We start from the raw sequence: 115,343 nt of genomic DNA on the forward strand, positions 1-115,343 counted from the left end.
GTACCGCGTAGTTTTCCTGCAAGGTGCCCTGCACCACGCCGAGACGATGTTTCGCCAGGGTCTGCACATTTTTCACGCCGCTGTCGCTGCGCGTCAGCACCGTGAGATAGCCCGCCAGGTAACCCGTAGAGAAATCCACGGTTTTTGCCCGTGCCGGGGTGATGCCGATCGCCGCTACGCCCGCGTCATACTGGCCGTTAGCGACTGCGGGCAGAATGGCGGAGAAGTCCTGGCCGATAAAATCGACCTGATCAATACCGAGCCGGTGAGCGACATTTTTAAAGAACTCCACGTCGAAGCCGGTGAAATTACCGTTCTGGTCGGTGAAGGTATAGGGTTTGGCATCGCCGAGGCTGGCAACACGCAGATGACCTGGCTCAATCAGGCCATACGGGTTGCTGTCGCTGGCGGCGTGCGCGCTTAACGAAAAGGTGCAGAGGGTAACCGAAGCAAACAGCGCCGCGGCCAGGTTGTACAGGTGATTGTGCGATTTCATAGCTCATCCGTTTTGTCAGGTTTCAACATCAGAGACTGTTGATCCGGCGGGTTTAGAATAGTGTGAGACCGGTCTCAACGCAGGTGACTGTTTGTCGACGTGATCGTTGTGAGACCGGTCTCAAGCAGTTACAATGATAATAAGCACACCCTTTTGGAAGCGTCAATCTTCCTGTCATCAACCTGTGATTCGAATTAATTATGACGAACCTGATTCCACGTTCCAAAGCGCCAACCGTTGCTGATGTGGCACGTGCGGCCAGCGTATCGAAAGCGCAGGCCGCCCGCGCGCTGGGCGGTTACGGTGCCGTGAGTGAAGAGGTGCAAAACCGGGTGAACGCTGCCGCTGCGCAGCTTGGCTACCGGCCTAACGAGCTGGCGCGCAGTATGAACACCGGCCGCTCCAATACCATCGGCGTGATTGTCGGCGATATTGAAAACCCCCATTTTGGCCTGGCGCTGCGCGGTATGGCGGACGTGGCGCGCCTGGCGGGCTATCACCTGCTACTGAGCAACAGCGATGAAAAACTGGCGGCAGAGCAGGATGCGGTGCGGGTCATGCTGGAGAAACGCGTCGACGGGATCATCGTCGCGCCCAGCAGTTCGGCGGCGGCGGATAATGATCATCTGGCGCAGATTATTGCCGACGGGCGCGCGCTGAAGCTGTTCGATCGTGCGGTTGCCGGGCTGGATGTTGAGGCGATCTGCGTCGATTTCACCGCTATAGCGCGTGAGGCGACCCGAACGCTGTTGCAGGCGGGTCATCGCCATATCGCCTATGTCACCAGCATGCGCTGCGAAGAACCTTATCGCCATCCCGACGATTTAGGGCTGACGCCGGTGGCGCAGCGCGTACGCGGCATGGAACAGGCCTTTGCCGAGGCGGCGATCCCTTTTGATCCTTCGCTGATCAAGGTCAATGCCGTGGATGAGCAGCAGATACAGCGCATTGTCGCTGAGCTGTGGCAACGGCCGCAGCCGCCCGGTGCGCTGATCGCCTCCGACAGCCTGATTGCCATGTCGCTGCTGCGTGAGCTGACGCAGCGCGGGCTGCGCGTTCCGCAGGATGTTTCTTTTGTGATGTACGATAATTTTCCCTGGAGCGAGCTGGTGACGCCGCCCCTGACGGTAGTGGCGCAGCCGGTATATGAGATGGGACAGGAAGCGGCGCGACGGCTGATCGCTGAGATTCGCCAGGAAAAGGCAGGGCCGCTGAAAAACTTTAACGCCTGGCTGATTGCGCGCAGTTCCATAGCGCCGCCGCCGGTACGTTAATACCCCGCCTGTAGGGTTTCGCGCTTCAGAAGCGTTGACGGTAGAGATCGATGATCGCTTCCAGCGTGGCTTCACGCGGGTTGCCGCCGGTGCAGACATCCTCCAGCGCGGCGTGCGCCAGCGCCGGGATATCGCTTTCCTGCATTCCCACGTCACGCAGCCGCTGCGGGATACCGACATCGCGGCAGAGCTGGTTAACGGCATCTATTGCCCGCTGGCGCGCTTCCGCCAGCGGAAGCTGCCGCGCCGCATCGATGCCCATCGCCAGCGCAATATCACGATATTTTTCAGCGGTGTAATCGGCATTCCACACCATGATGTCGGGCAGCAGAATGGCATTTGCCACGCCGTGAGGGACGCCATAAAACGCGCCGAGAGGATGCGCCATGCCGTGCACCAGTCCCAGCCCAACGTTGGAAAATCCCATTCCGGCGATATATTGCCCTAACGCCATCTGCTCCATCGCTGCCATGTCGCCCGCCACCGCGTCGCGCAGCGCCTGGCCGATCAGTGAAATCGCCTTGAGATGCAGCGCATCGGTTAACGCCCAGGCCGCACGTGTGATATAGCCTTCAATTGCGTGGGTAAGGGCGTCAATGCCGGTTGCCGCCTTCAGGGCGGGCGGCATGCTCGCCATCATCTCCGCATCAACAATCGCCACTTTGGGAATGTCGTGGGGATCAACGCAGACAAATTTACGCCTTCGCTCCTCGTCGGTAATAACATAGTTGATAGTCACTTCAGCGGCGGTGCCGGCGGTGGTCGGAATGGCGATAATCGGCAGGCAGGGATAAGGGGTATCGACAGCCCCTTCAAGGCTGCGAACGTCAGAATATTCGGGGTTATTGATGATGATGCCGATCGCTTTGCAGGTATCCTGGGGCGAGCCGCCGCCGACCGCAATCAGATAGTCCGCCTCCGCCTGTATGCAGGCCGCAACTCCCTGCTGGACCATCTTGATGGTGGGATTGGGTAAGACTTTATCGAAAATTTCATAAGAGAGATGATATTTATCCAGCAACGTTGTCACGCGTTCCACCACGCCAGCAGCGACCAGCGTCTCGTCGGTAACCAGCAGCGCTTTATACAGCTGACGTTTATGCACCTCCTCAATCAGATGCTGGATCGCGCCGGCGCCAAACCAGGCTGTTTCATTCAAAATCATACGATGCGTCATATATATCTCCATAACGGAAAGGGGAAACGTTACGTTTACTTTCCGGGTGTTGGCGCAGAAGTTCTGCTGCGGCGATCACGCTCTCGCTTTGCTGAAGTTGACTAAAATCAATGAATTATTAATAAAATGGGTTCTGAGCTATTACGTTGTGCTGTTTATTGCAGCAGCGTCAGGGCACTATGCAGGTTTGGCTAATAAAAGGGATTGTTATGACGAACAGCGTTAACTGTTTCGGCCAGCCGGTGGGTTTTCCGCTGGATAACTGGCAACCACGACCCTCTCCTCAACCTCTCAGCTTTCAGGGCCGCACCTGTGGTCTGGTGCCTTTTGATGCCGCACAGCACGCGGCGGCGCTGTATGAAGCCTATGCGCAGGCCGCTGACGGGCGCGACTGGACCTGGATGTTTGCCGGGCCGTTCGCGAGCGAAGCGGACTATCTTAAGCTGGCTCAACAGATGATGCAGAGCCGCGATCCGCTCCATTTCACGGTTATTGATTGTAAAGAAGGAAAGCCGGTCGGCACCCTGGCGCTGATGCGCATTGTTCCCGAGCATGGCGTAATGGAAGTGGGGCATGTCGCCTTTTCTCCGCTGTTGCAGCGCACCGTGATGGCGACCGAAGCGCACTATTTACTGATGCGTTACGCCTTTGATGTCCTTGGCTATCGCCGCTATGAATGGAAATGCGACAGCTGTAATCAGCCTTCGCGGCGCGCGGCACTGCGTCTCGGCTTTCAATTTGAAGGGACATTCCGGCAGGCGATTGTTTATAAAGGCCGCAGTCGGGACACCTGCTGGTTTTCTGTTATTGACAGCGACTGGCCGCGGGTAAAGCAGGGTTTTGAGCGCTGGCTGGCGCAGGATAATTTTACCGCTGAAGGCGAACAGCGGGAAAAGCTGGAAATATTGCGCGGTAAATAAAAATTCATATTATTTATAATAATATTATATGCCCTGCTTACGCGGGGCGATTTTTTAATTAACCCAATCGTTAATAAAATTATTTATCATGAAGGAATAATGACCGCAGCTTGACTTTTTTGCTGTTTTTATTATTCTGCCGTTACTAAGTCGAAGCCCGGCAATTTTTAATTTAAATCATTTTTTTTCTTATCATTTCAAGTGAAATCATTTTAATGATGCCATTTTATTGTTGATTGTGAATAAAGGGAATTATTATGGTGTGGAAATATGTTGTCAGAGAGGCCACTTTTTATAATAACGGTATAAAGCTGAAAGCCAGATATGCGGGCGCACCAGGATATTATAACAACCCCTCTCAGGAATGTATAAAAAATAAAGGCCCTGTGCCGCGAGGTAGATACATCATCGGTGCTCCCTACAAATCGTTAAGAACAGGAATATACACGTTGCCTCTCAGTCCTGATGCTGAAAATAATATGTGTGGGCGTGGTGATTTTTTAATTCACGGCGACAGTATACGCTACCCCGGCACGGCTTCTCAGGGTTGTATCATAGCGGTTTACAAGGTTCGAAAAAAATTTGGGATAGCGGCGACAGGGAGTTGATTGTTGAATGAAAAAATTACTTTTTTGCATGCTGGCATCGTTTTCGCTCTCATCATTTGCGGTGCAAAAAAACAGTTGCGTTGTTATTAATTCCTCAGTGGAAATCGCGCTGCGTCAGGTGTTGGTTGATGACGTTGGGCTGGATCCAGACGAACTGGATTTAAAACAGTCCCGACTGGAGCTTATTGATAATGTGCTTATAACAGATAAATTAGCAAAGCAGTATGCCCGAGAAGATATCGTGGAGACGAAAAACATCGATTATATGGATATATATAATATTTATAAAAGCAATAACGCGCGGAATTTGATTGTAAAATACACTTACTTTAATAAGCAAGGTAAGAAAAATGTGTATATCGGTTCGGCGCTGGTTGATGCCCTGGAGTGTTCATTAGGATTCAAGGGATATTTGACCGTCTCCAGGGAGTTTTGAATGCTGTATGGCTGAGAGTCTCAGCCATACTGACGATAACATATTGAAAACAGGATGTTTGAAAATCATGAAATTACTCCTGCCAGCTTTGCTTTTAGTGTTTTTCTCGTCGGCAATGGCCGCCGTTGAGCCTCATAACTGCGTCTTTATTGGATCGTCGATTGACTATACCTTACGAAAAAGACTGTCTGACCAGGAAGGATTTGATAACCAAAACCTGGATTTGAAAGATTCACATATAGAACTATTGGATAATATTTCTGTGTCTGACGTAATGGCTAAATCCCTGGCAAGAGCAGACGTGATTAAATTTAAATACCTCGATTATTCTGTCAGGCTTAGCGATTATACGGATAAGCATGCGAGAAATTTAATTTTGAAATATATTTATATTAATAAGCAAGGCAGAAGAAATAGTTATATCGTCTCTGCTATCGTGAATGATGAAAGTTGCTGGCTGAATTTTAACGGCTACCTGACGCTTTCCCGCGAGTTTTAATAACAAAAAGGCCGGATTATCCGGCCTTTTTAAATGAGAGCATAAAATGGCTCAGCCGTGGGTCTTATTCAGAAACGTATTTATCTGAAACCTTACCCCCCGCCAGCGCATTTTCATCCTCTTCTTCGGTGATCTCCGGTACGTTCAGGCTCGCCTTCACGCCCCAGAAATAACAGACCAGCGACGCTACCACCACAAGGATCATATCCAGTGGCGCACTGATGGCGCCGTTGCCGCCGAAGGTGCCAAGCGCGGAGAGAATCAGTACCACTACATAGTAAATCAGCAGCCACCAGGCGCAGCCGAGATCGCGCGCGAACTGCGCATTCTTCTTGCCGAAAATCGCGTAGCCAACCCAGGCAATAATCAGAATTGGAATCAGGATCTCATTCACTGACCAGCCGCTCCAGTAGATCAGCAGCGTACTGGCCACGAACGCCAGCGGGCTGAGAATAGCGGAAAGCGGCAGGCGGAACGGGCGTTTCATATCGGGCAGATGACGGCGAAATGCGCCCAGTGTCACCGGGCCTGGCATATAGGTAAATACCGTGGCGGAGGTTACCGCGCCGATTAAACCGCCCCAAACCTGAAACTCGGAAGGCAGCGTCCAGGCGATAGCGAGCAGCAGTGACAGCCAGAGCGCGCCACGCGGAACGCCAGATTTGGCGTCAACTTCACCAAATACCTTAAACAGATGACCGTTACGCGCCCAGGCAAAAAGCACGCGGCTGGCACCAGCAAGATAGATATTGCCGGTCCCGGCCGGGGAGATCACCGCATCGATCAGGATCAGGTTAATCAACCAGGTGATACCAAGGCTGCGCGCCAAATCCGCATAGGGCGACTGGAAGACCTGCTTGAGACCATCCCAGCCGTGCTGCGATAGCAGGTTAGCGGGCACGGCCCCCATAAAGGCATATTGCAGCGCGATATAGATAACAAAGCTGACCGCAATGGCGATACCGATAGCCAGCGGCACGTTGCGCTGCGGATTTTTCGCTTCGCTGGCAAAGTCCACCGCCTGACGAAAGCCGAGATAGGCGAACACGATGCCCGCGCCGGTGAGCGAAGTAAAGACGCCATGCGCGCCGCCCGGCGGCGGCGGCGGCACATCCAGATTTGGCGCATGGAAATACATCAGCAGCGTCACGATCGCCAGCAGCGGCACGATAAATTTAAAAGTAGTAATGATGGTATTCACGCGGCCAAAGAAGCTGACGCTCCAATAGTTAAGCAGGAAAAACACCACCAGCAGGCCGATCTGCACCGCAAAGCCAAGGCCGGTTGGGCCGCCGTCCGCATTACCCAGCGCGGGCCACCAGTACATGGCGTACTGCCGCACCGCTTCTACCTCGACGCCCGCTGTACTGGTATAGGCGAGCAGTGAACTGACGCCAATCACAAAGCCGACGATATTACCATGTGAATAGTTGGGGTAGCGGACAAAGCCGCCAGCGCGTGGGATCGCGGAAGCGAGTTCGGCATAAACCAGACCAATCAGCAGTACAATAATGGCACCTAAAATCCATGCCCAACCCGTATTTGCCCCGGCATAGCCTGAGCTGTTTAGCGCGGCGTAAAGCCAGCCGGAGCCAATCATTGATCCAATGCCGAGCAGCGTCAGATCGACCAACCCCAGTCTCTTTTTAAGACCTGTTGTCGCCATAGTAATAACCCCTGTATTTAACCTTATCGAAACGGCAAATATGTCGCGTCGATTTGCTTATTATAAACAACAGGTCTCTATAGCATTTCGCGTGCCATAAATAATTACCTTAAGTGATAATTATTTAGCGATATCGTCTGAGCAAGATATTTTAAATAATTCCTTATTATTCAGTACATTAATTAGAAATATTATTCCCCGTCGCGTTATGGAAAATAACGTTAGCTGAAAATTTTCATTAATTAAAATGTGCAGGGATGCACTGAAATGAAGCGCTGTTTATATCTTGACAATGCATTTTACATTATGTCATCCCTGGTGCAGGGATGACATAACAGGTTATTTAGCTCTGTGGAATAATTTTAATATCCACCATGCCGATACCCAGCTTGCGCGGAGCCTGACCGGTAATATTATCAATGTTGGTTAACTGCGGCTCCGGCGGGGCAATAATCACGTTATGGCTGCCGCCAGGGTTAGAGAAGTGCAGCGTAGTAGTACTGAACGCCTTGCCCAGCATCAGCTGCTGTTGCTGATCGCCGACGCGTACCGGAATAGGCCGGTTCGCATTAGGGCCAAAGGCGCGGGCGGTAATCACCAGATCGAAGCGGGCAGGGAGCGGATCGACATACTCAATATTCACTTCCGGCGCAAGGTTGGCATTAGACCAGCGTCCCCAGCTCTCCGGTCGGGAAATTCCCTTAAAGCTTTTTACGCTGGCCGGCGCGCCAGGCACGGCGAACAGGAAACTGTCGCCCTGATAGCGAATATCATTATCCTCGATACGCATCAGCGCCACGTTACGCTGATAGCGCGCCGTGTCGATTTTGCCTGCCGGGAAGCGAATATTACCCTGCCAGGTGGAGGCGGGCACCGGCATCACGCTGGGTTCGCCGCCCATTTGACCTGTGGCGATACAGAGATCGGTCGAGAGCGACAGCTCCGGCTTCCACAGGCGCGCCATTTTAAAACAGCGATCCGCCCAGACGAATTTGGTATCCGGGGCAAAGTCGGCCAGCTGATAACGTAACGGCGCGGCGTATTCGCCTTCCGGCAACGGCTCAACACGACCCGGCGAGACGCGAAACAGAATCGGCAACTTAAAGGTCGCGCCCGAAAAGCTGAAGCTGTTTTTTTGCTGGTTGATGGTGTAGGCATCGATCGATTTGGGAAAATTCCACAGCTGAATAACGTCGGGCTTCCAGCTCATGATTTTGCTCTTCAGATCTTTGAACACCACCGATAAAGAGGTGCCTGACAGGCTGCTGCGTCCCAGACCGATAAAGTTATCGCCGCCCAGAATATCCAGAATGGTAGCGCCGTTATCCATGGTGCTGCGCTTGTTATCCATTACCTGCGCCTGCGGCTGGTCGCCGCGAATCACAAAAAAGAGATCGCGGCGTGGCTGTTTAATCAGGTAAGGATGCGCCGTGTTGTTCATCGCCAAATGATCGGAGGTCACCACAATCACGGTATTCTTAAACCACGGCGATGCCTTGATGCGTTCAATCAGCCGCGCAACATGCTCCTGCGAACAGGCCACCGCGCTGAATGACTGATTCGGTTTACCCTCGTAGCTATAGCTTTTACGCTGGCAGCTGCGGGAGATAAAACCGTCCGGGTGATGGGTATCAACCGTCAGGGTAAAGAGCGCGAAGCGTTTCTGCTGCTTCGAAAGCTCCTCATATTTCTGAAACACCTCGTCCATCACGGTGTCGTCATAAAAACCCCAGTTGTTGCGGTAATCGACATCAGCCACCTTGCTCATCAGCTCCTGCGCGCCATACATATGGGCCGGATCAAAGCCGTGCGATCGCAGGAACACATCTTTCCCGGCGAAACGCAGGTCCGCGCCCTGAATAAACCAGTTTTCATAGCCGGAATTTTTCAGGATGTCGCCAAGGCAGAGGTTTTGCGGATAGAAGCTGGAAAGGGCAGCCGAAGCGTTGCCGTCAAAAGGGGCGAACAGCGGAATGCCGCACTGCGACGCGACCATACCGGCAATGGTGTAATCAGTGCCGGGCAGCTGTTCGGTGTTGCTGAAGTCGATGCTCTGCGCTTTTTCCTGACTCAGTTCCGGCGCCAAATCCGGGAAGCTCTGCTGATTAAAGTAGGTGCGCTCCAGGCTCTCGCCATAGATATAGACCAGATTCAGCTTCGGCTGCGGAATAGTGGTTTTCGGCTCTTTGAAATAACTTTCAAAATCGGAGTCCGCCAGCCTGGAGTGAGAGACGATCAGATCAACCATCTGCTGAAACGCCGGCGTGGTTTGTACGGAACCCACGGCACAGACGATAGCAAACAGGCTCCAGCCGATATGGTGCGGTCTATCCTGACGGCGCAGGATCCATGTCAGCAAACAAAACAGCAGAAATAGTCCGATGATCAGGCCGATAGCGGGCAGGACATATTTACTGATGCCAGCGCCCGTGAGGCTGTTGGTCAGCGTATAGAGTACGGCATCATTGATTCCATCACCGGTAAAGTAGTTACTGGCGTAAAGCGTCGCGTTGAGCAGAATAAACAGGATGAGAAACAGTAAAATCAAACTAAACCAGAATCTGTTGCGCCCGGCTTTATAAGAATAGACAGCAATAGATGCCAGAAATAAAACAACTGACACAAATTCGGACAACGTCAATTCCTCTTATTATGTTAACACGCGGCTCCGTAAACAAAACGGCAGCGATTATGTGTCAATCTATCCCGCCTGTCATAGGGCTGCAACACATCCAACCAGATTTGTGCGGGCGGTTCGAAAATGGTTTAAGAGGCGTTGAAAAAAGCGCTGATTCACCTGAAAAGGTGTTGTCTGCGGGAAGAGAGCCGTGGGGGAAAAGCACGGCTGTTATGCACTTAAGCAGCAGAGAAAAGCGAGGAAATTAAAGTTTCCCGGTAAGATATTGCGCTTCGCCGTCAGCAAAGCTCCAGTCGCCTTTTTCATTAGTGATAAAGCTGATCATCAGATCTTTGCCTTCAATGCCGCAGTTCTCCTGTAGCTCGCGCGCCAGCTCCGCCATAAACAGCGTTTTCTGCGCCTCGCTGCGCGGGCTGGTAAAGACGCGCACCATCACGAGGTTATCGCTACGGGTAAAGCCCAGCCCGGTATCCTGAAACACCATCTGATAGGCTTTGTTTTCATGAACAATCTGATAGCGATCGCGATCCGGTACCTTAAACGCGGTTAATACGGCACGATGGGCGGCATCCAGTAAAGTACGTAGCTCTGCTTGTGAACGCCCCTGAATCAGATCAAATTGCAGTAATGGCATGATTTCTTCCTCTTTTTCTGTACAAAAAACGTTATGATATGACCCTTATGCTGCCGCTTATCAGCTCAAAGAAAAAGCGCGTCCCATAAATTCATTATTCACTATTCTGAACAATAACCATGAAAGAAATAAAAACGGATGCGCTTTGGGTTCATTTGCACTGGTTAACCATTCTGGCGGAGCAGGGCAGTTTTACGCGCGCGGCGGAACGGCTGGAGGTCAGTAAAGCGGCTATGAGCCAGAAGATAAAAGAGCTGGAGGGAATGGTCGGCGTTTCGCTGGTACAGCGCACTACACGCAGCGTGCGGTTGACCGAGGCGGGTGAAAAGCTGGTGGAGGATTTACGCGAGCCTTTCGCCCGTATCGCAGAAAGTTTTTATAGCGTGCGTGACGGTTCCGGCCCGGTGCGGGGTCTGGTGCGCATCACCGCGCCGGTGGCTTTTGCCCGCCAGCAACTGGTGCCGCATATTGGCGATTTTCTGCGGGAGTATCCTCAGGTGCGGTTACAGCTGGACGTGACCGATCGTCTGGTTTCGCTGGGCAGCGAGGGTTTTGATCTGGCTATCCGCCACAGCAATATGTTGCCCGATACCCATGTAGCGCTGCCGCTGTACGAAACGCGCACTTTGCTGGTGGCGTCGCCGGGTTATCTCGCCGCGCAGGGCCAGCCAAAGAATCCGCAGGATCTTATTACCCATAATTGTCTTTACTATCCGCGCGGCGTTGAGCCGCCGCGCTGGACATTCACCGCTGCCAGTCTGGCAGGGGAGAAGGTCACGGTGAAAATCAGCGGCAGTTTTGCCGCCAATAACAGCGAATCGATACGTGATGCTGCGTTGCAGGGATTGGGCATCGCCATGCTACCAGATTTCAGCGCGCAGGCGGCGCTGGCATCGGGCGCGCTACAACAGGTACTGCCTGAATGGCAGGCGCTGGATGCCTTTGCGGATCGCCTCTGGGTGGTACGTCCTTACTCTGCACAGGTGCCGCGTGCGGTGACCACCTTTATTCACTGGTTACGCGCGCGCTTTGTCGACGGTTGAAGTCAGAGATGCAGGCAGCTGTCGCGTACGCGCCTGCATCATCTCGCCGATAATGCTGGTGCGATTGTAAAAGCCGAGTCTGAGATTGAAATCGAGATGCCGACGCTCATTGCCAGTGAGCCTGATAATCGGCGGCGGGGTTTGCGGCCGTTGGTTAAACATCACCATGCGGGCAAGCGCGCCGTTGTCCCGATCCTGCATCCCCTGATAATAGAAGGCGTTGGCCTCGCACTTACGTAAAAAAACGTTGATCCTGCGATACTCTTTTATCGCCACCTGCTGTGCCAGGTAACTCAGGAGGTAAAGCGGCTCGCTAATTTTCTGTACAATATAGTGATAATCGTCACGCTTTTTCATTTCATGGAAATAATTTTGCGCGCCGAGATTTTTTATTGGCGCGAGTTGTTTCAGCCATTCGCGAATAAAGGGGTTCTGCGGCGCGGCGGCGAGAAACCCGCTTTCAATAATCGGCGAAAGGTAATTGACCGTAGAGACTTCGTGATAATAGCCAATCAGGTCCATGGGTTTTTCCTGGTGAACGCGATGCACCCAGGAAAGATCTTCAAACAGAATGGTATTGCAATCGATCCAGATCCCGCCATAGCGGCAAAGCAGCTCCAGACGAATCACGTCGCTTTTGTGCTCAAGGGTAAGATCGGACGAGGTAAAGGTCAGTTCCGGCAGCCAGTGCGCCAGCGTACGCTGGTTCAGCACCTTAACATCATGGTCCGGGTTGTTGACGCGGATAGCGTTCACCATCAGGGCCACCGATTCCGGCAGTGTGGCGTCATGCCACCAGATCCAGACAATTTTAGGGATCGCAGGTAGATCTTTTTGCCCGGAAACTAACACCACGTCATCTTCCAGCGTGGGATCGTATTCCGGTGCCGTGACGGCTTTTTGTTGTTTTTTATGGATAAGCATCTGGCTGGTAAAAGCGATACGTTTCCAGTTGTGCCAGAGTTTACGCGCAGGTTGTATGAGTTTTCTCTTCATATTGCACCTGTTTCTTGTCGTTATAAGTGGTTAGGTTTCCCTGATGGCGACGCGTTGGATTACGCGCGGGATCTTTCCTCACAGCTGTACGTAAATAAGTCTTACCAGTGCTTAATAAAACATTCTTACCACAGAAGCCATCTATTTTCCGAAAATTAAGATAATACGGAAAATAACCGGGCAGGCCAGTTTAAGAAAATCACTTCTTATTCATTAGTCGGCTTGTTTTAAATAAAGAAGGTAAATCCTGGGGAGGATAAGGATTATCTTAACCGCGCCTGATTTATCGCATTATAATCAGCCTGTTCCCTGCGGCAGAAATTTTTAATCTCACTGCAAGAAAACCATTCATTTTAGCGTGACTAAACAATCATGCGGATCCTGCTGGATCTTTGCAGGATCTGAACGCAGCCGCGACCATTGTCTACGCTTAGAAGAGGCCTATCAGAATGGGGGGTTTATGGCATTTGCGAAAAACGGATTGCTGGCGGTGGATAAGCAGGGCAACCGCGTCCTGTTTCTTAATCCTGACACCTTTGCCGTCGAACAGGAGCTGAACGCATTTCCGCCGCGTCCGCATGAATTGCTGATGCTGCCGCAGCTGGAAAAAGCGTATGTGCCGATTTATGGCGACGGCGTGCATGGTAACAATCCGCATCCTGGCCATAAGGTGGCGGTTATCGATCTGCGCCATCGGCGCATCAACGGTTTTATCGATCTGCATCCGCTGGTTTCGCCGCATTCCGGCCAGCTCGGGCGCGACGGCAAGGTTTATCTCTGCTGTGAAAAGAGCGCTGCCGTGGCGGTGATCGATCCGCAAAGCGACAGCCTGGAGCGCGTGATCGCTATCCCGTCGCATAATGTGCATCGCCTGGCGTTGTCACCAAGCGGACGCAAGCTTTTCACCGATAACGAAGAGGATGCCACTATCACGGTGGTCGATCTTTGCGAGGCGGAAGGGCGAGTGATCGATAATATTCTGTTGCACGGCCCGATTGCCGGTATCGCCGCGTCACCGCGCCATCCTTATCTGGTCGCTACTGCGGCGGACGAGCCGTTGCTCTATGTGATCGATCGTCAGAGCCACCGCATACGGCAGCGGCTGAAACTCAACGGACATACCCGGCCTTGCCAGGTGGTGCGCTTCAGCGCCAACGGCGAGCGTCTGGTGGTGATTGGCGATCAGGAGCCGGTGATCAGCCTGTTTGACGATCTGCTGAACCCGCTGGGGGAGATTAACGTCGGGAATAAACCGATGGATGGGTGTTTCAGCGCAGATAACCGCACCTTACTGATTGCCAATGAAGCGGATGGCACGCTGAGCGTCATCGACCTGCTGCAACAGAAGGTGATCGCCACGCCGCGCGTGGGCACGGGTTGTGAAATCCTGAGCTATTTCCATCTCAACTATTAGATAAAGGGACGATGATAAATAGCGGTACTCCAGTGGCGGCTGCTGGCATGCTTTTCCGCCTGCCAGCCGCGCTTGCGCAGGGCGCGTGCAATCATCTTGTTCATGATGCCGTGTCCGACCAGCAGTACGGTGCCATCGTGTGAGAGATTCACCAGCTTATCCGCCGCCTGCTCGGCGCGCTGGCGCGCCCGCTGCAACGATTCCGCCCGTCCGGCATAGCCGCACAGCCAAAGCAGACGCAGCAGCGCAAGCCAGAGCGTGGTGGGCAGGGAAAGGCGTCTGGAGGGTAAAATCGGCATTTCTACTTCACTGAACAGGGCATCCACTTCGCTGGCCTGCATACCCAGCTTTGCCAGCGAAGAGCGCGCGCGAGGCAGCGGGCTGGTAACAATCACCTGCGCCTGACGAGCAATCGCCACGCTACGCGGCGGTGGAGAGTCGCAGACCAAAGCCAAATCGTAAGCTTCACACCAGGCGGCAAGCGCCTGTGCATTTAAGCGGCCATTTGTCTGATGATCGGGCTTGCCGTGGCGCATCAAAATAATCGTCATAACACTCCTGCATTTTTTCTGTTTTCAGCGTAATACAAACCACCGAAATACCAAAATTTCCCCGCGTTTTCAGAATAATGCCAGGGTTTGCATTTCGCTGGCGCAGATAACGGACAGCTGCCAGACACAGTTGTTTACACGCTGAAGCGTACCCTGACAATTCCCGCCGTCGGCTGCGCTTTATGACATGCTATATACAAAAGGTTAACAAAACAGTAACCGGCGTAATAGGGCTGCCGGTGACGTTCACAATAACTTCTGGCCGATGAGTCGGAAGATGCCTGACAGGATACCCCTCTATGTTTAACTGGACCTCAACCCAGCGCAATGTGGCCTTTGCCAGCTTCGCCAGCTGGACGCTGGACGCTTTCGACTTTTTTATTTTGGTGTTTGTGCTGAGTGACCTGGCGCAGTACTTTCACAGCTCCATATCCGAAGTGTCGCTGGCGATAATGCTGACGCTGGCGGTGCGACCGATCGGCGCGCTGCTGTTTGGTCGCCTGGCGGAAAATTATGGTCGTCGCCCCATCCTGATGCTGAATATCGTGCTCTTTTCGCTGTTCGAACTGCTCTCCGCCTGGTCGCCCACCTTTACCGCTTTCCTGATTTTCCGCGTGATTTACGGCGTGGCGATGGGCGGAATCTGGGGCGTGGCCTCGTCGCTGGCGCTGGAAACCATTCCCGACCGCTCGCGTGGCCTGATGTCCGGCATTTTCCAGGCGGGCTATCCCTGCGGCTACCTGCTGGCGTCGATCATTTTCGGCCTGTTTTACGCTGCGGTGGGCTGGCGCGGTATGTTCCTGATCGGCGCGCTGCCGATTCTGCTGCTGCCTTACATCTACTTTAAAGTGCCGGAGTCGCCGGTGTGGCTGGCGGCGCGCGAACGTAAAGAGAGCCATGCGCTGCTGCCGATTATTCGCCAGCACTGGAAAATTTGTATCTACATGGTGCTGCTGATGGCCTGCTTTAACTTCTTCAGCCACGGTACACAGGATCTTTACCCCACTTTCCTCAAGGTTCAGCACCAGTTCGATCCCCATACCGTGAGTATCATTGCCATCAGCTATAACATCGCGGCGATGCTGGGTGGGATTTGCTTCGGCGCGCTTTCAGAGCGCATCGGCCGTAAAAAGGCGATTATGATGGCCGCTTTTCTGGCGCTGCCGGTGCTGCCACTCTGGGCCCTCTCCAGCGGCTCCTGGGCAATCGGCGTGGGTGCGTTTTTGATGCAGTTCATGGTGCAGGGCGCGTGGGGCGTGGTGCCAACCTATCTCACCGAGCTGGTGCCTGCTAACGCGCGCGCCGTGCTGCCGGGCTTTGTCTACCAGTTAGGTAACCTGATTGCGTCGGTGAACGCCACGCTGCAGTCCCGCATTGCTGAAGCGCACGGCGGCAACTATGGGCTGGGCATGGCGATAGTGGCGGGAACGGTGGCGGTATTAATCTGCCTGTTTGTCGCCTTTGGTCGCGAAACGCGGGGTATTGAAATCTCCGGCGCGGTGGCGCAGGAGCGACACTAAACCTGCTCGCATACGTCAACCCATTTCGCCGCGGTGAGCTCAGCCATACGCTGCGGTGAAATGCGTACGGCGCTATGGACAGCGCCCGCCGCCGGCAATACCTCTTCGAAGCCGCGCAGCGAAACATCGCAGTAAACCCTTAACGGATTCTCCAGACCGAACGGGCAGACGCCGCCCACCGGATGGCCGGTCCAGTTGATCACCTCATCCACGCTCAGCATACGCGCCTTGGCGCCCAGCACCGCTTTTAGCTTGCGGTTATCCAGACGGGCATCGCCACGCGTTACGATCAGCACGATTTCGTTTTTAACTTTCAGCGACAGCGTTTTGGCGATCTGGCCTGCCGTGACGCCGTGAGCGCGCGCCGCCAGCTCTACCGTGGCGGTGCTTTCCGGCATCTCAATAATAGTGATTTCAGGTGCGTGTTCGGCAAAGAACTGCCGTACCGATTCCAGACTCATCTTTTTCTCCCTGGATGAAACAGCCTAAAAACTGCCACAAGCGCTCAGGCGTGTAAACGGGATATAAGGAGAATTCGTAACGGAATATGCAGAAACTATACGGCTTTCAGCGTGCAGTTGCCGCAGCGTTCCACATCAGGGATACGGTAGCGCTGGCAGCAGCTGCGACGCTCCATCACGCCGTTGCGCGGGATCATGGTGCGGTAAAGCGGATTGTCGCTGCCGTCCAGCAGGCGGCTGGTGAAGAACAGGGCCTGTTCCAGTTCCAGGAGGGTTCCCTCGTCCAGCACGCTTTTCAGCTCGCCAAGGAACCACCAGAAGGCGAAGCCCATGTTATTCCAGATCAGTTTGGCGTTGATGTCGCCGTGACGGGCAATCGCCTCTACCACCGGGATCAGATGTTGCTGAATCAGGCGATCGATACGCTGCTGTGCAGTGAGGTAGCGGGCATACTCATCTTCCTGTACGTCGATCCAGAAGGTAGCCGGACGGCCGGTCTCATGAAACTCCACATGAATATATTGTGGCGAGCAGTCGAGCGCGCGTGGCTCCATCAGCAGCGCCAGCATCATCGGCGGCAGGATCAGACCGAAATACCACTGCGCCCAAAGGGATTGCAGCGGTTTGGCTTCGCGTGGCGTATCAGGATGGTTGCGATAGAGATCATCGCCGTAGCGCTGTTCAAGCAGACGAAAGGCGGCGGGCTGTGACCATTCGGCCAGCGTCATGGTTCCGGCAGGCGCCTGCTGACCCAGCTTCACCGTTTCCAGCAGGTAGCTGCGCTGCTCACTCAGCAGGTCGTGCAAGGCGGCGGCCAGCGAGCGGTCGCTTTGCATAAAGATCAGCGGATAGTCGCTGAAGCGGTGATCCTGACGAGTGATAATGGCCATGCTTGTCCTGTCGCACACACGAACCGGGATAGAAAAACAAATGATAATCGTTCTTGATTCTATCTACAAGTGAGAAGGCGTCTCGTTTCACCTTTGGCAGCACAAAAAGAAACAGGCAGTCGCGCCCGCTAAAAAGAGGCGCGTTGATGGAAAGGCAGGCAATAAACGTGGCAAAAAGTCAGGATTTATCCGGCAGGCTATCTATTTTCCTGCCGGACAGAGAGAGAAATAAGGAAATTAAGCGCCTCTGGCAAGACAGAATAAAGCCATGACACCACAGCAAAATATTAAATCAGGTCGCCGGAATGACTCAGCGAGGCTTTCGGTAAATCTTCCCAGGCCAGAATAGTATTTCGCCCCTGATTTTTTGCTACATAAAGGGCACGATCGGCATTTGCCACCGCCTGCTCAAAATCATCATCAAATATTGGCGCGATGCCGGCGCTGATGGTGACGTGCGTGGAAACCTTTTCATTAAATCGGTGCGGTATCTCCAGATCAACCACGTACTGGCGAATGCGCTCGGCCAGCTTCATGGCAATCGAGGCGTTAACATTGGTCATCAGCACCAGAAACTCTTCGCCGCCATAACGCGTCACCACGTCGCGCGAGCGCACCGCATCACGGATGGCGACCGATACGCGCGCCAGCGCCTGGTCGCCCATCGCGTGACCGTAGTTGTCGTTGTAGGCCTTGAAATGATCGATATCGAGCAGCAGGACGAAATGGCTGCCAGCGTGATTTTCCAGAATATTTTCCAGACGATTTTTCAGCCCGCGCCGGTTATAAAGTCCGGTGAGCGGATCGAGCATGCTCAAATCGCTGAATGTTTCTCTCTCTTCATAGAGCTGCCTGAGCAGGCGACGGGTAAAGTTATCGACCCGGCGGCGCATAAGATGCTGCAATGAAAAACCGATCAGCGGCAGGGCGATGGCAAACAGAATCATCGCGAGATGATGACCATCGTCCAGCAGCAGCACGGTGACAACCGGCGGCGCAATGTGCAGACAAAAGGCGAGCAGGTAGTCGCTCAGCGCGATGGCGCTGACGAAAAACACGCTAATCAGGCTGATCAGTAAAAAACCGCCGTCAAAATAAAAAACCAGATGGTAGCGGTAATCGATATGCCAGGCCCAAAGCACGCCGTTTATCAATACCACAGGATATAATAGCGGTAGTTTACGTTTTGGCTTGATAAAACAGCCGACTAAAACAAACAGGCTGAATATCATAATTATCATGGCCGGTAAAACATAGCCCGGCTCACTTTTATTAAAAAAAGGAATCAGGGAAAAAAGAGAAACAGCGACATTTAATAACAGGAAAAGCATCAGCGAAAGACGATATTTGCTGTGTTTCAATTCTTCATAAGATTGTAATTTCATTATTAGTACTCGTGACTGCCCTGAAATATCAAAGCACTACCCGACGGAATAAATGAATCGTCAGGGCGTAGAGCAATTTTATGCTGTGTAATTAAAAGGTGTTATCAATCGCAATTTAGCATTTTCCAACTGGTCTGTCATCTTCATACCGGGGAAAAGCAAAAAGCTGCTGCAAGATGAGAAAAACTATCATATGATAATGGGAATGCTTATCATTTGAGGGTGGATCATGGTGATGGCGATATTAGCCGCCTGTGGCTTGTGGTGTGTCAGCTGGATGTTGGGAAACAAGCTGGATAGCGGGTGGGGCGTGCTGTTGCCCTGTGCGGCAATGCCGGTTTTCGCGTTATGGGAACCAAGCTTCAGCCAGTGGCGTCTGGTGATAGTTGTGACGCTGATCCTGACGCTGGTCATGCTATTTCATCAAAAATTACGACACTATCTGCTGCTGCCTTCATGTCTGGCATTAGCGGGCGGTCTGGGGGCAATGGCAGTGAATTTTCACGGGATATAAAACAAAGAGAACAAACAGAGAGGGACAACCTGGTGCGAAGAGAGGGACTTGAACCCTCACGTCCGTTAAGACACTAACACCTGAAGCTAGCGCGTCTACCAATTCCGCCACCTTCGCATTGAGTTGTCTGTTCATATCACCGCATTGGTGCGAAGAGAGGGACTTGAACCCTCACGTCCGTTAAGACACTAACACCTGAAGCTAGCGCGTCTACCAATTCCGCCACCTTCGCGCGATGCTGTGCGATATGAAACATGTGGTTTTTGGTGCGAAGAGAGGGACTTGAACCCTCACGTCCGTTAGGACACTAACACCTGAAGCTAGCGCGTCTACCAATTCCGCCACCTTCGCATACCGGCAATACCTGACAGTATTGCAACCACGGAGGCGCATTTTAGAGATTTTACTCATTGCGTCAACAGATATTTCGCAGCGATGAAACGATTGCTGCAAAAAGCACCGTTTCTCTCGCCGCGTCACTGTTTTTCGCCGCGGAATTGTCGCTTAGCGTGCTTTTGCGCCGCGTCCGTAGACGGCACGGTACACTTTGAAACGTCCGGTTTGCGCCAGCACTTCGTGGCTGCCGAAGGTTTCATCCAGCACCTGCGGGTAGGGCAGGAAGGCGTTCGCCACGATGCGTAACTCGCCGCCGGTGTTGAGATGTTTGACCGCGCCGCGAATCAGCGCATGGGCCGCATCAAGGCTGGTCTGCAACCCTTCATGAAACGGCGGGTTGGAGATGATCATATCAAAACGACCGGTAACGTCAGAGAAAACGTTGCTGGCAAAGACTTCACCTTCCAGTCCGTTCTCAGCCAGCGTCGCCTTGCTCGCTTCCACGGCTGCGGCGTGAACGTCGCACAGCCAGAGGCGCACTTTCGGCGACCGGCGCGCCACCACGCTGGCAATGACGCCCGCGCCACAGCCGATATCCAGCACTTTGCCTTTGGCGTGCGGCTTCAGGGTAGAGAGCAGCAGGGCGCTGCCCGTATCCAGTCCGTCGCGGCTGAAGACGCCGGGCAGGGTGCTTATGTTGAGATCGCCCAGCTCATAGCCGCCCCAGAAATCGTCCGGGTCGAAGGTGGCTTGCTGCTCCAGCTGACCATGATAGAGACCGCAGCGGCGCGCGCTGTCGATCTTCTCCAGACGAGCCCAGGCTTCCAGCATGCCTTCGGCGCTGCGTACGCCGCTACGGTTTTCGCCGACGACAAAAATGTCGCAGCCAATGGGCAGCAGCGAAAGCAGGTTTTGTAATTGAAACTGCGCTTCAGGCTTATTTTTCGGCCAGTAGTAGATCAGCGTATCGCAGTCGCCCACGCTGTCGGCCGTGGCCACCAGGCCATACTGCGCTGCTTCACCCAGAGAGCGGCTCAGATTTTGCCAGTGATGATATTGCTGGCTATGCACCCGGGTCGAGGCCGTTTCCAGCTGAGCAGGCAGGTCATCCTGCAGATCGCCAGCAAATAATACGCGGCGGGTAGAAAATTCATCACTGTGGCGCAGTATCACTTCGCTGGCCGGGGTAAAAGCAGACATGGAGGGCTCCTGTTGTGTCAGAGCGGCGATTATAGTGGTTTGTTGGCGCATGTTCGATGGGTTTGCTAGCATAGCGTCGCAATCATGCAGCACATCAGGTAGAAAGAATGAGTACCAGGCGCGACTGGCTGTTACAGCAAATGGGCATAACGCAGTATCAACTGCGGCGTCCGCGCGTGCTGCAAGGCGAGATTGCCGTGAGCCTCGCGCCCGACACCCGCCTGCTGATTGTGGCGGAAACCCCGCCCACGCTGCAGGAACCGCTTATCGGCGATGTGCTGCGCACGCTGGGCCTGCAAACCTCACAGGTGATGAGCTTGACGCCTGAGCAATTGTTGATGCTGCCGGACACGCTGAGCTGCGCAGGTTGGCTGCTGGGCGTGGAGAGCGAACAGGCGTTTAACGGCATCCAATTGCGCACCGCCTCCTTAAATGAACTAATCAGCAGCAGCGCGGCAAAACGCGCGCTCTGGCAACAGATGTGTAAACATGACAGCCATCTCTTTCCTCACCCCTGACGATCTCGCTCAGGCGCACGCGATTGAGCGTCGCAGCCACGCTTTTCCCTGGAGCGAAAAAACCTTCGCCAGCAATCAGGGGGAGCGTTTTCTGAATTTCCGTCTCGATGTCGCCGGACAGATGGCGGCCTTCGCCATCACCCAGGTGGTGCTGGATGAAGCTTCGCTGTTCAACGTGGCGGTCGATCCCGCTTACCAGCGACGCGGCCTGGGGCGACAGCTGCTGCAGCATTTGATCGGCGAGCTGCAACAGCGTGATGTGATGACGCTGTGGCTGGAGGTCCGCGCCTCCAATCTGCCCGCGATTGCGCTCTATGAGCAGCTGGAGTTTCATCAGGTTTCACGACGTCCGAACTACTATCCCGCTGCCAGCGGACGCGAAGACGCCATTATCATGGCGCTGACGCTATAGCCTCTTCATAAGGAGCACTATGTTACAGAACTGGGACTGCATCCTGTTTGATGCGGACGACACGCTGTTTCACTTTGATGCCTTTTCCGGCCTGCAGCGTCTGTTTGCCGGCTATGAGGTGCATTTTACCGACCAGGACTATGCCGACTATCAGGCGATCAACAAGCCGCTCTGGGTTGATTACCAAAATGGCGCCATTACCGCGCTACAGCTGCAGACGCGCCGCTTTACCGGCTGGGCCGAGAAGCTGAACGTCTCTGCCGATATTCTCAACAGCGGCTTTCTTTCGGCGATGGCGGAAATCTGCACGCCGCTGGAAGGCGCGGTCAGCCTGCTGGATACCCTGAAAGGAAAAGTGAAGCTGGCGATCATTACCAACGGCTTCACCGCCCTACAGCAGGCGCGCCTTGAGCGTACCGGTTTTATGGGCTATTTCGACGCGCTGGTGATTTCGGAGCAGGTAGGCCTGCCCAAGCCGGACGCGGCGATTTTTGACTATGCGCTGCAGCAGTTGGGCAATCCGCCGCGGGAAAGAGTATTGATGGTAGGCGACACGCCCGAGTCGGATATTCTTGGCGGCATGAACGCGGGACTGAAAACCTGCTGGCTTGATAACGGCACGCGCCCGCTGCCGGAAACCATTCGGCCTACCTGGCGCGTAACGTCGTTAGCCCAGCTGGAAGCGCTGCTGACCGCTTCCTGATACAGCCAAAGTATCTATTCACCGTAAAGTGAAAAAATAACCGAAAAGGCCTGATTACGGGCTTTTTCTTTTTTTAATATCTATTCATGGATCTATTCATCTACTCTTTTCAGAGCGGTTAATGCTATGGTCGACGTCGCTGCATTACTGTTGGAAGGTCCGCTTGCCGCCTCAGCGTTACAGGCCCGGCTGAACATCAGTCAGGCCACCTTGTCCCGCGCCGTTCAGCAAAACCGGCAAATTTTAAAGTGGGCAAAAGCACGAGCGACACGTTACGCGCTGTTGCGTCCACTACGTGGTGAATCTGCGATTCCCCTTTGGCGAGTTAGCGAACAGAGGAAAACCGTTTCCGCAGATGCGAAAATCAGCAGCGGATTCCGTGAGATTGCCCGTCAGGCAAGCGACCAGCTGCAAGCCTGCGACAACACCTTAAGTCAGATGGCTTAACGCGGGGACTCTTCCGCCACGTCCTCGCTATCCTCTTTTACCGGCTTGCTGGCGGTGAGCAGGAAGGGCGACTGCTGCCAGCGGGTACGGCGATCGCGCAGCAGGGTACGGGTGAGAATAATGCCAATCGCTAAGGCCAGCAGCATCATCAGGCGCAGAATATTGGTGGTGTTATCCACCTGACGGGATTCGGTCACCAGCACATGGGTATCGAGCGTGACGCGCAAAAAGCCGAGCGGGCCCTCTTTACTGGTGAGCGGCTGCACAATCTGATGGTTGAAGTAGCTGCCGGCGCGCTTACCGTCCAGCGCCAGGCGATCGCGCACGTTGATGTTTTCGCCGCTGTGCGCGATCAGGCTGCCGTCATCAGCGTACACCGAGGCGTCGAGAATGCGGCTGTTGGCGGTCATCTGGTTCAGAATAGTTTCAATCTGGCTGCGGTTATCGTCGCTGTTGTCCATCAAGGGTTGCAGGCTGAACGCCACCTGTTTGGTCAGGGTGCGCGCCAGCTCCTCGACCTGCCCGGAGCGCGCCATCTGATGACCAAGACTAAACCACGACGCGCCCTGCATCAGCACCACCAGCAGCGCCAGCGAGATCAGGACAATCGCCGTGCGGTGCAGGCGAAATTTTAGTTTGGTCTTAACCATTCACAACCCATCCACATAACAACAGAAAGCCTGAGATTATGTTGCCAGAAGCGGCGCAGACAAGGTAGCCTCTTGCGTGGTTTTGTTGTCCCTACAGGAGCTGTGATGCCAAATCGTCTTACCTGGTGCGATCTGCCCGCCGATGTTTCACTCTGGCCGGGCTTGCCCCTTTCCCTCAGCGGCGACGAAGTCATGCCGCTGGATTACCGTGCCGGTCGTACGGGCTGGCTGCTGTATGGGCGCGGGCTTGATAAACAACGTCTGACTGACTATCAGCACCAGCTGGGTGCGGCGATGGTGATTGTCAGCGCATGGAATGTGGATGAATATCAGGTGTTGCGCCTGGCCGGTTCGCTGACGCCGCGCGCCAGCAAGCTGGCGCACGAGGCCGGGTTGGATGTGGCGCCGCTCGGCAAAATCCCGCATCTGAAAACGCCGGGCCTGCTGGTAATGGACATGGACTCCACCGCCATCCAGATCGAATGCATTGATGAGATTGCCAAACTGGCGGGCAGCGGCGATCTGGTGGCCGACGTGACCGAACGCGCGATGCGCGGCGAGCTCGATTTCAAAGCCAGCCTGCGTCAGCGCGTGGCGACCCTGAAAGGGGCCGATGCCAATATTCTGCAGCAGGTGCGCGACGCGCTGCCGCTGATGCCGGGTCTGACCACGCTGGTGCACAAATTACAGGCGCTCGGCTGGCAGGTGGCTATCGCCTCGGGCGGCTTCACCTACTTCGCGGAGTACCTGCGCGATCGGCTTCATCTCTCCGCCATCGTGGCGAACGAGCTGGAGATGCGCGACGGGCTGTTGACCGGCGAAGTGATCGGGCCGATCGTCGATGCAGAATATAAAGCGGAGACGCTGCGCAAGCTGGCGCAGCGTTTTGAGATTGCGCCGGAACAAACGGTGGCGATTGGCGACGGCGCGAACGATCTGTTGATGATCAAGGCGTCCGCGCTGGGCATCGCCTACCATGCTAAACCTAAAGTGAATGAGCAGACGGAAGTGATTATTCGTCACGCCGACCTGATGGGTGTGTTTTGCATCCTCAGCGGCAGTCTGATCCATGAAGAGCGTTAACTGAGGTATTGATTTGGCCAAAGCGGCAAAACGCGCCTTCGTTTGTAACGAATGCGGCGCTGACTATCCGCGCTGGCAGGGGCAATGTAGCGCCTGTCACGCCTGGAACACCATCACTGAGGTGCGCCTTGCCGCCTCGCCGGCCGCTGCGCGCAACGAGCGCCTGAGCGGCTATGCGGGCAGCGCCGGCCCCAGCCGGGTGCAGAAGCTGTCGGAAATCAGCCTGGAGGAGCTGCCTCGTTTCTCCACTGGCTTTAAAGAATTTGACCGCGTGCTGGGCGGCGGCGTAGTGCCGGGCAGCGCCATCCTGATTGGCGGCAGCCCCGGCGCCGGTAAATCGACGCTGCTGCTGCAAACCCTGTGCAAGCTTTCTGAAAAGATGAAAACGCTGTACGTCACCGGCGAAGAGTCGTTGCAGCAGGTGGCGATGCGCGCGCACCGTCTTCACCTGCCGACAGAAAATCTCAACATGCTGTCGGAAACCAGCATCGAGCAAATCTGCCTGATCGCCGAGCAGGAGCAGCCGAAGCTGATGGTGATCGACTCCATCCAGGTGATGCACATGGCGGATATCCAGTCCTCGCCCGGCAGCGTGGCGCAGGTGCGGGAAACCGCCGCTTATCTGACGCGCTTCGCCAAAACGCGCGGCGTGGCGATCGTGATGGTGGGTCACGTCACCAAAGATGGCTCGCTGGCGGGTCCGAAAGTGCTGGAACACTGTATCGACTGCTCGGTGATGCTGGATGGCGATGCCGACTCCCGTTTCCGTACCCTGCGCAGCCATAAAAACCGCTTCGGCGCGGTGAATGAGCTGGGCGTGTTCGCCATGACCGAGCAGGGCATGCGCGAGGTCAGCAACCCCTCCGCCATCTTCTTGTCGCGCGGCGATGAGGCCACCCCCGGCAGCTCGGTGATGGTAGTATGGGAAGGCACGCGGCCGCTGCTGGTCGAGATTCAGGCGCTGGTGGATCACTCCATGCTCGGCAACCCGCGTCGCGTCGCGGTCGGGCTGGAGCAGAACCGGCTGGCGATCCTGCTGGCGGTGCTGCATCGTCACGGCGGCCTGCAGATGGCGGATCAGGATGTGTTCGTTAATGTGGTAGGCGGCGTGAAGGTCACGGAAACCTCTGCCGACCTGGCGCTGCTGCTGGCGATGGTTTCCAGCCTGCGCGACCGTCCGCTGCCGAACGATCTGGTGATCTTCGGCGAAGTGGGGCTGGCGGGTGAGATTCGTCCGGTGCCGAGCGGCCAGGAGCGCATCTCCGAGGCGGCGAAGCACGGCTTTAAACGCGCCATCGTGCCGGCGGCTAACGCGCCGAAAAAGCCGATCGACAATATGCAGGTCTTTAGCGTGAAGAAGCTGGCGGATGCGCTGGCGATTCTGGATGAGTTGTAACCGCGTTCATCCGGCACAGGCGGCTGCGGGCCGCCTTTTTACATTTCCGCAATCTCATGCAGGAGGCAATTAATGTCGTCTTTTGACTACCTGAAAACCACAATCCGGCAGCAGGGGCATACGCTGCAACAGGTGGCTGACGCCAGCGGAATGACCAAGGGTTACCTCAGCCAGCTGCTGAACGCCAAAATCAAAAGTCCGAGCGCGCAGAAGCTGGAAGCGCTGCACCGTTTTCTTGGCCTGGAATTCCCGCGCCGCGAAAAAACCGTGGGCGTGGTGTTCGGCAAATTTTATCCGCTGCACACCGGACATATCTATCTGATTCAGCGCGCCTGTAGCCAGGTGGATGAACTGCATATCATCATGGGCTTTGATGAACCGCGCGATCGTGAGCTGTTCGAGAACAGCGCCATGTCGCAGCAGCCCACTATCAGCGATCGGCTGCGCTGGCTGCTGCAAACCTTTAAATATCAGAAAAATATTCGTATCCACGCGTTCAACGAAGAGGGAATCGAACCCTATCCGCACGGCTGGGATCTCTGGAGCGAAGGGGTAAAAAACTTTCTGGCGCAGCAGGGCATCGATCCGGACCGCGTCTATACCAGCGAAGCGCCCGATGCACCGATGTATCAGCAGCATCTCGGCGTGCCGGCTTTGGTCATCGATCCACAACGATCCTTTATGAATATCAGCGGCGGCCAGATCCGGCAGGATCCTTTTCGCTACTGGGAATATATCCCGACCGAGGTAAAACCCTTTTTCGTGCGCACCGTGGCCATTCTGGGCGGCGAGTCGAGCGGCAAATCGACGCTGGTGAATAAGCTGGCAAATATTTTTAACACCACCAGCGCCTGGGAATATGGCCGCGATTACGTCTTTTCCCATCTGGGTGGCGACGAGATGGCGCTGCAATATTCTGACTACGATAAGATTGCGCTGGGTCAGGCGCAGTACATCGATTTCGCCATCAAGCACGCCAATAAAGTCGCCTTTATCGACACCGATTTCATCACTACTCAGGCGTTTTGCCTGAAATATGAGGGGCGTGAGCATCCGTTTGTGCAGGCGCTGATCGACGAATACCGTTTCGACCTGGTGATCCTGCTGGAAAACAACGTACCCTGGGTGGCGGACGGCCTGCGCAGCCTCGGCAGTTCAGTGGATCGGCGTGAATTTCAGTCGCTGCTGATCACTATGCTGCGGGAAAATAACGTGGAATTTGTTCATGTGGAAGAGAACGATTACGACAGCCGCTTTCTGCGCTGTATTGAGCTGGTTAAAGCGCGGTTAAGTATTTAGCAAGCTCTCCCCCTGCGTCGGGAGGGGGAGAGCAGGCAGGTAATCAGTAGGCAATCACCACTTTGCCGCGCATATGGCCTTCCAGCACGCGCTGATGCGCCGCCATCAACGTCTCGACGCTCAGGCCCTGTAAGGTTTCGTTCAGCGTGGTTTGCAGCTTGCCTTTATCCAGCAGTTTCGCCACCGTCTCAAGGATTTCGCCCTGACGCGCGATGTCCGGCGTATTGTACATGCTGCGCGTATACATAAATTCCCAGTGCAGCGCGGCGCTTTTCAGCTTCAGCTGATCCATCGATAGCGGACGTTCATTCTCCACGATGGTACAGATATCGCCCTGTGGTGCGACCAGCTTGTTCATGGCTTCCCAGTGGCCGTCGGTGTCGTTCAGGCAGAAGATGTAATCCACCTGTTTGATGCCCTGTTTTTCCAGCTCACCCGGCATATCTTTGTAGTTAATGACCCGATCGGCGCCGCGATCGCGGCACCACTGCGCAGACTCTTCCTGCGACGCGGTGGCGATAACTTCCACTTTGCTGTGCAGTTTGGCGAAGGGGATAGCCAGCGAACCGACGCCGCCTGCGCCGCCGACAATCAGCAGCGTCTGGCCTGGTTTAGCATCCTGAATGTTCAGGCGCTCAAACAGTCCTTCCCAGGCCGTCAGCGCCGTCAGCGGAAGCGCCGCGGCCGCCGCCCAGTCGAGGCTCTTGGGTTTGTGCGCCACGATGCGCGAGTCGATCAGCTGCTGCGTGCTGTTGCTGCCGGGACGGGTAAGATCGCCAGCGTAGTACACCTCGTCACCTGGCTTAAAGCCGGTCACGTTGCTGCCTGCCTCAAGCACCACGCCGCTGGCATCCCAGCCAAGAATGCGCGGCTGCTGCAAACCGTTTTTAACGGCCCCTTTGTGGACTTTAGTGTCGACCGGATTGACCGACGCCGCTTTGACTTCCACCAGCAGGTCGAACCCCGTGGGCGTTGGCTTTTCCTGTTGGATTTCAATAAAGGCTTTGGGATTTTCCGGGTTGATAGCAATAGCGCGAATAGTCATAGGTTTCTCCTTGGTTAATACGCACAGTGTAGTCCTGTATGTTCATCATAAATCCTGGTGGCAGGCGAAACTTGTCAGCGCTGGCGCTTTATTGAATGGGTTTTGTAATTAAGGAGGGAGCGGTTTTTATCGTTAAACAGGATGGGTATGTTTCAACATCAGCCCGCGCAGTGGCTTCGGGCCAGGTTCATCGTCGGGAGTTAAACGGAGGAGAGCCTCCTCCGTTTATTTTCCATTACTTCGTCATACGCTTGTACTTCATACGCTTTGGCTCGAGCGCGTCGGCGCCGAGGGTGCGTTTTTTATACTCTTCGTATTCGCTAAAGTTGCCTTCGAAGAAGTCGATTTTGCCCTCATCCTGATAGTCGAGGATGTGGGTGGCGATACGGTCAAGGAACCAGCGGTCATGCGAGATCACCATCGCACAGCCAGGGAACTCCAGCAGGGCGTTTTCCAGCGCACGCAGGGTTTCCACGTCCAGGTCGTTGGTGGGTTCATCGAGCAACAGCACGTTGCCGCCGACCTGCAATAGTTTGGCCAGATGCAGACGGCCACGCTCGCCGCCGGAAAGCTCGCCCACGCGTTTGCCCTGGTCGGTGCCTTTGAAGTTAAAGCGGCCGACGTAAGCGCGGCTCGGCATTTCAAAGTTGCCGATGCGCATAATATCCAGACCGCCTGACACTTCTTCCCACACGGTTTTCGAGCCGTCCATCGCGTCGCGGAACTGATCCACCGAGGCGAGCTTCACGGTATCGCCCAGCTCAATGGTGCCGGCGTCAGGTTGCTCCTGACCGGTCATCATGCGGAACAGCGTGGACTTACCGGCGCCGTTCGGGCCGATGATGCCGACGATGGCGCCTTTTGGTACTGAGAACGACAGGTTGTCGATCAGCACGCGATCGCCATAGGATTTGGTCAGGTTATTCACCTCAACCACTTTGTCACCCAGGCGCGGACCCGGCGGAATAAAGAGTTCGCTGGTCTCGTTACGCTTCTGGTATTCGGTGCTGTTCAGCTCTTCAAAGCGTGCCAGGCGCGCTTTGCCCTTCGACTGACGGCCTTTAGCGCCCTGACGCACCCACTCCAGCTCTTTCTCAATCGACTTACGACGCGCCGCTTCTGCGGACGCTTCCTGCGCCAGACGCTGATCTTTTTGCTCCAGCCAGGAGGAGTAGTTGCCTTCCCACGGAATGCCTTCGCCACGGTCAAGCTCCAGAATCCAGCCGGCAACGTTATCGAGGAAGTAACGGTCGTGGGTAATCGCCACCACGGTACCTTCGAAGTCGTGCAGGAAGCGCTCCAGCCAGGCCACGGATTCAGCATCCAGGTGGTTGGTAGGTTCGTCGAGCAGCAGCATGTCTGGCTTTTCCAGCAGCAGACGGCACAGCGCTACGCGGCGGCGTTCACCGCCGGAGAGGTTGCCGATTGTCGCGTCCCAGTCCGGCAGGCGCAGCGCGTCAGCGGCGCGCTCCAGCTGGCTGTTGAGGTTATGACCGTCGTGCGCCTGGATAATCTCTTCCAGACGACCCTGTTCAGCGGCGAGCTTGTCGAAGTCGGCATCCGGCTCGGCATAGAGCGCGTAAACCTCATCCAGACGCTTCAGCGCGCCGACCACTTCAGAGAGCGCTTCTTCAACAGATTCGCGCACCGTGTGTTCGGTGTTGAGCTGCGGCTCCTGTGGCAGGTAGCCCACTTTGATGCCCGGCTGCGGGCGCGCTTCCCCTTCGATATCTTTATCAATGCCCGCCATAATGCGCAGCAGGGTCGATTTACCGGCCCCGTTCAGGCCGAGAACGCCGATTTTTGCACCGGGAAAAAAGCTGAGAGAGATATTCTTCAGAATATGACGCTTCGGCGGAACCACTTTGCCGACGCGATGCATGCTATAGACGAATTGAGCCACGTTGTAATGAGCCTCTTGGAGTCTGTATGGTGATTTATCAGATGACGAAGTTTAGCCTTTTTCACCGTCCAATCACAGCCACAGGCAGGGGTTAATTCCGAAGAGGCGTTGCCTGTGGGATAACTGTTTGATTTACACACAATGCCGGGACTATGCTGCGATTTTGTAAAAAAAGGGGAAGATCGATGAGAGTACTGATCGCAGCGGATGAAAACGCCTGGGGCGGCATGATCCAGTCATTTCGGCAGACATTACCGGACGTGGAGTTTGTCGCGTCGGCGGGCCACGCGGCGGAGAGCCTGGCCGGTTTTGACGCGTTGATCCCCGGTATGTGCAAAGTCGATGCATCCTTGCTGGCGACGGCGGATCGCCTGAAGCTGATTCAGCAAGCGGGTGCCGGGCTGGAAGGCGTGGATATCGCCGCCGCGAAGGCGCAAAACGTGATGGTCGCCAACGTGCCTTCCGACACCTCCGGCAACGCCGATTCCGTGGCGGAGCTGGGCATCTGGATGATGATTGGTCTGGCGCGCCAACAGCAGGAGATCGCCAACTGCCTGGCCCGCCAGCGTCTTGGTCAGCCGGTTGGCATGGGTCTGATGGGAAAAACCGTTGGACTGGTGGGGCTGGGCGGTATCGGCAAAGCGCTGGCGAAGCGGCTTTTGGCCTTCGGCATGCGCATGATTGGAGTAAAGCGCGAAGCGGATGAGAATTTTGCTCGTGCCCATGGTCTGGCCTGGGTTGGCGAGATGGCGCAGTTGCCGGCGTTGCTGGCAGAATCCGATTTCGTGGTGCTCAGCCTGCCGGACAACCCGCAGACGCATCACATCATTGATGGTCAGGCGCTCAGCCAGATGAAGCCCGGCAGCTTTTTGATCAACCTCGGACGCGGCGGGCTGATTGAAAAGTCCGCCTTTCTGACGGCGCTGGAGAGGCAAACCCTGGCGGGCGCCGGGCTGGACGTTTTCTGGCAGGAGCCGCCGGACCCACAGGATGTGGTCTTCCGTCATAATGTGATCGCCACGCCGCATATTGGCGGCGTGACGGACATTTCGCTGGCGGGCAACGTGGCGGGCGTATGCGACAACCTGCGCCGTCTGCGTGACGGCGAGACGATTGAAAACCGCTGGGCGTAATGTCAGGGCAGGCGCAGCGGCACCTTATGCTGCGTCAGCCATGCTTGCAGCGTCTTTTCCGGCGCGCTGTCGCTCACCAGCAGATCGAAACGTTGCAGTTCGCCGATTCTGGCGGGCAGCACCTTGCCATATTTACTGCTATCCGCCACCAGCACGCGCTGACGCGCGCGCCGCATGGCATGGTGTTTCATCGCCAGTTCGTTGAGGTTATAACAGGTTGCGCCCTGTTCGCTGTCGATACCGGCGGCAGAGATAAACGCCAGCGTCGGGCAGAGATCGTCCAGGATGGAGTGGGTGCCGATCGGCGTAAACAGTGCGTTATCAGCATGAAATTCTCCGCCGCTCAGGATGACGTTGCACGCGGGTTTCTCTTTCAGCGCCAGAAAGGTATTCATCGCACAGCAGATGGCGGTAAAGGGCAGGGTGTCAGGCAAGGCGTCCACGATATAAGGCACGGTAGTGCCGCAATCGAAAAACACCGTATCGTTTTCATCGATCAGGCTGGCGGCAGCTTGCGCCAGCCGCTGCTTTTTCGCCGCATTCTGGCCATGTTGATCGGAAACAAAATAGTGCCCGGCATGACTTTTCGGATCGCTGACGATATAGCCGCCCAGCAGTACCACCACCGAACCCGCTTCATTCAGGTCGCGGCGAATGGTCATTTCTGAAACGCCCAACAGCTGAGCGGCATCTTTCAGGTGAAGCTTGTCAGTGCGCTTCAACGCCTGAGCCAGCTTATATATACGTTCGTCGCGCCGGGTTTCCATCACCATCTCTGTTTATTTAATACCCTGTGGTAGCAGACATCGCATCAGTGACAATCGCCACGCCAGCGCTGGTTCCGATCCGTGTTGCGCCTGCTTCAACCATCGCCTGCGCGGTCTGACGATCGCGTACCGCGCCCGAGGCTTTTACTGCGACCTGCTCGCCCACGGTGGCTTTCATCAGCCTGACATCTTCTGTCCGTGCGCCACCGGTGCTGAAACCGGTTGATGTTTTTACAAATGCGACCTGCAAATCACGGCAAATTTCACAAATTTTAATGATTTGCGTCTCGCTGAGCAGGCAAGTTTCCAATATTACCTTTAAAGGGATCGACCCGCAAACTTCACGTACGGCAGCGATATCCGCCTCAACCGCCGCGAGGTTACCGCTTTTCAACCAGCCCGTATTGATCACCATATCGATCTCCTGTGCGCCTGCGGCGATAGCGCTTTGCGCTTCAAATGCTTTCACGGCGCTCAAGGTTGCGCCCAGCGGAAAACCGATCACGGCACAGATTTTCACCGGGCTGTTATCAAGACTGGATTTGGCCAGCGGGACATAACCCGCGTTGACGCAAACAGCATAAAAATGATGCTGCCTGGCTTCCGCACAAAGCTGACGAATCTGTGCTTCGGTGGCGTCTGCCGCCAGCAAAGTATGATCGATATAGCGGGCAAAATCGGAAATGGTCTGGCTCATGGTGCTCTCCTTGATGAGGGTTTTTGTTAAAATAATAACATTGCAGGTTTGCTGTCAATCACCGCAAAAAGCGATTAACTAAAATAATCGCGGTGGGATTATTGTCACAAAATTAACGATAAAGACCTGTTAGTGTTATTTTTATAACATTTTTGCTAAACACAGCCGGGAGAAAAAATGGAGATTGCGGTTATTGGATCCAACATGGTGGATCTCATCACCTACACCAACACGTTACCTAAAGCAGGCGAAACCCTGGAGGCACCCGACTTTGCGATTGGTTGTGGAGGAAAAGGGGCAAATCAGGCGGTGGCCGCGGCAAAACTGGGCGCGCAGGTGATGATGGTAAGCAAAGTCGGTGATGACCTGTTTGCGGCGAATACGCTCGCGAACCTGCAACAGCAGGGTATAGACACGCGCTATGTGACAACAATGCCTGGCACTTCCAGCGGCGTCGCGCCGATCTTTGTCGATGACCAGTCGCAAAATCGCATTTTGATCGTGAAAGGTGCCAATGACTATCTGAAACCCACTGATATTGATACGGCGGCAGAAGCGTTGAAAAGCTGTCAGCTGCTGATTCTGCAGCTGGAGATCCCGCTGGAGACAGTCTATTACGCCATCGATTTTGCCCGTCGGCAGGGTATCAAAGTCATCCTTAATCCGGCCCCTGCAGTGGCGAACCTGGATATCCACTACGCCTGCCAGTGCGACTATTTCATGCCAAATGAGACCGAACTGGAAATCCTTACCGGCCTGCCCGTAAAGACTGATGAGCAGGTAGAAGCTGCGGGTCAGTCGTTGCTGAAACGGGGCCTGAAAAATTTGATCATCACGCTTGGCAGCCGGGGCGCGCTATGGATGCACGGTACAGAGACGTATCGGGTCGCGCCAACGCCCGTCAACGCCGTGGATACCAGCGGCGCAGGAGATGCATTTATCGGCTGTTTTGCCCATTCGCTGATAAAAACAGGCGACGTCGCCCAGGCGATGCAGCTGGCGTCCGCCTATGCCGCCTGTAGCGTCACCCGACGTGGCACACAGCGCTCTTATCCGGACGCGGAGACCTTCCAGCGTTTTCATAACGTTAACTGAGGCCTTGTTATGCAACCAAACATTGTCCAGCAGCCTGATGGCTACCTTAATAAAACGCCGCTTTTTCAGTTTATTTTGCTCTCCTGCCTGTTTCCGCTTTGGGGATGTGCCGCCAGCTTAAATGACATTCTGATCACGCAGTTCAAGAGCGTGTTTGCCCTGAGCGATTTTGCCAGCGCGCTGGTACAGAGCGCCTTCTATGGCGGTTACTTTCTTATTGCGATTCCGGCCTCGCTGGTGATCCGTAAGGCGAGTTACAAGCTGGCGATTCTGATGGGGCTGGCGCTTTACATCCTGGGCTGCATATTGTTTTATCCGGCGTCCCATATGGCAACCTACACCATGTTTCTGGCGGCTATTTTTGCCATTGCTGTCGGGCTCAGCTTTCTTGAAACCGCAGCCAATACCTATAGCTCGATGATTGGTCATCGCAAGCATGCCATCCTGCGTCTGAACATCAGCCAGACGTTTTATCCGGTTGGCGCTCTGATGGGCATTATATTAGGCAAATATCTGGTGTTTCAGGATGGCGACAGCCTGGGAAGCCAGATGGCGGGCATGAGCGCAGCGCAGGCGCATGCGTTTCGTCTCACTATGCTGGAGCATACGCTGGAACCCTATAAATACCTGGTAATGGTGTTGGTTGTGGTGATGCTGCTGTTTATGTTTACGCGCTATCCGCGTTGCAAACCGGAAAGCAACGAAAAAGCGCTGCCTTCGCTGGGCGAAACCTTCCGCTACCTGGCGAACAATCGCCACTTCAGACGCGGCATCGTTGCGCAGTTCCTGTATGTCGGGATGCAGGTTGCGGTATGGTCTTTCACCATCCGACTTGCCCTGACGCTGGGCGCGCTTAACGAGCGGCACGCCTCAAACTTTATGATCTACAGCTTTATCTGCTTCTTTATCGGTAAGTTTGTGGCCAATTTCCTGATGACGCGCTTCCGGGCGGAAAAAGTATTGATTGTATACTCGCTGCTGGGCGTGCTAACGCTGGCATGGGTGATGTTCGTGCCCAATTTCTCCGCTGTTTATGCGGCCGTCTTTGTCAGCGTGCTGTTTGGTCCCTGCTGGGCCACTATCTATGCCGGGACGCTGGCGACGGTAGAAAATAAATATACGGAAGTCGCCGGGGCTTTTATCGTGATGTCGATTGTCGGTGCGGCGTTTGTGCCTGCGTTACAGGGCTATGTCTCCGACCACCTGGGCTCGATGCAGCTGGCTTTTGGCGTTTCCCTGCTGTGCTTTGCCTGGGTTGGCTTCTATTTCTGGGGCGAGCTGCGTCATAGAGATCGGGCGACAGCGGCAGGCCATCTGGTGGAGGAGTTGCCATGAAAACCCACTTACCGTTACGTCGCGATCAGTTTCACGACATGCCTGTGACGCTGCTGAAAAGCAACGACTTTGAGGTCACGCTGTTTCGTTATCCGGCAGGCATTGAGGCGGTGCGGCTGCAAAATCGTCGCGGCAGCGTAATTGTGCTGCCCTTTTACGGGCAGATGATTTGGGATGCAGCCTTCGACGGCCATACGCTCAGCATGGGACACAGCTTTAAGCAGCCGCTGCCGGGCAACAATATTATTGATACTTATGGCTGTTTTGCTTTTCACTCGGGTCTGCTGGCCAACGGCTGCCCGGCCGCAGAGGATACGCATCCACTGCATGGCGAAATGCCCTGCGCGCGCATGGACAACGCAGCAATCGTGCTGGAGGCAGATACCCTTTCGCTGGAGGGGGAGGTCGAGTATGTGAAAGGATTCGGTCACCATTATCGTGCAGAACCGGCGGTGCGCCTGCAGGCGGATGCGTCGCGGCTGCATATTGACATGATGGTTACCAACCTGGCGGGTGCGCCGATGCCTCTGCAGTACATGTGCCACCTTAATTATGCCTGGGTAACGCAGGGACGCTTCCGGCAAAGCGTGCCCGATAAAGCCTTTGCTCTGCGCAGCACCGTCCCGGCCCATGTGCGGCCAACCCCTGGCTGGCTCGCTTACACCGAACAGCTGGCGCAGAAACCTGAGGCGTTTCGCGTGCTGGATCAGCCGGAAATGTACGATCCCGAAATTGTCTTTTTCGCTGACGACCTGCCGCAGTATGGCGATGAGGCGCAGTTTGAACTGCATTCGCCGGAGGGATATGCCTTTATGACGCGTTTTTCCACGGCAGCGTTCCCCCATGCCACGCGCTGGATCCTCTATAATCCGGACCAGCAGGTGGCGGCGTTTGTCTTGCCCGCCACCTGTCGACCTGAAGGTTTTCTGGCGGCGCAGCGCGCGGGCACGCTGATTGCGCTGGCACCCGGAGAACAGCGCGCCTTTAGCGTAGAAACAGGCTTGCTGTAAAAACAAGGCAGCCTGCCGGCTGCCTTAAATCGCCACCAGCCCTCGCACGCTATCCGCTTCCATGCTTTCGCCACGCCCGCGCTGCACGATTTCGCCGCGCGCCATGACCAGATAGCTGTCGGCCAGCTCGGCGGCAAAGTCGTAAAACTGCTCCACCAGCAGGATCGCCATATCTCCGCGCTGCGCCAGCTGGCGGATTACCGCGCCGATCTCCTTGATCACCGAGGGCTGGATCCCTTCGGTCGGCTCATCCAGGATCAACAGCTGCGGCCCACAGGCGAGGGCGCGTCCGATGGCGAGCTGCTGCTGCTGGCCGCCAGAGAGATCGCCGCCGCGCCGCGCTTTCATCTCGCGCAAGACCGGAAACAGCTGATAAATCTCTTCCGGCACCTGTTTCGCCCGCGCGCCGGAAAAACGCGCCAGTCCCATCAGCAAATTCTCCTCCACCGTCAGGCGCGGGAAAACTTCCCGTCCCTGCGGTACATAAGCAATACCTGCCTGTACGCGCTGGTGCGGCTTACGACCGTTGATCACCTTATCCTGCCAGCGGATCTCGCCTGATTTGGCCGGAATCAGCCCCATCAGGCACTTCAGCAACGTGGTTTTGCCCACGCCGTTGCGTCCCAGCAAACAAGTGATCTCGCCGGTGTTGGCCTCAAACGACAGGCCGCGCAGGATATGGCTGCCGCCATAATATTGATTCAGTTCCGATACCTGTAACATTCAGCGCCCCAGATAAACATCAATCACCTGTTCGTTGGCCTGCACCTCGCGCAACGAACCCTCAGCCAGAACCTGCCCCTGATGCAGCACCGTAACATGGTCCGCGATGGTTTCCACAAAGCCCATATCGTGCTCCACCACCATCAGCGAATGCTTACCGGCCAGGTTGCGGAACAGTTCGGCGGTGTAGTCGGTTTCCGCGTCAGTCATGCCCGCAGCCGGTTCGTCGAGCAGCAGCAGGTTCGGCTCCTGTACCAGCAGCATGCCGATTTCCAGAAACTGCTTCTGGCCGTGAGAGAGCAGGCCCGCCTTGCGCTGACGCTCGCCGCCGAGACGCAGCAGCTTCAGCACCTCGTCGATACGATCCTGCTGCTCGCCGTTCAGCCGGGCGCGCAGGCTGGCCCATACCGACTTGTCGGCTTTCAGGGCGATCTCCAGATTTTCAAAAACCGTCAGCGCTTCAAACACGGTGGGCTTCTGGAACTTGCGGCCAATGCCCGCACGCGCAATCGCCACCGGCGACAGCGTGGTGAGATCTGTATCCTGGTCGTAAATCACCCGTCCGTTGTCCGGGCGCGTTTTGCCGGTGATCACATCCATCAGCGTGGTTTTTCCTGCGCCGTTAGGGCCGATCACGCAGCGCAGCTCGCCGACGCCGATTTGCAGCGACAGATCGGTCAGGGCGCGAAAGCCGTCGAACGAAACGTTGATCTTCTCCAGCATCAGCACCGGATCGCTCTGCTCGCGATAGCGATCCGCCGGCTGCGGTTGGGTATACAGCGGTTCAGTCATGTCGCCTCCGACGCAGTAAGCCGATAACGCCACGCGGCAGGAACAGCGTGACGAGGATAAACATCAGCCCGAGGAAAAAGAGCCAGTACTCGGGAAAGGCCACGGTAAACCAGCTTTTCGCGCCGTTGACGATCGCCGCGCCGAGCAGCGGGCCAATCAGCGTGCCGCGTCCGCCCAGCGCGACCCAGATGGCCGCTTCGATGGAGTTGGTCGGCGACATTTCGCTCGGGTTGATAATGCCTACCTGCGGCACATAGAGCGCCCCCGCCAGCCCGCACAACACGGCGGAGAGCGTCCAGACAAACAGCTTGAAACCTTTGGGATCGTAACCGCAGAACATCAGGCGGTTTTCCGCGTCGCGCACCGCAGTGAGCACGCGGCCAAACTTGCTGCGCGCCAGGGCAAAACCGATGCCGAGGCTGACGATCAGCAGCAGCACGGTGGCGACAAACAGCCCGATGCGCGTGCCGATGGCGGTGACGTTGAAACCGAGCAGGGTGGTGAATCCGGTAAAGCCGTTGTTGCCGCCAAAGCCGGTTTCGTTACGGAAAAACAGCAGCATTCCGGCATAGGTTAGCGCCTGGGTCATGATCGAAAAGTAGACCCCTTTGATCTTCGAACGGAAGGCGAAGAAGCCAAAGGCCAGCGCCAGCAGGCCGGGCACCAGAATAATCAGGCAGAGCGCCCAGGCGAAATGTTGCGTCCCGGCCCAGAACCACGGCAGCTCGCTCCAGGAGAGAAACGACATAAAGGCGGGCAGCCCGTCGCCCGACGCCTGGCGCATCAGATACATCCCCATCGCGTAGCCGCCGAGGGCAAAGAACAGGCCGTGCCCGAGCGAGAGCAACCCGGCATAGCCCCAGACCAGATCGAGCGCCACCGCCGCCACGGCGTAGCAGAGAATTTTCCCTACCAGCGTCAGTGTGTAAGTGGAGATCGCCAGCGGATGCGTTGCCGGCAGCAGCGCCAGAAAGGGCAGCAGCAGCAGAGCCAGCAGGATCAGCGCGCCGAGGCCGATCGTCAGGCGTGGCGTTTTGCGCGCCACGGTCAGGATTATGGGTTGTGCCATCAGTCGATCACCCTGCCTTTAAAGGCGAACAGCCCCTGCGGACGTTTCTGAATAAACAGCACGATCAGCACGAGGATCAGGATTTTGCCCAGCACCGCGCCGATCTGCGGCTCCAGCACCTTGTTGAGAATGCCGAGACCAAAGGCCGCCACCACCGTGCCCGCCAGCTGGCCGACGCCGCCCAGCACCACCACGAGGAAGGAGTCGATAATGTAGCCCTGGCCCAGCTCCGGCCCGACGTTGCCCAGCTGCGACAGCGCCACGCCGCCCAGCCCGGCGATGCCGGATCCGAGGCCGAACGCCAGCATATCGACGCGACCGGTCGGCACGCCGCAGCAGTCCGCCATGGCGCGGTTTTGCGTCACGGCGCGCACGTTCATGCCGAGGCGCGTTTTGTTCAGCAGCAGCCAGGTGAGCGCCAGCACGCCCACCACAAACAGGATCACCGCAATGCGGTTATAGGGCAGTACCAGATTCGGCATCAGCTGCAATCCGCCGGAGAGCCAGTCGGGGTTCGCCACCTCCAGGTTCTGCGCGCCGAACAGCATGCGCACCAGCTGGATCAGCATCAGGCTGATGCCCCAGGTCGCCAGCAATGTTTCCAGCGGACGGCCATAAAGATGGCGAATAATTGTGCGCTCCAGCAGCATTCCCATCACGGCGGTGATGGTAAACGCCACCGGCAGCGCCAGCAGCGGATACCAGGCGAGCCACTGCGGCGCGAAATGCTGAAACAGGCTCTGCACCAGCCAGGTGGCGTAAGCGCCCAGCATCAGCATCTCGCCGTGCGCCATGTTGATCACCCCGAGCAGGCCGTAGGTAATGGCCAGCCCAAGCGCGGCGAGCAGCAGAATCGATCCCAGCGACAGGCCGGTAAAGGCCTGGCCGAGCAGATCGCCCCACATCAGGCGCTGTTTAATCTGTTTCAGGCTCTCCGCCGCGGCGGCGCGCACCTGCGCATCCGGCTCGCTGCTGGCCTGGCTGAGACGTTGCAGGCTGCCCTGCACGTTGGGATCGCTGGTTTCTCCCAGCAGCTTTACCGCCTTCAGGCGAGTCTGCGGATTGGCATCCGTGAGTTGCAGGTTGGCGGCAGCCAGCGCCAGCGCGTCGTGTACGCTGGCATCGCGCTCGCTGGCGAGCCGTTTCTCAATCAGCGGCAACTGATCGGCAACGCCCTCGTTCTGTAACTGTCTGGCGGCGCGCAGCCGGATCGCGCCATCCTCGCTCACCAGCTGATGGGCAGCGAGCGCGCCGGAGACCAGCACGCGCAGCCGGTTATTCATAAAGAGTTTTTTTGTGTTGCCGGTGGGCTGCGGACTGGCGTCGAGCGGCGTTAGCCTGTTCTCTGCCTTACTGAACGGCTGTTTATTCTGGTCGATGACCACGCTTTCGTTGTGCAGCGCCTCCAGCAGCGGCAGGCGGCTGGCATCGGGCGCGGCGGCCCACTGCTGAAGCAGCACGGCCTGCTGGCTGCGGCTGGCGGCGGCGAAATCGGCGCCTGCGCCCGCCTGCGCCAGTAGCGGCATCAGCAGGCAGAGCGACAGCAGTGAAAAGAGAAGAGGACGTAGATTCATGGCGGTGCCCTTGTTCTTTGACGTTCCTGCCTCAGCTTCCCTCCCACAGAGAGGGAAGCTGATACGGCCATTACTGAGACGATTTCACCGGGTGATCCGGCTTTTTATCGTTGCCAGGGATATAAGGGCTCCAGGGCTGGGCGCGCACCGGTTGTTCGGTTTGCCACACCACGTTGAACTGTCCGTTCTCTTCCACTTCACCGATCATCACCGGCTTATGCAGGTGGTGATTGGTTTTGTCCATTGTCAGGGTAAAGCCGTCCGGCGCCTTGAAGGTTTGACCGGCCATCGCCGCGCGTACCTTGTCAACGTCAGTGGTGCCTGCTTTTTCTACCGCCTGCGCCCACATATGGATGCCGACATAAGTCGCTTCCATCGGGTCGTTGGTCACTACGGTCCCGGCGTTCGGCAGGTTATGCGCTTTGGCATAAGCGCGGTAGTCGGCGACAAATTTGGTGTTAGTGGCGTTATCCACCGATTCGAAGTAGTTCCAGGCGGCCAGCTGGCCTACCAGCGGCTTGGTGTCGATGCCGCGCAGCTCCTCTTCGCCCACCGAGAAGGCGATCACCGGAATATCGGTGGCTTTAATGCCCTGGTTCGCCAGCTCTTTATAGAAAGGCACGTTCGAATCGCCGTTGATGGTGGAGATCACCGCCGTTTTGCCGCCGCTGGAAAATTTTTTGATATTCGACACGATGGTCTGGTAATCGCTGTAGCCAAACGGCGTATAAACCTCTTCGATATCTTTATCCTGTACCCCTTTGGAATGCAGGAAAGCGCGCAGGATTTTGTTGGTGGTGCGCGGGTAGACATAGTCGGTGCCCAGCAGGAAGAAGCGTTTGGCGCTGCCGCCATCCTCGCTCATCAGATACTCCACCGCCGGAATCGCCTGCTGGTTAGGCGCTGCGCCGGTGTAAAACACGTTCGGCGACATCTCTTCGCCTTCATACTGCACCGGATAGAACAGCAGTCCGTTCAGCTCTTCAAACACCGGCAATACCGATTTACGCGACACCGAGGTCCAGCAGCCAAACACCACCGCCACTTTATCTTGCGTCAGCAGCTGGCGCGCTTTTTCCGCAAACAGCGGCCAGTTCGAGGCGGGATCCACCACCACCGGCTCCAGCTTTTTGCCCAGCACGCCTCCTTTGGCGTTGATCTCGTCGATGGTCATCAGCGCCACATCTTTCAGCGGCGTTTCAGAGATCGCCATGGTGCCGGAGAGGGAGTGCATGATCCCTACTTTAATGGTGTCGGCAGCCTGCGCGCCCCAGGAAAGTCCCATGCTGACGACAGTGGCGGAGAGAGCGAAAGCCTTAAGCAACGAACGTCTTTTCATTGTTAAAAACCCCTGAAGTGATTATTTATATTATTCAATAGGTTGGAGTCTGGCCTGCTGTAACATGTGTAACGTGATTTTCCTGACCTCTGCCCGACTGATGGCGATATGATCGGTCAGAATGCGCTGTGCCTCCTCTGTCCGTTGCTGGAAAACCGCCCGTAAAATCTGAGCATGTTCGTGATAAGTGGCATCCACGCGATCCTCGCGGGTAAAGTCGAGACGGCGGATGATGCGGATTTTTTCCGTGAGCTCGGCGTGAATGCGCGCCATTTCGCGGTTGCCCGCTGCGGCTACCAGCGCCATATGGAAAGCTTCATCGTGCAGCGAGACGGTTTTTCCGTCATCGGGGCGCGCGTCGTCGATCCAGAATTGTTTCACTTCAGCCAGCAGCGCGGCGCACTCCTCGCCCGGCAGGGCGCACAGGCGACGAATCGCCTCGCGCTCCAGTACGATGCGCAGGTCGTACAGCTCTTCGAAATATTCGAAGTCGAACGGCTTGACCTGCCAGCCGCTGCGAAAGTACACCTCGACATAGCCCTCCCGTTCGAGCCAGAAGAGCGCCTGGCGTACCGGCGTGCGGCTGACCTCCATCCGCTCGGCGATTTCGCTTTCGCTGAAGCGATCGCCGGGCATCAGGCGAAAATCGAAGATGTCGTTTTTCAGCGCCTGGTAAACGCGTTCTGCCAGCGCTTCCGGGCGTGCTTTGCTGCGCTGCGGGCCTGTTTGCATAATCAGGCTTCCAGCCAGAGCAGGGCGTCGCCGGGACTGACCGGACGGCCAGCCTGGCAGGCGATACGTTTAACCCGGCCCGCCTGCGGCGCATTGATTGCCAGTTCCATCTTCATCGCCTCGACGATAATCAGCGGCTGGCCCGCCTCCACGCTGTCGCCCGGCTGCACCAGCACCTTCCAGATATTGCCGTTCATGTCAGCCTGTACCGCCAGCGCGCCTTCTTCTTCGGCGGGTTGCGGCGGCGCTTCTTCCGGAAGTGACGGCGCGTTCTGCTCCTCCTGCGCCCAGAGCGCCACTTCCTGTTCAAACGCCGTGGCCTGGCGCTGACGGAAGTCAGCGATATCGTCGGCATGTTCAGACAGGAAGCGCTGATGCGCGGCGAAATCGAACAGCGTCTCTTCGATACGGATCGTGGCGCGGCCTTCGCGGAAATCGTCGCGCAGCTGCGTCAGCTCCGCTTCGCTCACCGGATAGAAACGCACCTGGTCGAAAAAGCGCAGCAGCCAGGGTTCGTCAGGGGCGAACTGATCGTTTTTCAGGAATTTGTTCCAGATCGGCAGGGTGCGTCCCACCAGCTGATAGCCGCCGGGGGAATCCATGCCGTAGATGCACATATACATGCCGCCGATGCCCACGGTGCCTTCGGCGGTAAAGGTGCGCGCCGGGCTGTATTTGGAGCTGAGCAGGCGATGGCGCGGATCCACCGGCACCGCGCAGGGCGCGCCAAGATAAACATCGCCCAGGCCGAGGATCAAATAGCTGGCGTCGAAAATCGTGTCGCGTACCGCCTCACGGCTCGGCAGGCCGTTGATGCGCTGTAAAAAGTCCACGTTGTTCGGCAGCCAGGGCGCGGTGGGGCGCACCGTCTCTTTGTAGCGCTCCACGGCGCCGAGCGTGGCGCTATCCTCAAAGGCCATTGGCATCCAGACAATACGCGACGGCACTTTGATCGCGCTGACGTCGCCCAGGGTTTTCTCCAGCTCCAGCAGCAGCCGCATCAGCTGCGACTGACTGAGCAGACGGCTGTCGTAACGCACCTGCAGAGAGCGCACGCCGGGCGATAGCTCTTCAATGCCGGGCACCGCCTGCTCACGCAGCGCGTTCATCAGCAGATGCACGCGCAGACGCAGCGCCAGATCCATCACGTTGTCGCCATACTCGATCAGGATATATTTGTCCCCCGCCTGGCGATAAACCGCCGTCGGGGTGCGGTCGGTGGCGCTGAGCGCAGCCAGCACGGTAGCGGAACCCTGTTCTGTGGCGGCCAGCGACGGCACCGCAAAGGCGGGCGCATGCGCCGGACGCAGCGTCTCCACGCAGTGCGCCTGGGCTTTTTCCAGCGCCAGCGCTTCGTCGAAGCTGATGGGATGGAACCAGATGCGGTCGCCCGGTTTCACCTGGCCCACTTTCCACAGCTCCGCTTTGGCGATGGTTACCGGACAGACAAAGCCGCCGAGGCTCGGGCCGTCATGGGTCAGGATCACCGGAAAGTCGCCGGTAAAGTTCACCGCGCCGATGGCATATTCACAGTCATGCACGTTTGACGGATGTAAACCCGCCTCGCCGCCGTTGGCGCGCGTCCAGCTCGGTTTCGGCCCGACGAGGCGCACGCCAAGACGGTTAGAGTTGTAGTGAACCTGCCAGGGGCTGGAGAAGAATTCGTCGATGGCGGCCTGGGTGAAGAAATCAGGCGCGCCGTGCGGGCCGTAAAGCACGCCGATGCGCCACTCTTCGCCGTAGAGAGGTATCAGTGACGGATCCAGCGCCTGCGGCGCGCTGACCGGGGCGGGGGTGGTGCAGGCGGCAAGTTCGGGCTGCGAGATCGGCAGCATATCCGCCACGCGCAGGGTGCGACCGGCATGACCACCGAACTGGCCCAGCGAGAAGGTGGAGCGGCTGCCGAGATATTCCGGCACGTCAAAGCCGTTGCGCACTGCCAGACAGGTGCGGCAGCCGGACCGGGCGCGGCCCAGCGTCAGCGTCTGGCCCGCTTTTACCGTGATCGGCTGCCAGTACGCCACCGGCTCGCCATCGAGATCCGCCGGGCAGTCTGCGCCGGTCAGGGCGATGAGCGCGTCGCTGTGAAAACGCAGCGTTGGCCCCTGCAAGGTAAATTCCAGCCCGGCGGCTTCATCGGCGTTGCCCACGATGCGGTTGGCGAGGCGGAAAGCAAAATCGTCCATCGGGCCGGAGGGCGGCACGCCGATATCCCAGTAGCCGAGGCGGCCCGGATAGTCCTGAACAGTGCTGAAGGTGCCCGGTTGCAGCACCTCGATCACGCTGGCGCGCGGCGTAAAGCTGTCGAGATAGCGCGTCCAGACGGTGCCGCTGCGGAACGCCTCGGTGGCGACAACCTGGCGCAGATAGTCGAGGTTGGTGGCGATACCGTGCAGCTGCGTGGCATCCAGCGCCGTTTGCAGCTTCGCCAGCGCCGCTTCGCGGTTGTCGGCATGCACAATCAGCTTGGCGACCATGGGATCGTAGAAAGCAGAAACCTCGGTGCCGGTATCGATCCCGCTGTCGATGCGCACACCGTCAGGAAAGCTGACAGCTGTGAGCACGCCGGGGCTGGGCTGGAAATTCTTCAGCGGATCTTCGGCGTAGATACGCACCTCAATCGAGGCGCCCTGCGGCGGCTGTTGCAGGCGATCCCAGTCAATGGCGTCACCGGCGGCGACCTTGAGCATACATTCCACCAGATCGAGACCGGTTACGCATTCGGTAACCGGATGCTCCACCTGCAGGCGGGTATTCACTTCGAGGAAATAGAAGGCATCCTGCTCCGCGTCGTAAATGTACTCCACGGTACCCGCGCTGCGGTAGCTGACCAGCTCGCCGAGGCGCACGGCGGAAGCCAGCAGCGCCTCGCGCGTCGCCTGCGGCAGATTCGGCGCGGGAGTCTCTTCTACCACTTTCTGATTGCGACGTTGCAGCGAGCAGTCGCGCTCGCCCAGGGCGATCACCTTGCCTTTGCCGTCGCCAAAAATCTGCACTTCAACGTGGCGCGCCCGGTCGATGCAGCGCTCAAGGAACACGCCGGCGTCGCTGAAGAACTGCTCGCCCAGACGGCGCACGCTCTCCCAGGCGTTGCGCAGCGCGTCGGCATCGGCGCAGCGCGTCAGGCCGATGCCGCCGCCGCCCGCGGTGCTTTTCAGCATCACCGGATAGCCGATGGTTTCTGCGGCGGCCAGCGCCTCATCCAGCGAACTGAGCAGCGGCGTACCCGGCGTCATTGGCACGCCTGCGCTGGCAGCCAGTTCGCGCGCGCGGTGCTTGAGGCCAAATTCGCCAATCTGCTGCGCGGCAGGGCCGACAAAAGCGATTCCCGCTTTTTCACAGGCGTCGGCGAACGGCAGGCTTTCGCTGAGAAAACCGTAGCCGGGCCAGATCGCCTCTGCCGCACTCTGCCGGGCAGCAGCGAGAATTTTATCGATGCGCAGATAGCTGTCGCTGGCTTTCTCGCCGCCCAGCGCAATGGCGATATCCGCCTCTTTCACGTGGCGGGCGTTTTTATCCGCGTCGGAGTAGACCGCGACGCTTTTAATGCCGAGCTGCTTCAGGGTGCGAATGGCGCGGCAGGCGATCTCACCGCGGTTGGCAATCAGAACAGTGCTGAACATGGTTATTTACTCCCCAGTGAGGCGAGCCAGTTACGCCAGCCGCCAAATTCAGTGATTTCCAGCGCGTCGCTCAGCGCCGAAGCTTCACAGATAAAGCCTTTTACCGTGCGGCCATCGGCCAGTGTCAGGCTGCCGATGCCGAGCGGCGGTGGGATCTCCGCCACAAACTCGCCGAAGCGCGCCAGCGGGATATCCCACAGCTCCACGGTGATGGCGGCGCCGCTCCCGACCCGCATCAGGCCAGGCTTTTTGATCGGACCGTCCAGCAGGGCGTAGAGGCGATAGCTGCTGGCGGTTTGCGTCTCTTCCACCAGCACCGCGCTGCGCGTGGTGAGCTGAAAGTTGAGCGGCATGCCGGTGAGGTGAGCGCCCACCACGGCGACGCGCACATGCTGTTCTGATACAGGCAGCGGCGCATGGTGCGTCGGTTGCGGCTTGCCGGTGGCACCGAGGGGCAGCGCCATCTGCTGCTGCCAGCGCAGGCCAAAACCGGCCAGCGCCCGATCGTGCCAGGCTGTCGCAATCAGCGTGATGCCCGCAGGCAGTCCGTCTTCGCGGAAAGGCGCGGGCAGCGCCAGCGCCGAGAGGTCGGCAAGGTTGGTGAAGTTGGTATAGGTGCCGAACTGCGAGTTGTAGTGCACCGGTTCCTGCTTCATCTCTTCCAGCGTATGGATGGTGGGGGAGGTCGGCACGACCAACGCATCAAACTGCGCCAGCGTCTGCTGGATCTGGCGGCTCAGTTCGGCGCGCAAATACTCCGCCTTATAGGCGTCGACGGCGCTGTATTTCAGGCCGTTGGCCACGATGCCGTACACCACCGGATCCATCTCTTCAGGACGATCCAGCATTTCGCCTACCGCAACGGTGCGTTCCGCCACCCAGGGGCCGTAATAGAGCTGATCCGCCAGCTGATGGAACAGGGAAAAATCGATCGGGTGCAGCGTGGCGCCGCTGGCCTGCAACGCCTCCAGCGCCTGTTCCCAGGCCGCTTCCGCCAGCTTGTCATCAAAAAACTGCGGATTGGCCGGAATGGCGAAGTCGGGATGCGCCTTCAGGCTGGCGGGCGCGGTCATCGGGTTGACGCGCGAGTAGGCGTCGCCCGCATCGTATCCGCCTGCGGCGCGCGCCACGAAAAAGGCATCTTCCACCGTCAGGGCGAAGATCGAAATAGTGTCATTCAGACGGCAGGCGGGCACCACGCCGCTGGCGGAGAGCCAGCCTTTGGTCGGCTTCAGGCCCACGATATTGTTAAATCCCGCCGGGACGCGACCGGAGCCAGCCGTATCGGTGCCGAGCGAAAAGGCAACCAGTCCGCGCGCCAATACCGACGCCGAGCCGGAGCTGGAGCCGCCGCTGACATAGTCGGGATTAAAGGTGTTGGCTACGGCGCCCCAGGGAGAACGCGTGCCGACGAGGCCGGTGGCGTACTGGTCGAGATTGGTCTTGCCGATAACGATGGCGCCCGCGGCTTTGAGCCGGGCGACGGCAAAGGCATCCTGCTCTGCGGTAAAGGTCAGCGCCGGGCAAGCCGCCGTAGTGGGCCAGCCCGCCACGTCGATATTATCTTTCACCGCAAAAGGCACGCCAAACAGCGGCAGCGCGGCCGGATTACGCTGATAGCTGGCCAGCAGGGGTTCGATCTGCGCATGCAGCTGCGCAGGCGTCGCCAGATAGATCCAGGCATTATCGCTGCTTTCCAGCGCGGCGAGATGCGCCTCCAATAAAGCATAAATCTGTTGCGGATCCTGCTGATAGCGCTGCTGCCAATTCTGTAGCGTAAAGCCGAATGTCGAAGCCATGTCATGAATTCCAACTGGTATACAAGATGGAATTCAACACAGCAAAGCCTGTGCCATATTTATAAGTTTTTGATTAAATAGGTGATATTGTAAGGTGATAAGTTTTTCTGATGATAAAATGCACAGCGACGGCGCAGCCAATGATCATCCGCGGTGCGTTGTTAAGAAAAATCCGCCGCTTTGGTAAATTTTGTGAAGAACGTGGCAAGAGCGGGATCGCCTGGTTAGCATGAAGAAAGCCTGGCACAAAGCCGGACAGAGTCATAACGAGGAGAGCGTAGTGGAGAAGTGGCGTAACTGGATAATGGGAATCTGTCTGGTAAGTGTCGCAGGCAGCGCATGGGCTGACTCTCTGGAGCAGCAGCGGCAGCGTTATCAGCAAATCAAACAGGCATGGGACAGTAATCAAATGGAAACCGTGGCGCAGCTGATGCCGACGCTGCGCGACTACCCGCTCTATCCTTATCTGCAATACCGTATGCTGGCGCAGGATCTCGATCAGGAGACCAGCCTGGCGGTGAAGAACTTCATTCAGCAATACCCCACCTTGCCGCCCGCCCGCACCCTTTCGTCACGCTTTATTAACGTGCTCGCCTGGCGTCAGGACTGGCAGGGGTTGCTTAACTTCAGCCCCGAGGAGCCGAAGCCGGTGCAGGCGCGCTGCAATTGGTATTACGCCAAATGGGCGACCGGCCAGCAGCAGGTAGCCTTTGACGGGGCGAAAGCGATCTGGCTGCGCGGCACCTCGCTGTCGAACGACTGCGACAAACTCTTCTCGGTGTGGCAGTCCACGGGCGAACTATCACCTATCACCATTCTTGAGCGCATTCGTCTGGCAATGAAGGCAGGCAATGACAGCCTGGTTAACTATCTGGCGAAAATGCTGCCGTCCGATTATCAGACCATGGCGAGCGCCGTGTTGACATTGCAGAGCGATCCGCTGTCGATTGAGAGCTTTGCCCGCAGCGTCGGGCCGACAGATTTTACCCGTCAGGCCACTACCTACGCCTTTGCCCGCGTGGCGCGTCAGGATGTGGAGAATGCGCGCGCCATGATCCCAACGCTGGTGCGGCTGCAGCAAATGGGGCCAGCGGATGAGCAGGCGCTGAAAGAAGCGGTCGCCTGGCGGCTGATGGGCAACGACGTCACCTCTGAGCAGGCGCGCTGGCGCGACGGCGTGGTGATGGACAGCGAATCCTCCGCGCTGATTGAGCGGCGCGTGCGTCTGGCGCTCGGCAATAACAATCGTCGCGGCCTGAACACCTGGATTGCTCGTCTGTCGCCAGAGACCAAAGAGAAAGATGAATGGCAATACTGGCAGGCCGACCTGCTGCTGGAGCAGGGACGCAAAGAGGAGGGCGAGGAGATTCTGCGCAAGCTGATGCAGTCGCGCGGCTTTTATCCCATGGTGGCGGCCCAGCGGCTGGGCGAAACCTATCCGCTGCAGGTGGATGAAGCGCCAAAGCCCGATGCGTCGCTGGTGCAGGGGCCGGAGCTGGCGCGCGTGCGCGAGCTGATGTTTTGGGGGCTGGATAACCTGGCGCGCAGCGAGTGGGCCAATCTGATCGCCAGCAAAACGCGCTCGCAGCAGCAGATGCTGGCACGTTACGCCAACGAGCAGGACTGGTGGGATCTGAGCGTGCAGGCAACCATCACTGCGAAGATGTGGGACAGCCTGAAAGAGCGCTTCCCGCTCGCCTGGCAAAACTATTTCCAGCGCTTTACCAACGATAAGGGCATTCCGCAGAGCTATGCCATGGCGATTTCACGCCAGGAGAGCGCCTGGAATCCGAAAGCGCGCTCGCCGGTCGGTGCCAGCGGCCTGATGCAGATCATGCCCGCGACCGCCAGCCATACTGTGAAGATGTATAACATCCCAGGCTACGTGAACAGCAGCCAGCTGCTGGATCCGCAAACCAATATTCAGATCGGGACGCAGTATCTGGAATATGTTTATCAGCAGTTTGGTCAGAATCGCATTTTTGCCTCGGCGGCCTATAACGCCGGCCCGTCGCGCGTGCGCACCTGGCTGGGCAACAGCGGCGGACGGCTGGATGCGGTGGCCTTTATCGAAACCATCCCCTTCTCAGAAACCCGCGGCTACGTGAAAAACGTGCTGGCCTATGATGCTTACTATCGTCATTTCATGGGCAAGCCCGACAAGATCCTCGCCGAGGGCGAGTGGAATCGCCGTTACTGACTGTGCTATGCTTCCGTACTCGCTAATGAGTACGGAAGCCCGCCATGACCCAACCTCTCGCTATCTCCACTGAAAACCCGCAGCCTGAAGCGCGCTGGCAGCGCTTTGTCGAGCTGATGCAGCACGCTTTTGCCGATGGGCACGCGCTGCCGTTGATGCAGCTGATGATGACGCCCGATGAACGCGAAGCCTTTGGCACGCGGCTGCGCATCATTGAGGCGCTGATGAGCGGCGAGATGAGTCAGCGCGAACTGAAAAATGAGCTGGGCGTGGGCATCGCCACTATTACGCGCGGTTCGAACAGTCTGAAAGAGGCGCCTCCCGAGCTGAAACGCTGGCTCGAAGCGCACCTTGGGCTGGCCTGATTATTCTGTTTGCTGATAGAGCGGATGCGTGAACGGGCAGAGCGCGAGGATCAGCGCCTGATGATAAACGCTGGAACGGGTCAGCAGGCCGTGAGTCAGGGCGCCAATCGCGCCGCCTTTTTGTTTGATGTTCTCCACACCGGTCAGGCGCGCCATCTCATCACCCAGCTCGGCACCAGCCTGTAATTTTTCCAGCACAATGCCCGGCAGCGTAAAGCTGGCGGAGCGAGACTCGCCGCGCTGCTTATGATTTTCGATAACCATCCAGGCGAACGCGTGGTCATCTTCAATGCCTGCTTCAATGGCAACCCAAAAGTCCGCTTCCGGGCGCACCTGACGGGCATTCATAATGCGCTGACGTGCGCCGGTGCGCGTTTCCAGGGTGGTTAAAGGTTGCGCCGACACGCCGCTCTCAACCTCAACCCCCTCAACATGGCAGGATCCTTCGCCGAAAACGTCGTTAAATGCCTGCGCAATGGCGGCAATCTTCGCCGGATTGATGGTGGCTGCGACAACATAGTGCATAATAAGGTTGTTCCCTTTAATCATTCTCAAGGCAAATTTGTCGCAGTATAACGGAAATCAAACATGCTACAGGTCTATCTTGTTCGTCACGGTGAAACGGTATGGAATGCGGCCCGACGCATTCAGGGGCAGTCCGACAGTCCGCTGACGGAAAAAGGTGAGCAGCAGGCCCATCAGGTGGGCGAGCGCGTAAAGTCATTGGGCATTACGCATGTGATCGCCAGCGATCTGGGCAGAACAACACGTACGGCGGAGATTATCGCCGACGCCTGCGGCTGTACGGTGACGCTTGATGCGCGTCTGCGCGAGCTGAATATGGGCGTGCTGGAGCAGCGTCCCCTTGACGGCCTGACGGCGGAAGAGGAAGGCTGGCGGCAAACGCTGGTCAACGGCACGGAAAATGGCCGTATCCCCGACGGAGAGTCGATGGCAGAGATGGCGGCGCGTATGCATGAGGCGCTGAACGCCTGTCTGAACCTGCCTGCGGGCAGCCGACCGCTGTTGGTGAGTCACGGCATGGCCCTCGGCGTGCTGGTGAGCACTATTCTCGGTCTGCCAGCGCACGCGGAACGTCGTCTGCGTCTGCGTAACTGCTCCATCTCACGCCTGGATCACCAGCAAAGCGCCTGGCTGGCGAAGGGCTGGGTGGTGGAAACCGCAGGTGACGTGTCGCATCTCGACGCGCCTGCGCTCGACGAACTGCAACGCTGAAAAAATGCCGTCGCGAAGACGGCATTTTTGTTTCAGATGGCGCTTTGGCGGCGAATCGGAATCAGATATTCGCAGCGCACCTCTTTGGGCGGCTCGGGGCGCTTTTTGCCGCCGTGGGTGTAAAAGCGTTCAATATCCTGGCCCTGACGGCGTGTCAGCTCCATCATCGGCATACAGGTGCCGTAGACCAGCAGAATAAATTCCTGTAGCTCGTTGCGCGGGCCGGTATAGGTGAACTGCACATAGTCGCCCGCTTCCAGAATCACGCTCTGACCGGAGTGCATGTTTTTCGCCATCGGGTCGGCAGGCACGGCGGTGGTGTAGAGGATCTCCTGCTCGTCATCCTTCTCATGGCTGGCGCGCGCCTGATGCAGACCATAAAGCACCGGCGGCACGGTATCGGTCTCCAGCAAGAACTGCTTCCAGAAATGGGTACGCATTTCGTCACGGTAGCGGGAGATCTGCTCCAGCGTACAGGTATAGTTCTGCGTTTGCCCCACCAGCACCGTTTCCGGCAAGGTGACAAAGGTTGGCTCAGGCAGATACCCATCGCCGAGGCGAATCGGCGGACGAATGCCAAACGAATTCCAGTCCGACGCACGGCGATACCAGGCGGGCGTTTGATTGAACTGCTTCTTAAAAGCACGGGTAAAGGTTTGCTGCGAGTCAAAGCGATATTGCAGGGCGATATCCAGAATCGGCCTGCTGGTCAGACGCAGCGCCACGGCCGCTTTCGACAGACGTCGGGCGCGAATGTAAGCGCCAATAGCATGACCGGTAACGTCTTTGAACATCCTTTGCAGGTGCCATTTAGAGTAACCGGCTTTCAGGGCAACGTTATCCAGCGAAAGGGGCTGATCCAGATGGCTCTCCAGCCAGACAAGCAAATCGCGGATGATACCGGCTTGGTCCATAAAACTTCCTCTTAACACTTTGATGGCGCAGCTAAACGAAGTTGCCGAATAATAGCACTACATGCACCAAAGAGATGGGCGGTTTTGTTTGTTTGAATGTGCTATATCAATGCGGATAAAAACCCGTTAGGGTTAGGCCAACAGTGACTGTTGACAGTACATTACAATCTCATCTATTCCGTTTGCAATGGTAACTCCATGACAATATTCCGTCCTTTGTTTATCCTGCTGGCCATTTTGACCCTCTCCGGCGCGCTGCATGCTGAAGAAATAGGCTCGGTAGACACGGTGTTCAAGATATTTGGCCCCGACCATAAAATCGTGGTTGAAGCCTTCGACGACCCCGACGTAAAAAATGTAACCTGTTATATCAGCCGGGCGAAAACGGGCGGCATCAAAGGCGGCTTAGGCCTGGCGGAAGATACGTCCGACGCCGCTATCTCCTGCCAGCAGGTTGGGCCGGTAGAACTCAGCGAAAAGATTGCTCAGGGCAAAGCACAGGGCGAAGTGGTGTTTCAGAAACGTACCTCGCTGGTGTTTAAGAAGCTGCAGGTTGTACGCTTCTTTGACAAAAAGCGCAATGCGCTGGTCTATCTGAGCTATTCCGACAAGGTGGTAGAGGGATCGCCGAAAAACGCGCTGAGCGCCGTGCCGATAATGCCCTGGCACTGACGGCACAGATGAAAAAAACGCCCGAAGGGGCGTTTTTTCTGGATGCTTAATCCTGCAGGTCGCCGCAGAAGCGATAGCCTTCGCCATGGATGGTCGCGATGATTTCCGGCGTATCCGGCGTGGATTCGAAATGTTTACGAATACGGCGGATAGTGACGTCAACCGTGCGATCGTGCGGCTTCAATTCGCGGCCAGTCATCTTTTTCAGCAGGTCTGCGCGGGTCTGGATTTTTCCCGGGTTTTCGCAGAAATGCAGCATGGCGCGGAATTCGCTGCGCGGCAGCTTGTACTGATCGCCGTTCGGGCTGACCAGCGAGCGGCTGTTGATGTCCAGCTCCCAGCCGTTGAAGCGGTAGCACTCAACCTGCTTACGCTCTTCATTCGGCATCGCCAGATTCATGGTGCGCGACAGCAAGTTGCGTGCACGAATGGTCAGCTCGCGGGGGTTGAACGGTTTGGTGATGTAATCATCCGCACCGATTTCCAGACCCAGGATCTTATCCACTTCGTTATCACGCCCGGTAAGAAACATCAGCGCCACGTTGGCTTGTTCACGCAGTTCACGCGCCAGTAACAGGCCATTTTTACCAGGCAGGTTAATATCCATAATCACCAGATTGACGTCATTGTCAGTCAGCACCTGATGCATCTCGGCACCGTCGGTCGCTTCATAAACCACATAACCTTCAGCCTCAAAAATACTTTTAAGGGTGTTACGCGTGACCAGTTCGTCTTCAACGATAAGAATGTGCGGGGTCTGCATGTTTCGCTACCTAAAATTTGCCAACAAATCGAAAACAGGGCGTACAGCGGTTGAGCTCTTTTTCAGCAGGGCGGCTTGCCGCTCGCAACCAGTGCACGAAATTATGTTATTGATACACTATCCATCAACGTCAACTACCGTGCGATCTCAGCCAGTCAGGATGAATTCTGTATGCCCCGGGTATGTTCGGAATGGCGCTTATCCTAACCGCATTAACAGCCGCCTAACAGCGCCAACTACAACCGATAAGCATAAAAACAACGCTTCGTTGACTTATATCAATTGCAATTGTAGCACGTTAACACTTTGGTGAAAAACTTCTCATAGAAGGCCAGCTTAGCTCACAAAATGCAGCGTTTTCGCGACATTTAAATAACAATAACGGCAAAATAAAAGCTGAAGGGTGTTTTTTGTAATCGATTGAAAAACATGCATTTAAATGCAGAGTTTGATCTAAAGCCACACTTAATCAAAACCATTGAGTGGAATAAGCCATTTCGCAACTTCTTATTACTAAAACGTGTAAGGTCTCCCCGGCAACCTGCTCTGTCTTTTCCCGACAACCCATGCCAACATAGCGCGCGTCAGGTATTTAACCCTTGGAAGAAGCATGCATTTCCCTCTTATTCTTGTCTCGCCTGCCCGGCCAGAAAATATCGGCGCCGCCGCGCGCGCCATGAAAACCATGGGATTCAGCGAATTGCGTATTGTCGCCAGCGACGCCTGGCGCGATCCGGCTGCGCGTCGCGTGGCGCACGGGGCCGGTGAGATCCTTGATCATGTTCGCACCTATGAAACCCTCGCCGCGGCGCTGGCGGATATCAATTTTTCCATTGCCAGCACGGCGCGCAGTCGGGCGAAGTTTCGTTACTACGCCACGCCGCAGCAGGTCGAAACCATTCTGCAGGAGAAACGCCAGTGGGTGAACAGCCTGGCGCTGGTGTTTGGCCGTGAAGATAGCGGGCTGACCAATGAAGAACTGGCTCAGGTGGATCTGCTGACCGGCATCCCGATGGCGCAGGATTATCCGTCGCTGAATCTGGGGCAGGCGGTAATGGTCTATTGCTACCAGCTGGCTTCACTCAATCAGGTCGCGGCGGCGACGGCAGAGCAGGCGGACGGGCAGCAGCTTCAGGCTTTGCGCCTGCGCTTCCGTCAGCTGCTGACGCATCTGGAGGTCAGCGATGATGAGAAAATGGCGGACTGGCTGGATCAGCGCATCGGCCTGCTTGAACAGCGCGACAGCGCAATGCTGCATCGCCTGCTGCACGACATAGAAAAAAAACTTATAGATAAATATCCGGTGCAAAAGTAGCGATGCGGAGCCTTATCTGGCAAAGCAAACAAAGTGCAATGGATTCGTGCTGAAACGGGCCAGCGCAGCGCAGCAGTGCGCAGCGGCCAGAAAGCGCGCTTCAGACAAATTCGTTGACTTAACATGCGCTTTGCTTTAATTCTTTCAGGTAGAGAAACAAACACAGACAGAACAGATCGCAATGCGTAAACTCAGCCAGAACATCACCATTATTACCACCATCACCATTACCACAGGTAACGGTGCGGGCTGACGCATACAGGAAAAAATAAAAAAAGCCCGCACCTAACCAGTGCGGGCTTTTTTTTCGGCTTAAATTCAGGAGAGCTTCAAACATGCGAGTGCTGAAATTCGGCGGGACCTCGGTAGCCAATGCGGAACGCTTTATGCGCGTCGCCGACATACTGGAAAGCAATGCGCAGCAGGGACAGGTCGCGACCGTGCTCTCTGCACCCGCAAAAATTACCAATCATCTGGTGGCGATGATCGAAAAGACCATCAGCGGCCAGGATGCGATGCCGAATATCAGTGACGCCGAGCGCATTTTTGCCGGGCTGCTGCAAGGACTGGCCGATGTCCAGCCGGGATTTGAATTCGATCGCCTTAAAACGCTGGTGGATCTGGAATTTGCCCAGCTGAAGCAGGTGCTGCACGGCATCAGCCTGTTAGGTCAGTGCCCGGACAGCGTCAATGCGGCGATTATCTGTCGCGGCGAAAAGCTCTCTATCGCCATTATGGAAGCATTGCTGCAGGCGCGCGGCCACGCCGTCACGGTGATCGATCCGGTGGAAAAGCTGCTGGCCGTGGGTCACTATCTGGAATCCACCGTGGATATCACTGAGTCGACGCGCCGCATCGCAGCCAGCCAGATCCCGCCGCAAAACATGATTTTGATGGCGGGCTTTACCGCCGGTAACGAGCGCGGCGAGCTGGTAGTGCTGGGCCGCAACGGCTCTGACTATTCCGCCGCAGTGCTGGCCGCCTGTCTGCGCGCCGACTGCTGCGAGATCTGGACCGACGTTGACGGCGTCTATACCTGCGATCCGCGCCAGGTGCCCGATGCGCGTCTGCTGAAGTCGATGTCCTATCAGGAAGCGATGGAGCTTTCCTACTTTGGCGCCAAGGTGCTTCATCCGCGTACCATCGCACCCATCGCCCAATTCCAGATCCCCTGCCTGATCAAAAATACCGACAATCCTCAGGCTCCCGGCACGCTGATCGGCGGCGAGGTGGAGCATGATGAAAACCCGGTGAAAGGCATCACCAACCTGAACAGTATGGCGATGTTCAACGTCTCCGGACCGGGGATGAAAGGCATGGTGGGCATGGCGGCGCGCGTTTTTGCCGCGATGTCGCGCACAGGGATTTCTGTGGTGCTGATTACCCAATCCTCCTCTGAATACAGCATCAGCTTCTGCGTGCCGCAGAATGAACAGGCGCGCGCGCGTCGCGTGCTGGAAGAGGAGTTCTACCTGGAGCTGAAAGATGGCCTGCTCGATCCGCTCGATGTGATTGAGAAGCTGGCGGTGATTTCGGTAGTCGGCGACGGCATGCGCACGCTGCGCGGCATCTCGGCCCGCTTCTTCTCCGCGCTGGCGCGCGCCAATATCAATATTATCGCCATCGCGCAGGGATCGTCAGAACGTTCTATCTCCGTGGTGGTGAGCAACGACGACGTGACCACTGGCGTGCGTGTGGTGCATCAGATGCTGTTTGCCACCGACCAGGTGATTGAAGTGTTTGTGGTCGGGGTAGGCGGCGTGGGCGGCGCGCTGTTGGATCAGCTGCATCGTCAGCAAGCGTGGCTGAAGCAGAAGCATATCGATCTGCGCGTCTGCGGCATCGCCAATTCCCGTGCGCTGCTGACGAATGTGCACGGCATCGACCTGACCAACTGGAAAGCCTCTCTGAGCGAGGCGAAAGAGCCGTTTAATCTGGGCCGCCTGATTCGCCTGGTGAAAGAGTATCATCTGCTTAATCCAGTGATCGTTGACTGTACCTCCAGCCAGGCAGTCGCCGATCAGTATGCCGATTTTCTTGCTGACGGCTTCCATGTGGTTACGCCGAACAAAAAAGCCAACACTTCGTCGTGGAACTATTACCAGCAGATGCGCGCCGCAGCGGCAAAATCGCGTCGTAAATTCCTGTATGACACCAACGTGGGCGCCGGTCTGCCGGTGATCGAAAACCTGCAAAACCTGCTGAACGCCGGCGATGAGCTGATCAAATTCTCCGGTATCCTCTCCGGCTCGCTCTCCTTTATTTTCGGCAAGCTGGACGAAGGGGTATCGCTCTCCGAGGCGACCCGCATGGCGCGCGAAATCGGCTTTACCGAACCCGATCCGCGTGACGATCTCTCCGGGATGGACGTGGCGCGCAAGCTGTTGATCCTGGCGCGCGAGGCGGGACATCAGCTGGAGCTGAGCGATATTGAGATCGAGCCGCTGCTGCCTGCCAGCCTGAATGAGATCGCGGATGTGGAACTCTTTATGCAGCGCTTGCCGGAGCTGGACGACGACTTCGCCGCGCGCGTTGCCAAAGCGCGTGATCAGGGTAAAGTATTACGCTTTGTCGGCGCCATCGAAGAGGGCGGGGTGTGTAAAGTGAAGATCGACGCGGTGGACGGCAACGATCCGCTGTTTAAGGTGAAAAACGGCGAAAACGCCCTGGCGTTCTATAGCCGTTACTATCAGCCGATCCCGCTGGTATTGCGCGGTTACGGCGCTGGTAATGATGTGACTGCGGCGGGCGTGTTCGCCGATCTGCTGCGTACCCTGTCGTGGAAGTTGGGAGTTTAATAGCAATGGTAAAAATTTATGCACCGGCCTCGATAGGTAACGTCAGCGTCGGCTTTGATGTGCTGGGCGCGGCGGTTTCGCCGGTGGATGGCACCCTGTTAGGCGACTGCGTTTCGGTTGAAGCCGCAGAGACCTTTTCGCTCAAAAACAGCGGGCGCTTCGTCAGCAAACTCCCGAGCAATCCACAGGAAAATATCGTTTATCAATGCTGGGCGCGTTTCTGCGAGGCGATTGGCAAAACCGTGCCGGTTGCCATGACGCTGGAAAAAAATATGCCGATCGGTTCCGGTCTTGGCTCCAGCGCCTGTTCGGTGGTCGCCGGGCTGATGGCGATGAATGAATATTGCGGCAAGCCGCTGAACGACACCGAGCTGTTGACGCTGATGGGCGAGCTGGAAGGACGTATCTCCGGCAGTGTGCATTACGACAACGTCGCGCCTTGCTTCCTCGGCGGTCTGCAGCTGATGCTGGAAGAGAACGGGATTATCAGCCAGGCGGTTCCTGCCTTTGACGACTGGCTGTGGGTGATGGCCTATCCGGGCATCAAGGTCTCTACCGCCGAAGCGCGCGCCATTCTGCCGGCGCAGTACCGCAAAGAGGATTGCATCAAGCATGGCCGCCTGCTGTCGGGCTTTATTCACGCCTGCCACACGCGCCAGCCGCTGCTGGCGGCGAAGCTGATGCAGGATGTGATCGCCGAGCCTTACCGCACCAAACTGCTGCCGGGCTTCGCTGCGGCGCGTCAGGCCGCGCAGGATATCGGCGCGCTGGCGTGCGGTATTTCTGGCTCTGGCCCCACGCTTTTCGCCGTTTGCAATCAGATGGAAACGGCACAGCGGATGGCGGACTGGCTCAGCCAGCACTATCTGCAAAATGATGAAGGCTTCGTCCATATCTGCCGTCTTGATACGGCTGGCGCACGTAAACTGGGATAACGCATGAAACTTTACAACCTTAAGGATCATAACGAGCAGGTCAGCTTTGCCCAGGCGGTAAAGCAGGGATTGGGTTCACAGCAAGGGCTGTTTTTCCCGCTGGAGCTGCCGGAATTCGAACTGACCGATATCGACGCGATGCTGGAGATGGATTTCGTCACCCGCAGCAGCAAGATCCTTTCTGCTTACGTAGGTGATGAAATTACGCCTCATCAACTGGCGGAGCGGGTAAAAACCGCCTTTACCTTTCCGGCGCCGGTAAAAGAGGTGAGCGCGGATGTTGCCTGCCTGGAGCTGTTCCACGGCCCGACGCTGGCCTTCAAGGATTTCGGCGGCCGCTTTATGGCGCAGATGCTCTCCTATGTGTCCGGCGCCGATGAGCAAATTACCATTTTAACCGCTACCTCCGGCGATACCGGCGCAGCGGTGGCCCATGCGTTTTACGGCATGGAAAACGTGCGCGTGGTTATCCTCTATCCGCAGGGCAAAATCAGTCCGCTGCAGGAGAAACTCTTCTGTACGCTGGGCGGCAACATCGAAACCATCGCCATCGACGGCGATTTTGATGCCTGCCAGGCGCTGGTGAAACAGGCGTTTGACGATGAAGAGCTGAAGAAGGCGATTGGCCTGAACTCCGCCAACTCCATCAATATCAGCCGCCTGCTGGCGCAGATCTGCTACTACTTTGAAGCCGTGGCGCAGCTGCCGCAGGAGAAACGCAACCAGCTGGTGGTCTCCGTGCCGAGCGGCAACTTCGGCGATCTCACCGCTGGCCTGCTGGCGAAATCCCTGGGTCTGCCGATCAAGCGCTTTATCGCCGCCACCAACGCCAACGATACCGTGCCGCGTTTCTTGATCAACGGCGCATGGCAGCCGAACGCCACCGTCGCGACGCTGGCCAATGCCATGGATGTCAGCCAGCCGAACAACTGGCCGCGCGTGGAAGAGCTGTTCCGCCGCAAAACCTGGCGCCTGACCGATCTTGCCTACGGCGCCGTGACTGACGACGTTACCAAAACCACCATGCGCGAGCTGGCGGAGATCGGCTATATTTCCGAACCGCATGCGGCTATCGCTTACCGTCTGCTGCGCGATCAGCTACAGGAAGGGGAGTATGGTCTGTTCCTCGGCACCGCGCATCCGGCGAAATTTAAGGAGAGCGTTGAAGCGGTTCTGGAACAGAAGCTGGATCTGCCTGAAGCGCTGGCCGAGCGTGCCGAACTGCCTTTGCTGTCGCACACCATGGCGGCGGAGTTTGCCCCGCTGCGCGCGTTCCTGATGCAGAAATAAAAAACGCCCTCGAAAGAGGGCGTTGAGCTTTACGGCTGTTCGTGACGTTTAAACACCAGCTCGTTTTCGCTGCTGGCCCCCGCGTCATAAAAGTAACCTTCCAGATTGAACTGCTTCAGCTGCTCCGGCTGGCTGAGGCGGTTCTGAATCACGTAGCGACTCATCAATCCGCGCGCTTTTTTCGCATAGAAGCTGATTACTTTGAATTTGCCATTTTTCTCATCAAGGAAGACGGGCTTGAGCAGGCGTCCCTGTAATTTTTTCGGTTTGACTGATTTAAAGTACTCATCCGATGCCAGGTTAATCAGCACGTCATCGCCCTGTTCAGCAAGGGCCGCGTTAAGGGCGTCGGTAATGGTATCTGCCCAGAAAGCGTAGAGATCTTTTCCGGCCGGGTTAGCAAGTTTTATCCCCATCTCCAGACGGTAGGGACGCATCAGATCCAGCGGGCGCAACACGCCATACAGGCCGGAAAGAACACGCAGATGCTGCTGGGCAAACTCGAAATCCTCTTCGCTGAAGCTCTCTGCCTGCATGCCGGTATAAACATCGCCCTTAAACGCCAGAATAGCCTGACGGGCATTATCCGGCGTAAAGGGCAGCTGCCACTCATTAAAGCGTTCGGCATTCAGATGCGCCAGCTTGTCGCTGATCTGCATCAGCGAGGCGATCTGCGCCGGGGAGAGATCGCGCGCCACATCAATTAACTGCTGTGACTTTTCTGCCAGCGCGGGTTGCGTATAGCGCCGGGTGGCCAGCGGGCTTTCATAATCAAGCGTTTTCGCCGGGGAGATAAGCAGTAACATAGCGCCTTTTCCATAACAAAAAATATCGCTTTATTTTAACGCAGCGGCATGAAAAACGCATTACAAATAGTGAACGATAATAACAATCGGTGCGATACCTTTATTGATAATAGTCGCGCCAAAAAACGATTATTAATCACATGCTCCCTGTTTTTTTGAGAAGGTGATATTTTTTTTGTCAGGTTAACAGGAGAATTGTCTCATAAAGAAAGTGGTTCATTAAAAGAATTCAATAATAATAATGAAATATTTTTTTGCGTCTGCTGCTGGTTTTTATACAGTTTAAAGTTTTATTAATGTTTTATTTTTTACTACCTCAAAAGTGGTATTGCCTGATGGCGGCGGAGTATTACAATCCGCGCCAGGAAAGGCTCGTTGTGGAATGTTGATTTAACAACGCGGCAGGTTATTTGATGCCGTGGTGAAATAATATCATCCCGAAGGGCCGCTATTTATTCAGGAAACCAGCGTTTAAGGAATAAGCGTGAGCAAAAAGGAACTTCATTCTTCGCAGAGAAGAAAGCGTGCGTGTTGTCAGAAAAAAGTTATTGGCTGGACAACGATATTTTTACAACTGGTAATCCCGCTTCAGGGAACATTCTCCGCCGTTGCGCACGCTTCATATCAAAATAAAAAAATCATTGTCCCGGAACTGTATGAAAAATATCAGCTGCAACCTGGTGAAACGGCCAGCTCAGTCGCACTGAAATTTCATATTTCCCAGGATGTTCTCGCCACAGCAAATAAAGATCGCTACAGCACAGAACAGCTCCAGCTGCTTTCAGCAGGCGACACTCTGCTGCTGCCAAAAGCACAGCCCTGGTATAAGTCGGCGACAAAAGAGCAGGATAAGCGGCAGCTGGCCGGACAGATAAAATCGTTGGCTTCCGTTGCGGCGCAACCTGATGCTGACAAGGCCGCGATGAATTTTGCCAAATCCGCTGTGTCAGGTGAAGTAAATCGCTCCGTTGAATCCTGGCTGAACCAATATGGTACGGCTCGGGTAGCGTTAAATATGAATGACGCCTCCAGTCTGAATAATAGTTCGGCAGACATGCTGTATCCTTTCTTTGACAGCCCGTCGGCGATGCTGTTTACCCAGGGCGGATTAAGGCGCGGCGACGATCGTACTACCGTCAATATCGGCCTGGGCGCGCGCGTATTTAATCAGGGCTGGATGTACGGCTTTAATACCTTTCTGGATAACGATATCACCGGCAATAACCGCCGTATCGGCATCGGCGGCGAACTGGGTGTCGATTATCTCAAACTTGCCGCCAATAATTATTTTCGCCTGACTAACTGGCATCAGTCGCACGATTTCGCCGATTATGACGAGCGTCCGGCCAACGGCTTCGATCTTCGCGCTGAAGGCTGGCTGCCCATTTATCCACAGCTGGGCGCTACCCTGATGTACGAAAGCTATCGGGGTGATGAGGTCGCCCTGTTTGGCAAGGATAAACGGCAGAAAGATCCCTGGGCGCTGAGTGCAGGACTTAATTATACCCCGGTGCCGTTAATTACCCTGAGCACCGCGCACCGTCAGGGACGTGATGGCGCAAACGACCATCAGATTAATTTGCAGATGAATTATCGCCTCGGTGAATCCTGGGCAAGTCATCTTGACAGCGATCGCGTAAGGCAAAGCCGATCGCTTACGGGCAGTCGTTACGATCTGGTTGAGCGTAATAACACTATTGTGCTTGATTACCGTAAACAGGAACTGGTCAAAGTTTCTCTGCCGTCGCGCCTGAAAGGATTGGCCGTGGAGCCGCTGACCCTGACGGCCAGCACCTGGTCTAAATATGGCGTGAAGCAGATTGTCTGGGATTACGCAGCGCTGGTTGCCGCCGGTGGACAGGTGATAAAAAGTGATAAAGAGAGCCTGACGGTCAAATTGCCTTCTTATCAGTACGGCGCTAATGCGTTGCGGAATCAGTATGCGATTGGCGCGCTTGCGTATGATGTTAAAGGAAATATTTCTAAACGCGCCGAAACCCTGATTGAGGTCATGCCTGGACAGGTTCAGTTTGGCGATGTCACCGTGACCAAAGATAACGCGGTTGCGAATAACAGCGACAGCAATGAAATCGAAGTGATCTTGCAGGACAACGGCGGCCAGCCGCTGGCCGATATCCCGATCGCTTTCACTGTCGATGGCGGAGCGAAACTCTCAGATGCTGCGCTGAAGAGCGATAAGAACGGCAAGGCGACGGTGAAAGTCAGCCATAGCAAAGCGGCCGAGGTGACGGTAACCGTCGTGACGGAAGGCAAAGAGAAAACGGTCAAAACGCATTTTATCGCCGACAAGACCACGGCGCGCTTTGATGCGGAAAACGTGAAGGTGGTAAAAAACGGCGCTTTTGCCGACGGCGGTTCGCCAAATACCCTAAGCGGACAGGTTGTTGACGCCTTTGGCAACCCGGTGCCGAACGTTCAGGTGACAATAGCGGCTGCGGAGGGGGTTCAGCTTAACGGCGCGACGGCCAGTTCGCTGACGCTGACCACCGATGCGCAAGGCAGCTTCACCGTGGATCTCACCAGTAAGAAAGCGGAAAAGTCGAGCGTGAGCGCCGAAGTAAACGGGCAAAAAATCGCGCTGGAGGTCGTTTTCGTCGCCGATAATGGCAGCGCCACTCCGTCGCTGACTGCGCAAACCGATGGCAGCGTGGCGGATGGTAAAACCCCGAACGTCATGCAGGTAAAAGTTGTTGATGTGAATGACAACCCGGTGCCGAATCTGGAGGTGCAGGTAACGGCGGAGCAATACATTACGCTGCAAGGGCAAAAATGGGTGACCGATGCGCAAGGGCTGATCCTGATTAATCTGACCAGCACCAAAGCGCACAGCGGTAAGGTGACGATTGAAGTTAACGGCAAACAGCGTTCGCTGGAAAGCCGCTTTGTAGCAGATACCGCAACGGCAAACATTGCCGATATGCGCCTGGAGAAGGATGGTGCTGTTGCCAATGGCACTGATCGCAATGAAATCAGGTTGCAGGTTGTGGATATCCATAATAACCCGGTGCCCGGCGTCAGCGTGGCGTTGAGCAGCGGCAATGGCGCGACCCTGACGACGCAGTCGCCTGAAACCGATGAAAAAGGCGAGCTGCGGGTGTTGCTGTCCAACACCCGCTCGGGTATCAGCCCGCTGCAGGCACGCCTGAACGGTACGGAGAAACATCTCGATAGCCGCTTTATCAGTGATATGGCGACGGCTCAGGTTGAGCAGGGATCCTTTACGGTGTTACGCGATCGTGCTGAAGCGGGTAAAGAGGCGAATGAGGTCAGCGTTAAAGTGGTGGACGCCCACGGCAATCTCGTTGAAGGGGCGGAAGTCACCTTTGCGGCGACCAACGGCGCTCAGGTCGCTGCGTCCAGCGCGAAAAGCGATGCAAATGGCGTGGTGAAAATGAAGGTGAATAAAGCTGATTATGGCATCAGCCAGCTAACCGCAACGTTGAAAAATTCACTTTCAGGCGAGGTGAAATTTACCGCTGTGAGCACATTAAAGGCTAATGCGCTTGATGGTTCAGCCAGCTACACCTTTACCGATCTGAACGCGGGCCTCCCGACGACCGGAATGGCGGACGCCAGCTTTGATATCGTCATTAACGAGCAGCCGGGCGAAGCAGCGAACTATAGTTGGCAGAGCAACACGTCAGCCGTATCCGTTTCCAGTTCCGGAAGAGTAACGTTAAAGTCGAATCCAGGTCAGTCACCGGTGGTGATCACCATGACGGATAAATTATCAGGCACCGTACTAACCTACAGCTTCTCACTGGTTAAGTGGTTTACTTTGCACAACACCCTGGTGGATTTTGCTGGTGCACAAGGGCTATGCAAGGCGGAAAATGCCGCAATAGCCTCGGTCACTGAAATCTCCTCAGGCCAGGATGTTCGGGGCTCAGGAAGTTTCTTCGGCGAGTGGGGCAACTTTGCATCAAAGTTAGGTGCTGTCAATGGAGGGTTACTCTGGACAGATGACGGATACCACTTGCATCCTGATACGGGATTTCACCATACAAACAACACAGAACCTGAATATTATGTGGCTTGTGTAAAATGAAACCAGCAGGCAGAAGCGGATTCACCGCTTCTGCTTTTCCCCATTTTCCGCACTATGCTGCATCTTCTTCCCACTTCACCTGTGTTATTATCGCTCTTCTCATCATACCCTTAGCGATAAACTGAAGAGACAATCATGACGGACAAACTTACCTCCCTACGCCAGCTGACCACCGTAGTGGCCGATACTGGCGACATCGCAGCAATGAAACTCTATCAGCCGCAGGATGCCACCACGAATCCTTCGCTGATCCTTAACGCCGCACAGATCCCGGAATACCGTAAGCTGATCGACGATGCCATTGTCTGGGCGCGCGATCAGAGCAGCAATAAAGAAGAGCAGATCCAGTACGCCTCGGACAAGCTGGCCGTAAATATCGGTCTGGAAATTCTCAAGCTGATCCCCGGCCGTATCTCTACCGAAGTTGATGCCCGTCTCTCCTACGACACCGAAGGCAGCATTGCCAAAGCGCGTAGCCTGATCAAACTCTATAACGATGCCGGCATCAGCAACGACCGTATCCTGATCAAGCTGGCTTCCACCTGGCAGGGCATTCGCGCCGCTGAGCAGCTGGAAAAAGAAGGCATCAACTGTAACCTGACGCTGCTCTTCTCCTTCGCTCAGGCGCGTGCCTGTGCCGAAGCGGGCGTGTTTCTGATTTCGCCGTTCGTGGGCCGTATCCTCGACTGGTACAAAGCGAACACCGATAAGAAAGAGTATGCCGCCCACGAAGATCCGGGCGTGGTTTCCGTGGCGGAAATCTACAACTACTACAAGCAGCACGGTTATGAAACCGTGGTAATGGGCGCCAGCTTCCGTAACGTCGGCGAAATCCTTGAGCTGGCTGGTTGCGACCGTCTGACTATCTCTCCGTCCCTGCTGAAAGAGCTGGCGGAAAGCGAAGGCAGCGTGGAGCGCAAGCTGAGCTACAGCGGCGAAGTGAAAGCGCGTCCGGCGAAAATGACCGAAGCGGAGTTCCTCTGGCAGCACAACCAGGACCCGATGGCCGTCGATAAGCTGGCGCAGGGCATCCGCAACTTTGCCGTTGACCAGGGCAAACTTGAGAAGATGATTGCCGATCTGCTGTAAGCAGATCGCTAACCGTGGCGGCCAGCGCGGCCACGGTTTTCCTTTTCCGTCGCTTCCTCTTTATATTATCCTCTGGTTATTCCCCCTTATGTGCACCGCATGTCGGTGAATCGTAGCGAATATCATGAATACATTACGCATTGGACTGATCTCCGTCTCAGATCGCGCCAGCAACGGCATTTATCAGGATCAGGGCATTCCGGCCTTACAGAGCTGGCTGAGCCAGGCGCTGACCACGCCTTTTGAAATCGAAACGCGGCTGGTGCCCGATGAGCAGCCGATGATTGAACAGGCGATTTGCGAGCTGGTTGACGAGCTGTTCTGCCATCTGGTATTGACCACCGGCGGAACCGGCCCGGCCCGACGCGACGTGACGCCGGATGCCACGCTGGCCGTGGCCGATCGCGAGATGCCCGGCTTTGGCGAGCAGATGCGCCAGATTAGCCTTAACTTTGTCCCCACCGCGATCCTGTCGCGTCAGGTCGGCGTGATCCGCAAACAGTCTCTGATTCTGAACCTGCCGGGCCAGCCGAAATCGATCAAAGAGACGCTGGAAGGGCTGAAAGACGAAGCGGGCAAGGTTAAGGTGCAGGGTATCTTTGCCAGCGTACCTTATTGTTTACAGCTGCTGGAGGGGCCCTATGTCGAGACTGACCCCGATGTGGTAGCAGCATTTCGGCCTAAAAGCGCACGACGTGAGATAAATAACTAAAAATTCGCTTTTTCAGGCATAAAATTCAGCGGCGCTGGTGGCTTAAAAGATTGACGGTATAGTAAGCATAGCTTTACAACCCTTTCTCTTTTGCCTCTGGAAGCTCGCACAGTTATGGATTCGCTTACTACACGCCACCTTAATCGTCAGGACTACAAAACCCTGGCGCTGGCTGCCCTTGGCGGGGCGCTGGAATTCTACGATTTTATTATTTTCGTCTTTTTTGCCGCTGTGATCGGCCAGCTCTTTTTCCCGCCCGATATTCCTGACTGGCTGCGTCAGCTACAGACCTTCGCCATCTTTGCGGCGGGCTATCTGGCGCGTCCGCTGGGCGGCGTGATCATGGCCCATTTTGGCGATAAGGTCGGACGCAAAAAGATGTTCAGCCTGAGCATTTTGCTGATGGCGCTGCCGACGCTGGCGATAGGCGCTTTGCCCACCTATGCCGTTATCGGTATTGCCGCACCGATCATGATGCTGCTGCTGCGCATGTTGCAGGGAGCCGCGATTGGCGGCGAAGTGCCGGGCGCCTGGGTTTTCGTCGCCGAGCATGTGCCGGAAAAGCGCGTCGGCTTTGCCTGCGGCACGCTCACTGCCGGGCTGACGGCAGGCATTCTGCTGGGATCGCTGGTCGCCACGCTAATCAATACTACCTTATCGCCTGAAACTATCGCCCGCAGCGGCTGGCGCATTCCTTTTTTCCTCGGCGGCATTTTTGGTCTGGTGGCGATGTATCTGCGCCGCTGGCTACATGAAACGCCGGTGTTTCAACAGATGCAGCAGCGCAAGGCGTTAACCGAAAAGCTGCCGCTACAAACCATTCTTCGCAGTCATAAGCGCGGCATCGTGGTTTCCATGCTGATGACCTGGCTGCTCTCCGCCTGCATCGTGGTGGTCATCCTGATGGCACCGACGCTGATGCAGAAGCAGCACGCCATTCCGGCCGCGCTCAGTCTGCAGGCGAACTCGCTGGCGACGGTAATGCTGCTGCTGGGCTGCGTGATTGCCGGCCTGCTGGTGGATCGCATCGGCGCGGCCAGAACGCTGATCGGCGGCTCGCTGTTGCTGGCGCTTTGCAGCTGGAACTTCTTTTATATGCTGGATCGTGCGCCGGGGACGCTGTTCTTCAGCTATGCGCTGGCAGGGCTGAGCGTCGGGGTCGTGGGCGTGGTGCCCTTTATCATGGTCCGTGCCTTTCCGGCTGCGGTGCGCTTTACCGGCATCTCTTTCTCCTACAATGTGGCCTACGCCATTTTTGGCGGTCTGACGCCGATTTTCGTCACGCTGATCCTGCGCGTCACGCCGATGGCACCCGCCTGGTATGTGCTGGCGCTGGCGGTGATCGGGCTGCTGGTGGGCCTCTGGCTGCAAAGCGAAAAGCGCAGCCGCGACGTGCTGAGCGAAGTGAACGTCTGACCGCGGACAACTCTAAGCGCGGGTAGCGCTGCGCTTTTTTCTGAAATTTTTTTTCTTTTAACCCTTGATGCGCTTCGAAGCGGCCCCATTTAGTTGTCATCCAGCGTTGTGAGCCACGAAAAAAAGCGTGCGGCGGCAGTTGAAAGCCAACAAAGCGACCGCATAACAGGTTCACAACCCAATTTGATACAGATTTTAAGTGGGAGACGTTTAGATGGGTAAGATTATTGGTATTGACCTGGGTACAACCAACTCTTGTGTTGCGATCATGGACGGCACCAAAGCACGCGTGCTGGAAAATGCCGAGGGCGATCGCACCACGCCTTCAATCATTGCGTATACGCAGGATGGCGAAACTCTGGTCGGACAACCGGCTAAACGTCAGGCTGTGACCAACCCGCAAAACACCCTGTTTGCGATCAAGCGCCTGATCGGTCGTCGTTTTCAGGACGAAGAAGTGCAGCGTGATATCAAAATCATGCCGTACAAAATCACACAGTCTGACAACGGTGACGCCTGGTTGGATGTGAAAGGCCAGAAAATGGCACCGCCGCAGATCTCTGCGGAAGTGCTGAAAAAAATGAAGAAAACGGCTGAAGATTATCTGGGTGAACCGGTTACCGAAGCGGTTATTACCGTACCGGCTTACTTCAACGATGCACAGCGTCAGGCGACCAAAGATGCTGGCCGTATCGCCGGTCTGGAAGTGAAACGTATCATCAACGAACCGACCGCAGCGGCGCTGGCTTACGGCCTGGATAAAGGCCAGGGCAACCGCACCATCGCAGTTTACGACCTGGGCGGCGGTACCTTTGATATCTCTATCATCGAAATTGATGAAGTTGACGGCGAAAAAACCTTTGAAGTTCTGGCGACCAACGGTGACACCCACCTGGGCGGCGAAGACTTCGACAGCCGTCTGATTAACTATCTGGTTGCTGAGTTCAAGAAAGATCAGGGTATCGATCTGCACAACGATCCGCTGGCGATGCAGCGTCTGAAAGAAGCGGCAGAGAAAGCGAAAATCGAACTCTCTTCTGCTCAACAGACCGACGTTAACCTGCCGTACATCACGGCGGACGCCACCGGTCCGAAGCACCTGAACATTAAAGTGACCCGCGCCAAACTCGAGTCGCTGGTTGAAGATCTGGTTACGCGTTCTATCGAGCCGCTGAAAGTGGCGCTGCAGGATGCCGGTCTCTCTGTATCTGACATCAACGACGTGATCCTGGTCGGCGGTCAGACCCGTATGCCGATGGTGCAGGCGAAAGTAGCGGAATTCTTCGGCAAAGAGCCGCGTAAAGACGTTAACCCGGACGAAGCGGTCGCCGTAGGCGCTGCGGTGCAGGGCGGCGTGCTGGCGGGCGACGTGAAAGACGTGCTGCTGCTGGACGTGACTCCGCTGTCGCTGGGTATCGAAACCATGGGCGGCGTGATGACTGCGCTGATCAGCAAAAACACCACGATCCCGACCAAACACAGCCAGGTCTTCTCAACGGCGGAAGATAACCAGTCTGCGGTAACTATTCACGTGGTGCAGGGTGAACGTAAACGTGCAGCGGATAACAAATCGCTGGGCCAGTTCAACCTCGACGGTATTCAGGCTGCGCCGCGCGGTATGCCGCAGATCGAAGTGACCTTCGACATCGATGCTGACGGTATTCTGCATGTTTCTGCTAAAGACAAAAACAGCGGTAAAGAGCAGAAGATTACCATCAAAGCCTCTTCTGGTCTGGACGAGTCGGAAATCGAGAAAATGGTGCGCGACGCGGAAGCGAACGCCGAATCTGACCGTAAATTCGAAGAGCTGGTGCAGACGCGCAACCAGGGCGATCAGATTGCCCACAGCACCCGTAAGCAGCTGGACGAAGCCGGTGACAAACTCTCTGCGGAAGACAAAGCACCGATCGAGTCTGCGCTGAACGATCTCAACACGGCGCTGAAAGGCGAAGATAAAGCAGCAATCGAAGCGAAAATGCAGGCGCTGATGGAAGTTTCCAGCAAGCTGATGGAAATGGCGCAGCAGGCTCAGGCTGGCGGCGCTGACGCTGGTGACGCTTCTGCGAAGAAAGATGACGATGTGGTCGATGCTGAATTCGAAGAAGTGAAAGACAACAAGAAATAATTGCCCCTGATCGGGCGCGACGGCTGGCCTGACAGCCGTTGATAACCTGCACGGGCGGCGGAGTTTCTCCACGCCCGTGCGATCATGTTAAGGGCAAGAAATGGCAAAGAGTGACTACTACGAGATTTTAGGCGTCTCCAAATCAGCGGACGAGCGTGAAATCAAAAAGGCCTACAAGCGCCTGGCGATGAAATTTCACCCCGACCGCAATCCGGGTGATAAAGAAGCCGAAGCGAAATTTAAAGAGGTCAAGGAAGCCTACGAAATTTTGACCGATGCGCAGAAGCGTGCGGCTTACGATCAGTACGGTCATGCGGCCTTTGAACAGGGCGGCATGGGCGGCGGTGGTTTCGGCGGCGGCGGCTTTGGCGGCGGCGCTGACTTCGGCGATATCTTTGGCGACGTATTTGGCGATATCTTTGGTGGTGGCCGCCGTCAGCGCGCTTCCCGCGGCGCCGATTTACGCTATAACATGGAGCTGACGCTGGAAGAAGCGGTGCGCGGCGTGACCAAAGAGATCCGCATTCCAACGCTGGAAGAGTGTGAGGTTTGCCACGGCAGCGGCGCGAAAGCAGGCACCCAGCCGCAGACCTGTCCAACCTGCCACGGCGCGGGCCAGGTGCAGATGCGTCAGGGCTTTTTCACTGTGCAGCAGGCCTGTCCGACCTGTCACGGTCGCGGCTCGGTGATCAAAGATCCCTGCAACGCCTGTCACGGTCACGGTCGCGTCGAGAAATCGAAAACCCTGTCAGTTAAAATCCCGGCTGGCGTGGATACCGGCGATCGCATTCGCCTGAGCGGCGAAGGCGAAGCGGGCGAGCATGGCGCGCCGGCGGGCGATCTTTATGTTCAGGTGTCGGTGAAGAAACACCCGATCTTTGAACGTGAGGATAACAATCTCTACTGCGAAGTGCCGATCAATTTTGCCATGGCGGCGTTGGGCGGTGAGATTGAAGTGCCGACGCTGGATGGTCGCGTTAAGCTCAAGGTGCCGTCAGAAACCCAGACCGGCAAGCTGTTCCGCATGCGCGGAAAAGGCGTGAAGTCAGTGCGCGGCGGCGCGGTGGGCGATCTGCTCTGTCGCGTGGTGGTGGAAACGCCGGTCAGCCTCAACGATAAACAGAAAGCGCTGCTGCGTGAGCTGGAAGAGAGCTTCGGAGGCCCGACGGGCGAGCAAAACAGCCCGCGTTCGAAAAGCTTCTTCGACGGCGTGAAAAAGTTTTTTGATGATTTGACTCGCTAAGCCAACGCTTTCTCTCTATTAAGCCAGCTCCCGTGAGCTGGCTTTTTTTATAGCTTCTCCCGCCGGTTTATCATTCTTCATGCCATCACTCGTCTTTTCCGAGTAAAGCTGCATAAATAATCTGTTTTTTACGAGTTAGTATTGTCGCTAAGCTAAGCTTTTTCAGACCCGCACTGTATAAGGAAACGACAGATGAACATCAAACTGAAAAAGCTGCTGCATAACGATGCCACGGGCGGCATAGTGCTGATCATCGCGGCGGTACTGGCGATGCTGCTGGCGAATAACAGTGCGACTCAGCAAGGGTATCAGGCGCTTCTGGCGACACCGGTTGAGTTTCGCTTTGGCGAGCTGGATATCAGTAAAAATCTGTTGTTATGGATCAACGATGCGCTGATGGCGATCTTTTTCCTGATGGTGGGGCTGGAGGTAAAGCGTGAGCTGGTAATGGGCGCGCTGGCCCGCCGCGAGCAGGCTGTTTTCCCGCTCATCGCCGCCCTGGGCGGCATGCTGGTGCCGGGATTGCTTTTCCTGCTGTTCAACGGCGGCGATGCCGTCACGCGCAGCGGCTGGGCGATTCCTACCGCGACCGATATCGCCTTTGCGCTGGGCATTCTGGCGCTGCTTGGCAGTCGTGTGCCGCCTGCGCTGAAGATCTTCCTGATGGCGCTGGCGATTATTGACGATTTGGGCGCTATCGTGATTATCGCGCTGTTTTACACCAATGACCTGTCAGTGCTGGCGCTGGGCGTGGCGGCAGTGGCGATCGCGGTGCTGGTCCTGATGAATTTGCTGAACGTGCGTAATACCGGACTCTACTTGCTGGTGGGATTGGTGCTCTGGACGGCGGTGCTGAAATCGGGGGTGCATGCCACACTGGCTGGCGTGGTGGTGGGCTTTCTGATCCCGCTGGCGAAAAAAGAGGGGCACTCACCGGCCATTCATCTGGAACATGCGCTGCATCCGTGGGTGCGCTGGGTAATTCTGCCGCTGTTTGCCTTTGCCAATGCGGGCGTATCGCTGGCGGGTGTTTCCGCCGATAGCCTTTTCTCGCTGCTGCCGCTGGGGATCGTGATTGGGCTGTTTATCGGTAAACCGCTTGGCATTACGCTGTTCTGCTGGCTGGCGGTGAAAACCGGGCTGGCGAAACTGCCGGAAAATACCCGCATGGCCGATATCTGTGCGGTCGGCGTGCTCTGCGGCATCGGTTTTACCATGTCGATTTTTATCGCCTCGCTGGCTTATGGCGACGCGGATGCTCAGCTGATTACCCTGGCCAAGCTCGGCATTTTGCTCGGCTCGGTGATCTCCGCCGTGGTGGGATATGGCATGTTGTGGCGTCGTTCAGCGCGCCGCGCGGCTTAAAGGAGCTAACCGTGTCGCACATCAACTACAACCATCTTTACTACTTCTGGCACGTCTGTCGCGCAGGATCGGTGGTCGGGGCGGCAGAGGTGCTTTTCCTCGCGCCGCAGACCATTACCGGGCAGATAAAGGCGCTGGAGGGGCGTTTGCAGGGCAAGCTGTTTCGTCGCCAGGGGCGCGGTCTGGTGCCTACTGAATTGGGGCAGCTGGTGTTTCGCTATGCGGATCGCATGTTTATGCTCAGCCAGGAGATGCTGGATATCGTCAACTACCGCAAAGAGTCAAATCTGCTGTTTGACGTTGGCGTGGCGGATGCGCTGTCAAAACCTCTGGTGAGCAAGGTGCTGGAAACGGCGGTGGTTGCCGAAGAGAAAATTCATCTGCGCTGCTTTGAGTCAACCCATGAAATGCTGCTGGAACAGCTGAGCCAGCACAAGCTGGATATGATCCTCTCCGACTGTTCCATCGACTCGACACAGCAGGAAGGGCTTTTCTCCGTCAAGCTGGGCGAGTGCGCCGTGAGCTTCTGGTGTAATCAGCCGCTGCCGGAAAAAACGTTTCCCGCCTGCCTGGAAGAGCGTCGCCTGCTGATCCCCGGGCGGCGTTCCATGCTCGGCCGCAAGCTGCTCAATTGGATAAACAGCCAGGGACTACAGGTAGAGGTGCTGGGCGAGTTCGATGATGCGGCATTAATGAAAGCTTTCGGCGCGCAGAACAACGCTATTTTCGTCGCGCCAACGCTCTATGGCGCGGAAATTTATAAGGATGAAACAATCTGCGAGATTGGACGCCTTGAAGCGGTAATGGAGGAGTATCACGTTATTTTTGCCGAGCGAATGATTCAGCATCCGGCGGTTCAACGTATCTGTAACCGGGATTTTAGCGAGCTGTTCGCTGAGCAGGCATAAGCAGAGAAGGGAAGTTCAGCAGAGGGAAGCGCAACGCATCAGCAACCCTTTGCAGGGGCGAAAAAAAACCGGCGCTGAGCCGGTTCTTTCCAAAGCGATCAACCAGGCGATTAAGCCAGTTTGTTGATCTGAGCAGTCAGGTTAGCTTTATGACGTGCTGCTTTGTTTTTGTGGATCAGGCCTTTAGCTGCCTGACGGTCCACAACCGGTTGCATTTCGTTAAATGCGTTCTGCGCTGCTGCTTTGTCGCCAGCTGCGATTGCCGCATATACTTTCTTGATGAAAGTACGCATCATGGAACGGCGGCTTGCGTTATGCTTGCGACGTTTTTCAGATGTTACGGCGCGTTTCTTAGCTGATTTGATATTAGCCAAGGTCCAACTCCCAAATGTGTTCTATATGGACAAATCAAAGGCCGAGGACTATGCCTTTTGTGCCTTCTTTTGTCAATGGATTTGTGCAAATAAGCGCCGTTTTACAAACAACGCCCGGTTACGTAATTGATGGCGCAAGATTCTACCAGCTTCACCACGTTGAATACAGCCCATTCACAATAAAAATCCTGTTACGTTGCGCAAGCGTGGAAGCGGCTCGGGAAAAGAGGCAAAGAACGCATGAAAGGCGCGCATCACGGGTTAACCTTGAGCCTGTTCAAGGGTATAATCCGCCGATTTCCACCGGTTTGAGTCAGCCATGAAGTTTATCCGCGGTATCCATAATCTCAACGAGCAGCATCGCGGCTGCGTCCTGACCATTGGCAATTTTGATGGCGTTCATCGTGGCCACCAGGCGCTGCTGGCCCAACTGTGCGAAGAGGGGCGAAAACGCAACCTGCCGGTGATGGTGATGCTGTTTGAGCCGCAGCCGCTCGAACTGTTCGCCGCCGATAAAGCGCCGGCGCGCCTGACGCGTCTGCGCGAGAAGCTTCGCTACCTGGCCCAGGCGGGCGTCGACGCGGTGCTGTGCGTGCGTTTCGATCGCCGCTTTGCCGCCGTCCCGGCGCAGAGTTTTATCGCCGATCTGCTGGTGGAAAAGCTCGGCGTGAAATATCTTGCGGTAGGGGATGATTTCCGCTTTGGCGCTGGTCGTCAGGGAGATTTCCTGTTATTACAGAAGGCGGGCGTGGAATATGGCTTTGATGTGGTGAGCGCCCAAACGTTTTGCGACGGCGGCAAGCGCATCAGCAGCACCGCCGTGCGTCAGGCGCTGGCCGAAGACGATCTGGCGCTGGCGCAAACTCTGTTAGGCCATCCTTTCAGCATATCGGGCCGCGTCGTGCATGGCGATGCCCTGGGACGCACCATCGGTTTTCCCACTGCGAATATCCCCTTACGCCGCACGGTAACGCCGGTGAAAGGCGTCTATGCGGTGGAAGTACGGGGCCTGACGGCGCAGCCATTGCCCGGCGTAGCCAACATTGGCACGCGTCCGACAGTAAAAGGTTTGCGTCAACAGCTTGAAGTTCATCTGCTTGACATCAATATGAATCTTTATGGCCACCATATTGAGGTGGTGCTGCGGCACAAAATACGTAACGAGCAGCGCTTTGCTTCGCTGGATGCGCTGAAAGAACAAATAGCGAAAGATGTGGTGACGGCCCGAGAGTTTTTTGGGTGATGCCCAAAGAGTCTGTGTTCGGCGGCAGCGCTGCCGTCTGAATGCTGAAGGGTATAAAACACCGGTGTAATGACCGAATAATGGAACCGAGAATCTGATGAGTGACTATAAATCTACCCTGAATTTGCCGGAAACGGGGTTCCCGATGCGTGGCGATCTGGCCAAACGCGAACCGGGCATGCTGCAACGCTGGTACGATGACAATCTGTACGGCATCATCCGCGAAGCCAAAAAAGGGAAAAAAACCTTTATCCTGCACGATGGCCCTCCTTATGCGAACGGCAGCATTCATATTGGTCACTCAGTTAACAAGATTCTGAAAGACATTATCGTTAAGTCCAAAGGCATGGCAGGCTTTGACTCCCCGTATGTGCCGGGCTGGGACTGCCACGGTCTGCCGATTGAGCATAAAGTTGAACAGATGATCGGTAAGCCGGGCGAGAAGGTCAGTGCGGCGGAATTCCGCGAAGCCTGCCGCAAATACGCGGCCGAGCAGGTGGAAGGCCAGAAAGCGGACTTTATCCGTCTGGGCGTGCTGGGCGACTGGGATCGTCCTTACCTGACGATGGATTTCAAAACCGAAGCCAACATCATTCGCGCGTTGGGTAAAATCATCGACAACGGCCACCTGCATAAAGGGGCGAAGCCGGTGCACTGGTGTCTCGACTGCCGTTCGGCGCTGGCTGAGGCGGAAGTGGAGTATTACGACAAAACCTCGCCGTCGATTGACGTGATGTTCAATGCCACGGACGCTGCTGCCGTCGCCGCCAAATTCGGCGCTCAGGCAGTGCAGGGTCCGATTGCGCTGGTTATCTGGACCACTACGCCCTGGACGCTGCCGGCGAACCGCGCCATTGCGCTGAATGCGGAGTTTGAATATCAGCTGCTGCAGGTTGAAGGCAAAGCGCTGATCCTGGCGAAAGATCTGGTTGAGAGCGTGATGAAGCGCGCAGGCATCGACAGCTGGACGGTACTGGGCAGCGCCCAGGGCGCGGCGCTGGAAATGCTGCGTTTCCAGCATCCGTTCCTGGGCTTTGATGTCCCGGCGCTGTTGGGCGAGCACGTTACGCTGGACGCCGGTACCGGTGCGGTGCATACGGCGCCAGGCCATGGTCCGGACGACTATGTGCTGGGTCAGAAATATGGTCTGGAAACCGCCAATCCGGTAGGACCGGACGGCAGCTATCTGCCGGGTACCTGGCCGACGCTGGATGGCGTGAACGTTTTCAAAGCTAACGATCTGATCGTCGAGCTGCTGCGTGAAAAAGGCGCGCTGCTGCACGTTGAAAAACTGCTGCACAGCTACCCGCACTGCTGGCGTCACAAAACGCCGATCATTTTCCGCGCCACGCCGCAGTGGTTCATCAGCATGGATCAGAAAGGGCTGCGCGCGCAGTCGCTGAAAGAGATCAAAGGCGTGCAGTGGATCCCGGACTGGGGCCAGGCGCGTATCGAAGCGATGGTCGCCAACCGTCCTGACTGGTGTATCTCTCGTCAGCGCACCTGGGGCGTGCCGATGGCGCTTTTCGTGCATAAAGAGACGGAGCAGCTGCATCCCGATACGCTGGCGCTGATGGAAAAAGTCGCGCAGCGCGTGGAGCAGGATGGCATCCAGGCCTGGTGGGATCTCGATCCGCGCGAGCTGATGGGCGACGACGCCGACAGCTACATGAAAGTGCCCGATACGCTGGACGTCTGGTTTGACTCCGGTTCCACCAGCTACTCAGTGGTTGATGCGCGTCCTGAATTCGGCGGCCATTCGCCGGATATGTATCTGGAAGGCTCGGATCAGCATCGCGGCTGGTTTATGTCTTCCCTGATGATCTCCACGGCGATGAAGGGCAAAGCGCCTTATCGTCAGGTACTGACTCACGGCTTCACCGTGGATGGTCAGGGCCGCAAGATGTCGAAATCGATCGGCAACACCGTGTCGCCGCAGGACGTGATGAACAAGCTGGGTGCGGATATTCTGCGTCTTTGGGTCGCCTCAACCGACTATTCCGGCGAGATGGCGGTTTCCGACGAGATCCTGAAGCGCTCCGCCGACGCTTATCGTCGTATCCGTAACACGGCGCGCTTCCTGCTGGCGAACCTGAACGGTTTTAACCCGGAAACCGATCTGGTGAAGCCAGAAGAAATGGTGGTGCTGGATCGCTGGGCGGTGGGCCGTGCCCAGGCCGCGCAGCAGGATATTATCGACTCCTACGCCAGCTACGATTTCCATGAGGTGATCCAGCGCCTGATGCAGTTCTGCTCGATTGAGATGGGCTCCTTCTATCTCGACATCATCAAGGATCGTCAGTATACCGCGAAGCCCGACAGCCTGGCGCGTCGCAGCTGCCAGAGCGCGCTGTGGCACATCGTGGAAGCGCTGGTGCGCTGGATGGCGCCAATCATGTCTTTTACCGCTGACGAAATCTGGGGCTACCTGCCAGGCGCGCGCGCGAAGTATGTCTTTACCGAAGAGTGGTACGACGGCCTGTTCGGTCTGGCGGACAACGAAGCGATGAATGACGCCTACTGGGCTGAGCTACTGAAGGTGCGCGGCGAGGTGAACAAGGTGATTGAGCAGGCGCGTACCGATAAACGCATTGGCGGTTCGCTTGAAGCGGGCGTCACGCTCTATGCCGATAGCGAGCTGGCGACCAGGCTGCGCGCGCTGGGCGACGAGCTGCGTTTTGTGCTGCTGACCTCTGGCGCGCAGGTGGCGGATTACGCTCTGGCGGGTGAAGACGCGCAGCAGAGCGAACTGTTAAAAGGTCTGAAAGTGGCCCTGCATAAAGCGGAAGGCGAGAAATGTCAGCGCTGCTGGCATTACACTACCGACGTGGGACAGAACGCAGAGCACGCCGCGATCTGTGGCCGTTGTTATACCAACGTCGCCGGTGATGGCGAAAAGCGTAAGTTCGCCTGATGAGTAAGCCTATTCTCTCTACCGGATTGCGCTGGCTGTGGCTGGTGCTGGTTGTGATCGTGATCGATTTCGCCAGCAAGCAGTGGATCATGAACAATATGCTACTGCATGAAACACAGCCGCTGATGCCGTTTCTGAATCTGTTCTATGCCCATAATTATGGCGCGGCGTTCAGCTTCCTCGCGGACAAAGGCGGCTGGCAACGCTGGTTCTTCGCCGGTATCGCCATCGCCATCGCGGCGGCGCTGCTGGTGATGATGTATCGCAGCCGCGCCAGCCAGAAATTAAACAATATTGCTTACGCCCTGATTATCGGTGGGGCGCTGGGCAACCTGTTCGATCGTGCTTATCACGGATTTGTGGTCGATTTTATCGACTTCTACATCGGTGGCTGGCACTTCGCCACCTTCAATATTGCTGACTGCGGCATCTGTATTGGCGCCGCGCTGGTGGTACTGGAGGGCTTTTTCAGCCCCACCGGCAAACAGGCTAAACAGAAAGGGTAAGAGATGACGGAATCTGTACAGCGCGACAGCGCGGTGCTGGTGCATTTCACGTTGAAGCTTGAAGATGGCTCAACGGCGGAGTCTACCCGCGCTTCCGGCAAACCGGCGCTGTTTCGTCTCGGCGACGGCAGTTTGTCGCAAGGGCTGGAAACGGAACTGCTGGGGCTTAAGGCGGGCGACAAGCACAGCTTCGCGCTGGCGCCGGAAGATGCGTTCGGCGCTGTCAGTCCCGATCTGATCCAGTATTTCTCCCGCCGCGACTTCGTTGAGGCGGGCGAGCCGGAAGTGGGCGCCATCATGCTGTTTAGCGGGATGGGCGGCAGCGAAATGCCAGGCGTGATCCGCGAAATCTCGGGTGATTCGATCACGGTGGATTTTAACCACCCGCTTGCCGGACACCGCATTCAATTTGATATAGAGGTGCTGGAGATCGATCCGGCGCTGGAGGCGAACAATGCAAATTCTGCTGGCTAATCCGCGCGGCTTTTGCGCCGGCGTTGACCGGGCGATCAGCATTGTCGAACGCGCGCTGGAGCTGTATGGCGCGCCGATCTACGTGCGTCACGAAGTGGTGCATAACCGCTACGTGGTTAACAGCCTGCGCGAGCGTGGGGCGATCTTTATTGAAGAGATTGGCGAAGTGCCGGATGGCGCTATCCTGATTTTTTCCGCCCATGGTGTGTCGCAGGCGGTACGCGCCGAAGCTAAAGCGCGCCAGCTTACCATGTTGTTTGATGCTACCTGTCCGCTGGTCACCAAAGTGCATATGGAAGTGGCGCGCGCCAGCCGCAAGGGCGTTGAGGCGATACTCATCGGCCACGCCGGTCATCCGGAAGTGGAAGGCACCATGGGGCAGTACAGCAACCCCAACGGCGGCATGTATCTGGTGGAGTCGCCGGAGGATGTTTTTAAGCTGCAGGTGAAAGATGAGAACAACCTCTGCTTTATGACGCAAACCACGCTGTCGGTCGATGATACCTCTGACGTGATCGATGCATTGCGCCAGCGTTTCCCGGCCATCATCGGCCCGCGCAAAGATGATATCTGTTACGCCACGACTAACCGTCAGGAAGCGGTGCGTACCCTGGCACAGGATGCCGATGTGGTGCTGGTAGTGGGTTCAAAGAACTCCTCCAACTCTAACCGCCTGGCGGAGCTGGCTCAGCGCGCCGGCAAGCTGGCGAAGCTGATCGATTCTGCGGACGATATTCAGGAAGCCTGGGTTAAAGACGTAAGCTGCATTGGCGTCACCGCTGGCGCATCGGCGCCCGATATTCTGGTGCAGCAGGTGATCCAGCGTCTGCGCGAGCTGGGTGGCGAAGCAGCAATCGAGCTGATTGGCCGCGAAGAGAATATCGTGTTTGAGGTTCCCAAAGAGCTGCGTGTTGAAGTGAAAAACGTTCAGTAACGCTGAGGTTGCGATCTGAAGTGCTTATCTGAAGGCCGACCCGTTCGGCCTTTTTTATTGCCCTGCGTTCCATTCCCACCAGGTGGAATTTGTTTTACTGATAATCGGGCGTGGCTGGCATAAAATTCTTATTATCGTTTTTTAAAGGTGGCGAGGCCGCTATCTGACCGTTAACCTGTCTGTGCTTGCATGCATAGTTCTGCTTTAGGAATGAATAATTATGAAAGAGATCCGCATTGCCATTGTCGGTGCGCCGGGGCGTATGGGACGCAATTTGATTCAGGCCGCGCAGCAGGCGGAAGGCGTTATTTTAGGCGCGGCGCTGGCTCGTGCCGGCTCGTCGCTGATCGGCAGCGATGCCGGAGAGCTGGCGGGGCTGGGTAAAACCGGCGTGCGCGTCAGCGACAATTTGCATGACGTGATTAATGATTTTGATGTGCTAATCGACTTCACGCGCCCGGAAGGAACGCTGGAATATCTGGCTGTCTGTCGTGAGCATAAAAAAGCGATGGTGATTGGCACCACCGGTTTTGATGAAGCAGGCAAAGCGGCGATCCGCACGGCGTCAGAAGAAATTGGTATCGTTTTTGCCGCTAACTTTAGCGTGGGTGTCAACCTGGTGCTGAAGCTGCTGGAGAAAGCGGCAAAGGTCATGGGCGACTATGCGGATATTGAAATTGTGGAGGCGCATCATCGCCACAAGGTGGATGCGCCTTCAGGGACCGCGCTGGCGATGGGCGAAGCGATTGCCGACGCGATGAACTGGAAGCTGGACGACCATGCTGTCTATGCGCGTGAAGGCCATACCGGCGAGCGTAAAGCGCAGACTATTGGTTTCGCCACTGTACGCGCCGGGGACATTGTAGGCGAACATACTGCAATGTTTGCAGATGTGGGCGAGCGTGTCGAGATAAGCCACAAGGCTTCCAGCCGGATGACTTTTGCAAATGGCGCGGTTAAGGCGGCATCATGGTTAAAAGGCAAAAAATCTGGGCTTTACGATATGCGTGATGTCCTGGATTTATCGATGTTGTGAGTGTTGTGAACCATCGTGATGTGGTTATTTCAATCTGTAGCTTATTGATTGGTGAGGGCAATAATTTTATTGCCCTTTATTTTATGTAAAAATAATCCTTACGAGATAAAATAAATTCATGATGCTTATTTTTAGATGTTTTATAGTATTTAAAGTCGATAAAATATGAATTTTGACCATTTGGTCAAATTTTACGGCCTGTAAAGTGCCGTTTCGCTTTCTTCTGCTCAGGCAATCGATTATTTCTTAAAGTTATCCGCACTTTTTATCCCTTACTCCTGCTTTTAACATTCAGATTGCCGAAAAAAACAAAAATATCGCCCGGCAGGGTAGACAAGCCTGGGGGCGATCATTAGAATGCGCGCAATTTGCCAAAAAACGCCCGGTCAGGCGGTTTTTGCATTGATTCAGGTGGCTATCATGAATTAATATGCAAATATTGTGACTGTTTATTCCCTGGAGGATGTTTTGATTAAGTCAGCGCTCTTGGTTCTGGAAGACGGAACCCAATTCCACGGTCGGGCCATCGGGGCAACAGGATCGGCAGTGGGGGAGGTCGTTTTCAATACGTCAATGACCGGTTATCAAGAAATCCTCACTGATCCTTCCTATTCCCGCCAGATCGTCACCCTCACTTATCCCCATATCGGCAATGTTGGCGCCAACGCCACCGACGAAGAATCTACCCGAATTCATGCTCAGGCCCTGGTTATTCGCGATCTGCCGCTGATCGCCAGCAACTTTCGCAGCGAAGAAGGGCTTTCCGCTTACCTGCAGCGCAACAACATTGTCGGCATTGCCGATATCGACACGCGTAAGCTGACGCGTCTGCTGCGTGAAAAAGGGGCGCAGAACGGCTGTATCATTGCCGGTGATAATCCGGATGCCGCGCTGGCTCTGCAAAAAGCGAAAGCGTTCCCCGGCCTGAAAGGGATGGATCTGGCGAAAGAAGTCAGCATCAAAGAGAGCTACCAGTGGGCTCAGGGAAGCTGGACGCTGGAAACTAACCTGCCGGAACAGAAGAAAGAAGAAGAGCTGCCTTACCACGTAGTGGCCTATGACTACGGCGTGAAGCGCAATATCCTGCGTATGCTGGTGGATCGCGGCTGCCGCCTGACGGTGGTGCCGGCGCAAATGTCGGCGGAAGAAGTGCTGAAGCTCAATCCGGACGGGATTTTCCTCTCCAACGGACCTGGCGATCCGGAGCCGTGCGATTACGCCATCGACGCCATTAAAGCCTTCCTGGAAACCGACATTCCGGTGTTCGGTATCTGTCTGGGCCACCAGCTGTTAGCGCTGGCGAGCGGGGCGAAAACCGTCAAAATGAAGCTGGGCCATCATGGCGGCAACCATCCGGTAAAAGATTTCGATAACGATACCGTGATGATTACCGCGCAAAACCACGGCTTCGCCGTTGATGACGCTACGCTGCCGGACAATCTGCGCGTGACGCACGTCTCGCTGTTTGACCAGACGGTGCAGGGTATTCATCGCACCGACAAACCAGCCTTCAGCTTCCAGGGTCATCCGGAAGCCAGTCCGGGCCCGCACGATGCCGCGCCGCTGTTCGATCACTTTATCGAACTGATTGAAGCCTACCGTTCAAAAGCTAAGTAATCAGGAGCTTAAAGATGCCAAAACGTACAGACATAAAATCCATCCTGATCCTTGGCGCCGGTCCGATTGTTATCGGCCAGGCTTGCGAATTCGACTATTCCGGCGCGCAGGCGTGTAAAGCGCTGCGTGAAGAGGGCTACCGCGTCATTCTGGTGAACTCTAACCCGGCAACCATTATGACCGACCCGGAAATGGCCGATGCGACCTATATCGAGCCGATTCACTGGGAAGTAGTGCGTAAGATCATTGAAAAAGAGCGTCCGGACGCGGTGCTGCCGACCATGGGCGGCCAGACGGCGCTGAACTGCGCGCTGGAGCTGGAGCGTCAGGGCGTGCTGGAAGAGTTCGGCGTGACGATGATTGGCGCCACGGCGGACGCCATTGATAAAGCGGAAGACCGCCAGCGCTTCGACAAGGCGATGAAAAGCATCGGCCTTGAAACCGCCCGTTCCGGTATCGCACACACCATGGAAGAAGCGCTTAAGGTCGCTGAAGATGTGGGCTTCCCCTGCATCATTCGTCCTTCCTTTACCATGGGCGGCAGCGGCGGCGGCATCGCTTACAACCGCGAAGAGTTTGAAGAGATTTGCGAGCGCGGCCTCGACCTTTCGCCGACCAATGAGCTGCTGATTGATGAGTCGCTTATCGGCTGGAAAGAGTATGAGATGGAAGTGGTGCGGGATAAAAACGACAACTGCATTATTGTCTGCTCCATCGAAAACTTCGATGCTATGGGCATCCACACCGGCGACTCCATCACCGTTGCGCCAGCGCAGACCCTGACCGACAAAGAATATCAAATCATGCGTAACGCCTCGATGGCGGTACTGCGTGAAATCGGCGTGGAAACCGGCGGTTCTAACGTGCAGTTTGCCGTGAATCCGAAGAATGGTCGCCTGATCATCATCGAGATGAACCCGCGCGTATCGCGCTCATCCGCGCTGGCTTCGAAAGCCACTGGCTTCCCGATCGCCAAGGTCGCAGCCAAGCTGGCGGTGGGCTACACCCTTGATGAGCTGGTGAACGATATCACCGGCGGACGTACTCCGGCCTCCTTCGAGCCTTCCATCGATTACGTGGTCACCAAGATCCCACGCTTTAACTTTGAAAAGTTCGCTGGCGCCAACGACCGTCTGACGACGCAGATGAAGTCAGTGGGCGAAGTGATGGCGATTGGCCGCACTTTGCAGGAGTCAATGCAGAAAGCGCTGCGCGGCCTGGAAGTGGGCGCAACCGGCTTTGATCCGAAAGTTAACCTCGACGACGCGGAATCCTTAACCCGTATTCGCCGCGAGCTGAAAGATGCTGGTTCCGACCGTATCTGGTACGTGGCGGACGCCTTCCGTGCCGGCATGTCCGTGGACGGCGTGTTTAACCTGACCAACATCGATCGCTGGTTCCTGGTGCAGATTGAAGAGCTGGTGCGTCTGGAAGAGCAGGTTGCGCACCAAGGGATTAACGGCCTGAATGCCGATTTCCTGCGTCAGCTGAAGCGCAAAGGTTTTGCCGACGCGCGTCTGGCGACGCTGGCGGGCGTAGCGGAAAGCGAAATTCGCAAGCTGCGTCACCAGTTTAACCTGCATCCGGTTTATAAGCGCGTCGACACTTGCGCCGCCGAGTTCTCCACCGACACCGCCTATATGTACTCCACCTATGAAGAGGAGTGCGAAGCTAACCCGAACCAGGATCGCGACAAAATCATGGTGCTGGGCGGCGGTCCGAACCGTATCGGCCAGGGCATCGAGTTTGACTACTGCTGCGTACACGCCGCGCTGGCGCTGCGCGAAGATGGTTTCGAAACCATCATGGTGAACTGTAACCCGGAAACCGTTTCCACTGATTACGACACTTCTGACCGCCTCTACTTTGAACCGGTAACGCTGGAAGATGTGCTGGAAATCGTGCGCGTCGAGCAGCCGAAAGGGGTAATCGTGCAGTACGGCGGGCAGACGCCGCTGAAGCTGGCGCGTGCGCTGGAAGCTGCAGGCGTGCCGGTTATCGGCACCAGCCCGGATGCCATTGACCGTGCGGAAGACCGCGAGCGTTTCCAGCAGGCCGTGGATCGTCTGGGCCTGAAGCAGCCCGCTAACGCCACTGTCGCCACGCTGGAGCAAGCGGTAGAAAAAGCGGCGACTATCGGTTATCCGCTGGTGGTGCGTCCCTCTTATGTGCTGGGCGGCCGCGCGATGGAAATCGTCTATGACGAAATTGACCTGAAGCGCTACTTCCAGACGGCGGTATCGGTCTCTAACGATGCGCCGGTACTGCTGGATCGCTTCCTTGACGACGCGATCGAAGTAGACGTCGATGCCATCTGCGACGGCGAGCGCGTGCTGATTGGCGGCATCATGGAGCACATTGAGCAGGCGGGGGTTCACTCCGGTGATTCAGCCTGTTCACTGCCGGCCTACACGCTGAACAATGAGATTCAGAACGTGATGCGCCAGCAGGTTGAGAAGCTGGCCTTTGAACTCTGCGTGCGCGGCCTGATGAACGTGCAGTTTGCCGTGAAGGACAACGAGGTTTACCTGATTGAGGTTAACCCGCGCGCTGCCCGTACCGTGCCGTTTGTCTCCAAGGCTACCGGCGTACCGCTGGCGAAAGTCGCTGCCCGCGTGATGGCGGGTAAAACCCTTGCCGAACAGGGCGTCACCGAAGAGGTAATCCCGCCTTACTACTCGGTGAAAGAAGTGGTTCTGCCGTTCAACAAGTTTCAGGGCGTTGACCCGATCCTTGGCCCGGAAATGCGTTCTACCGGCGAAGTGATGGGCGTGGGCCGCACCTTTGCGGAAGCTTTCGCCAAAGCGATGCTGGGCGCGCAGAGCAACATGAAGAAGAGTGGACGTGCGCTGCTATCGGTGCGTGAAGGCGATAAGAAACGTATCGTGGATCTCGCCGCCAAGCTGCAAAAATTCGGCTTCGAGCTGGATGCGACGCACGGCACCGCCGTAGTGTTGGGCGAGGCGGGGATCAATCCGCGTCTGGTGAACAAGGTGCATGAAGGGCGTCCGCACATTCAGGATCGTCTGAAGAACGGCGAGTATGCCTATATCGTGAATACCACTGCAGGTCGTCAGGCGATTGAAGATTCCAGGCTGATTCGTCGCAGCGCGCTGCAGTACAAAGTGCACTACGACACCACGCTGAACGGTGGATTTGCCACCGCAATGGCGTTGAATGCAGACCCGACGGAGAAAGTGATCTCCGTGCAGGAAATGCATGCACTAATTAAAGGCTGATGTTTTAGCCTGATAAAACGGCTCCTGCGGGAGCCGTTTTTTTATCTGTGATTTAGCCTGCTAAATTTTGCGTGACATACAATTTACCTTAAGTTGAAAAAGTTCCCTCTTTTTGGAAACGAAACTCAAGCAAAAGCACGAATTCATAATTCAGACTCTTCCTGGATAAATAAATACCAGTGTAATATTTGTCCGCCTGACTACCGGGCTTTATTTATTCAGGGATAACTAATGAAAACCTCTTTGCGTGTTCTTTCGCTTTGCTGCGGTGCAGCGCTTATGACGGCATCTTTTGCCAGCCAGGCGGAAATCACATTATTAAAAATGGATCCTCAGGCAAACGATCCGCTGAGCCGTTTAACTTTCCAGTTCGGCGGCAGTATTCGTCCGCAGGTTAACCATCAGACCGGTGGGAAAGACAGTTCTTACAAACGCGACGGCTTTGATGGCGGCACGCGTTTCCGTTTTGGCGCAGAGTATGCGCTGTTTGATGACGTCAGCTGGGTAAGCTACTACGAGCTGGGCGTGAATATTCCCAAGGTGTTCGGCTGGGATGATCATTATGCCGACGGCGCCAATAACACCACGCGTCGCCAGCTCTATACCGGGCTGAAAAGCAATACCTGGGGTCAGCTGACCTTTGGCCAGCAGAACAGCATTTATTACGATGTGGTCGGCGCCAAAACCGATATCTGGGATTACGATATGCTGGCGCAGGCGCCAGGCAACGGCATCAACGGCGACTACGATGGTTCATACCGTTCACGTAAGCAACTGAAATATAAAAATACCTTTGGCGATGTCGATGTTTACGCCTCTTACCTGTTCGAGGATAACAACTATCTGCCGGGTAACGGCTTGCGCTATAAGCGTCAGGGCGGCGGTTCGCTGGGCGCGGATTATCATATCAACAAGGATTTGACCTGGGGCACAGCGTGGAACTATACCCATGCCGCCATGCGTAACTCGAACAACGGCGACAGCAAAGAGTACGATCAGAACATTATCGGCACGGCGCTGAAATGGGCGCCGGGCAACTGGACCTTCTCCGCAGGCGGCGGCTGGTATCAGAACTTCCTGCTCACCAAAAATGCGGACGTGAAGGATTACTTCGCGGGCGATGCCTGGGGCGTTGAATACTTTGCTGGCTACAAATTCCCGATTGAGCAGTACGCGGTTAAAGCGATTCAGCCTTACTTTATGGGCGACCGTCTGGAGTATGCCAACGGACGTGATTACCAGCGTATTGATAATGGCCTGGGTATTACGCTGTTCCTCGACTACGGCTTCCGCGTCGATTATGAGCACGTCTTTACCTCAAGCACGGATGATTTGGGCGACATGAACCTGGTGCGTCTGCGCTACGATTTCTGATGCAGTAAAAAACGGCTCCCTGCGAGCCGTTTTTTTCAGGCTTAAGGCGATTATTTTCCTTCTGCCGCTTTAGCGGTGAAAACTGGCGGCATGGCCCATGCTTTCCGCTTAGGGTGGTTCAATATTCTGTACAATAACAAAATAGCGGTGGCAAAAAAGCTTTACGTAAATACCCACTTATCCCTATCGACGAAAGTTTCACCTTTACGTATGATGGCGCCAATTTTTTCCCTGTGAGTCTTTTATCATGATTAGTCTGATCGCGGCATTGGCAGCGGATCGTGTCATTGGTATGGAAAACGCCATGCCGTGGAACCTGCCTGCTGATTTGGCCTGGTTTAAACGTAATACCCTGAATAAGCCGGTGATTATGGGGCGTCGGACCTTTGAATCCATTGGTCGCCCGCTGCCTGGTCGGTTGAATATTGTGGTCAGCAGCAAACCGGGCGCGGCGGAAGGCGTCACCTGGGTAACCTCGCTGGACGAGGCGGTTAAAGCGGCTGGTGATGTTGAAGAGATGATGATCATCGGCGGTGGCCGTGTGTATGAGCAGATGCTGAAACGCGCCGACCGTCTCTACCTCACCCATATTGATGCGGAAGTGGAAGGGGACACGCAGTTTCCCGACTACGAGCCGGATGAGTGGCAATCCACTTTCAGCGAGTTTCACGATGCTGACGCGCAAAACTCGCACAGCTACTGCTTCGAAATTCTCGATCGCCGCGCATAACTGCTGGTAGAGCTATACGAATTCGTTATACGGCTTTTCCCATTGTTCAGGAGAAGCCGTTAATTCAAAAGATAACTATTTCTTATTATCTTATATTGCATATCGTCGTTACTTGTTTTTGTAATTAACCATCCCCGACCTGGATTTTTATAAAAAATTTTGGCTGTGATCACAAAGTAATTATTTAACTTTGGCTGGCGCTTCGCTTTTTGCAGTTTGTGGTGATATGATTTGCCCATTATAACATTGGGATTGTTACTGAATAACAGGCGAAACCCAGATGCGAGCTTCCTTTTTTGCGGAAGTACGCATCTGGGTTTTTTTATGGGGGAAAGTCAGATTCCTTTAAATGAATCTTTTCATTATTAGTTAAATAAATTGTTTTATAAAAAAAGATTGGCATTGCGGATATCGCTGTAATGCAATAAAGAATCAGGAATGTTTAAGACTATCAGGGAAGAATATGAAAAAAATTACGCCTACACAACGTGTGATTACCGGTGCTTTTTTGTTGTCTATCTCAGGCTGTGCCGTTGCCAGTAACGTTGTTACCGATAGCCATCTCGATCTGACTCTGAAAAATGTTGGCCTGATCAATACAACCGACAGCCTTTCAGCAGCGGGTGTCAACGATCAAATCGCCTGGGCGCAGGCGCTGCATCTCGACTGGCAAAGCGGTTGGTATCAGGATGTTGTTGGCCTGAATGCCTCCTGGTACGGCGTGACGAAACTCTATGCCAGTGACGATTTTATGGGAAGGGATGTCCTGCGCGATAACCATGGTCACGCGGAAGGCTTTAACAAATTAGGAATGCTCTATTTGAAAGCGCGCTGGGAGGAGGGACAACAAAAACTTCAGGTCAATGCCGGTTGGCAGCCGCTGGCAAAGTTTGGCGTTTTGAACATCACGCGCAGCCGTGGTGCGCCTGATAGCTGGGAAGGCATCAGCGCCGACGGCACGACAGGCTCGCTGCGTGCCCGAGGGGCGTTAGTCACGCGCTTTTCAGAACGCGACTCGCCCGATAAAAGTCGTTTCTACACGCTGCGCGGCAATAAACGCATCGGTTATATCGCTACCGGCGACCTGACCTGGTCTCCCGGGCAAACCACATCAATTCGGCTGGTGGCTGGCGGCAGTGAAAATTATTTGCTGCGTCAGGGTATAGAAATCAGCCAACGCTGGCCTGTCAGCGAAGGTATAACGCTGCTGAGCCGCGGTGTTTTTTACCATAACCGTGGGCTAAGCGAGTGGGAGGGGGCGCGCGGTTTTACCCACAGCGCACAGCATTTCTATGGGCAGTTCGGCATGCAGTATGGCGATGCTGAAACGGGCGTGGGCTGGTCAAAAACCCGGGCAAAACTGGATGGGGGGCTGGGACACTTTTACTGGCACTTCGGCAAAAACAGTCGCGGCTTTATTAACTCAGCCGCAGATGGCGAAGGCAACGATTATATCAATGATGGCGAACAGATGATCTATCTCTATAGTCAGTATCGCCTGACGCCGCGCCTGCTTACCGGCGTATATGGTAATTACGGCTATAACATCCGCTATCAGGGAGTCGGGCTGCATGAATGGGAATATGGTGCCTTTGCAGCCTGGGAACCGGAGAGCATCAAAAACCTGCGGCTGTTCCTTGGACTGGGGCCAAGCTACAGCTGGAAGCTTAATCATCATGGCCAGCCATGGCTTAGCGCTGATGGGAAAAACTTTCATCGTGCCAAAGGCGTTGGCGGCCTGCTGAGCATAGAGTACCAATTGGGTCTGTTTTGATTAACTGAACCTTTATTGAAAAGGAGTTTAATAATGAAAAAATCACTGTTGGCCATCCTGCTACTGGCCGGTTTACAAACGGGAGCCTGGGCAGAACAACGCCCGATGCGGATTCTTATCGTCAACGATGACGGCTGCGCTTCTTTTGGCTCCACGCAATTGCAGGAGCAGTTAACGGCCAAAGGGTTCGATGTCTGGTTAGTCGCTCCGGCCACCAACCAGAGCGGCATTGGGTCAGCCATTACTTTCCGGCCAAATCAGCTATTCGATTTGAAAAAAACCGGCGAAAAGCGCTACTGCTTTCCGGGCACACCAGCCGATTCGCTGGATGTCGCGGTGTTAGGTCTGATGAAAAACAACCCGCCGGATCTCGTTATTTCCGGTGTCAATGACGGCCCTAACACCGGCGCTGTGCAGCTTAATTCCGGTACGGTCTCTGCGGCGGTGCGTGCAGTGCGCTATGGTTATCCCGCTATCGCCGCCAGTATTGGTTACCTGGCCGATGCGGAAGAGATGAAAAATGGCTGGCCAGCGACGAAAAACCATTGGCCGGATTCGGTTAACTATGTCGTGTCGCTGGTAGAACAACTGCATAATAAATGGCAGCCAGGTCATTCACCCTTACCCTCTCATTCTGGCGTGAGCATTAATTATCCGCCTCTGGCAAAAGAAAATATCAAAGGCGTGAAATATATTGTTAACGAACCCAACCCAACGCCGCAGTTTACCTATCAATTTACGGATGAAGGAAAAGTCCGACAGCAATTACGTGATGAAGTATTACGTCCCTCTACGGCCGATAATGATACCGGCTGGCTGAATAAGGGATATATTACCTGGAACATTTTCGATGGTGATATAAATGCGCCACAAAAAGAATCAGAATACCGAAATATTTTTGCAAACTAATATAATCCCGGCCTGGCCGATCTGCCTCACAAATTACCGCGTTCTTTATTGAGCCAGTAATAACTTTCCCTGATACTGTTTCAGGTTGTGACGGAGTGAACAGGCGAACCCCGATAATTGACGATCGGGCTCGATCTCAGGGAGAGGCAATGAAGATCGCCAGAATACTTAACAATAATGTGGTGCTGGTAATAAACCACCAGCACCAGGAACAAGTGGTTATGGGGCGCGGTCTCGGATTTCAAAAGAAGATCGGCGATACGCTTGATATAGATAAAATCGAAAAAATTTTTGCCTTACAAAGTAGTGAGCTGATGGCGCGTCTGAGCGAACTGCTGCAACAGATCCCGCTCGAGGTGATGACTACCAGCGAACAGATCATTGCGCTGTCACGCCAGCGGCTGGGACCCTTGCATGAAAACCTCTATATCAGCCTGACCGATCATTGCCATTTTGCGATTGAACGGCATAAAAAAGGCATCGTTATCCGCAATGTACTGTTGTGGGAAATTAAGCGACTCTACCCACGTGAATTTCAGCTAGGTATGGAAGCGCGGGCGATGATCGCACGCCGTCTCGGTGTGACGCTGGCCGAGGATGAAGCGGGGTTTATCGCCTTGCACCTGGTCACGGGACAACTGCATAACCAGATGCCGGAGGTGATGCACATCACTCGCGTGATGCAGGAGATCCTGCATATTGTAGAGCAGCAGATGCAGCTGAATTATGACGAGGGTTCGCTCAGCTATCAGCGCTTCGTCACCCATTTGAAATTTTTTGCGCAACGTATGCTGACACGCGCGCCGGTTGCTGAAGATGATACTGCTCTGCAACAGGCAGTGCGTAACAGCTATCAACAGGCCTGGCGCTGTGCAGGAAAGATCAAGCAGCACCTGGCCCGTCACTATCAGCGGGAGCTGACGGATGAAGAGTGTATGTTTTTGACAATACATATTGAGCAAGTGCGCAAAGAGAACCCGCTGACGCTAAGCCACTAAGCGCATCTTTACAGGCAAGCAAACTGGATTGTCACTGCTGCGGCAGGCAAAACCAGGGCTGGCTTTCCCTCTACAGGGCGAGTCGGCTCTGGTTTTTTTGTTATGGCGATCGGCATACATCAAAAAGGGAGAAGTTAACGATGGCGGGATATCAGCAACTGGCTGAAGCGATAGTAAGCGGCATCGGGGGCAAGGAGAACGTCATTGACGTGTTGCATTGTGCTACCCGCTTACGTTTTACGCTCAAGGATTGCGCGCAGGCGGATGCCGGGCGGCTCAAAAAGCTGGAAGGCATTATCATGGTCGTGGAGGCTGGCGGCCAGTTTCAGGTCGTGATTGGTAACCATGTGCATGATGTTTATCTGACGTTACTCCAGATACTGGGGCTGCAAGAGGAGAGCTTAGGGGGAGCCAACACGGGTAAAGTGAAAAACAATCTGCTGGCGCGCTTTATCGACCTGGTTTCCGCCATCTTTACTCCTTTTCTGGGCATCATGGCCGCCTCGGGAATACTAAAAGGTTTTCTGGCGCTGGCGCTGGTTTGTGGCTGGACCACCCGCAGCAGCGGCACTTATCTGGTGTGGTTCGCTGCCAGCGATGCGCTGTTCTTTTTCTTTCCGCTGGTGCTCGGCTATACCGCAGGTAAGAAATTTGGCGGCAGCCCCTTTCTCACCATGGCGGCTGGCGGAGCGTTAATACATCCGCTGATCCGCACGGCTTCTGAAAATGCATCGCAGGCCACCAGCACTTTTTTCTCCTTGCCGCTGACCTTTATGGACTATAGCACGACGGTAATTCCCATTATTTTTGCCGCGTGGATCTGCTGCTGGCTGGAAAGGCGGCTGAACAGCATAATGCCCCAGGCGATTAAAAACTTTGTCACACCTCTGTTTTGCCTGATGGTTACCGTACCGCTCACTTTTTTGCTGATCGGGCCGCTGGCTATCTGGGGCAGCCAGCAGTTGGCAAACGGCTTTCAGATCATTTATGACTATGCTCCTTTGCTGGCCGGGCTGTTTCTCGGTTCGGTCTGGCAGGGGTGCGTGATTTTCGGGCTGCACTGGGGACTGGTGCCGCTGATGATCAACAATCTCAGCGTATTGGGCTATGACACTATGGCGCCGCTATTGTTAGCGGCCGTGATGGGGCAAATTGGCGCAGTATTAGGCGTGTTGCTGCGCACGCGCGATGCGAAACAAAAGATGCTGGCTGGATCTGCGGCGCTTGCTGGTCTGTTTGGCATTACCGAACCCGCTATCTATGGCATTACCTTACCGCTGCGGCGTCCTTTCTTTTTTGGCTGCCTGGCCGGAGGCATTGGCGGTGCGGTGACAGGTTATTTTCACAGTCGTATTTGGTCATTCGGCCTGGTCAGCATTTTTTCTGTTGCGCAGATTATTCCCCCGCATGGTCTGGACAGTACGGTGATTGGGGCGATTACCGGTTCGATTGTGGCCCTGCTGCTTGCCTGCCTGCTGACTTTTTTTGCTGGCGGCATAAAGAGGAGGATGCATGAAGACGAAACAGCAAGCGCGTCCCGGCAGGAAATGGAGAAGGAGCCAGTGGCAGATGTTGTCGCAGCACATACCATCCTGGCTCCGCTCAGTGGCAGTTTGTTGCCGCTGGAAAGGGTGCCAGACCCCACCTTTGCCAGTGGTCTGCTGGGAATGGGCACGGCCATATTGCCTGCGACAGGAACGGTTGTCGCGCCGTTTTCCGGTGAAGTAGCGACGTTGGTTGATACTCATCATGCGATCGGTCTGCGCAGTGATGAAGGGGTTGAATTATTAATTCACGTCGGTATCGACACGGTGAAACTCAACGGCGAGCATTTTACTGCTCTGGTGAAGCCCGGCGATCGCGTCATGTCGGGTGATCCTTTGCTGACGTTTAACCTTCAGGCGATTTCCGCTGCCGGTTTTGATCTCACAACCCCGATTATTATCTGTAACAGCGAAGCCTGGGCTTCTGTTTGTGTAGCGACCTCAGCGCCCACGTTAACGTCTGGTACGCCGTTGCTGATCGTTAATCATTAACAAAAGGAGTGATAGATGGATTTATTTCCGCGCAATTTTCTCTGGGGCGGCGCTATTGCGGCAAACCAGGTAGAAGGAGCATGGCGTGAGGATGGCAAAGGAGTTTCCACTTCAGATATGCAGCCACAGGGCGTGTTTGGCCCGGTGGTTGAGCGCCAGCCCGGCGACAGCTACATCAAAGATATTGCCATCGACTTTTATCATCGTTACCCCCAGGATATCGCGCTGTTTGCCGAAATGGGTTTCACTTGCCTGCGTTTATCCATCGCCTGGACGCGAATTTTTCCTGATGGCGATGAAGAACAGCCAAACGAAGCCGGGCTGGCTTACTATGATCGACTGCTGGACGAGCTGGCCCGTTACGGCATTCAACCGCTGATTACGCTGTCGCATTACGATATGCCGTGGGCACTGGTAAAAAACTATGGTGGTTGGGGGAATCGGCAGCTTATTGCTCTGTTTGAACGCTATGCGCGTACGCTGTTTATTCGCTATCAGCAAAAGGTAAAGCTCTGGCTAACTTTTAATGAGATTAATATGTCGCTGCATGCGCCGCTGACCGGCCTCGGACTGGAGGGGCAACCTGATAAGACGGCAGTTTACCAGGCTATTCATCATCAGATGGTAGCCAGCGCACGCGCAGTCAAAGCCTGTCACGAAATCATTCCTGACGGTCGTATCGGCAATATGTTATTGGGTGGGCTGACCTATCCGCTTAGCGCTAAACCAGATGATGTACTGGCCGCACTGCAGGAAAATCGCCGCTGGCTCTTTTTTGGCGATGTGCAGGTCCGGGGGCGCTATCCCGGCTATATGCTACGTTATTTTCGTGAGCAGGGGATTCGGCTGCATATCACGGAAGAAGATAATGCCGCGCTGCAGCACAGCGTCGACTTTATCTCGTTCAGCTACTATATGTCCGGTTGCGCAACGGCGGATAAAAAGAAAGCACAGACGCTGCGCGGAAATATTCTCAGCATGATACCGAACCCGCATTTGACCAGCTCGGAATGGGGGTGGCAGATCGATCCCATTGGCCTGCGCATCCTGTTGAATATGTTATGGGATCGCTATCAGAAGCCGCTGTTTATCGTTGAGAATGGTCTGGGTGCACGGGACAAGCTGGAGGCAGGCAATGTCATCAATGATGACTACCGCATCCGTTATCTGAACGATCACCTGATTCAGATTCGGGAAGCGCTGCAAGACGGGGTCGAGGTGATGGGGTATACCAGTTGGGGGCCTGTCGATCTGGTGAGTGCGTCCAAAGCGGAGTTCAGCAAGCGCTACGGCTTCATTTATGTCGACCAAAACGAGCAGGGTAATGGCAGTTTAGAACGTTACCGTAAGAAAAGCTTCCACTGGTATCGCGACGTCATTTCCAGCCGCGGAGCGACGTTGCAAAGGTAGCAAAGGCAAGGGCAGGGACAATGCCTGTCCCTGCCCGGCATCATTGTTCTTCCAGCGACTTAGTACGGTTCGATGCCTGAACATAATATTGGCCGCTCTCCCAATGCAGCAGCGTCAGCGTGCCGCCCCAGCAACAGCCGGTATCCAGACCGATAATGCCTTCCGGCGTGCCTTTCCCTTCCAGCGAAGCCCAGTGCCCAAACACAATGGTATAGTCACGCGCGACCGGACTCTCGATCTGAAACCAGGGCCTGAGCGGCGGCGGCGCGGATGCTGGCGTCTCTTTGCAGATCATATCGAGCTGGCCATTAGGGAAGCAGAAGCGCATGCGCGTCAACGCGTTAGTGCTGAAACGCAGACGCGCCAGGCCGGTCAGATCGGGCGTCCAGTTATTGGGCATGTCACCGTACATCGCATCCAGAAACAGCGGATAGCTGTCGCTGGAAAGCACCGCTTCCACTTCGCGTGCACACAGTTTTGCCGTCTCCAGATCCCATTGCGGCGTAATGCCGGCATGCGCCATGACCAGCTTTTTCTCTTCATCGATCTGTAGCAGGGGCTGACGACGCAGCCAGTTGATCAGCTCATCCGCATCCGCCGCTTCCAGCAGATGGGTGAGACGATCTTTCGGCTTGTTGCGGCTGATACCGGCAAATACCGCCAGCAGATGAAGATCGTGATTGCCGAGCACCAGCCTGACGCAATCACCAAGTGATTTGACGTAGCGTAAAACCTCTAGCGAGCCAGGCCCGCGCGCCACTAAATCTCCCGTCAGCCAGAGCGTGTCCTGGGCTGGATCAAAGTGCACCTGCGCCAGTAAAGCACGCAGCTCGTCATAACAACCATGGACGTCGCCAATCAGGTATGTACTCATTTATTGTAATCCGGTATGAAAACAGCAAGCCCGGACAAGCCGGGCTGATTCAGAAAACTTAGTGGATATGGGATTGTACCGCGAGTCGGAACACCGGAATGTCGACGTGGAACGGATCGCCCTGCTCATCAACCATTCTGTAATGACCCTGCATGGTGCCCATTGGCGTCTCAAGAATGGCCCCGCTGGTGTACTGGTATTCGCTGCCGGGGGCAATCAGCGGCTGTTCGCCGACCACGCCTTCACCCTGCACCTCGGTTTCACGTCCGTTACCGTTGGTAATCAGCCAGTATCGTCCCAGCAGCTGCACCGCGCTGCGCCCCAGATTGCGAATCGTCACCGTATAAGCGAAAACATAGCGATCCTCATCCGGGGAAGATTGCGACTCGATATAGAGACTCTGCACCTGGATACATACGCGGGCCGATTCACTCATGGACTCAGTTCTCCTGCGGTTCGCCCTGGTGGCTGCTCAGCCAGTTGGCTAACTGGCAATACTGCGCCACCGAAATATTTTCTGCGCGCAGCGTCGGATCGATGCCCATCTCATCCAGCGCTTCAACGCTGAACAGATGACCCAGACTGTTACGCAATGTTTTACGACGTTTGCCGAAAGCTTCGGTGGTGATGCGACTCAACATCCGCACGTCGCTGACCGGATGCGGCGGCTGCTGGAAGGGAACCAGACGTACCACGGCAGAGTCGACTTTGGGGGCTGGCGTAAAGGATTCTGGTGGGACTTCCAGCACCGGAATCACCTGACAATAGTATTGCGCCATCACCGTGAGCCTGCCGTAAGCTTTGCTGCCGGGACCGGCAACCAGACGGTTCACCACCTCTTTCTGCAGCATGAAATGCATGTCCTTGATCGAACCAGTATAGCTGAAAAGGTGGAACATCAACGGCGTAGAGATATTGTAGGGCAGGTTGCCGAACACGCGCAGCGGTTGCCCTCGCTCCTGCGCCAGGCTGGCGAAATCAAAAGTCATCGCATCTTGTTGAAAGATGGTGAGCTTGGGACCGAGAAAGGGATGCGTTTGCAGACGCGCCGCGAGATCGCGGTCGAGTTCGACTACCGTCAGCGCATCAAGATGCTCGCCTACCGGCTCGGTCAGTGCGCCCAGGCCGGGGCCAATCTCCACCAGCGCCTCTGAGCGTTGCGGATGAATGGCGGCGACGATGCTGTCGATAATGTACTGATCGTTCAGGAAGTTCTGCCCGAAACGTTTACGGGCGTAGTGCCCCTGATGGACGCGATTATTCATTACTGCTCTTAATCATGGTAATGGCGAGGTTAAGCGCCGTGATAAAGCTGCCCGGCTCCGCCTGCCCTAAACCGGCAAGCTCAAGGGCGGTGCCGTGGTCAACTGAGGTACGGATAAACGGCAGGCCAAGGGTGATATTCACCGCGCGGCCAAAACCCTGAAACTTTAATACCGGCAGCCCCTGATCGTGATACATCGCCAGTACCGCATCGGCGTTGTTCAGGTACTTCGGCTGGAACAGCGTATCCGCCGGCAACGGGCCGGTAAGCTGAATGCCCTGCTGGCGCAGCGCGTCCAGCGCCGGAATAATGGTATCGATCTCTTCCCGCCCCATATGGCCGCCTTCGCCCGCATGGGGATTCAGGCCGCAAACATAAATATGCGGCTGAGCAATACCAAACTTCTGCTGCAGATCGCGATGCAAAATGGTGACGACCTCGTGCAGACTTTCACGCGTAATGGCGGCGGAAACGTCTTTCAACGGCAGATGCGTAGTCGCAAGCGCCACACGCAGCGCTTCTGTCGCCAGCATCATTACCACGCGATCGCCACCGGCGCGATCGGCAAAAAATTCGGTGTGGCCGGTAAACGAGATACCGGCGTCATTGATCACGCCTTTATGGACCGGACCGGTCACCAGCGCGGCGAATTCGCCGTTCAGGCAGCCGTCGCAGGCGCGCGCCAGCGTCTCCAGCACGTAATGGCTGTTAGCAACGCACAGTTCACCTGCCTTCACCGGCTGCGCCGTTTCCAGCGGCAGCAGGGTCAGACTTCCGGCGCGCTGAGGCTGCGCGGCCGCATCGGGCTGATATTCACGCAGCGTAAGCGGCAGGCCAAGCGCTGCCGCACGGCTTTGCAGCAGTTCCGCTGAGGCACAGACCACCAGCTCGACCGGCCAGTCATACTGCGCCAGCTGAACGGCGAGATCGGGACCAATCCCGGCGGGTTCGCCGGGCGTGATAACCACACGAAAATTACTGAGCATTGGCATCCAGTATCTTCACGTAAGCGCTGGCGCGCTGTTCCTGCATCCAGGTTTGCGCTTCTTCAGCAAATTTGCGGTTGAACAGCATGCGATAAGCGCGCTCTTTTTGCGCCGCGTCGGTTTTATCTACCTGACGGGTCGCCAGCAGCTCGATCAGGTGCCAGCCAAAGGAGGAGTGCACCGGCTGGCTCAGCTGACCTTTCTGCAAACGCAGCAGGGCGTCGCGGAAGGCGGGATCGTAGACTTCCGGCGTGCTCCAGCCGAGATCGCCGCCCTGATTGGCTGAGCCTGGATCTTCAGAGAACTGCTTCGCCGCCGCCGCAAAGGTGGTTTTCCCGCTGCGGATATCGGCGGCAATCTGCGTCAGCCTGGCGCGTGCCTGGTCGTCGGTTTGAATCGGCGACGGCTTCAGCAGAATATGGCGCGCATGCACCTCGGTAACAGAGATGTTTTTGCTTTCGCCGCGCAGGTCATTCACCTTGAGAATATGGAAGCCGACGCCGGAACGAATCGGGCCAACGATGTCGCCTTTTTTCGCGCTGCTCAGCGCACGGGCAAACAGCGTGGGCAACTCTTCAATTTTGCCCCAGCCCATGTTGCCGCCTTTCAGCGCCTGCGGATCGGCAGAGTAGGTCACGGCCAGCTTGCCAAAATCAGCGCCGCCGTTCAGCTCGCTTACCAGCTGCTTCGCCAGCGCTTCCTGATGGTCCACCTGCTCCTGCGTCGGGTTTTCCGGCAGCGGCAGCAAAATATGGCTGACATTCAGTTCCGTGCCCTGAGTATTTTGCGCGGCCAGCTGGGTGGAAAGGGTATCCACTTCCTGCGGCAAAATCGTCACGCGACGACGAACTTCATTGTTGCGCACTTCGGCAATCAGCATCTCTTTGCGAATCTGCGCGCGGTAATCGTTATAGTTTACGCCGTCGTAGGCCAGTCGGCTGCGCAGCTGATCGGCACTCATATGGTTTTGCGCGGCGATGTTCTGGATCGCCTGATCCAGCTGCTGATCGTTGATTTCCAGACCCGCTTTTTCACCCATCTGCTGAATAATGTTATCCATGATCTGACGCTCAAGGATCTGATGACGCAGAGTACGATCGTCCGGCAACTGCTGTCCGGCCTGCTGCGCCTGGCCCTTGACGGTGCGCATCATGCTGTCAACGTCACTCTCCAGAACCACGCCGTTATTGACCACGGCGGCGACTTTATCAACCATCTGCGGGGCTGCAAACGCGGTGTTGCCCACCAGGGCCGCACCAAGAATCAGCATTCTCCAGTTCTTCATACTTTATCCATTGTTGTTTCCGCACTGCGGGATTGCCTGTCAAACATCACAACATCAGAAAGCGCGCTGATAAGGAATAATCCCCTGACGCAGCATTTGATCGGTGCCCAAGCCGTAATTAGGACTCAGACCACGCAGCTCAATGTTGAATGAGATTTGGTTATCGTATTGACTGTTATTGTTTTCCCAACCGTTAATTTTGCGCTCGTAGCCCACGCGGATAGCGTAGCAGCAGGAGCTATACTGCAGTCCAAGCAGCTGTTCTGCCGGCTTATTGTTACGCGTGTCGTAGTAATAAGCGCCAACCACGGACCAGGCGTCAGCAATCGGCCAGCTGGCGGTCGCGCCGACCTGAGAGATCCCATTTTTGTAAATAGGGTTATCTATCAGGCTGGAATTGTTCAGCGCGGTCGCCACGTACTCCGGGCTGCTGTAACGGTAGCTAAGCTGCACCATGCGATCCGCGTCACGACGATACTCCAGCACCGTGTTGCCCTGGGCGATGTTATCGAGTTTCGTATCGTACTGAATGCCGCCGCGCACCGCCCAGCGATCGCTAATTTTCCAGTATGTATCGCCAGCCCAAATCAGGCTGCCGGTATCATCTTCCTCACTGGTGTTGTTGACACCGGTGCGGGAAGGGGTAAACGAGTAGATTTGACCCACGGAAACGTTAAAACGTTCAACCAAATCGTTATCATAAATACGGCTTGTTACGCCGGTTGCCACTTCGTTAGCCGAAGCGATGCGATCGAGGCCGCTGTAGGTGCGGTCGCGGAACAGCCCGGTGTAGTCCGTTTGCAGCAGCGTTGAGTCATAAGGATAGATATGGCTCTGATCGCGATAGGGCAGATAGAGGTACTGAACGCGCGGCTCAAGCGTCTGGGTATAGCCCTGCGCCCAGTCCATGTCGCGGTCGAACACCAGGCGGCCATCCACTTTGAACTGAGGCAGCGTACGGTTGACGGTCTCTTTCAGCTGGTTGTTGCGGTCGGTATCGACTGAGTTGTTGTAGTAATTAACGCCATCCTGCTGATAGTGAGTCGCCAGGAACTTCGCTTCGGTATCCAGGCTGGCCCAGCCGTTGGAGAGCGGCAGATCGAGCGTGGGTTCGACATGCAGACGGGTCGCATCCGGATAACGCGAGTTAACGTTAGTGAACTTCACCGCCTGGGCGTAGATACGGCCATCGAACGGACCCATATCGTTTTGATAGTAGTTCAGATCGAGCTGCGGCTGCGCGCGATAGACGTTAGCGTTATTGGTGCCGAATACCTGGAAATCTTTGGTCGAGAGCGTGGCGTCCCAGTTGGTATCGGCATAGCCGATACTGAATTTCTGCGTGGCATAGCCATCGGTAGAGTTATGGTATAGCGAGTCGAGATCGTTGAAATAGTAGCGATCGCTGACTTTGGTGTAGTCCGCGTTGAAACGCCAGTGCTGGTCGTAAACGCCAGAGTGACGCCAGTAGAAGAGCCAGCGGTTGGAGTCGTCATTTTCGGCGATGCCGCGCAGCGCCTTATCGCGATCGTACTGATCGTCCGACGGCAGGTAATCAAACTCCATCAGGCCGGCGCCCGCCTCGGTCAGATAGCGGAACTCATTCTGCCACTGCATCCCGCGGCGGCTCATATAGTGCGGCGTAATGGTGGCGTCCACCTGCGGCGCGATGTTCCAGTAATAGGGCAACATAAATTCGAAGCCGTTTTTACTGCCATATTTCGCATTCGGGATCAGGAAGCCGGAGCGGCGGCGGTCGCCAATCGGCAACTGCAGGTAGGGGCTGTAGAAAATCGGCACCGGGCCGAGCTTGAAGCGCGCATTCCAGATCTCAGCCACTTCTTCCTGACGATCCTGAATCACCTCAGAACCGACCACGCTCCAGCTGTTGCTGCCGGGCAGACAGGAGGTGAAGCTGCCGTTTTCGAGAATGGTGTAGCGATTGTCGCCGCGCAATTTCATCTGATCGGCAACACCGCGTCCCTGACGGCCCACCATCTGATAATCGCCGTTCCAGACGTTGGTATCTTTACTGTCCAGGTTTGACCAGGCTTTCGGGCCTCTCAGGATGACCTGATTATCGTCATAATGCACATTACCCAGCGCGTCCACGGTGCGTACCGGTGTGGTCTGGCCTTCCTGTGTTCGCTGATGCAGCTGGACCTCATCAGAAGTCAGACGGCTGTTGCCTTGCTGAATATTCACATTGCCGCTGAACACCGCGTCATCCGGATAGTTCCCTTTTGCGGCATCTGAATGGATGGTCACAGGCAGCTCATTGGTCTCGCCATTCACCAGCGGACGGTTATAGCTTGGTACGCCCAGCATACACTGCGACATCAGATCGTCGGCAAGGGAAGCCTGACTGTAGAGCGCTGCGCCAATCATGGTGGCCAGCAGGGTAGGTATACGTTTTTTCATACGCGGTATCGAGAATTCCATGAAAACTGGCATCATGCCGACAATCGGGTCAGAGACTAACGTACACTCTGGCGTTGCGCCAGTGTTAATCCTTGTCTGTCCGCGTTGCCGTTAGGCGCTTGGATAAATGACAGGTATGATAAAGCAAATTTAAGCCGCAAGCATGGCGAATTGAGGAGTTTATGCGCTACTGGGGAAAAGTTATCGGCCTGGTGCTGGGGTTGCTTTCCGGCACTGGCTTTTGGGGCATTGTGATCGGCCTGATTATTGGTCATATGATTGATAAAGTTCGGGGTGCGAAGGGACAAAGCTACTTCGCCAACAATCAAACCCGGCAAAACCTGTTTTTTCTGACCACCTTTCAGGTGATGGGTCATCTTACGAAATCGAAAGGTCGCGTCACCGAAGCGGATATTCAGATCGCCTCGTTATTAATGGATCGAATGCAGTTGCACGGCGACGCACGCGGCGCGGCGCAGCGCGCGTTCCGTGACGGCAAGCAGAGCGATTATCCGCTGCGCGCCCGGTTGCGCGAACTGCGCAGCGCCTGTTTTGGTCGTTTCGACCTGATTCGGATGTTTCTGGAAATTCAGATTCAGGCCGCTTTTGCCGACGGTTCGCTGCATCCGAACGAACGTCAGGTGCTGTATGTGATTGCAGAAGAACTGGGCATTTCCCGCAATCAGTTCGACCAGTTTCTGCGCATGATGCAAGGCGGCCAGCAGTTCGGCGGCGGCTATGCGCAAGGTTCCTCGCAGCAGGGCTATCAGCAGGCGCAGCGCGGCCCGACGCTGGAAGATGCCTGTAGTGTGCTGGGAGTGAAAAGCAGCGACGACAGCATGACCATCAAACGCGCCTACCGCAAACTGATGAGCGAGCACCATCCCGATAAGCTGGTAGCGAAAGGGCTGCCGCCAGCGATGATGGAGATGGCGAAGCAGAAAGCGCAGGAAATCCAGGCGGCGTATGATCTGATCCGGCGCGAAAAAGGTTTCAAGTAAAGCTGGCTGCCTTGCTTGCCGGTACGGACAAGCAAGGCGGGGTGATTCAAAAATCGGCGGGCTGACGGAAGGTCATCGCGTTGCCAAATTTCGGATGGGTAATGGTTAAGCTTTCCGCATGCAGCAGCAGGCGCGGCGCCATCGCTTTCGCTTCCGGATGAGCATAAAACCCGTCGCCGAGGATCGGATGGCCCAGCGCCAGCATATGCACGCGCAGCTGGTGGGAACGCCCGGTAATAGGTTTCAGCACCACGCGCGCGCTGTTATCGCTCAGATACTCCACCACCTGATACCCGGTTTGCGCCGGCTTGCCGCTCTCGAAACAGACCTTCTGTTTTGGGCGGTTCGGCCAGTCGCAGATCAGCGGTAAATCCACCCATCCTTCTTCCGGCTGCGGATGGCCCCAGACGCGCGCCACGTAGGTTTTTGATGGCTCGCGCTCGCGAAACTGACGCTTGAGTTCACGCTCGGCCGCTTTGGTCAGGGCGACCACAATAACGCCGCTGGTCGCCATATCGAGACGGTGCACCGACTCCGCCTGAGAAAAATCACGCTGAATGCGCGTCATCACGCTATCTTTATGCTCTTCCAGACGTCCCGGCACGGAAAGCAGGCCGCTCGGCTTATTGATCACTATGATGTGATCGTCCTGATAAAGGATATGCAGCCAGGGTTCCAGCGGCGGATTGTAAGGTTCCATACTCTGTCCGGTACGGGGCCGACTGGCCCCTTGCAATTATTGATGCGTAACCACAATCAGCCGCAGCGCGTCGAGACGCCAGCCAGCCTCGTTGAGGCTTGCCAGTACCTGCTGACGGTTACTTTCCAGCGCCTCGACCTCATCCTCACGGATGTTAGGGTTCACCGCCTTCAGCGCTTCCAGGCGTGACAGCTCGGCGCTCAGCTTCTCGTCTGCTTCGCTGCGCGCCGCCTCGATCAGCGCACGCGCTTCCGGGACGATCTGTTTTTCCGAAAGCTGAAGTATGGCGTGTACATCCTGCTGCACCGCATTCACCAGCTTGCTGCCGGTATGACGATTTACCGCATTCAGCTGACGGTTGAAGCTTTCGAACTCCACTTTGCCGGCCAGATTGGTGCCGTTGCGATCCAGCAGCATGCGAACCGGCGTCGGCGGCAGGAAGCGCGTCAGCTGCAGATGCTTCGGCGCCTGCGCCTCGACCACGTAGATCATCTCCACAAGCAGCGTGCCTACCGGCAGCGCCTTGTTCTTCAGCAGCGACAGCGCGCAGCTGCCGGTATCGCCGGAGAGGATCAGATCCAGACCGTTGCGAATCAGCGGATGCTCCCAGGTGATAAACTGGGTATCTTCGCGCGACAGCGCCTGCTCGCGATTAAAGGTGATGGTGCAGCCATCTTCCGGCAGGCCGGGGAAATCGGGCACCAGCATATGATCGGAAGGGGTCAGCACGATCAGGTTATCGCTGCGATCCTCCTGATTGATACCAACAATATCAAACAGGTTGAGCGCAAAGTTCACCAGTTCGGTGTCGTTATCCTGCTCCGCAATGGCATTCGCCAGCAGCTGTGCAGATTCGCCGCCGTTTGAGTTCAGCTCCAGCAGACGGTCGCGCCCCTGTTCCAGCTGGGTTTTCAGCGCGTCATGCTGTTTGCGGCACTCGTGAATAAATTCATCAAAGCCCTGGGTATTTTCCGGCGCGGCCAGATACTCAATCAGCTGGCTGTGCGCCTTGTCATAAATGGTGCGCCCGGTGGGGCAGGTGTGTTCGAAAGCATCCAGGCCCTCATGATACCAGCGCAACAGCACCGCCTGCGCGGTCTTCTCCAGCCAGGGAACCAGGATCTGAATGTCGTGCGCCTGGCCGATACGATCGAGACGGCCAATACGCTGCTCCAGCAGATCCGGGTTAAACGGCAGATCGAACATGATCAGACGGCTGGCAAACTGGAAGTTGCGCCCTTCAGAGCCGATTTCTGAACAGAGTAGCACCTGCGCGCCATCTTCTTCCGAAGCGAACCAGGCGGCGGCGCGGTCGCGCTCGATAATCGACAGACCTTCATGGAAGACCGCCGCGCGAATGCCTTCACGCTCGCGCAGCACCTGCTCCAGCTGTAAGGCTGTCGCGGCTTTGGCGCAGATCACCAGCACTTTCTCTTTACGGTTGCTGGTGAGGTAGCCCATCAGCCAGTCAACGCGCGGATCGAAATTCCACCAGGTGCCGCTGTCGCCTTCAAACTCCTGGTAAATCTGCTCGGGATAGAGCATGTCGCGTGCGCGCTCTTCAGCGCTTTTCCGCGCGCCCATAATGCCGGAGACCTTGATGGCGGTCTGATACTGGGCTGGCAGCGGCAGACGAATCTGGTGCAGTTCGCGCTTTGGAAAGCCCTTCACGCCGTTACGCGTGTTGCGGAACAGCACGCGGCTGGTGCCGTGGCGATCCATCAGCATGGAAATTAGCTCCTGGCGCGCTTCCTGCTTGCCATCGCGATCGCTGTTGGCGACCTGCAGCAACGGCTCGATATCCTGTTCGCCCACCAGGTCGTTAATCAGGTTCATCTCATCATTAGAGATCGCTTTATCCGCCAGCAGCATGGCGACGGCGTCAGCTACCGGACGATAGTGCTGCTGCTCCCCGACAAACTGCTCGAAATCGTGGAAACGATTGGGATCGAGCAGGCGCAGGCGGGCAAAGTGGCTCTCCATGCCGAGCTGTTCCGGCGTGGCGGTCAGCAGCAGCACGCCGGGAATCTGTTCCGCCAGCTGTTCAATCACCTGATATTCACGGCTCGGCGTGCCTTCTGACCAGGCGAGGTGGTGCGCTTCATCGACCACCATCAGATCCCAGTCGGCATTCGCCAACTGCTCAAGGCGCTGCTTGTTGCGGCGCACAAAGTCGAGCGAACAGATAATCAGCTGCTCAGTATCGAACGGGTTATCGCTGTCGTGCTGCGCTTCGGTATAACGCGCGTCGTCAAACAGGGCAAAACGCAGAGTAAAGCGGCGCAGCATCTCTACCAGCCACTGATGTTGCAGGGTTTCCGGCACGATGATCAGCACGCGCTCAGCGCGGCCCGCCAGAAGCTGCTGCTGGATAATCATGCCCGCCTCAATGGTTTTACCCAGGCCAACTTCGTCCGCCAGCAGCACGCGCGGCGCGTGGCGACGGCCCACGTCATGGGCGATATGCAGCTGATGCGGGATCAGGTTGGTGCGCATACCGCGCAGGCCGCTGATGGCTAAACGATACTGCGCGCTCTGATATTTGCGTGCGCGAAAGCGCAGGGCAAAGCGGTCCATACGGTCGAGTTGACCGGCAAACAGGCGATCCTGCGGCTTGCTGAACACCAGCTTGCTGTCGAGCATCACCTCGCGCATTACCACGCCCGTCTCCTGCGTATCCAGGCGGGTGCCGATATAGGTCATCAGGTCGTTTTCGTTACGCACCTCATCGACCAGCATCTGCCAGCCTTCATGGCTGGTCACGGTATCACCCGGGTTGAACATGACGCGGGTAATCGGAGAATCGTTGCGGGCATAAAGGCGGTTCTCGCCGGTTGCCGGAAAGAGCAGGGTGATCATGCGCGTATCCAGCGCGACTACCGTCCCCAGCCCCAGTTCACTTTCCGTATCACTAATCCAGCGTTGACCCAGTGTAAAAACCATATATTTTTAGCTCGATTCTCTTAACATAATAAAGATGTTCATCCGCCCACAGCCCGTAACCCGTTCATAAACGGCATTTTTTAGGGTATAGCTTGTCCACCAGACGATAACATCTGGTCAGGCTGTCAGAGCGGTGAGATTCAGGAAGGGCGCTATGGTACTGGAAGGTGAGACGTTCGTCACCTGTCAAAACAGCCCCAGCTGTCCTGTTATCAGTGTAGCAAAGTCGCCTTCAACAAAAGGCAGAATGCCATCTGCGACGGGTTGTAGCTGCTTTGTTACATAGTGATCGTAGTCCAGCGGCGTAATGCGCGCCTCCAGCGGCTCTGGCCCGGCGGTCGCCATCACGTAGCGAATCCGGCCGCCATTCTGGTACTGCAGAGGACGGCCCAGCTTACGGTTTTCTTCATCTGCGAGCCGCGCCGCCCGCACATGCGGCGGTACGTTGCGCTCATACTCTTTCAGAGGACGACGCAGCCGTTTTTTATAGACCAGCAGATCGTCCAGCTCCCCTGCTAATAGCTGCTGCACGGTGTCGCGCACATAATCCTGCCACGGCTGGTTATGGAAGATGCGCGAGTAGAGCGCCTGCTGAAACTGCTGGGCCAGCGGCGTCCAGTCGGTGCGCACCGTCTCCAGCCCTTTAAACACCATACGCTCGCTGTCGCCTTCGCGGATCAAGCCGGCATAGCGCTTTTTGCTGCCCTGTTCGGCGCCGCGAATGGTTGGCATCAGAAAACGGCAAAAGTGACTTTCATACTCCAGCTCCAGCGCGCTGGTCAAACCCCAGGTTTGTTGCAGATGTTCGCGCCACCAGGCGTTAACTTTCTGCGCCAGACGCTGACCAATCGCCGCCGCCTGCGCGTCGTCGTGGGCCATTTTCAGCCAGACAAAAGTGGAGTCGGTATCGCCGTAGATCACGTCGTATCCTTCCGCCTCAATCAGCTGGCGCGTTTGCTGCATGATCTCATGTCCGCGCAGAGTAATAGAGGAGGCGAGGCGCGGGTCGAAAAAGCGGCAGGCGCTGGTGCCGAGCACGCCGTACAGGGCGTTCATGATGATCTTCAGCGCCTGCGACAGCGGTTTGTTGCCCTGTCTTTTCGCCTCTTCACGTCCCTGCCAGATCTGGCTGACAATCTCCGGCAAACAGTGCGTTTCACGCGAAAAGCGCGCGCCGCGAAAGCCGGCAACGGAATCGGCATCGTCGGGATGGGCATTGCCTTCCACCAGGCCCACAGGGTCGATTAAAAACGTGCGGATGATCGAGGGGTAAAGGCTTTTGTAATCCAGCACCAGCACCGATTCGTACAGGCCGGGGCGAGAATCCATGACGTAGCCGCCGGGGCTGGCTTCGTTGGCCACTTCGCCGTGACCGGGCGCCACGAAACCGGCGCGATGCATGCGCGGAATGTAGAGATGACTGAAAGAGGCGACCGAGCCGCCGTGACGATCCACCGCCAGGCCGTTCACTGCCGCACGCTCCAGCAGAAAGGGCATGATTTCCGTCTGGTGAAAAATGCGCGTCACCAGTTCGCAATCTTTCAGGTTGTAGCGCGCCAGCGCCGGTTTATCGTTGGCGAAGCGCCAGTTAATCTCCTCCATGCGCTGCCAGGGATTATCAATCGCTTTGCCTTCGCCGAGCAGCGCCTGCGACACCGACTCCAGGCTGAAGGAGGGAAAATCCCAGAAGGCCGACTTCAGGGCGTCGATACCGTCGATAATCAGCCGTCCCGTGGCCTGCGCGAAGAACACGCCGGGCTTAAAGCCGTGCTCGCGCCACTCCAGCGCCTCCTGCTGACGGCCAAGCCGCAGGGGAATGCCGTAACGATCGGCATGCTTTTGCAGCATACGCAGATCGAACTGCACCACATTCCAGCCGATGATCACGTCAGGATCGTGCCGGGCAAACCAGGCGTTAAGCGCTTCCAGCAGCTGCTGGCGGCTGTCGAGGTAGAGTAGCTCAAAGTCGAGGCTGCTGGCGTCGCCGTTCGGCGGTCCCAGCATATAGACCTGGCGCTGGCCGCAACCCTCAAGCCCGATGCAGTAAAGCTCGCCGTGCTGGGTGGTTTCAATATCCAGCGATACCCATTTCAGCGGGGGACGATAGTCGGGATGGGGCTTCAGACGGGCGTTAACCAGGCTGTTGCCCTGCGGTTCGCCGCTGAACCAGACCGGCGCGGTGATAAAGCGCTCCATCAGGAAACGCTCCGGCGGACGGATATCCGCTTCATAGATCGGAATGCCATTCTCGCGCAGCAGCTTTTCCAGCCGTTGCAGCTGCCGGTGCTGGCGGCAGTAAAGCCCAAAAACCGGACGGCGACGGAAATCTTTCAGCTGCAACGGCGCGAGGCGCACCTGACGCTCATCCGCCAGCAGCGCTTCCACCTGCGGCTGAAAAGCCACGGGAATAAAGGCGACCGACTCCTGAGGCGGCAACACCAGCCGCTGCGGGCCGTTATCGGTCGCCAGCCAGAGGATCACCTCGGTGCCGTTTGCGCTGTCGCGCCAGTGACGGGTAAGCAGAAAACCTGCGCGTGGGCTGTTCACGATCTCTCCGGTAGGTAGTTGAAGAGAGTATAACATGGTTATTTATACAGTTGCGCGTTGCTGCGGTTTGTCAGCGCATGCCAATATCCCACTACAATTCTTACCTTGACGCTATGGCGCAGGCTCAGGACAATCCAGCCTTCTGTTTCTGTTGAGGAAGGTTATGGAAGCCTGGGTACAACACCTGTTTACGCAATCGCTGGAGTGGGCGCTGTTTGCCGTCGCGCTGGTGACATTTCTCGAATCGCTTGCGCTGGTGGGACTGCTGCTGCCCGGCACGGTGCTGATGGCAAGCCTCGGCGCGCTGGTCGGCAGCGGCCAGATTGGTCTCTATCCCGCCTGGGCGGCGGGACTGGTAGGTTGCCTGCTGGGCGACTGGATCTCTTACGGCATCGGCTGGAAATTCCAGGGGCCGCTGCACCGCTGGAAGTATCTGAAAAAGTATCAGGGATTGCTGGATAAAACGGAACATGCGCTCTGGCAGCACAGCATGTTTACCATTCTGGTGGGACGCTTTGTCGGCCCGACGCGCCCGCTGATCCCGCTGGTGGCGGGGATGCTGGAACTGCCGGTGCGTAAATTCCTGCCGCCGAATCTGATCGGCTGCGTATTCTGGACGCCGCTGTACCTGATGCCGGGTATTCTGGCCGGGGTCGCCATCGACGTGCCAAATGCGGATCAGAGCAGCGGGTTTAAATGGCTGCTGCTGTTAGTGGCGCTGGCGGTCTGGCTGGGCGTCTGGCTCTGCTGGCGCTGGTGGCGCAGCGGCAAAACGCAGGATTGGGTGTCGCCTCTGCTAACGGCGCAGCGTCTGCGCTGGCTGGCGCCGCTGGGGTTGCTGATCGCCGTGGCCGCTTTCGTTGCCATCCAGTTCCATCCGATGATGCCGACCTTCCGTCATCTGCTTGGTCGGGTTTTCCTCAGCTAACGCAGCGGGATGCCAAGCACGTCGGCTTCCCGCGTTTCTCCCGATAACAGTTGTGTGGTCGCGCCGTCCCAGTAGATGCGGCCATCCACCACCACCAGGCTGCGCGGGGCAATTTGCGCCGCATCCTCCAGGCTGTGCGACACCATCAACAGGGTGATGTCGCGCTCTTCGCAAACGCTTTTCACCAGTTGCAGCATCTCTTTACGCAGCGCCGGATCCAGCGCGGAAAAAGGTTCATCCAGCAGCAGCACCGGCTGCTGACGCAGCAGACAGCGCGCCAGCGCAACGCGCTGCCGCTGCCCGCCGGAGAGCTGGCCCGGCAGCCGTTGCAGCAGATCGCTTAAACCCACGCGGGTGGCGATCTGCGCCAGCTGCGCGCGCTGATCGGCATTCAGCTTCAGGCCGGGATGCAGCCCAAGCCCCATGTTCTGCGCCACGCTCAGATGCGGAAACAGGTTGTTCTCCTGAAACAGCATCGAGACCGGCCTTTTTGCCGGGGCGCTGCGGCTGTGATCCTCGCCGTTGAGCAGCAGCCTGCCCTGGCTGATCGGCAGAAAGCCCGCTATCAGGCTCAGCAGGGTGCTTTTTCCCGCGCCGCTCGGACCGAGGACGGCCAGCCGTTCGCCACGCTGCGCCGTAAAGGAAAAGCGCATCGGCAGATGCTGGTAGAGATAGGTCAGGTTAGTAAGTGTCAGCATGGCGGCCGGGCAATTTTTCCATCAGGGTAAAAAGAAGCAGACAGAGCAATAACAGCAGCAGGGCGGTGACTGCGCCATCCTGACCGCGGTAGGCCCCTATCTGCTGATAAAGATAGAAGGGCAGGGTACGAAAATCAGCACTACCGAACAGTGCGACGACGCCGAAGTCGCCAATAGAGAGCACGCAGGCAAACGCCAGCGCCTGTGCGAGAGGGCGCTTCAGCGCCCGCAGCTCGATCAGCCTCAGCCGGTTCCAGCCGCTGATATCAAGCGACAGGCAAAGCCTTGTATAGCGTTCGGCCACATCGCGCATCGGATTCCCCAGCACCTTGATGGCATAGGGGATGGCGATCAGCGCGTTGGTAAAAATCACGATGCCATCCGCCGACTGCGGCAGACCGATAGTAGCGTTGAACAGCAGAAAAAAGCCGGTGGCGAGCACGATACCGGGCATCGCCAGAATCAGCATGCCGCTCATTTCCAGCATCTGCGCCGGCCAGCGCTGCTGTCGCAGACGCAGTTCGCGGCTGCTCCAGAGCAGCATCAGGGTCAACACCACGCAGAGCAGCCCGGCGCCCAACGCAATGCGTAGCGAGGTCAGGGCCGCCAGCCAGAGCGCAGGCTGGCGCAGCGCGCCGCTCAGCCCGCCGTTCAGTCCGTCGACGATCACCGCCAGCAGCGGCGGCAACAGCAGTAGCAGCGCCAGCGCAATCAGCAGGCCATCGCTGAGACGGGAGAACCACGAGTCCTGCGGATCGCGCCAGCCCTGCATCACGCTGCTGCCTGTGGGAAGCGCATTGCTCAGCCGCTGGCTCAGCAGCGCCAGCGCCAGACAACAGCTGAGCTGGATCAACGCCAGCAGCGCGGCGCGCCCCGGATCGTAGTCGTAACTTAACGCCTGATAGATCGCCAGCTCGATAGTGGTGGCCTGCGGCCCGCCGCCCAATGACAGCACGGTGGCGAAACTGGCGAAGCAGAGCATAAAGATCAGCGCGCCCGCGGGCAGCAGCTGGCGTCGCAACCACGGCCACTCCAGCAGGCGAAAACGGTTCCAGCCACGCATACCGAGCTGCGCCGCCAGCTGACGCTGTTCGCCGGGTATGCTTTCCAGCGCCTGCAACAGCAGTCGGGTGGCAAGCGGCAGGTTAAAAAAGATGTGCGCCAGCAAAATGCCCTGCAGGCCATAGGGAGAAAAATGATAATCGATGCCGATCCAGCGGCAGAGCTGCGCCAGCCAGCCGACGCGGCCATAGACGGTCAGTATGCCAAACACCGCCACCAGCACCGGCAGCACCAGCGTCATGGCGCACAGGCGCAGCAGCAGCTGGCGACCGGGAAAGCGTCGTCGCCACAGCGCGCGCGCCAGCGCAATCGCCGGAATCACGGAAAAGAGCGCGGAGAGCAGCGCCTGCCAGAAAGAGAAGGCGATAACGTGATGCAGATAGCTATCAGTCAGCAGGCCGCGCCATGCAATCTGCGGCGCAGCCTGCCACAGCGCGCCAAAGGCCAGCAGCGCGACGCCGCACAGCAGCAGCGCGGCGAGCAGGCCCGGCAGCAGCCAGCGGGCGATCAGCGGCTGACGGCGCGTTGCCATGCGCTGATCCACTGTGCGCGATTGTCGGCAACCTGCTGCGGCGTATACTGCAACGCGGTCTGCGGCACGCTGAGCACGTCATAACCTTTTGGCAGATCGCTTTTGATCACCGGATACATCCAGTTGCCGCCGGGAATGGTCTGCTGGAAGGCCGGGGAAACCATGAACTGCATAAACTGCTGCGCCAGTTTCGGCTGCTTGCTGTTTGCCAGCCGTGCCGCCACTTCCACCTGCAAATAGTGGCCTTCACTAAAGTTCGCCGCCGCGTAGTTCTGTTTATTCTCTTCGATAATGTGATAAGCCGGAGAGGTGGTATAGCTCAGCACCAGATCGCCTTCGCCTTTCAGGAACAGGCCGTACGCTTCGCTCCAGCCTTTGGTGACGGTGACGGTTTTCTGCGCCAGCTTTTGCCAGGCCTCCGGCGCCTTATCGCCATAGACTTTTTGCATCCAGAGCAGCAGTCCTAATCCCGGCGTGCTGGTGCGCGGATCTTCATAAATAACTCGCCATTTTTCCGGGCTTTCCACCAGCTCTTTCAGGCTTTTCGGCGGGTTTTTTAGCTTGTTCTTGTCATAGACGAAAGCGAAATAGCCGTAGTCGAAGGGAATAAAGGTGCGGTTCTGCCAGCCGCCCGGCACGGTCAGCGACGAGGTATCGACCTCGCCGGGCGCGAACAGGCCGGTTGCCTGCGCCGCCTGCACCAGATTATTATCCAGGCCGAGCACCACGTCCGCTTTGCTGTTTTTCCCTTCCATACGCAGACGATTCAGCAGAGAAACGCCATCTTCCAGCGCCACATAGCGCAGCTCGCAGCCGCACTGCGCCTCAAAAGCTTTTTTTACTGCCGGACCGGGGCCCCAGTCGGCGGAAAAGGAGTCATAGGTGTAGACGGTTAACACCGGTTTGGCGGCCAGCGCCGGTGCGGATAACAGCAGCAGAACGGGCAATATTTTCTTCAACACTTTGCGCTCCTTGAGAGGAAGGATGATATGAGTCGCAAAGGATCTGAGCGGAGAGACATCTCAAATCCCTACGCCGGGGCTAACCGGATCAGGTTCGACGGGTATTTCTCAGCCCTTTATCGCAGCGATAAACAGCACCCCGTTGAGAACGGCTCATTCTAGTCATTTCCGTCGCCGGGTGAAAGGTTTACAGCGAACCCGACGGAATACGCCAACGGCGTTAACTTTACTGGCTTTTTCCTTTTGCCTGTGAAATCTTCTACCCTTTCCTTTCCCCTCCGTTTCATCCTGTAAGGGATTTCGGTATGAAATCGCTGTTAACACGACAACGCCGGTTTAACCCGGTCTATCTGGCCTTTATGGTCGTTTCCTTTATGATTGGCGTTGCCGGCGCCTTGCAGGCTCCTACGCTCAGCCTGTTTCTGACGCGCGAGGTGCAGGCAAGGCCTTTCTGGGTCGGGCTATTTTTCACCGTTAACGCTATCGCTGGTATTGTGGTCAGCCTGCTGGTGGCGAAGCGATCCGACAACCGCGGCGACCGGCGCATGCTGATTCTGTTCTGCTGCGGCATGGCGCTGATTAATGCGGTACTCTTCGCCTTTAATCGCCACTATCTGACGCTCATCACCCTGGGCGTGTTGCTGTCGGCGCTGGCCAGCGTCTCGATGCCGCAGATTTTTGCCCTGGCGCGTGAATATGCCGATCGTTCGGCGCGCGAAGTGGTGATGTTCAGCTCGGTGATGCGGGCGCAGCTGTCGCTCGCCTGGGTCATCGGCCCGCCGCTCTCCTTTGCTTTGGCGCTCAACTACGGTTTTGTCGTGATGTTTCTGGTGGCGGCGGCGCTGTTCCTGGTTTGTCTGATTCTGGTCTGGTTTACCCTGCCTTCGGTGCCGCGCATTGCGCAGTCACCGGAAGTGCTGCTGACGCAAATCAGCGGCTGGAAAGATCGCAACGTGCGTCTGCTGTTTATCGCCTCGGTGACGATGTGGACCTGCAACACCATGTATATCATCGACATGCCGCTCTGGATCAGCACCACGCTGGGCCTGCCTGAAAAGCTGGCGGGACTGCTGATGGGATCTGCCGCCGGGCTGGAGATTCCGGTGATGCTGCTGGCAGGGCACTATGCGAAGCGGCTGGGCAAACGCAAGCTGATGCTGATTGCCGTGGCGGCAGGGGTGCTGTTTTATCTGGGGCTGGTGCTGTTTCAGTCACGCACCGCGCTGATGGTATTGCAGCTGTTTAACGCCATCTTTATCGGCATTATTGCCGGGATCGGCATGCTCTGGTTTCAGGATCTGATGCCGGGACGGCCAGGGGCGGCCACCACGCTCTTTACCAACTCCATATCTACCGGGATGATTCTGGCCGGAGTGCTGCAAGGCGTGCTCAGCGAGCATTACGGACACGGTGCGGTTTACTGGCTGGCGCTGCTGCTGTCGATTGTGGCGTTTGCGCTCTCGACGCGCGTGAAGGATGTCTAAAATAACGGGCAACCTGCGTTGCCCGTTGTTTTAACCATTAATGCAGGAAGGCGGGCTGTTTCTGC

General features: G+C 56.3%; 97 protein-coding genes, 3 tRNA genes, 1 riboswitch and 1 other annotated feature (2 of these 102 only partly in view). Of the genes, 54 read left to right on the forward strand and 46 right to left on the reverse strand.

What is annotated here, in order from left to right:
- On the reverse strand, positions 1–496 hold the 5' portion of the coding sequence (locus tag ABU178_RS03610; RefSeq protein ID WP_397212070.1) for an ABC transporter substrate-binding protein. 326 nt of this gene lie to the left of the window's left edge; only the first 496 of its 822 coding nucleotides appear in the window; the start codon lies at positions 494–496; its stop codon lies off the left edge, out of view.
- 200 nt (positions 497–696) lie between these two features.
- On the opposite strand from ABU178_RS03610, the gene ABU178_RS03615 reads away from it, so the two are divergent.
- On the forward strand, positions 697–1,770 hold the full coding sequence (locus ABU178_RS03615; RefSeq protein ID WP_397212072.1) for a LacI family DNA-binding transcriptional regulator: 1,074 nt from the start codon (positions 697–699) through the stop codon (positions 1,768–1,770).
- Positions 1,771–1,795: 25 nt separating this feature from the next.
- Here ABU178_RS03615 and fucO read toward each other — a convergent pair whose 3' ends face one another.
- On the reverse strand, positions 1,796–2,947 hold the full coding sequence (fucO, locus tag ABU178_RS03620; RefSeq protein WP_397212074.1) for a lactaldehyde reductase: 1,152 nt from the start codon (positions 2,945–2,947) through the stop codon (positions 1,796–1,798).
- Between the two features lie 209 nt (positions 2,948–3,156).
- Between fucO and ABU178_RS03625 the strand changes: the two genes are divergently transcribed.
- The 4 genes from ABU178_RS03625 (at position 3,157) to ABU178_RS03640 (ending at position 5,410) form a co-directional block, all read left to right on the forward strand.
- Entirely contained in the window at positions 3,157–3,867 is a 711-nt protein-coding gene (locus tag ABU178_RS03625; RefSeq protein WP_397212076.1) for a GNAT family N-acetyltransferase, read from the forward strand.
- A 257-nt stretch (positions 3,868–4,124) separates the two neighbouring features.
- Positions 4,125–4,475 (forward strand): tlde1 domain-containing protein, encoded by a 351-nt coding sequence (locus ABU178_RS03630; protein ID WP_397212078.1) that lies wholly within the window; start codon positions 4,125–4,127, stop codon positions 4,473–4,475.
- Positions 4,476–4,482: 7 nt separating this feature from the next.
- A complete protein-coding gene (locus ABU178_RS03635) occupies positions 4,483–4,911 on the forward strand; it encodes a hypothetical protein (protein WP_397212080.1) in 429 nt (142 codons plus the stop codon).
- Between the two features lie 67 nt (positions 4,912–4,978).
- The gene (locus ABU178_RS03640) at positions 4,979–5,410 is read left to right on the forward strand and encodes a hypothetical protein (protein WP_397212081.1); all 432 of its coding nucleotides are present in this window, start codon (positions 4,979–4,981) and stop codon (positions 5,408–5,410) included.
- A gap of 64 nt (positions 5,411–5,474) precedes the next feature.
- On the opposite strand, the gene ABU178_RS03645 is transcribed toward ABU178_RS03640, so the two are convergent.
- From ABU178_RS03645 to ABU178_RS03655, 3 genes are all read right to left on the reverse strand, one after another.
- Positions 5,475–7,076, reverse strand: coding sequence for an APC family permease (locus ABU178_RS03645; protein ID WP_397212083.1), 1,602 nt, complete (start codon positions 7,074–7,076; stop codon positions 5,475–5,477).
- A 343-nt stretch (positions 7,077–7,419) separates the two neighbouring features.
- Positions 7,420–9,711, reverse strand: a complete 2,292-nt coding sequence (opgB, locus tag ABU178_RS03650; RefSeq protein ID WP_397212085.1) for a phosphatidylglycerol--membrane-oligosaccharide glycerophosphotransferase — start codon at positions 9,709–9,711, stop codon at positions 7,420–7,422.
- A gap of 247 nt (positions 9,712–9,958) precedes the next feature.
- Entirely contained in the window at positions 9,959–10,348 is a 390-nt protein-coding gene (locus ABU178_RS03655) for a tautomerase family protein (RefSeq protein WP_397212087.1), read from the reverse strand.
- Between the two features lie 119 nt (positions 10,349–10,467).
- Between ABU178_RS03655 and ABU178_RS03660 the strand changes: the two genes are divergently transcribed.
- Positions 10,468–11,391, forward strand: a complete 924-nt coding sequence (locus ABU178_RS03660) for a LysR family transcriptional regulator (RefSeq protein WP_397212089.1) — start codon at positions 10,468–10,470, stop codon at positions 11,389–11,391.
- On the opposite strand, the gene ABU178_RS03665 is transcribed toward ABU178_RS03660, so the two are convergent.
- Positions 11,365–12,387 (reverse strand): glycosyltransferase family 32 protein, encoded by a 1,023-nt coding sequence (locus tag ABU178_RS03665; RefSeq protein WP_397212090.1) that lies wholly within the window; start codon positions 12,385–12,387, stop codon positions 11,365–11,367. The two genes, ABU178_RS03660 and ABU178_RS03665, sit on opposite strands and share 27 nt — an antisense overlap.
- Before the next feature lie 460 nt (positions 12,388–12,847).
- Here ABU178_RS03665 and ABU178_RS03670 point away from each other — a divergent pair, with 460 nt between their 5' ends.
- Positions 12,848–13,801 carry a WD40 repeat domain-containing protein gene (locus tag ABU178_RS03670; RefSeq protein ID WP_397212092.1) on the forward strand — a complete coding sequence of 318 codons (954 nt, stop codon included), beginning with the start codon at positions 12,848–12,850 and terminating at the stop codon, positions 13,799–13,801.
- Here the strand turns inward: ABU178_RS03670 and ABU178_RS03675 are convergent.
- The gene (locus ABU178_RS03675; protein WP_397212094.1) at positions 13,798–14,352 is read right to left on the reverse strand and encodes a histidine phosphatase family protein; all 555 of its coding nucleotides are present in this window, start codon (positions 14,350–14,352) and stop codon (positions 13,798–13,800) included. The genes ABU178_RS03670 and ABU178_RS03675 overlap by 4 nt on opposite strands.
- 299 nt (positions 14,353–14,651) lie before the next feature.
- Between ABU178_RS03675 and ABU178_RS03680 the strand changes: the two genes are divergently transcribed.
- Positions 14,652–15,872: an MFS transporter gene (locus tag ABU178_RS03680; protein ID WP_397212096.1), complete on the forward strand. Its 1,221-nt coding sequence runs from the start codon at positions 14,652–14,654 to the stop codon at positions 15,870–15,872.
- Here the strand turns inward: ABU178_RS03680 and ABU178_RS03685 are convergent.
- The 3 genes from ABU178_RS03685 to ABU178_RS03695 form a co-directional block, all read right to left on the reverse strand.
- Entirely contained in the window at positions 15,869–16,333 is a 465-nt protein-coding gene (locus ABU178_RS03685) for a YbaK/EbsC family protein (RefSeq protein ID WP_397212098.1), read from the reverse strand. The two genes, ABU178_RS03680 and ABU178_RS03685, sit on opposite strands and share 4 nt — an antisense overlap.
- 95 nt (positions 16,334–16,428) lie before the next feature.
- A complete protein-coding gene (gene fhuF, locus ABU178_RS03690) occupies positions 16,429–17,223 on the reverse strand; it encodes a siderophore-iron reductase FhuF (RefSeq protein ID WP_397212099.1) in 795 nt (264 codons plus the stop codon).
- 287 nt (positions 17,224–17,510) lie between these two features.
- On the reverse strand, positions 17,511–18,608 hold the full coding sequence (locus ABU178_RS03695) for a GGDEF domain-containing protein (RefSeq protein ID WP_397212101.1): 1,098 nt from the start codon (positions 18,606–18,608) through the stop codon (positions 17,511–17,513).
- Between the two features lie 229 nt (positions 18,609–18,837).
- Between ABU178_RS03695 and ABU178_RS03700 the strand changes: the two genes are divergently transcribed.
- Positions 18,838–19,122 carry a DUF1435 domain-containing protein gene (locus ABU178_RS03700; protein ID WP_397212103.1) on the forward strand — a complete coding sequence of 95 codons (285 nt, stop codon included), beginning with the start codon at positions 18,838–18,840 and terminating at the stop codon, positions 19,120–19,122.
- Positions 19,123–19,152: 30 nt separating this feature from the next.
- On the opposite strand, the gene ABU178_RS03705 is transcribed toward ABU178_RS03700, so the two are convergent.
- From ABU178_RS03705 to rsmC, 4 genes are all read right to left on the reverse strand, one after another.
- A tRNA-Leu gene (locus ABU178_RS03705) sits at positions 19,153–19,239 on the reverse strand.
- Between the two features lie 28 nt (positions 19,240–19,267).
- Positions 19,268–19,354 (reverse strand) — tRNA-Leu (locus ABU178_RS03710).
- A 32-nt stretch (positions 19,355–19,386) separates the two neighbouring features.
- Positions 19,387–19,473 (reverse strand) — tRNA-Leu (locus ABU178_RS03715).
- A 153-nt stretch (positions 19,474–19,626) separates the two neighbouring features.
- Complete coding sequence (gene rsmC, locus ABU178_RS03720; RefSeq protein WP_397212104.1) at positions 19,627–20,658, reverse strand: 16S rRNA (guanine(1207)-N(2))-methyltransferase RsmC; 1,032 nt, start codon at positions 20,656–20,658, stop codon at positions 19,627–19,629.
- A 107-nt stretch (positions 20,659–20,765) separates the two neighbouring features.
- On the opposite strand from rsmC, the gene ABU178_RS03725 reads away from it, so the two are divergent.
- The 4 genes from ABU178_RS03725 (at position 20,766) to ABU178_RS03740 (ending at position 22,738) form a co-directional block, all read left to right on the forward strand.
- A complete protein-coding gene (locus ABU178_RS03725) occupies positions 20,766–21,176 on the forward strand; it encodes a DNA polymerase III subunit psi (protein ID WP_397212106.1) in 411 nt (136 codons plus the stop codon).
- Positions 21,148–21,588 (forward strand): ribosomal protein S18-alanine N-acetyltransferase, encoded by a 441-nt coding sequence (rimI, locus tag ABU178_RS03730; RefSeq protein WP_397212108.1) that lies wholly within the window; start codon positions 21,148–21,150, stop codon positions 21,586–21,588. Before ABU178_RS03725 ends, rimI begins: the two co-directional genes overlap by 29 nt.
- A 19-nt stretch (positions 21,589–21,607) precedes the next feature.
- Positions 21,608–22,291 (forward strand): pyrimidine 5'-nucleotidase, encoded by a 684-nt coding sequence (gene yjjG / locus ABU178_RS03735; RefSeq protein WP_397212110.1) that lies wholly within the window; start codon positions 21,608–21,610, stop codon positions 22,289–22,291.
- Between the two features lie 126 nt (positions 22,292–22,417).
- The gene (locus ABU178_RS03740; protein WP_397212112.1) at positions 22,418–22,738 is read left to right on the forward strand and encodes a hypothetical protein; all 321 of its coding nucleotides are present in this window, start codon (positions 22,418–22,420) and stop codon (positions 22,736–22,738) included.
- On the opposite strand, the gene ABU178_RS03745 is transcribed toward ABU178_RS03740, so the two are convergent.
- A complete protein-coding gene (locus tag ABU178_RS03745) occupies positions 22,735–23,388 on the reverse strand; it encodes a YtjB family periplasmic protein (RefSeq protein ID WP_397212114.1) in 654 nt (217 codons plus the stop codon). The genes ABU178_RS03740 and ABU178_RS03745 overlap by 4 nt on opposite strands.
- Before the next feature lie 105 nt (positions 23,389–23,493).
- Here ABU178_RS03745 and serB point away from each other — a divergent pair, with 105 nt between their 5' ends.
- The 3 genes from serB (at position 23,494) to nadR (ending at position 27,166) form a co-directional block, all read left to right on the forward strand.
- Complete coding sequence (serB, locus tag ABU178_RS03750; protein ID WP_397212116.1) at positions 23,494–24,471, forward strand: phosphoserine phosphatase; 978 nt, start codon at positions 23,494–23,496, stop codon at positions 24,469–24,471.
- Between the two features lie 13 nt (positions 24,472–24,484).
- A complete protein-coding gene (gene radA / locus ABU178_RS03755; protein ID WP_397212118.1) occupies positions 24,485–25,867 on the forward strand; it encodes a DNA repair protein RadA in 1,383 nt (460 codons plus the stop codon).
- A gap of 72 nt (positions 25,868–25,939) precedes the next feature.
- Positions 25,940–27,166 (forward strand): multifunctional transcriptional regulator/nicotinamide-nucleotide adenylyltransferase/ribosylnicotinamide kinase NadR, encoded by a 1,227-nt coding sequence (gene nadR / locus ABU178_RS03760; protein ID WP_397212120.1) that lies wholly within the window; start codon positions 25,940–25,942, stop codon positions 27,164–27,166.
- Between the two features lie 43 nt (positions 27,167–27,209).
- Here the strand turns inward: nadR and ABU178_RS03765 are convergent, their stop codons facing one another.
- Together ABU178_RS03765 and ettA are read right to left on the reverse strand one after the other, a co-directional pair.
- A complete protein-coding gene (locus ABU178_RS03765) occupies positions 27,210–28,211 on the reverse strand; it encodes a zinc-binding alcohol dehydrogenase family protein (protein ID WP_397212122.1) in 1,002 nt (333 codons plus the stop codon).
- Between the two features lie 235 nt (positions 28,212–28,446).
- Positions 28,447–30,114 carry an energy-dependent translational throttle protein EttA gene (gene ettA, locus ABU178_RS03770; RefSeq protein WP_397212123.1) on the reverse strand — a complete coding sequence of 556 codons (1,668 nt, stop codon included), beginning with the start codon at positions 30,112–30,114 and terminating at the stop codon, positions 28,447–28,449.
- 185 nt (positions 30,115–30,299) lie between these two features.
- Between ettA and ABU178_RS03775 the strand changes: the two genes are divergently transcribed.
- The gene (locus tag ABU178_RS03775) at positions 30,300–31,247 is read left to right on the forward strand and encodes a 2-hydroxyacid dehydrogenase (protein ID WP_397212125.1); all 948 of its coding nucleotides are present in this window, start codon (positions 30,300–30,302) and stop codon (positions 31,245–31,247) included.
- Positions 31,248–31,249: 2 nt separating this feature from the next.
- Here the strand turns inward: ABU178_RS03775 and deoR are convergent, their stop codons facing one another.
- Together deoR and deoC are read right to left on the reverse strand one after the other, a co-directional pair.
- Positions 31,250–32,014 (reverse strand): DNA-binding transcriptional repressor DeoR, encoded by a 765-nt coding sequence (gene deoR, locus ABU178_RS03780; protein ID WP_397212520.1) that lies wholly within the window; start codon positions 32,012–32,014, stop codon positions 31,250–31,252.
- 16 nt (positions 32,015–32,030) lie between these two features.
- Entirely contained in the window at positions 32,031–32,711 is a 681-nt protein-coding gene (gene deoC, locus ABU178_RS03785; protein ID WP_397212127.1) for a deoxyribose-phosphate aldolase, read from the reverse strand.
- A 177-nt stretch (positions 32,712–32,888) separates the two neighbouring features.
- Between deoC and rbsK the strand changes: the two genes are divergently transcribed.
- From rbsK to ABU178_RS03800, 3 genes are read left to right on the forward strand one after another with little or no spacing between them, the layout of a single operon-like run.
- On the forward strand, positions 32,889–33,806 hold the full coding sequence (gene rbsK / locus ABU178_RS03790; RefSeq protein ID WP_397212129.1) for a ribokinase: 918 nt from the start codon (positions 32,889–32,891) through the stop codon (positions 33,804–33,806).
- A 9-nt stretch (positions 33,807–33,815) separates the two neighbouring features.
- Positions 33,816–35,141: an L-fucose:H+ symporter permease gene (gene fucP, locus ABU178_RS03795; protein WP_397212131.1), complete on the forward strand. Its 1,326-nt coding sequence runs from the start codon at positions 33,816–33,818 to the stop codon at positions 35,139–35,141.
- Complete coding sequence (locus tag ABU178_RS03800; protein WP_397212133.1) at positions 35,138–36,151, forward strand: aldose 1-epimerase family protein; 1,014 nt, start codon at positions 35,138–35,140, stop codon at positions 36,149–36,151. Before fucP ends, ABU178_RS03800 begins: the two co-directional genes overlap by 4 nt.
- A gap of 24 nt (positions 36,152–36,175) precedes the next feature.
- On the opposite strand, the gene urtE is transcribed toward ABU178_RS03800, so the two are convergent.
- From urtE to atzF, 8 genes are all read right to left on the reverse strand, one after another.
- Positions 36,176–36,874, reverse strand: coding sequence for an urea ABC transporter ATP-binding subunit UrtE (urtE, locus tag ABU178_RS03805; RefSeq protein ID WP_397212135.1), 699 nt, complete (start codon positions 36,872–36,874; stop codon positions 36,176–36,178).
- Positions 36,875–37,666 (reverse strand): urea ABC transporter ATP-binding protein UrtD, encoded by a 792-nt coding sequence (urtD, locus tag ABU178_RS03810; protein ID WP_397212137.1) that lies wholly within the window; start codon positions 37,664–37,666, stop codon positions 36,875–36,877.
- On the reverse strand, positions 37,659–38,735 hold the full coding sequence (gene urtC, locus ABU178_RS03815) for an urea ABC transporter permease subunit UrtC (protein ID WP_397212139.1): 1,077 nt from the start codon (positions 38,733–38,735) through the stop codon (positions 37,659–37,661). The genes urtD and urtC overlap by 8 nt, the downstream gene beginning before the upstream one ends.
- Positions 38,735–40,309 carry an urea ABC transporter permease subunit UrtB gene (gene urtB / locus ABU178_RS03820; protein WP_397212141.1) on the reverse strand — a complete coding sequence of 525 codons (1,575 nt, stop codon included), beginning with the start codon at positions 40,307–40,309 and terminating at the stop codon, positions 38,735–38,737. The genes urtC and urtB overlap by 1 nt, the downstream gene beginning before the upstream one ends.
- Positions 40,310–40,379: 70 nt before the next feature.
- Positions 40,380–41,648, reverse strand: coding sequence for an urea ABC transporter substrate-binding protein (gene urtA, locus ABU178_RS03825; RefSeq protein WP_397212143.1), 1,269 nt, complete (start codon positions 41,646–41,648; stop codon positions 40,380–40,382).
- A 30-nt stretch (positions 41,649–41,678) separates the two neighbouring features.
- Positions 41,679–42,380: a GntR family transcriptional regulator gene (locus ABU178_RS03830; protein WP_397212145.1), complete on the reverse strand. Its 702-nt coding sequence runs from the start codon at positions 42,378–42,380 to the stop codon at positions 41,679–41,681.
- A gap of 2 nt (positions 42,381–42,382) precedes the next feature.
- Positions 42,383–46,003: an urea carboxylase gene (gene uca / locus ABU178_RS03835; RefSeq protein ID WP_397212147.1), complete on the reverse strand. Its 3,621-nt coding sequence runs from the start codon at positions 46,001–46,003 to the stop codon at positions 42,383–42,385.
- A gap of 2 nt (positions 46,004–46,005) precedes the next feature.
- A complete protein-coding gene (gene atzF / locus ABU178_RS03840) occupies positions 46,006–47,802 on the reverse strand; it encodes an allophanate hydrolase (protein ID WP_397212149.1) in 1,797 nt (598 codons plus the stop codon).
- A 280-nt stretch (positions 47,803–48,082) separates the two neighbouring features.
- Between atzF and sltY the strand changes: the two genes are divergently transcribed.
- Positions 48,083–50,002: a murein transglycosylase gene (gene sltY, locus ABU178_RS03845; protein ID WP_397212522.1), complete on the forward strand. Its 1,920-nt coding sequence runs from the start codon at positions 48,083–48,085 to the stop codon at positions 50,000–50,002.
- A gap of 44 nt (positions 50,003–50,046) precedes the next feature.
- Entirely contained in the window at positions 50,047–50,367 is a 321-nt protein-coding gene (gene trpR / locus ABU178_RS03850; RefSeq protein WP_397212151.1) for a trp operon repressor, read from the forward strand.
- Here the strand turns inward: trpR and yjjX are convergent, their stop codons facing one another.
- Complete coding sequence (yjjX, locus tag ABU178_RS03855) at positions 50,368–50,892, reverse strand: inosine/xanthosine triphosphatase (RefSeq protein WP_397212153.1); 525 nt, start codon at positions 50,890–50,892, stop codon at positions 50,368–50,370.
- Between the two features lie 63 nt (positions 50,893–50,955).
- On the opposite strand from yjjX, the gene gpmB reads away from it, so the two are divergent.
- On the forward strand, positions 50,956–51,603 hold the full coding sequence (gene gpmB, locus ABU178_RS03860; RefSeq protein WP_397212155.1) for a 2,3-diphosphoglycerate-dependent phosphoglycerate mutase GpmB: 648 nt from the start codon (positions 50,956–50,958) through the stop codon (positions 51,601–51,603).
- A 32-nt stretch (positions 51,604–51,635) separates the two neighbouring features.
- Here gpmB and robA read toward each other — a convergent pair whose 3' ends face one another.
- Positions 51,636–52,517, reverse strand: coding sequence for an MDR efflux pump AcrAB transcriptional activator RobA (gene robA, locus ABU178_RS03865; RefSeq protein WP_397212157.1), 882 nt, complete (start codon positions 52,515–52,517; stop codon positions 51,636–51,638).
- Between the two features lie 198 nt (positions 52,518–52,715).
- Here robA and creA point away from each other — a divergent pair, with 198 nt between their 5' ends.
- The gene (creA, locus tag ABU178_RS03870) at positions 52,716–53,189 is read left to right on the forward strand and encodes a protein CreA (protein WP_397212159.1); all 474 of its coding nucleotides are present in this window, start codon (positions 52,716–52,718) and stop codon (positions 53,187–53,189) included.
- A 46-nt stretch (positions 53,190–53,235) separates the two neighbouring features.
- On the opposite strand, the gene arcA is transcribed toward creA, so the two are convergent.
- Positions 53,236–53,952 carry a two-component system response regulator ArcA gene (gene arcA, locus ABU178_RS03875; protein WP_397212161.1) on the reverse strand — a complete coding sequence of 239 codons (717 nt, stop codon included), beginning with the start codon at positions 53,950–53,952 and terminating at the stop codon, positions 53,236–53,238.
- Positions 53,953–54,562: 610 nt separating this feature from the next.
- On the opposite strand from arcA, the gene ABU178_RS03880 reads away from it, so the two are divergent.
- The gene (locus tag ABU178_RS03880) at positions 54,563–55,267 is read left to right on the forward strand and encodes a tRNA/rRNA methyltransferase (RefSeq protein ID WP_397212163.1); all 705 of its coding nucleotides are present in this window, start codon (positions 54,563–54,565) and stop codon (positions 55,265–55,267) included.
- 118 nt (positions 55,268–55,385) lie between these two features.
- On the opposite strand, the gene ABU178_RS20345 is transcribed toward ABU178_RS03880, so the two are convergent.
- Positions 55,386–55,604, reverse strand: coding sequence for a hypothetical protein (locus tag ABU178_RS20345; protein ID WP_449590152.1), 219 nt, complete (start codon positions 55,602–55,604; stop codon positions 55,386–55,388).
- Positions 55,456–55,576: a sequence feature (Thr leader region), on the forward strand. Its footprint overlaps the gene before it by 121 nt.
- On the opposite strand from ABU178_RS20345, the gene thrA reads away from it, so the two are divergent.
- Genes thrA through thrC form a run of 3 tightly spaced genes read left to right on the forward strand, consistent with a single transcriptional unit; the run spans position 55,603 to position 60,290 of the window.
- Entirely contained in the window at positions 55,603–58,065 is a 2,463-nt protein-coding gene (gene thrA, locus ABU178_RS03890; RefSeq protein WP_397212165.1) for a bifunctional aspartate kinase/homoserine dehydrogenase I, read from the forward strand. The two genes, ABU178_RS20345 and thrA, sit on opposite strands and share 2 nt — an antisense overlap.
- A gap of 5 nt (positions 58,066–58,070) precedes the next feature.
- Positions 58,071–59,000 (forward strand): homoserine kinase, encoded by a 930-nt coding sequence (thrB, locus tag ABU178_RS03895; protein ID WP_397212166.1) that lies wholly within the window; start codon positions 58,071–58,073, stop codon positions 58,998–59,000.
- Between the two features lie 3 nt (positions 59,001–59,003).
- Positions 59,004–60,290, forward strand: a complete 1,287-nt coding sequence (thrC, locus tag ABU178_RS03900; protein WP_397212167.1) for a threonine synthase — start codon at positions 59,004–59,006, stop codon at positions 60,288–60,290.
- A 29-nt stretch (positions 60,291–60,319) separates the two neighbouring features.
- On the opposite strand, the gene yaaA is transcribed toward thrC, so the two are convergent.
- On the reverse strand, positions 60,320–61,096 hold the full coding sequence (gene yaaA, locus ABU178_RS03905; RefSeq protein WP_397212169.1) for a peroxide stress protein YaaA: 777 nt from the start codon (positions 61,094–61,096) through the stop codon (positions 60,320–60,322).
- A gap of 484 nt (positions 61,097–61,580) precedes the next feature.
- Between yaaA and ABU178_RS03910 the strand changes: the two genes are divergently transcribed.
- The 8 genes from ABU178_RS03910 to nhaR all read left to right on the forward strand — a co-directional run bounded on the left by ABU178_RS03910 (position 61,581) and on the right by nhaR (position 74,023).
- Positions 61,581–65,165: an inverse autotransporter beta domain-containing protein gene (locus tag ABU178_RS03910; protein ID WP_397212171.1), complete on the forward strand. Its 3,585-nt coding sequence runs from the start codon at positions 61,581–61,583 to the stop codon at positions 65,163–65,165.
- A 135-nt stretch (positions 65,166–65,300) separates the two neighbouring features.
- Complete coding sequence (tal, locus tag ABU178_RS03915; protein WP_397212172.1) at positions 65,301–66,254, forward strand: transaldolase; 954 nt, start codon at positions 65,301–65,303, stop codon at positions 66,252–66,254.
- Between the two features lie 124 nt (positions 66,255–66,378).
- The gene (mog, locus tag ABU178_RS03920; protein ID WP_397212173.1) at positions 66,379–66,966 is read left to right on the forward strand and encodes a molybdopterin adenylyltransferase; all 588 of its coding nucleotides are present in this window, start codon (positions 66,379–66,381) and stop codon (positions 66,964–66,966) included.
- Between the two features lie 114 nt (positions 66,967–67,080).
- Positions 67,081–68,382, forward strand: a complete 1,302-nt coding sequence (locus ABU178_RS03925; RefSeq protein WP_397212174.1) for an MFS transporter — start codon at positions 67,081–67,083, stop codon at positions 68,380–68,382.
- Positions 68,383–68,596: 214 nt separating this feature from the next.
- Positions 68,597–70,507, forward strand: coding sequence for a molecular chaperone DnaK (gene dnaK, locus ABU178_RS03930; protein WP_397212175.1), 1,911 nt, complete (start codon positions 68,597–68,599; stop codon positions 70,505–70,507).
- Positions 70,508–70,607: 100 nt separating this feature from the next.
- The gene (gene dnaJ / locus ABU178_RS03935; protein WP_397212176.1) at positions 70,608–71,750 is read left to right on the forward strand and encodes a molecular chaperone DnaJ; all 1,143 of its coding nucleotides are present in this window, start codon (positions 70,608–70,610) and stop codon (positions 71,748–71,750) included.
- A 192-nt stretch (positions 71,751–71,942) separates the two neighbouring features.
- Positions 71,943–73,115 carry a Na+/H+ antiporter NhaA gene (gene nhaA, locus ABU178_RS03940; RefSeq protein WP_397212177.1) on the forward strand — a complete coding sequence of 391 codons (1,173 nt, stop codon included), beginning with the start codon at positions 71,943–71,945 and terminating at the stop codon, positions 73,113–73,115.
- A complete protein-coding gene (nhaR, locus tag ABU178_RS03945) occupies positions 73,085–74,023 on the forward strand; it encodes a transcriptional activator NhaR (RefSeq protein ID WP_397212179.1) in 939 nt (312 codons plus the stop codon). Before nhaA ends, nhaR begins: the two co-directional genes overlap by 31 nt.
- A gap of 110 nt (positions 74,024–74,133) precedes the next feature.
- Here the strand turns inward: nhaR and rpsT are convergent, their stop codons facing one another.
- A complete protein-coding gene (gene rpsT / locus ABU178_RS03950) occupies positions 74,134–74,397 on the reverse strand; it encodes a 30S ribosomal protein S20 (protein ID WP_397212181.1) in 264 nt (87 codons plus the stop codon).
- 319 nt (positions 74,398–74,716) lie between these two features.
- Here rpsT and ribF point away from each other — a divergent pair, with 319 nt between their 5' ends.
- From ribF to ABU178_RS04025, 15 genes are all read left to right on the forward strand, one after another.
- A complete protein-coding gene (gene ribF / locus ABU178_RS03955) occupies positions 74,717–75,640 on the forward strand; it encodes a bifunctional riboflavin kinase/FAD synthetase (protein WP_397212183.1) in 924 nt (307 codons plus the stop codon).
- Positions 75,641–75,737: 97 nt separating this feature from the next.
- A complete protein-coding gene (gene ileS / locus ABU178_RS03960) occupies positions 75,738–78,554 on the forward strand; it encodes an isoleucine--tRNA ligase (RefSeq protein ID WP_397212185.1) in 2,817 nt (938 codons plus the stop codon).
- Positions 78,554–79,060, forward strand: coding sequence for a signal peptidase II (gene lspA / locus ABU178_RS03965; protein ID WP_397212187.1), 507 nt, complete (start codon positions 78,554–78,556; stop codon positions 79,058–79,060). The genes ileS and lspA overlap by 1 nt, the downstream gene beginning before the upstream one ends.
- Before the next feature lie 3 nt (positions 79,061–79,063).
- Positions 79,064–79,534, forward strand: coding sequence for an FKBP-type peptidyl-prolyl cis-trans isomerase (fkpB, locus tag ABU178_RS03970; RefSeq protein ID WP_397212189.1), 471 nt, complete (start codon positions 79,064–79,066; stop codon positions 79,532–79,534).
- A complete protein-coding gene (gene ispH, locus ABU178_RS03975; protein WP_397212191.1) occupies positions 79,515–80,468 on the forward strand; it encodes a 4-hydroxy-3-methylbut-2-enyl diphosphate reductase in 954 nt (317 codons plus the stop codon). Before fkpB ends, ispH begins: the two co-directional genes overlap by 20 nt.
- Positions 80,469–80,688: 220 nt before the next feature.
- On the forward strand, positions 80,689–81,504 hold the full coding sequence (gene dapB / locus ABU178_RS03980; protein WP_397212193.1) for a 4-hydroxy-tetrahydrodipicolinate reductase: 816 nt from the start codon (positions 80,689–80,691) through the stop codon (positions 81,502–81,504).
- A gap of 468 nt (positions 81,505–81,972) precedes the next feature.
- Complete coding sequence (gene carA / locus ABU178_RS03985) at positions 81,973–83,121, forward strand: glutamine-hydrolyzing carbamoyl-phosphate synthase small subunit (RefSeq protein ID WP_397212195.1); 1,149 nt, start codon at positions 81,973–81,975, stop codon at positions 83,119–83,121.
- Between the two features lie 14 nt (positions 83,122–83,135).
- Entirely contained in the window at positions 83,136–86,360 is a 3,225-nt protein-coding gene (gene carB, locus ABU178_RS03990; RefSeq protein ID WP_397212197.1) for a carbamoyl-phosphate synthase large subunit, read from the forward strand.
- 231 nt (positions 86,361–86,591) lie between these two features.
- Positions 86,592–87,734, forward strand: coding sequence for a porin (locus ABU178_RS03995; protein WP_397212199.1), 1,143 nt, complete (start codon positions 86,592–86,594; stop codon positions 87,732–87,734).
- A 247-nt stretch (positions 87,735–87,981) separates the two neighbouring features.
- The gene (gene folA / locus ABU178_RS04000; protein ID WP_397212201.1) at positions 87,982–88,464 is read left to right on the forward strand and encodes a type 3 dihydrofolate reductase; all 483 of its coding nucleotides are present in this window, start codon (positions 87,982–87,984) and stop codon (positions 88,462–88,464) included.
- 463 nt (positions 88,465–88,927) lie between these two features.
- Positions 88,928–90,238 carry an OprD family outer membrane porin gene (locus ABU178_RS04005; protein WP_397212203.1) on the forward strand — a complete coding sequence of 437 codons (1,311 nt, stop codon included), beginning with the start codon at positions 88,928–88,930 and terminating at the stop codon, positions 90,236–90,238.
- A 33-nt stretch (positions 90,239–90,271) separates the two neighbouring features.
- Positions 90,272–91,147, forward strand: coding sequence for a 5'/3'-nucleotidase SurE (gene surE / locus ABU178_RS04010; protein WP_397212205.1), 876 nt, complete (start codon positions 90,272–90,274; stop codon positions 91,145–91,147).
- 149 nt (positions 91,148–91,296) lie between these two features.
- On the forward strand, positions 91,297–92,145 hold the full coding sequence (licT, locus tag ABU178_RS04015) for a BglG family transcription antiterminator LicT (protein ID WP_397212207.1): 849 nt from the start codon (positions 91,297–91,299) through the stop codon (positions 92,143–92,145).
- Positions 92,146–92,285: 140 nt separating this feature from the next.
- Positions 92,286–94,181 carry a PTS beta-glucoside transporter subunit IIABC gene (bglF, locus tag ABU178_RS04020; RefSeq protein WP_397212209.1) on the forward strand — a complete coding sequence of 632 codons (1,896 nt, stop codon included), beginning with the start codon at positions 92,286–92,288 and terminating at the stop codon, positions 94,179–94,181.
- A gap of 15 nt (positions 94,182–94,196) precedes the next feature.
- Positions 94,197–95,591, forward strand: coding sequence for a glycoside hydrolase family 1 protein (locus ABU178_RS04025; RefSeq protein WP_397212211.1), 1,395 nt, complete (start codon positions 94,197–94,199; stop codon positions 95,589–95,591).
- Between the two features lie 40 nt (positions 95,592–95,631).
- Here the strand turns inward: ABU178_RS04025 and apaH are convergent, their stop codons facing one another.
- The 6 genes from apaH to lptD are packed head-to-tail and all read right to left on the reverse strand — an operon-like array spanning position 95,632 to position 102,421.
- The gene (gene apaH / locus ABU178_RS04030; protein ID WP_397212213.1) at positions 95,632–96,465 is read right to left on the reverse strand and encodes a bis(5'-nucleosyl)-tetraphosphatase (symmetrical) ApaH; all 834 of its coding nucleotides are present in this window, start codon (positions 96,463–96,465) and stop codon (positions 95,632–95,634) included.
- Positions 96,466–96,523: 58 nt separating this feature from the next.
- Positions 96,524–96,901, reverse strand: coding sequence for a Co2+/Mg2+ efflux protein ApaG (gene apaG, locus ABU178_RS04035; RefSeq protein ID WP_397212214.1), 378 nt, complete (start codon positions 96,899–96,901; stop codon positions 96,524–96,526).
- A gap of 4 nt (positions 96,902–96,905) precedes the next feature.
- Positions 96,906–97,730 (reverse strand): 16S rRNA (adenine(1518)-N(6)/adenine(1519)-N(6))-dimethyltransferase RsmA, encoded by an 825-nt coding sequence (gene rsmA, locus ABU178_RS04040; RefSeq protein ID WP_397212216.1) that lies wholly within the window; start codon positions 97,728–97,730, stop codon positions 96,906–96,908.
- On the reverse strand, positions 97,723–98,715 hold the full coding sequence (pdxA, locus tag ABU178_RS04045) for a 4-hydroxythreonine-4-phosphate dehydrogenase PdxA (RefSeq protein WP_397212218.1): 993 nt from the start codon (positions 98,713–98,715) through the stop codon (positions 97,723–97,725). Before pdxA ends, rsmA begins: the two co-directional genes overlap by 8 nt.
- Complete coding sequence (gene surA / locus ABU178_RS04050; RefSeq protein WP_397212220.1) at positions 98,705–100,000, reverse strand: peptidylprolyl isomerase SurA; 1,296 nt, start codon at positions 99,998–100,000, stop codon at positions 98,705–98,707. The genes pdxA and surA overlap by 11 nt, the downstream gene beginning before the upstream one ends.
- 54 nt (positions 100,001–100,054) lie before the next feature.
- Positions 100,055–102,421: an LPS assembly protein LptD gene (gene lptD, locus ABU178_RS04055; protein ID WP_397212222.1), complete on the reverse strand. Its 2,367-nt coding sequence runs from the start codon at positions 102,419–102,421 to the stop codon at positions 100,055–100,057.
- 182 nt (positions 102,422–102,603) lie between these two features.
- On the opposite strand from lptD, the gene djlA reads away from it, so the two are divergent.
- A complete protein-coding gene (gene djlA, locus ABU178_RS04060) occupies positions 102,604–103,422 on the forward strand; it encodes a co-chaperone DjlA (protein WP_397212224.1) in 819 nt (272 codons plus the stop codon).
- A 46-nt stretch (positions 103,423–103,468) separates the two neighbouring features.
- Here djlA and rluA read toward each other — a convergent pair whose 3' ends face one another.
- From rluA to polB, 3 genes are all read right to left on the reverse strand, one after another.
- On the reverse strand, positions 103,469–104,122 hold the full coding sequence (gene rluA / locus ABU178_RS04065) for a bifunctional tRNA pseudouridine(32) synthase/23S rRNA pseudouridine(746) synthase RluA (protein WP_397212226.1): 654 nt from the start codon (positions 104,120–104,122) through the stop codon (positions 103,469–103,471).
- A 36-nt stretch (positions 104,123–104,158) separates the two neighbouring features.
- Positions 104,159–107,065, reverse strand: a complete 2,907-nt coding sequence (gene rapA / locus ABU178_RS04070; protein ID WP_397212228.1) for an RNA polymerase-associated protein RapA — start codon at positions 107,063–107,065, stop codon at positions 104,159–104,161.
- 186 nt (positions 107,066–107,251) lie between these two features.
- Positions 107,252–109,612 (reverse strand): DNA polymerase II, encoded by a 2,361-nt coding sequence (gene polB, locus ABU178_RS04075; RefSeq protein ID WP_397212230.1) that lies wholly within the window; start codon positions 109,610–109,612, stop codon positions 107,252–107,254.
- 163 nt (positions 109,613–109,775) lie between these two features.
- On the opposite strand from polB, the gene ABU178_RS04080 reads away from it, so the two are divergent.
- On the forward strand, positions 109,776–110,540 hold the full coding sequence (locus ABU178_RS04080; RefSeq protein ID WP_397212232.1) for a DedA family protein: 765 nt from the start codon (positions 109,776–109,778) through the stop codon (positions 110,538–110,540).
- On the opposite strand, the gene thiQ is transcribed toward ABU178_RS04080, so the two are convergent.
- Genes thiQ through thiB form a run of 3 tightly spaced genes read right to left on the reverse strand, consistent with a single transcriptional unit; the run spans position 110,537 to position 113,794 of the window.
- Entirely contained in the window at positions 110,537–111,238 is a 702-nt protein-coding gene (gene thiQ / locus ABU178_RS04085; RefSeq protein WP_397212234.1) for a thiamine ABC transporter ATP-binding protein ThiQ, read from the reverse strand. The genes ABU178_RS04080 and thiQ overlap by 4 nt on opposite strands.
- The gene (gene thiP, locus ABU178_RS04090) at positions 111,222–112,832 is read right to left on the reverse strand and encodes a thiamine/thiamine pyrophosphate ABC transporter permease ThiP (protein WP_397212236.1); all 1,611 of its coding nucleotides are present in this window, start codon (positions 112,830–112,832) and stop codon (positions 111,222–111,224) included. Before thiP ends, thiQ begins: the two co-directional genes overlap by 17 nt.
- Positions 112,808–113,794: a thiamine ABC transporter substrate binding subunit gene (gene thiB / locus ABU178_RS04095; RefSeq protein WP_397212237.1), complete on the reverse strand. Its 987-nt coding sequence runs from the start codon at positions 113,792–113,794 to the stop codon at positions 112,808–112,810. Before thiB ends, thiP begins: the two co-directional genes overlap by 25 nt.
- Before the next feature lie 47 nt (positions 113,795–113,841).
- A riboswitch (TPP riboswitch) is annotated at positions 113,842–113,946 on the reverse strand.
- A 153-nt stretch (positions 113,947–114,099) separates the two neighbouring features.
- Between thiB and ABU178_RS04100 the strand changes: the two genes are divergently transcribed.
- Positions 114,100–115,278, forward strand: coding sequence for a sugar efflux transporter (locus tag ABU178_RS04100; protein WP_397212239.1), 1,179 nt, complete (start codon positions 114,100–114,102; stop codon positions 115,276–115,278).
- 37 nt (positions 115,279–115,315) lie between these two features.
- On the opposite strand, the gene leuD is transcribed toward ABU178_RS04100, so the two are convergent.
- A protein-coding gene (gene leuD, locus ABU178_RS04105) for a 3-isopropylmalate dehydratase small subunit (RefSeq protein ID WP_397212240.1) crosses the window boundary here: on the reverse strand, positions 115,316–115,343 show its 3' end. The gene runs 578 nt beyond the window's last position; only the last 28 of its 606 coding nucleotides appear in the window; its start codon lies beyond the right edge, outside the window; the stop codon is at positions 115,316–115,318.

The sequence above is a fragment of the Pantoea osteomyelitidis genome, assembly GCF_044342975.1.
GTDB lineage: Bacteria > Pseudomonadota > Gammaproteobacteria > Enterobacterales > Enterobacteriaceae > Pantoea > Pantoea osteomyelitidis.

What these genes read in the sequence shown, in the direction of transcription:
- ABU178_RS03700 (WP_397212103.1), top strand. Translation starts at nt 18,838, where the DNA reads ATGGTGATGGCGATATTAGCCGCCTGTGGCTTGTGGTGTGTCAGCTGG.
- rimI (WP_397212108.1), top strand. Translation starts at nt 21,148, where the DNA reads ATGACAGCCATCTCTTTCCTCACCCCTGACGATCTCGCTCAGGCGCAC.
- ABU178_RS04100 (WP_397212239.1), top strand. Translation starts at nt 114,100, where the DNA reads ATGAAATCGCTGTTAACACGACAACGCCGGTTTAACCCGGTCTATCTG.
- carB (WP_397212197.1), top strand. Translation starts at nt 83,136, where the DNA reads ATGCCAAAACGTACAGACATAAAATCCATCCTGATCCTTGGCGCCGGT.
- ABU178_RS03800 (WP_397212133.1), top strand. Translation starts at nt 35,138, where the DNA reads ATGAAAACCCACTTACCGTTACGTCGCGATCAGTTTCACGACATGCCT.
- ABU178_RS03660 (WP_397212089.1), top strand. Translation starts at nt 10,468, where the DNA reads ATGAAAGAAATAAAAACGGATGCGCTTTGGGTTCATTTGCACTGGTTA.
- ispH (WP_397212191.1), top strand. Translation starts at nt 79,515, where the DNA reads ATGCAAATTCTGCTGGCTAATCCGCGCGGCTTTTGCGCCGGCGTTGAC.
- gpmB (WP_397212155.1), top strand. Translation starts at nt 50,956, where the DNA reads ATGCTACAGGTCTATCTTGTTCGTCACGGTGAAACGGTATGGAATGCG.
- yaaA (WP_397212169.1), bottom strand. Translation starts at nt 61,096, where the DNA reads ATGTTACTGCTTATCTCCCCGGCGAAAACGCTTGATTATGAAAGCCCG.
- deoC (WP_397212127.1), bottom strand. Translation starts at nt 32,711, where the DNA reads ATGAGCCAGACCATTTCCGATTTTGCCCGCTATATCGATCATACTTTG.
- ABU178_RS03630 (WP_397212078.1), top strand. Translation starts at nt 4,125, where the DNA reads ATGGTGTGGAAATATGTTGTCAGAGAGGCCACTTTTTATAATAACGGT.
- yjjG (WP_397212110.1), top strand. Translation starts at nt 21,608, where the DNA reads ATGTTACAGAACTGGGACTGCATCCTGTTTGATGCGGACGACACGCTG.
- urtC (WP_397212139.1), bottom strand. Translation starts at nt 38,735, where the DNA reads ATGGCACAACCCATAATCCTGACCGTGGCGCGCAAAACGCCACGCCTG.
- ABU178_RS03740 (WP_397212112.1), top strand. Translation starts at nt 22,418, where the DNA reads ATGGTCGACGTCGCTGCATTACTGTTGGAAGGTCCGCTTGCCGCCTCA.
- urtD (WP_397212137.1), bottom strand. Translation starts at nt 37,666, where the DNA reads ATGACTGAACCGCTGTATACCCAACCGCAGCCGGCGGATCGCTATCGC.
- urtA (WP_397212143.1), bottom strand. Translation starts at nt 41,648, where the DNA reads ATGAAAAGACGTTCGTTGCTTAAGGCTTTCGCTCTCTCCGCCACTGTC.
- tal (WP_397212172.1), top strand. Translation starts at nt 65,301, where the DNA reads ATGACGGACAAACTTACCTCCCTACGCCAGCTGACCACCGTAGTGGCC.
- bglF (WP_397212209.1), top strand. Translation starts at nt 92,286, where the DNA reads ATGGCGGGATATCAGCAACTGGCTGAAGCGATAGTAAGCGGCATCGGG.
- yjjX (WP_397212153.1), bottom strand. Translation starts at nt 50,892, where the DNA reads ATGCACTATGTTGTCGCAGCCACCATCAATCCGGCGAAGATTGCCGCC.
- ABU178_RS03925 (WP_397212174.1), top strand. Translation starts at nt 67,081, where the DNA reads ATGGATTCGCTTACTACACGCCACCTTAATCGTCAGGACTACAAAACC.
- creA (WP_397212159.1), top strand. Translation starts at nt 52,716, where the DNA reads ATGACAATATTCCGTCCTTTGTTTATCCTGCTGGCCATTTTGACCCTC.
- ribF (WP_397212183.1), top strand. Translation starts at nt 74,717, where the DNA reads ATGAAGTTTATCCGCGGTATCCATAATCTCAACGAGCAGCATCGCGGC.
- rluA (WP_397212226.1), bottom strand. Translation starts at nt 104,122, where the DNA reads ATGGAACCTTACAATCCGCCGCTGGAACCCTGGCTGCATATCCTTTAT.
- rbsK (WP_397212129.1), top strand. Translation starts at nt 32,889, where the DNA reads ATGGAGATTGCGGTTATTGGATCCAACATGGTGGATCTCATCACCTAC.
- fkpB (WP_397212189.1), top strand. Translation starts at nt 79,064, where the DNA reads ATGACGGAATCTGTACAGCGCGACAGCGCGGTGCTGGTGCATTTCACG.
- uca (WP_397212147.1), bottom strand. Translation starts at nt 46,003, where the DNA reads ATGTTCAGCACTGTTCTGATTGCCAACCGCGGTGAGATCGCCTGCCGC.
- ABU178_RS04025 (WP_397212211.1), top strand. Translation starts at nt 94,197, where the DNA reads ATGGATTTATTTCCGCGCAATTTTCTCTGGGGCGGCGCTATTGCGGCA.
- atzF (WP_397212149.1), bottom strand. Translation starts at nt 47,802, where the DNA reads ATGGCTTCGACATTCGGCTTTACGCTACAGAATTGGCAGCAGCGCTAT.
- fhuF (WP_397212099.1), bottom strand. Translation starts at nt 17,223, where the DNA reads ATGGCCATTATCACTCGTCAGGATCACCGCTTCAGCGACTATCCGCTG.
- apaG (WP_397212214.1), bottom strand. Translation starts at nt 96,901, where the DNA reads ATGAGTGAATCGGCCCGCGTATGTATCCAGGTGCAGAGTCTCTATATC.
- urtB (WP_397212141.1), bottom strand. Translation starts at nt 40,309, where the DNA reads ATGAATCTACGTCCTCTTCTCTTTTCACTGCTGTCGCTCTGCCTGCTG.
- serB (WP_397212116.1), top strand. Translation starts at nt 23,494, where the DNA reads ATGCCAAATCGTCTTACCTGGTGCGATCTGCCCGCCGATGTTTCACTC.
- ABU178_RS03670 (WP_397212092.1), top strand. Translation starts at nt 12,848, where the DNA reads ATGGCATTTGCGAAAAACGGATTGCTGGCGGTGGATAAGCAGGGCAAC.
- ABU178_RS03685 (WP_397212098.1), bottom strand. Translation starts at nt 16,333, where the DNA reads ATGAGTCTGGAATCGGTACGGCAGTTCTTTGCCGAACACGCACCTGAA.
- rsmA (WP_397212216.1), bottom strand. Translation starts at nt 97,730, where the DNA reads ATGAATAATCGCGTCCATCAGGGGCACTACGCCCGTAAACGTTTCGGG.
- ABU178_RS03765 (WP_397212122.1), bottom strand. Translation starts at nt 28,211, where the DNA reads ATGACTATTCGCGCTATTGCTATCAACCCGGAAAATCCCAAAGCCTTT.
- ABU178_RS03655 (WP_397212087.1), bottom strand. Translation starts at nt 10,348, where the DNA reads ATGCCATTACTGCAATTTGATCTGATTCAGGGGCGTTCACAAGCAGAG.
- ABU178_RS03725 (WP_397212106.1), top strand. Translation starts at nt 20,766, where the DNA reads ATGAGTACCAGGCGCGACTGGCTGTTACAGCAAATGGGCATAACGCAG.
- ileS (WP_397212185.1), top strand. Translation starts at nt 75,738, where the DNA reads ATGAGTGACTATAAATCTACCCTGAATTTGCCGGAAACGGGGTTCCCG.
- ABU178_RS03675 (WP_397212094.1), bottom strand. Translation starts at nt 14,352, where the DNA reads ATGACGATTATTTTGATGCGCCACGGCAAGCCCGATCATCAGACAAAT.
- mog (WP_397212173.1), top strand. Translation starts at nt 66,379, where the DNA reads ATGAATACATTACGCATTGGACTGATCTCCGTCTCAGATCGCGCCAGC.
- dnaK (WP_397212175.1), top strand. Translation starts at nt 68,597, where the DNA reads ATGGGTAAGATTATTGGTATTGACCTGGGTACAACCAACTCTTGTGTT.
- fucO (WP_397212074.1), bottom strand. Translation starts at nt 2,947, where the DNA reads ATGACGCATCGTATGATTTTGAATGAAACAGCCTGGTTTGGCGCCGGC.
- thiP (WP_397212236.1), bottom strand. Translation starts at nt 112,832, where the DNA reads ATGGCAACGCGCCGTCAGCCGCTGATCGCCCGCTGGCTGCTGCCGGGC.
- lptD (WP_397212222.1), bottom strand. Translation starts at nt 102,421, where the DNA reads ATGAAAAAACGTATACCTACCCTGCTGGCCACCATGATTGGCGCAGCG.
- nadR (WP_397212120.1), top strand. Translation starts at nt 25,940, where the DNA reads ATGTCGTCTTTTGACTACCTGAAAACCACAATCCGGCAGCAGGGGCAT.
- ABU178_RS03745 (WP_397212114.1), bottom strand. Translation starts at nt 23,388, where the DNA reads ATGGTTAAGACCAAACTAAAATTTCGCCTGCACCGCACGGCGATTGTC.
- thrB (WP_397212166.1), top strand. Translation starts at nt 58,071, where the DNA reads ATGGTAAAAATTTATGCACCGGCCTCGATAGGTAACGTCAGCGTCGGC.
- ABU178_RS03625 (WP_397212076.1), top strand. Translation starts at nt 3,157, where the DNA reads ATGACGAACAGCGTTAACTGTTTCGGCCAGCCGGTGGGTTTTCCGCTG.
- rsmC (WP_397212104.1), bottom strand. Translation starts at nt 20,658, where the DNA reads ATGTCTGCTTTTACCCCGGCCAGCGAAGTGATACTGCGCCACAGTGAT.
- ABU178_RS04080 (WP_397212232.1), top strand. Translation starts at nt 109,776, where the DNA reads ATGGAAGCCTGGGTACAACACCTGTTTACGCAATCGCTGGAGTGGGCG.
- ABU178_RS03680 (WP_397212096.1), top strand. Translation starts at nt 14,652, where the DNA reads ATGTTTAACTGGACCTCAACCCAGCGCAATGTGGCCTTTGCCAGCTTC.
- ABU178_RS03995 (WP_397212199.1), top strand. Translation starts at nt 86,592, where the DNA reads ATGAAAACCTCTTTGCGTGTTCTTTCGCTTTGCTGCGGTGCAGCGCTT.
- ABU178_RS03775 (WP_397212125.1), top strand. Translation starts at nt 30,300, where the DNA reads ATGAGAGTACTGATCGCAGCGGATGAAAACGCCTGGGGCGGCATGATC.
- thrA (WP_397212165.1), top strand. Translation starts at nt 55,603, where the DNA reads ATGCGAGTGCTGAAATTCGGCGGGACCTCGGTAGCCAATGCGGAACGC.
- surA (WP_397212220.1), bottom strand. Translation starts at nt 100,000, where the DNA reads ATGAAGAACTGGAGAATGCTGATTCTTGGTGCGGCCCTGGTGGGCAAC.
- pdxA (WP_397212218.1), bottom strand. Translation starts at nt 98,715, where the DNA reads ATGCTCAGTAATTTTCGTGTGGTTATCACGCCCGGCGAACCCGCCGGG.
- ABU178_RS20345 (WP_449590152.1), bottom strand. Translation starts at nt 55,604, where the DNA reads ATGTTTGAAGCTCTCCTGAATTTAAGCCGAAAAAAAAGCCCGCACTGG.
- ABU178_RS03880 (WP_397212163.1), top strand. Translation starts at nt 54,563, where the DNA reads ATGCATTTCCCTCTTATTCTTGTCTCGCCTGCCCGGCCAGAAAATATC.
- thiQ (WP_397212234.1), bottom strand. Translation starts at nt 111,238, where the DNA reads ATGCTGACACTTACTAACCTGACCTATCTCTACCAGCATCTGCCGATG.
- surE (WP_397212205.1), top strand. Translation starts at nt 90,272, where the DNA reads ATGAAAAAATCACTGTTGGCCATCCTGCTACTGGCCGGTTTACAAACG.
- dapB (WP_397212193.1), top strand. Translation starts at nt 80,689, where the DNA reads ATGAAAGAGATCCGCATTGCCATTGTCGGTGCGCCGGGGCGTATGGGA.
- lspA (WP_397212187.1), top strand. Translation starts at nt 78,554, where the DNA reads ATGAGTAAGCCTATTCTCTCTACCGGATTGCGCTGGCTGTGGCTGGTG.
- arcA (WP_397212161.1), bottom strand. Translation starts at nt 53,952, where the DNA reads ATGCAGACCCCGCACATTCTTATCGTTGAAGACGAACTGGTCACGCGT.
- ABU178_RS03830 (WP_397212145.1), bottom strand. Translation starts at nt 42,380, where the DNA reads ATGCAAACAGGCCCGCAGCGCAGCAAAGCACGCCCGGAAGCGCTGGCA.
- ABU178_RS03615 (WP_397212072.1), top strand. Translation starts at nt 697, where the DNA reads ATGACGAACCTGATTCCACGTTCCAAAGCGCCAACCGTTGCTGATGTG.
- thrC (WP_397212167.1), top strand. Translation starts at nt 59,004, where the DNA reads ATGAAACTTTACAACCTTAAGGATCATAACGAGCAGGTCAGCTTTGCC.
- nhaA (WP_397212177.1), top strand. Translation starts at nt 71,943, where the DNA reads ATGAACATCAAACTGAAAAAGCTGCTGCATAACGATGCCACGGGCGGC.
- ABU178_RS03695 (WP_397212101.1), bottom strand. Translation starts at nt 18,608, where the DNA reads ATGAAATTACAATCTTATGAAGAATTGAAACACAGCAAATATCGTCTT.
- ABU178_RS03640 (WP_397212081.1), top strand. Translation starts at nt 4,979, where the DNA reads ATGAAATTACTCCTGCCAGCTTTGCTTTTAGTGTTTTTCTCGTCGGCA.
- trpR (WP_397212151.1), top strand. Translation starts at nt 50,047, where the DNA reads ATGACCCAACCTCTCGCTATCTCCACTGAAAACCCGCAGCCTGAAGCG.
- rapA (WP_397212228.1), bottom strand. Translation starts at nt 107,065, where the DNA reads ATGGTTTTTACACTGGGTCAACGCTGGATTAGTGATACGGAAAGTGAA.
- folA (WP_397212201.1), top strand. Translation starts at nt 87,982, where the DNA reads ATGATTAGTCTGATCGCGGCATTGGCAGCGGATCGTGTCATTGGTATG.
- ABU178_RS03645 (WP_397212083.1), bottom strand. Translation starts at nt 7,076, where the DNA reads ATGGCGACAACAGGTCTTAAAAAGAGACTGGGGTTGGTCGATCTGACG.
- apaH (WP_397212213.1), bottom strand. Translation starts at nt 96,465, where the DNA reads ATGAGTACATACCTGATTGGCGACGTCCATGGTTGTTATGACGAGCTG.
- ABU178_RS03635 (WP_397212080.1), top strand. Translation starts at nt 4,483, where the DNA reads ATGAAAAAATTACTTTTTTGCATGCTGGCATCGTTTTCGCTCTCATCA.
- licT (WP_397212207.1), top strand. Translation starts at nt 91,297, where the DNA reads ATGAAGATCGCCAGAATACTTAACAATAATGTGGTGCTGGTAATAAAC.
- djlA (WP_397212224.1), top strand. Translation starts at nt 102,604, where the DNA reads ATGCGCTACTGGGGAAAAGTTATCGGCCTGGTGCTGGGGTTGCTTTCC.
- deoR (WP_397212520.1), bottom strand. Translation starts at nt 32,014, where the DNA reads ATGGAAACCCGGCGCGACGAACGTATATATAAGCTGGCTCAGGCGTTG.
- robA (WP_397212157.1), bottom strand. Translation starts at nt 52,517, where the DNA reads ATGGACCAAGCCGGTATCATCCGCGATTTGCTTGTCTGGCTGGAGAGC.
- urtE (WP_397212135.1), bottom strand. Translation starts at nt 36,874, where the DNA reads ATGTTACAGGTATCGGAACTGAATCAATATTATGGCGGCAGCCATATC.
- fucP (WP_397212131.1), top strand. Translation starts at nt 33,816, where the DNA reads ATGCAACCAAACATTGTCCAGCAGCCTGATGGCTACCTTAATAAAACG.
- ABU178_RS03665 (WP_397212090.1), bottom strand. Translation starts at nt 12,387, where the DNA reads ATGAAGAGAAAACTCATACAACCTGCGCGTAAACTCTGGCACAACTGG.
- ABU178_RS04005 (WP_397212203.1), top strand. Translation starts at nt 88,928, where the DNA reads ATGAAAAAAATTACGCCTACACAACGTGTGATTACCGGTGCTTTTTTG.
- dnaJ (WP_397212176.1), top strand. Translation starts at nt 70,608, where the DNA reads ATGGCAAAGAGTGACTACTACGAGATTTTAGGCGTCTCCAAATCAGCG.